At 45.6% G+C, this 115,343-nt stretch carries 115 protein-coding genes, 3 tRNA genes and 1 pseudogene (2 of these 119 cut by a window edge); 39 read left to right on the top strand and 80 right to left on the bottom strand.

Annotated elements, in window-relative coordinates; translation table 11 throughout:
* The 11 genes from lpxD to rpsB form a co-directional block, all read right to left on the bottom strand.
* Positions 1–49 carry the 5' end (the start) of a UDP-3-O-(3-hydroxymyristoyl)glucosamine N-acyltransferase gene (gene lpxD, locus ICN43_RS05565; protein ID WP_216197632.1) on the bottom strand. The gene continues 1,007 nt to the left of window position 1, outside the view, so 49 of the gene's 1,056 nt are visible here — the first part of the coding sequence; its start codon is at positions 47–49; its stop codon lies beyond the left edge, outside the window.
* Between the two features lie 5 nt (positions 50–54).
* Positions 55–582, bottom strand: a complete 528-nt coding sequence (locus ICN43_RS05560) for an OmpH family outer membrane protein (RefSeq protein ID WP_216197630.1) — start codon at positions 580–582, stop codon at positions 55–57.
* 18 nt (positions 583–600) lie between these two features.
* Positions 601–2,949, bottom strand: coding sequence for an outer membrane protein assembly factor BamA (gene bamA / locus ICN43_RS05555; protein ID WP_216197627.1), 2,349 nt, complete (start codon positions 2,947–2,949; stop codon positions 601–603).
* Positions 2,946–4,079, bottom strand: a complete 1,134-nt coding sequence (locus tag ICN43_RS05550) for a site-2 protease family protein (RefSeq protein ID WP_216197625.1) — start codon at positions 4,077–4,079, stop codon at positions 2,946–2,948. The genes bamA and ICN43_RS05550 overlap by 4 nt, the downstream gene beginning before the upstream one ends.
* Before the next feature lie 12 nt (positions 4,080–4,091).
* Entirely contained in the window at positions 4,092–5,282 is a 1,191-nt protein-coding gene (ispC, locus tag ICN43_RS05545) for a 1-deoxy-D-xylulose-5-phosphate reductoisomerase (protein WP_216197623.1), read from the bottom strand.
* Complete coding sequence (locus ICN43_RS05540) at positions 5,282–6,109, bottom strand: phosphatidate cytidylyltransferase (protein WP_216197620.1); 828 nt, start codon at positions 6,107–6,109, stop codon at positions 5,282–5,284. Before ICN43_RS05540 ends, ispC begins: the two co-directional genes overlap by 1 nt.
* Before the next feature lie 12 nt (positions 6,110–6,121).
* Entirely contained in the window at positions 6,122–6,895 is a 774-nt protein-coding gene (gene uppS / locus ICN43_RS05535) for a polyprenyl diphosphate synthase (protein WP_216197618.1), read from the bottom strand.
* Positions 6,896–6,925: 30 nt separating this feature from the next.
* Positions 6,926–7,486: a ribosome recycling factor gene (frr, locus tag ICN43_RS05530; RefSeq protein ID WP_216197616.1), complete on the bottom strand. Its 561-nt coding sequence runs from the start codon at positions 7,484–7,486 to the stop codon at positions 6,926–6,928.
* Between the two features lie 11 nt (positions 7,487–7,497).
* Positions 7,498–8,208, bottom strand: a complete 711-nt coding sequence (gene pyrH, locus ICN43_RS05525; RefSeq protein ID WP_216197614.1) for a UMP kinase — start codon at positions 8,206–8,208, stop codon at positions 7,498–7,500.
* Positions 8,209–8,398: 190 nt separating this feature from the next.
* Positions 8,399–9,277 carry a translation elongation factor Ts gene (gene tsf, locus ICN43_RS05520; RefSeq protein ID WP_216197613.1) on the bottom strand — a complete coding sequence of 293 codons (879 nt, stop codon included), beginning with the start codon at positions 9,275–9,277 and terminating at the stop codon, positions 8,399–8,401.
* Entirely contained in the window at positions 9,277–10,026 is a 750-nt protein-coding gene (gene rpsB, locus ICN43_RS05515) for a 30S ribosomal protein S2 (RefSeq protein ID WP_216189398.1), read from the bottom strand. Before rpsB ends, tsf begins: the two co-directional genes overlap by 1 nt.
* A gap of 142 nt (positions 10,027–10,168) precedes the next feature.
* On the opposite strand from rpsB, the gene map reads away from it, so the two are divergent.
* Together map and ICN43_RS05505 are read left to right on the top strand one after the other, a co-directional pair.
* Positions 10,169–11,119: a type I methionyl aminopeptidase gene (map, locus tag ICN43_RS05510; protein ID WP_370623198.1), complete on the top strand. Its 951-nt coding sequence runs from the start codon at positions 10,169–10,171 to the stop codon at positions 11,117–11,119.
* Between the two features lie 22 nt (positions 11,120–11,141).
* Positions 11,142–13,745: a [protein-PII] uridylyltransferase gene (locus ICN43_RS05505; protein ID WP_216197611.1), complete on the top strand. Its 2,604-nt coding sequence runs from the start codon at positions 11,142–11,144 to the stop codon at positions 13,743–13,745.
* Here ICN43_RS05505 and ICN43_RS05500 read toward each other — a convergent pair.
* From ICN43_RS05500 to smc, 4 genes are all read right to left on the bottom strand, one after another.
* Positions 13,742–14,236, bottom strand: coding sequence for an NUDIX hydrolase (locus ICN43_RS05500; RefSeq protein ID WP_216197608.1), 495 nt, complete (start codon positions 14,234–14,236; stop codon positions 13,742–13,744). The genes ICN43_RS05505 and ICN43_RS05500 overlap by 4 nt on opposite strands.
* A 73-nt stretch (positions 14,237–14,309) precedes the next feature.
* Positions 14,310–16,325: an NAD-dependent DNA ligase LigA gene (gene ligA / locus ICN43_RS05495; RefSeq protein WP_216197606.1), complete on the bottom strand. Its 2,016-nt coding sequence runs from the start codon at positions 16,323–16,325 to the stop codon at positions 14,310–14,312.
* 9 nt (positions 16,326–16,334) lie between these two features.
* Positions 16,335–17,387 carry a cell division protein ZipA C-terminal FtsZ-binding domain-containing protein gene (locus ICN43_RS05490; RefSeq protein WP_216197604.1) on the bottom strand — a complete coding sequence of 351 codons (1,053 nt, stop codon included), beginning with the start codon at positions 17,385–17,387 and terminating at the stop codon, positions 16,335–16,337.
* An 18-nt stretch (positions 17,388–17,405) separates the two neighbouring features.
* Positions 17,406–20,927, bottom strand: coding sequence for a chromosome segregation protein SMC (gene smc, locus ICN43_RS05485; RefSeq protein WP_216197603.1), 3,522 nt, complete (start codon positions 20,925–20,927; stop codon positions 17,406–17,408).
* Positions 20,928–21,100: 173 nt separating this feature from the next.
* Here smc and dapD point away from each other — a divergent pair, with 173 nt between their 5' ends.
* From dapD to prmB, 3 genes are read left to right on the top strand one after another with little or no spacing between them, the layout of a single operon-like run.
* On the top strand, positions 21,101–21,928 hold the full coding sequence (gene dapD, locus ICN43_RS05480) for a 2,3,4,5-tetrahydropyridine-2,6-dicarboxylate N-succinyltransferase (protein ID WP_216197594.1): 828 nt from the start codon (positions 21,101–21,103) through the stop codon (positions 21,926–21,928).
* 17 nt (positions 21,929–21,945) lie between these two features.
* Positions 21,946–23,097 carry a succinyl-diaminopimelate desuccinylase gene (gene dapE, locus ICN43_RS05475; protein WP_216197593.1) on the top strand — a complete coding sequence of 384 codons (1,152 nt, stop codon included), beginning with the start codon at positions 21,946–21,948 and terminating at the stop codon, positions 23,095–23,097.
* 35 nt (positions 23,098–23,132) lie between these two features.
* Positions 23,133–24,029, top strand: a complete 897-nt coding sequence (gene prmB / locus ICN43_RS05470; protein ID WP_216197591.1) for a 50S ribosomal protein L3 N(5)-glutamine methyltransferase — start codon at positions 23,133–23,135, stop codon at positions 24,027–24,029.
* 12 nt (positions 24,030–24,041) lie between these two features.
* Here the strand turns inward: prmB and radA are convergent, their stop codons facing one another.
* Genes radA through ICN43_RS05455 form a run of 3 tightly spaced genes read right to left on the bottom strand, consistent with a single transcriptional unit; the run spans position 24,042 to position 27,812 of the window.
* Positions 24,042–25,406, bottom strand: a complete 1,365-nt coding sequence (radA, locus tag ICN43_RS05465) for a DNA repair protein RadA (protein ID WP_216197588.1) — start codon at positions 25,404–25,406, stop codon at positions 24,042–24,044.
* Between the two features lie 58 nt (positions 25,407–25,464).
* A complete protein-coding gene (locus ICN43_RS05460; protein ID WP_216197586.1) occupies positions 25,465–25,974 on the bottom strand; it encodes a hypothetical protein in 510 nt (169 codons plus the stop codon).
* Complete coding sequence (locus ICN43_RS05455) at positions 25,971–27,812, bottom strand: potassium transporter Kup (protein ID WP_255533516.1); 1,842 nt, start codon at positions 27,810–27,812, stop codon at positions 25,971–25,973. The genes ICN43_RS05460 and ICN43_RS05455 overlap by 4 nt, the downstream gene beginning before the upstream one ends.
* A gap of 255 nt (positions 27,813–28,067) precedes the next feature.
* Here ICN43_RS05455 and ICN43_RS05450 point away from each other — a divergent pair.
* Positions 28,068–28,144: transfer RNA gene (locus ICN43_RS05450), tRNA-Met, on the top strand.
* A 132-nt stretch (positions 28,145–28,276) separates the two neighbouring features.
* On the opposite strand, the gene ICN43_RS05445 is transcribed toward ICN43_RS05450, so the two are convergent.
* The 6 genes from ICN43_RS05445 to ICN43_RS05420 are packed head-to-tail and all read right to left on the bottom strand — an operon-like array spanning position 28,277 to position 34,630.
* On the bottom strand, positions 28,277–28,918 hold the full coding sequence (locus ICN43_RS05445; RefSeq protein ID WP_216197582.1) for a DUF6803 family protein: 642 nt from the start codon (positions 28,916–28,918) through the stop codon (positions 28,277–28,279).
* Between the two features lie 58 nt (positions 28,919–28,976).
* A complete protein-coding gene (locus tag ICN43_RS05440; protein WP_216197580.1) occupies positions 28,977–29,312 on the bottom strand; it encodes a hypothetical protein in 336 nt (111 codons plus the stop codon).
* 16 nt (positions 29,313–29,328) lie between these two features.
* Positions 29,329–31,818, bottom strand: a complete 2,490-nt coding sequence (locus ICN43_RS05435) for a DNA internalization-related competence protein ComEC/Rec2 (RefSeq protein ID WP_216859729.1) — start codon at positions 31,816–31,818, stop codon at positions 29,329–29,331.
* 4 nt (positions 31,819–31,822) lie between these two features.
* Positions 31,823–32,683 carry a TatD family hydrolase gene (locus ICN43_RS05430; RefSeq protein ID WP_216197578.1) on the bottom strand — a complete coding sequence of 287 codons (861 nt, stop codon included), beginning with the start codon at positions 32,681–32,683 and terminating at the stop codon, positions 31,823–31,825.
* A complete protein-coding gene (gene lolD, locus ICN43_RS05425; RefSeq protein ID WP_216197576.1) occupies positions 32,680–33,375 on the bottom strand; it encodes a lipoprotein-releasing ABC transporter ATP-binding protein LolD in 696 nt (231 codons plus the stop codon). Before lolD ends, ICN43_RS05430 begins: the two co-directional genes overlap by 4 nt.
* Positions 33,368–34,630, bottom strand: a complete 1,263-nt coding sequence (locus tag ICN43_RS05420; RefSeq protein ID WP_255533431.1) for a lipoprotein-releasing ABC transporter permease subunit — start codon at positions 34,628–34,630, stop codon at positions 33,368–33,370. Before ICN43_RS05420 ends, lolD begins: the two co-directional genes overlap by 8 nt.
* Positions 34,631–34,697: 67 nt before the next feature.
* Between ICN43_RS05420 and ICN43_RS05415 the strand changes: the two genes are divergently transcribed.
* The 4 genes from ICN43_RS05415 to lysS all read left to right on the top strand — a co-directional run bounded on the left by ICN43_RS05415 (position 34,698) and on the right by lysS (position 40,123).
* On the top strand, positions 34,698–35,657 hold the full coding sequence (locus tag ICN43_RS05415; RefSeq protein ID WP_255533430.1) for a hypothetical protein: 960 nt from the start codon (positions 34,698–34,700) through the stop codon (positions 35,655–35,657).
* Positions 35,654–37,399: a single-stranded-DNA-specific exonuclease RecJ gene (gene recJ / locus ICN43_RS05410; protein ID WP_216197573.1), complete on the top strand. Its 1,746-nt coding sequence runs from the start codon at positions 35,654–35,656 to the stop codon at positions 37,397–37,399. Before ICN43_RS05415 ends, recJ begins: the two co-directional genes overlap by 4 nt.
* A gap of 28 nt (positions 37,400–37,427) precedes the next feature.
* Positions 37,428–38,532, top strand: a protein-coding gene (gene prfB / locus ICN43_RS05405) for a peptide chain release factor 2 (protein WP_216197571.1) whose coding sequence is annotated in 2 segments (ribosomal slippage) — positions 37,428–37,508 and positions 37,510–38,532 — 1,104 coding nt in all. Because the reading frame shifts where the segments join, the coding sequence is not laid out codon by codon here.
* Between the two features lie 34 nt (positions 38,533–38,566).
* The gene (gene lysS, locus ICN43_RS05400; protein WP_216197570.1) at positions 38,567–40,123 is read left to right on the top strand and encodes a lysine--tRNA ligase; all 1,557 of its coding nucleotides are present in this window, start codon (positions 38,567–38,569) and stop codon (positions 40,121–40,123) included.
* An 82-nt stretch (positions 40,124–40,205) separates the two neighbouring features.
* Here lysS and ICN43_RS05395 read toward each other — a convergent pair whose 3' ends face one another.
* On the bottom strand, positions 40,206–40,658 hold the full coding sequence (locus ICN43_RS05395) for an OsmC family protein (RefSeq protein WP_216197569.1): 453 nt from the start codon (positions 40,656–40,658) through the stop codon (positions 40,206–40,208).
* A 57-nt stretch (positions 40,659–40,715) separates the two neighbouring features.
* Positions 40,716–41,198 (bottom strand): isoprenylcysteine carboxylmethyltransferase family protein, encoded by a 483-nt coding sequence (locus ICN43_RS05390; protein ID WP_216197567.1) that lies wholly within the window; start codon positions 41,196–41,198, stop codon positions 40,716–40,718.
* A 135-nt stretch (positions 41,199–41,333) separates the two neighbouring features.
* Between ICN43_RS05390 and ICN43_RS05385 the strand changes: the two genes are divergently transcribed.
* Positions 41,334–42,110 carry a ferredoxin--NADP reductase gene (locus ICN43_RS05385; protein ID WP_216180507.1) on the top strand — a complete coding sequence of 259 codons (777 nt, stop codon included), beginning with the start codon at positions 41,334–41,336 and terminating at the stop codon, positions 42,108–42,110.
* A 104-nt stretch (positions 42,111–42,214) separates the two neighbouring features.
* Positions 42,215–42,379 carry a hypothetical protein gene (locus ICN43_RS05380; protein WP_216200093.1) on the top strand — a complete coding sequence of 55 codons (165 nt, stop codon included), beginning with the start codon at positions 42,215–42,217 and terminating at the stop codon, positions 42,377–42,379.
* Positions 42,380–42,413: 34 nt separating this feature from the next.
* On the opposite strand, the gene ICN43_RS05375 is transcribed toward ICN43_RS05380, so the two are convergent.
* Together ICN43_RS05375 and ICN43_RS05370 are read right to left on the bottom strand one after the other, a co-directional pair.
* Positions 42,414–42,884, bottom strand: coding sequence for a chemotaxis protein CheW (locus ICN43_RS05375; RefSeq protein ID WP_216197565.1), 471 nt, complete (start codon positions 42,882–42,884; stop codon positions 42,414–42,416).
* A 1-nt stretch (position 42,885) separates the two neighbouring features.
* The gene (locus ICN43_RS05370; protein ID WP_216197563.1) at positions 42,886–45,111 is read right to left on the bottom strand and encodes a chemotaxis protein CheA; all 2,226 of its coding nucleotides are present in this window, start codon (positions 45,109–45,111) and stop codon (positions 42,886–42,888) included.
* Between the two features lie 146 nt (positions 45,112–45,257).
* On the opposite strand from ICN43_RS05370, the gene ICN43_RS05365 reads away from it, so the two are divergent.
* Positions 45,258–46,886 carry a methyl-accepting chemotaxis protein gene (locus ICN43_RS05365; protein ID WP_255533428.1) on the top strand — a complete coding sequence of 543 codons (1,629 nt, stop codon included), beginning with the start codon at positions 45,258–45,260 and terminating at the stop codon, positions 46,884–46,886.
* Between the two features lie 174 nt (positions 46,887–47,060).
* Here ICN43_RS05365 and ICN43_RS05360 read toward each other — a convergent pair whose 3' ends face one another.
* The 10 genes from ICN43_RS05360 to uvrB form a co-directional block, all read right to left on the bottom strand.
* Positions 47,061–47,429: a Rap1a/Tai family immunity protein gene (locus ICN43_RS05360; RefSeq protein ID WP_216197559.1), complete on the bottom strand. Its 369-nt coding sequence runs from the start codon at positions 47,427–47,429 to the stop codon at positions 47,061–47,063.
* Between the two features lie 18 nt (positions 47,430–47,447).
* The gene (locus tag ICN43_RS05355; protein ID WP_216197557.1) at positions 47,448–48,560 is read right to left on the bottom strand and encodes a DUF3300 domain-containing protein; all 1,113 of its coding nucleotides are present in this window, start codon (positions 48,558–48,560) and stop codon (positions 47,448–47,450) included.
* A 49-nt stretch (positions 48,561–48,609) separates the two neighbouring features.
* On the bottom strand, positions 48,610–48,948 hold the full coding sequence (gene fdx / locus ICN43_RS05350) for an ISC system 2Fe-2S type ferredoxin (RefSeq protein ID WP_216197555.1): 339 nt from the start codon (positions 48,946–48,948) through the stop codon (positions 48,610–48,612).
* Positions 48,949–48,966: 18 nt separating this feature from the next.
* Complete coding sequence (gene hscA, locus ICN43_RS05345) at positions 48,967–50,832, bottom strand: Fe-S protein assembly chaperone HscA (protein ID WP_216197554.1); 1,866 nt, start codon at positions 50,830–50,832, stop codon at positions 48,967–48,969.
* Between the two features lie 17 nt (positions 50,833–50,849).
* Complete coding sequence (gene hscB, locus ICN43_RS05340) at positions 50,850–51,389, bottom strand: Fe-S protein assembly co-chaperone HscB (protein WP_216197553.1); 540 nt, start codon at positions 51,387–51,389, stop codon at positions 50,850–50,852.
* Positions 51,355–51,678, bottom strand: a complete 324-nt coding sequence (iscA, locus tag ICN43_RS05335) for an iron-sulfur cluster assembly protein IscA (RefSeq protein ID WP_215307948.1) — start codon at positions 51,676–51,678, stop codon at positions 51,355–51,357. The genes hscB and iscA overlap by 35 nt, the downstream gene beginning before the upstream one ends.
* A 19-nt stretch (positions 51,679–51,697) precedes the next feature.
* On the bottom strand, positions 51,698–52,084 hold the full coding sequence (gene iscU, locus ICN43_RS05330) for a Fe-S cluster assembly scaffold IscU (RefSeq protein ID WP_046330506.1): 387 nt from the start codon (positions 52,082–52,084) through the stop codon (positions 51,698–51,700).
* Between the two features lie 56 nt (positions 52,085–52,140).
* Positions 52,141–53,400, bottom strand: coding sequence for an IscS subfamily cysteine desulfurase (locus tag ICN43_RS05325; protein WP_370623157.1), 1,260 nt, complete (start codon positions 53,398–53,400; stop codon positions 52,141–52,143).
* A 38-nt stretch (positions 53,401–53,438) separates the two neighbouring features.
* A complete protein-coding gene (locus tag ICN43_RS05320) occupies positions 53,439–54,008 on the bottom strand; it encodes a Fe-S cluster assembly transcription factor (protein ID WP_216197552.1) in 570 nt (189 codons plus the stop codon).
* Between the two features lie 103 nt (positions 54,009–54,111).
* Entirely contained in the window at positions 54,112–56,265 is a 2,154-nt protein-coding gene (uvrB, locus tag ICN43_RS05315; protein ID WP_255533515.1) for an excinuclease ABC subunit UvrB, read from the bottom strand.
* A 159-nt stretch (positions 56,266–56,424) separates the two neighbouring features.
* Between uvrB and ICN43_RS05310 the strand changes: the two genes are divergently transcribed.
* The 5 genes from ICN43_RS05310 to ICN43_RS05290 are packed head-to-tail and all read left to right on the top strand — an operon-like array spanning position 56,425 to position 60,786.
* Positions 56,425–57,624: an amino acid aminotransferase gene (locus tag ICN43_RS05310; protein ID WP_216197551.1), complete on the top strand. Its 1,200-nt coding sequence runs from the start codon at positions 56,425–56,427 to the stop codon at positions 57,622–57,624.
* A gap of 42 nt (positions 57,625–57,666) precedes the next feature.
* Positions 57,667–58,965, top strand: coding sequence for a polyhydroxyalkanoate depolymerase (locus tag ICN43_RS05305; RefSeq protein ID WP_216197550.1), 1,299 nt, complete (start codon positions 57,667–57,669; stop codon positions 58,963–58,965).
* 54 nt (positions 58,966–59,019) lie between these two features.
* Entirely contained in the window at positions 59,020–59,712 is a 693-nt protein-coding gene (gene rsxB, locus ICN43_RS05300; protein WP_216197549.1) for an electron transport complex subunit RsxB, read from the top strand.
* Entirely contained in the window at positions 59,712–60,368 is a 657-nt protein-coding gene (gene nth / locus ICN43_RS05295; protein WP_216197548.1) for an endonuclease III, read from the top strand. Before rsxB ends, nth begins: the two co-directional genes overlap by 1 nt.
* On the top strand, positions 60,361–60,786 hold the full coding sequence (locus ICN43_RS05290; RefSeq protein WP_216199923.1) for a DUF1841 family protein: 426 nt from the start codon (positions 60,361–60,363) through the stop codon (positions 60,784–60,786). The genes nth and ICN43_RS05290 overlap by 8 nt, the downstream gene beginning before the upstream one ends.
* Here ICN43_RS05290 and ICN43_RS05285 read toward each other — a convergent pair.
* Genes ICN43_RS05285 through ICN43_RS05275 form a run of 3 tightly spaced genes read right to left on the bottom strand, consistent with a single transcriptional unit; the run spans position 60,783 to position 63,248 of the window.
* A complete protein-coding gene (locus ICN43_RS05285) occupies positions 60,783–61,658 on the bottom strand; it encodes a DMT family transporter (protein ID WP_216197547.1) in 876 nt (291 codons plus the stop codon). The genes ICN43_RS05290 and ICN43_RS05285 overlap by 4 nt on opposite strands.
* 49 nt (positions 61,659–61,707) lie before the next feature.
* Positions 61,708–62,862, bottom strand: coding sequence for a thiolase (locus tag ICN43_RS05280; RefSeq protein ID WP_216199921.1), 1,155 nt, complete (start codon positions 62,860–62,862; stop codon positions 61,708–61,710).
* Positions 62,862–63,248 carry a Zn-ribbon domain-containing OB-fold protein gene (locus ICN43_RS05275; protein WP_255533427.1) on the bottom strand — a complete coding sequence of 129 codons (387 nt, stop codon included), beginning with the start codon at positions 63,246–63,248 and terminating at the stop codon, positions 62,862–62,864. The genes ICN43_RS05280 and ICN43_RS05275 overlap by 1 nt, the downstream gene beginning before the upstream one ends.
* A gap of 193 nt (positions 63,249–63,441) precedes the next feature.
* Here ICN43_RS05275 and ICN43_RS05270 point away from each other — a divergent pair, with 193 nt between their 5' ends.
* The gene (locus ICN43_RS05270) at positions 63,442–64,272 is read left to right on the top strand and encodes an NADPH-dependent oxidoreductase (RefSeq protein WP_216197546.1); all 831 of its coding nucleotides are present in this window, start codon (positions 63,442–63,444) and stop codon (positions 64,270–64,272) included.
* A 6-nt stretch (positions 64,273–64,278) separates the two neighbouring features.
* Here the strand turns inward: ICN43_RS05270 and ICN43_RS05265 are convergent, their stop codons facing one another.
* The 8 genes from ICN43_RS05265 to clpB all read right to left on the bottom strand — a co-directional run bounded on the left by ICN43_RS05265 (position 64,279) and on the right by clpB (position 72,918).
* On the bottom strand, positions 64,279–64,527 hold the full coding sequence (locus tag ICN43_RS05265; protein ID WP_216197545.1) for a hypothetical protein: 249 nt from the start codon (positions 64,525–64,527) through the stop codon (positions 64,279–64,281).
* 15 nt (positions 64,528–64,542) lie between these two features.
* A complete protein-coding gene (locus ICN43_RS05260) occupies positions 64,543–65,523 on the bottom strand; it encodes a tripartite tricarboxylate transporter substrate binding protein (RefSeq protein WP_216197544.1) in 981 nt (326 codons plus the stop codon).
* Positions 65,523–66,182, bottom strand: a complete 660-nt coding sequence (locus ICN43_RS05255) for a 3-oxoacid CoA-transferase subunit B (protein ID WP_216197543.1) — start codon at positions 66,180–66,182, stop codon at positions 65,523–65,525. The genes ICN43_RS05260 and ICN43_RS05255 overlap by 1 nt, the downstream gene beginning before the upstream one ends.
* Positions 66,179–66,850 carry a 3-oxoacid CoA-transferase subunit A gene (locus ICN43_RS05250; protein ID WP_216197542.1) on the bottom strand — a complete coding sequence of 224 codons (672 nt, stop codon included), beginning with the start codon at positions 66,848–66,850 and terminating at the stop codon, positions 66,179–66,181. The genes ICN43_RS05255 and ICN43_RS05250 overlap by 4 nt, the downstream gene beginning before the upstream one ends.
* Before the next feature lie 76 nt (positions 66,851–66,926).
* Positions 66,927–67,367, bottom strand: a complete 441-nt coding sequence (locus ICN43_RS05245; RefSeq protein ID WP_216197541.1) for an HIT family protein — start codon at positions 67,365–67,367, stop codon at positions 66,927–66,929.
* A gap of 104 nt (positions 67,368–67,471) precedes the next feature.
* Positions 67,472–68,770: an isocitrate lyase gene (gene aceA / locus ICN43_RS05240; RefSeq protein ID WP_216197540.1), complete on the bottom strand. Its 1,299-nt coding sequence runs from the start codon at positions 68,768–68,770 to the stop codon at positions 67,472–67,474.
* Positions 68,771–69,037: 267 nt separating this feature from the next.
* Positions 69,038–70,276 (bottom strand): MFS transporter, encoded by a 1,239-nt coding sequence (locus tag ICN43_RS05235; RefSeq protein ID WP_216197539.1) that lies wholly within the window; start codon positions 70,274–70,276, stop codon positions 69,038–69,040.
* Positions 70,277–70,323: 47 nt separating this feature from the next.
* Positions 70,324–72,918, bottom strand: coding sequence for an ATP-dependent chaperone ClpB (clpB, locus tag ICN43_RS05230; protein ID WP_216197538.1), 2,595 nt, complete (start codon positions 72,916–72,918; stop codon positions 70,324–70,326).
* Between the two features lie 114 nt (positions 72,919–73,032).
* On the opposite strand from clpB, the gene ICN43_RS05225 reads away from it, so the two are divergent.
* Positions 73,033–73,275, top strand: coding sequence for a GIY-YIG nuclease family protein (locus ICN43_RS05225; RefSeq protein WP_216197537.1), 243 nt, complete (start codon positions 73,033–73,035; stop codon positions 73,273–73,275).
* A gap of 21 nt (positions 73,276–73,296) precedes the next feature.
* Here the strand turns inward: ICN43_RS05225 and ICN43_RS05220 are convergent, their stop codons facing one another.
* The 5 genes from ICN43_RS05220 to ICN43_RS05200 form a co-directional block, all read right to left on the bottom strand.
* Complete coding sequence (locus tag ICN43_RS05220) at positions 73,297–74,763, bottom strand: exonuclease domain-containing protein (RefSeq protein WP_370623156.1); 1,467 nt, start codon at positions 74,761–74,763, stop codon at positions 73,297–73,299.
* The gene (locus tag ICN43_RS05215; protein ID WP_255533426.1) at positions 74,720–75,193 is read right to left on the bottom strand and encodes a tetratricopeptide repeat protein; all 474 of its coding nucleotides are present in this window, start codon (positions 75,191–75,193) and stop codon (positions 74,720–74,722) included. The genes ICN43_RS05220 and ICN43_RS05215 overlap by 44 nt, the downstream gene beginning before the upstream one ends.
* 14 nt (positions 75,194–75,207) lie before the next feature.
* The gene (locus tag ICN43_RS05210; protein WP_216197536.1) at positions 75,208–75,774 is read right to left on the bottom strand and encodes an Rrf2 family transcriptional regulator; all 567 of its coding nucleotides are present in this window, start codon (positions 75,772–75,774) and stop codon (positions 75,208–75,210) included.
* Positions 75,775–75,873: 99 nt separating this feature from the next.
* On the bottom strand, positions 75,874–76,287 hold the full coding sequence (locus ICN43_RS05205; protein ID WP_255533425.1) for a DUF2244 domain-containing protein: 414 nt from the start codon (positions 76,285–76,287) through the stop codon (positions 75,874–75,876).
* 47 nt (positions 76,288–76,334) lie between these two features.
* On the bottom strand, positions 76,335–76,487 hold the full coding sequence (locus ICN43_RS05200) for a hypothetical protein (protein ID WP_216197534.1): 153 nt from the start codon (positions 76,485–76,487) through the stop codon (positions 76,335–76,337).
* 111 nt (positions 76,488–76,598) lie between these two features.
* Here ICN43_RS05200 and ICN43_RS05195 point away from each other — a divergent pair, with 111 nt between their 5' ends.
* Both ICN43_RS05195 and ICN43_RS05190 read left to right on the top strand, forming a co-directional pair.
* On the top strand, positions 76,599–77,246 hold the full coding sequence (locus tag ICN43_RS05195; protein WP_216197533.1) for an LON peptidase substrate-binding domain-containing protein: 648 nt from the start codon (positions 76,599–76,601) through the stop codon (positions 77,244–77,246).
* Between the two features lie 4 nt (positions 77,247–77,250).
* Positions 77,251–78,120: an oxygenase MpaB family protein gene (locus tag ICN43_RS05190; protein WP_216197532.1), complete on the top strand. Its 870-nt coding sequence runs from the start codon at positions 77,251–77,253 to the stop codon at positions 78,118–78,120.
* Positions 78,121–78,165: 45 nt separating this feature from the next.
* On the opposite strand, the gene ICN43_RS05185 is transcribed toward ICN43_RS05190, so the two are convergent.
* Complete coding sequence (locus ICN43_RS05185) at positions 78,166–78,339, bottom strand: hypothetical protein (RefSeq protein WP_216197531.1); 174 nt, start codon at positions 78,337–78,339, stop codon at positions 78,166–78,168.
* Between the two features lie 93 nt (positions 78,340–78,432).
* Here ICN43_RS05185 and ICN43_RS05180 point away from each other — a divergent pair, with 93 nt between their 5' ends.
* Together ICN43_RS05180 and ICN43_RS05175 are read left to right on the top strand one after the other, a co-directional pair.
* Positions 78,433–79,056 (top strand): alpha-ketoglutarate-dependent dioxygenase AlkB, encoded by a 624-nt coding sequence (locus ICN43_RS05180; protein ID WP_216197530.1) that lies wholly within the window; start codon positions 78,433–78,435, stop codon positions 79,054–79,056.
* Positions 79,053–80,048 (top strand): NAD(P)/FAD-dependent oxidoreductase, encoded by a 996-nt coding sequence (locus ICN43_RS05175; RefSeq protein ID WP_216197529.1) that lies wholly within the window; start codon positions 79,053–79,055, stop codon positions 80,046–80,048. The genes ICN43_RS05180 and ICN43_RS05175 overlap by 4 nt, the downstream gene beginning before the upstream one ends.
* On the opposite strand, the gene moaE is transcribed toward ICN43_RS05175, so the two are convergent.
* The 6 genes from moaE to ICN43_RS05145 are packed head-to-tail and all read right to left on the bottom strand — an operon-like array spanning position 80,049 to position 86,074.
* The gene (moaE, locus tag ICN43_RS05170) at positions 80,049–80,507 is read right to left on the bottom strand and encodes a molybdopterin synthase catalytic subunit MoaE (RefSeq protein ID WP_216197528.1); all 459 of its coding nucleotides are present in this window, start codon (positions 80,505–80,507) and stop codon (positions 80,049–80,051) included.
* Between the two features lies 1 nt (position 80,508).
* Positions 80,509–80,766, bottom strand: coding sequence for a molybdopterin converting factor subunit 1 (gene moaD, locus ICN43_RS05165; protein WP_216197527.1), 258 nt, complete (start codon positions 80,764–80,766; stop codon positions 80,509–80,511).
* Positions 80,767–80,784: 18 nt separating this feature from the next.
* Positions 80,785–82,038 carry a gephyrin-like molybdotransferase Glp gene (gene glp, locus ICN43_RS05160; RefSeq protein ID WP_370623155.1) on the bottom strand — a complete coding sequence of 418 codons (1,254 nt, stop codon included), beginning with the start codon at positions 82,036–82,038 and terminating at the stop codon, positions 80,785–80,787.
* Positions 82,039–82,055: 17 nt separating this feature from the next.
* Positions 82,056–83,498: a threonine synthase gene (gene thrC, locus ICN43_RS05155; RefSeq protein ID WP_216197526.1), complete on the bottom strand. Its 1,443-nt coding sequence runs from the start codon at positions 83,496–83,498 to the stop codon at positions 82,056–82,058.
* Between the two features lie 9 nt (positions 83,499–83,507).
* Positions 83,508–84,818, bottom strand: a complete 1,311-nt coding sequence (locus ICN43_RS05150) for a homoserine dehydrogenase (protein ID WP_216197525.1) — start codon at positions 84,816–84,818, stop codon at positions 83,508–83,510.
* Entirely contained in the window at positions 84,815–86,074 is a 1,260-nt protein-coding gene (locus ICN43_RS05145) for an aminotransferase class I/II-fold pyridoxal phosphate-dependent enzyme (RefSeq protein WP_216197524.1), read from the bottom strand. The genes ICN43_RS05150 and ICN43_RS05145 overlap by 4 nt, the downstream gene beginning before the upstream one ends.
* 79 nt (positions 86,075–86,153) lie before the next feature.
* Between ICN43_RS05145 and ICN43_RS05140 the strand changes: the two genes are divergently transcribed.
* From ICN43_RS05140 to ICN43_RS05090, 11 genes and pseudogenes are all read left to right on the top strand, one after another.
* Positions 86,154–86,531 (top strand): MTH938/NDUFAF3 family protein, encoded by a 378-nt coding sequence (locus tag ICN43_RS05140; RefSeq protein ID WP_216197523.1) that lies wholly within the window; start codon positions 86,154–86,156, stop codon positions 86,529–86,531.
* Positions 86,531–88,225 carry a glycosyltransferase family 39 protein gene (locus ICN43_RS05135; RefSeq protein ID WP_216197522.1) on the top strand — a complete coding sequence of 565 codons (1,695 nt, stop codon included), beginning with the start codon at positions 86,531–86,533 and terminating at the stop codon, positions 88,223–88,225. The genes ICN43_RS05140 and ICN43_RS05135 overlap by 1 nt, the downstream gene beginning before the upstream one ends.
* Positions 88,226–88,240: 15 nt before the next feature.
* Positions 88,241–89,413: a DegT/DnrJ/EryC1/StrS aminotransferase family protein gene (locus ICN43_RS05130; RefSeq protein ID WP_216197521.1), complete on the top strand. Its 1,173-nt coding sequence runs from the start codon at positions 88,241–88,243 to the stop codon at positions 89,411–89,413.
* 31 nt (positions 89,414–89,444) lie between these two features.
* Positions 89,445–90,416, top strand: a complete 972-nt coding sequence (locus ICN43_RS05125; protein ID WP_216197520.1) for a glycosyltransferase — start codon at positions 89,445–89,447, stop codon at positions 90,414–90,416.
* Positions 90,417–91,286 carry a formyltransferase gene (locus ICN43_RS05120; protein WP_216197519.1) on the top strand — a complete coding sequence of 290 codons (870 nt, stop codon included), beginning with the start codon at positions 90,417–90,419 and terminating at the stop codon, positions 91,284–91,286.
* A 44-nt stretch (positions 91,287–91,330) separates the two neighbouring features.
* Positions 91,331–92,377 carry a bifunctional UDP-4-keto-pentose/UDP-xylose synthase gene (locus ICN43_RS05115; RefSeq protein WP_216197518.1) on the top strand — a complete coding sequence of 349 codons (1,047 nt, stop codon included), beginning with the start codon at positions 91,331–91,333 and terminating at the stop codon, positions 92,375–92,377.
* A gap of 22 nt (positions 92,378–92,399) precedes the next feature.
* On the top strand, positions 92,400–93,317 hold the full coding sequence (locus ICN43_RS05110; protein ID WP_216197517.1) for a polysaccharide deacetylase family protein: 918 nt from the start codon (positions 92,400–92,402) through the stop codon (positions 93,315–93,317).
* Positions 93,318–93,380: 63 nt separating this feature from the next.
* Entirely contained in the window at positions 93,381–93,848 is a 468-nt protein-coding gene (locus tag ICN43_RS05105) for a peroxiredoxin (RefSeq protein ID WP_216197516.1), read from the top strand.
* 234 nt (positions 93,849–94,082) lie between these two features.
* Positions 94,083–95,759 (top strand): PhoH family protein, encoded by a 1,677-nt coding sequence (locus ICN43_RS05100; RefSeq protein WP_216197515.1) that lies wholly within the window; start codon positions 94,083–94,085, stop codon positions 95,757–95,759.
* Between the two features lie 106 nt (positions 95,760–95,865).
* A pseudogene (locus ICN43_RS05095) lies at positions 95,866–96,261 on the top strand (C40 family peptidase); the annotation flags it as partial.
* A 125-nt stretch (positions 96,262–96,386) separates the two neighbouring features.
* Positions 96,387–97,208: a mechanosensitive ion channel family protein gene (locus tag ICN43_RS05090; RefSeq protein WP_216197513.1), complete on the top strand. Its 822-nt coding sequence runs from the start codon at positions 96,387–96,389 to the stop codon at positions 97,206–97,208.
* A 176-nt stretch (positions 97,209–97,384) separates the two neighbouring features.
* Here the strand turns inward: ICN43_RS05090 and dnaB are convergent, their stop codons facing one another.
* From dnaB to ICN43_RS05060, 6 genes are all read right to left on the bottom strand, one after another.
* Positions 97,385–99,835, bottom strand: a complete 2,451-nt coding sequence (gene dnaB, locus ICN43_RS05085; RefSeq protein WP_370623197.1) for a replicative DNA helicase — start codon at positions 99,833–99,835, stop codon at positions 97,385–97,387.
* 83 nt (positions 99,836–99,918) lie between these two features.
* On the bottom strand, positions 99,919–100,371 hold the full coding sequence (rplI, locus tag ICN43_RS05080) for a 50S ribosomal protein L9 (RefSeq protein WP_216197512.1): 453 nt from the start codon (positions 100,369–100,371) through the stop codon (positions 99,919–99,921).
* 13 nt (positions 100,372–100,384) lie between these two features.
* Positions 100,385–100,657 (bottom strand): 30S ribosomal protein S18, encoded by a 273-nt coding sequence (gene rpsR, locus ICN43_RS05075; RefSeq protein ID WP_011902267.1) that lies wholly within the window; start codon positions 100,655–100,657, stop codon positions 100,385–100,387.
* Positions 100,658–100,670: 13 nt separating this feature from the next.
* Positions 100,671–100,964, bottom strand: a complete 294-nt coding sequence (gene priB / locus ICN43_RS05070; RefSeq protein ID WP_216197511.1) for a primosomal replication protein N — start codon at positions 100,962–100,964, stop codon at positions 100,671–100,673.
* A 59-nt stretch (positions 100,965–101,023) separates the two neighbouring features.
* The gene (gene rpsF / locus ICN43_RS05065) at positions 101,024–101,398 is read right to left on the bottom strand and encodes a 30S ribosomal protein S6 (protein ID WP_216197510.1); all 375 of its coding nucleotides are present in this window, start codon (positions 101,396–101,398) and stop codon (positions 101,024–101,026) included.
* Positions 101,399–101,532: 134 nt separating this feature from the next.
* The gene (locus ICN43_RS05060) at positions 101,533–102,609 is read right to left on the bottom strand and encodes an asparaginase domain-containing protein (RefSeq protein WP_216197509.1); all 1,077 of its coding nucleotides are present in this window, start codon (positions 102,607–102,609) and stop codon (positions 101,533–101,535) included.
* Between the two features lie 61 nt (positions 102,610–102,670).
* Here ICN43_RS05060 and lexA point away from each other — a divergent pair, with 61 nt between their 5' ends.
* Positions 102,671–103,390 (top strand): transcriptional repressor LexA, encoded by a 720-nt coding sequence (gene lexA / locus ICN43_RS05055; RefSeq protein WP_216197508.1) that lies wholly within the window; start codon positions 102,671–102,673, stop codon positions 103,388–103,390.
* A 69-nt stretch (positions 103,391–103,459) separates the two neighbouring features.
* On the opposite strand, the gene ICN43_RS05050 is transcribed toward lexA, so the two are convergent.
* The 5 genes from ICN43_RS05050 to uvrC form a co-directional block, all read right to left on the bottom strand.
* Positions 103,460–103,927, bottom strand: a complete 468-nt coding sequence (locus tag ICN43_RS05050) for a hypothetical protein (protein ID WP_255533424.1) — start codon at positions 103,925–103,927, stop codon at positions 103,460–103,462.
* Positions 103,928–103,951: 24 nt separating this feature from the next.
* Positions 103,952–104,025, bottom strand: a tRNA-Cys gene (locus tag ICN43_RS05045).
* Positions 104,026–104,075: 50 nt separating this feature from the next.
* Positions 104,076–104,151, bottom strand: a tRNA-Gly gene (locus ICN43_RS05040).
* A 117-nt stretch (positions 104,152–104,268) separates the two neighbouring features.
* Complete coding sequence (gene pgsA, locus ICN43_RS05035; RefSeq protein WP_216197507.1) at positions 104,269–104,844, bottom strand: CDP-diacylglycerol--glycerol-3-phosphate 3-phosphatidyltransferase; 576 nt, start codon at positions 104,842–104,844, stop codon at positions 104,269–104,271.
* Between the two features lie 36 nt (positions 104,845–104,880).
* Positions 104,881–106,809, bottom strand: coding sequence for an excinuclease ABC subunit UvrC (gene uvrC / locus ICN43_RS05030; protein ID WP_216197506.1), 1,929 nt, complete (start codon positions 106,807–106,809; stop codon positions 104,881–104,883).
* Between uvrC and earP the strand changes: the two genes are divergently transcribed.
* The 3 genes from earP (at position 106,808) to ICN43_RS05015 (ending at position 109,603) form a co-directional block, all read left to right on the top strand.
* Positions 106,808–107,881, top strand: coding sequence for an elongation factor P maturation arginine rhamnosyltransferase EarP (earP, locus tag ICN43_RS05025; RefSeq protein ID WP_216197505.1), 1,074 nt, complete (start codon positions 106,808–106,810; stop codon positions 107,879–107,881). The genes uvrC and earP overlap by 2 nt on opposite strands.
* Positions 107,882–107,968: 87 nt before the next feature.
* Positions 107,969–108,529 (top strand): elongation factor P, encoded by a 561-nt coding sequence (efp, locus tag ICN43_RS05020; protein ID WP_076022852.1) that lies wholly within the window; start codon positions 107,969–107,971, stop codon positions 108,527–108,529.
* A gap of 75 nt (positions 108,530–108,604) precedes the next feature.
* Positions 108,605–109,603: a GNAT family N-acetyltransferase gene (locus ICN43_RS05015; RefSeq protein ID WP_216197504.1), complete on the top strand. Its 999-nt coding sequence runs from the start codon at positions 108,605–108,607 to the stop codon at positions 109,601–109,603.
* A gap of 5 nt (positions 109,604–109,608) precedes the next feature.
* Here ICN43_RS05015 and nagZ read toward each other — a convergent pair whose 3' ends face one another.
* The 8 genes in view from nagZ to lepA are tightly spaced (at most 44 nt apart) and all read right to left on the bottom strand, a layout consistent with a single transcriptional unit that may run on beyond the window.
* A complete protein-coding gene (gene nagZ / locus ICN43_RS05010; RefSeq protein WP_216197503.1) occupies positions 109,609–110,685 on the bottom strand; it encodes a beta-N-acetylhexosaminidase in 1,077 nt (358 codons plus the stop codon).
* A gap of 26 nt (positions 110,686–110,711) precedes the next feature.
* Positions 110,712–111,104: a holo-ACP synthase gene (gene acpS, locus ICN43_RS05005; protein WP_216197502.1), complete on the bottom strand. Its 393-nt coding sequence runs from the start codon at positions 111,102–111,104 to the stop codon at positions 110,712–110,714.
* Positions 111,105–111,118: 14 nt separating this feature from the next.
* Positions 111,119–111,862, bottom strand: coding sequence for a pyridoxine 5'-phosphate synthase (pdxJ, locus tag ICN43_RS05000; protein ID WP_216197501.1), 744 nt, complete (start codon positions 111,860–111,862; stop codon positions 111,119–111,121).
* Positions 111,863–111,874: 12 nt separating this feature from the next.
* Positions 111,875–112,609, bottom strand: a complete 735-nt coding sequence (gene recO / locus ICN43_RS04995) for a DNA repair protein RecO (RefSeq protein ID WP_216197500.1) — start codon at positions 112,607–112,609, stop codon at positions 111,875–111,877.
* 6 nt (positions 112,610–112,615) lie between these two features.
* Positions 112,616–113,509: a GTPase Era gene (era, locus tag ICN43_RS04990; RefSeq protein ID WP_216859769.1), complete on the bottom strand. Its 894-nt coding sequence runs from the start codon at positions 113,507–113,509 to the stop codon at positions 112,616–112,618.
* 44 nt (positions 113,510–113,553) lie between these two features.
* A complete protein-coding gene (gene rnc, locus ICN43_RS04985; RefSeq protein ID WP_216197498.1) occupies positions 113,554–114,345 on the bottom strand; it encodes a ribonuclease III in 792 nt (263 codons plus the stop codon).
* 4 nt (positions 114,346–114,349) lie between these two features.
* The gene (gene lepB, locus ICN43_RS04980; protein ID WP_216197497.1) at positions 114,350–115,156 is read right to left on the bottom strand and encodes a signal peptidase I; all 807 of its coding nucleotides are present in this window, start codon (positions 115,154–115,156) and stop codon (positions 114,350–114,352) included.
* Positions 115,156–115,343, bottom strand: partial view of a translation elongation factor 4 gene (gene lepA, locus ICN43_RS04975; RefSeq protein WP_216197496.1) — the final stretch only. The gene runs 1,618 nt beyond the window's last position; only the last 188 of its 1,806 coding nucleotides appear in the window; its start codon lies beyond the right edge, outside the window; it ends in the stop codon at positions 115,156–115,158. Before lepA ends, lepB begins: the two co-directional genes overlap by 1 nt.

The following is a 115,343-nucleotide window of genomic DNA, read 5'->3' as shown; positions in this document are numbered from 1 at the left end:
CCATCAAGCTTACTTGAAACTGTTCGGCCAGCTCGATGGCGGTGGGCATAAATCTTACTTGAGACTGTTCAAGGCCTTGATGACATCATCAGTAACGTCAACCTTGGGATTGGCATAGGCTGGATCTTGAATAATGACATCAATTTTTCTTTGGTCAGCAATCTGTTTAAGAGCTTGATTCGCTTTCTCAGCAATCTTGGCACGCTCTTCAAAGTTACGCTGATTTAGATCTTCTGTGTATTCGCGTTGTTTGCGTTGTAATTCGCGATCTTGATCTGACAACTCGCGTTGACGACGGACGCGGTCCGCCTCAGTCATCACTGCTGAGTCACGATCTAATTTTTCTGCTGCAGACTTAATTTTTTGAGCGCTGTCACGAATTTCGTTCTGCCGCTTCATAAATTCATTTTGCAATTTAGTTTGGCTTGCTTTGGCCATATTAGATTCGTTGAATACTTTTTCAACATTGATAGCAGCAACTCGTGTTCCAGCATCTTGAGCAATTGCTTGTGGCAATGCAATAAGTGATGAAACAGCAATTAAGCTGCATTGAATCCATTTACAAGAGTGATGAAGCTTCATAAAACTTTCCTTAAACAATTAAAACGCCGTACCCACCTGGAACTGCAAACGCTGGATATTATCCGTTGGCAAGGCTTGGACCGGAATACCATAACTGAACTTGAGCGGGCCCAGTGGTGATATCCATGATAAACCTAGGCCGTAAGAATATCGCAAGACAAGGTTGATATTTTCGCCATAAACATTACCGCCATCAACGAAACCAAATACCCGCAGGGTTTTATCGATACCTGATCCAGGAACGGGAACGGTATATTCCACGTTGGTGACAATTTTTGATTGTCCACCCGTTGGCTGATTAAGGCCTGTAGTTTGATTATAGAAAGTTGGCCCGAGAGATCCTGGAGCGTAGCCGCGAACTGATCCGATACCACCAACATAGTAGTTTTTCGTAATCGGAAATGGATATTTGCCGTAAGCCTCACCATAACCAACCTCGCCGTTAAAGGACAGAATATTACCCTTTGAGAAGGAGTGGTACTTTTGATACTGCCCAAACAGTCGATAGAACATCATGTTTCCAACTGGAGTTCCCACTTCAGCATTGAGTTGCTGCAAAGAACCTGTCGATGGAATCAAAGTACTATCGCGACCATCACGTGACCAACCAACTGTAATTGGAACGTTATAGGTATTTAGGGTTGCAGGGTAACCAGGCGATGCGACACCATAATCCATCATGTAATTCAAATATGGAGTTGGCGTACTAGAGCTTGACTGAATCTGAAATACCTCAAACCCAGTACCAAAGAAAACACGATCCACTTCGGTATAAGGGACGCCAAACTTAATATTGCTACCTACAGACTTGATTTGATAGTCTGGATCGCCGGTATAGTAAAGCGGCTTAGATGAACGATAGTAGAGATCGGTGAAACGGCTGATGCCATCCTCAGTGAAGTAAGGATCATAGTTGGATAAGGCTAAACTTTGATTAATCTTACCAACAGAAAAATTGAGGCCTACTGCCGTGCCCGTTCCAAAGGCATTATCTTGATTAATACCAGCCGATAGAATTAATTTTTCTGTGGATGAAAAGCCAGCTCCAATAGTAATAGCGCCGGTTGGCTTCTCGGTAACTTTAACGTTGACATCAACCTGATCAGGTGACCCTGGGACATCTTGTGTCGATACATCAGTCTCGGTGAAGTAACCCAAGCGACCTAAGCGTTTTTTAGATAAATCAATCTTTTCGCTATCAAACCAGGAGCTCTCAAACTGACGTACCTCGCGACGAATGACCATGTCACGTGTCTTTGCATTGCCAGTGACATTTACTTGGCGCACATAAACGCGACGCCCCGGATCAATAACAAGGGTTAAGTCCACTTCGCTCAGGTCGCGACGAATATCGGGCTGCGGGTTAATCGTAGCAAATGCATAGCCGTATGAACCCAGAATTTCTGCAATCGCCTTGGTGCTCTCAGTTAATTTTGCAGAAGAGAATGTATCGCCCGGCTTGAGCTTCACCAGTTGAATCAACTCGGCCTCTTTACCCAGCAACTCACCAGCTAAGCGCATATCTTTCACGGTAAATTTATTACCCTCAATAATGCTTATAGTGAGATAAATACCTTTTTTGTCTGGGGTAATCGAAACTTGGGTAGATTCAATGACAAACTCAAGATAGCCACGATTGAGATAGTAGGAACGTATGTTCTCCAAGTCAGCGGTGAGCTTTTGTTTTGAATATAAATTATCTTTGCTATACCAAGAAAGCCAGCCACCAGTTTTCAGCTGCATCTCACTTTTTAGTGTGCTCTCGCTAAATACCTTATTACCGATGAAATTAATCTCTTGAATCTTGGCCACAGGACCTTCATCGATATTGAAATAAATCGCCACTTGATTACGCTCTACAGGAGTAACGGTTGCAACTACCTCAGCCGCATACATACCCTTGCCAACATATTGGCGTTTCAGTTCTTGCTCTGCTTTGTCAATTAAGGCCTTGTCATAGAAACGGGCTTCGGCTACCCCTACCGCTCTTAAGGATTTACGCACTACCTCCTGATCAAACTCCTTCATGCCCGTAAATTCGATACGGGAGATGGTGGGACGCTCTTCAACAATCACAATCAAGATATTGCCTTGAGCCTGGATCTGTACATCTCGGAAAAAGCCGGTAGTGTATAAAGCCTTAATAGCCTCAGTGCTCTTATCCTCGGAAAATGTATCCCCTACCTGAACTGGCAAATAGCTAAATACGGTACCCGGCTCCACTCGCTGTAATCCCTCAATTCGAATATCTTTGATGACAAAAGAATTGTTTGTCTGAGCGTTTACGCAAAAACTCGCTGCGAGGATTAGAGCGACTTGAGCAACAAATCGAGTTACGGCACGAAAAGAAGGGGTCAAAAAATTCAAGGTGAAAGGTAGCGTTGCAAATCGTTAAACAAGGCCAGCAAAGAAAGTGATATCAGCAACAAAAAACCCACTTTTTGGAGCTTTTCCTGCAGTGATAATGAAATTCTCTTACCAGCAACCAACTCCCATGCATCATACAGGAGCTGCCCCCCATCCAGCATTGGTAGGGGCACTAAATTCAGGAGTCCAATACTGATACTCATGAGGGCCAGGAAGGCTACAAATGGCTGCCAGCCGACCTGAGCAGACTTCCCCGCCATATCAGCAATACTTAAGGGGCCACCAAGCTGTTTTAAGGTCGTTTTTCCGGTAAATAAACCTAACATCAGCCTTAGGGAGACCTTAGTTATCAAATAGACCCTCTGACCAGCAAAACCTAAGGCATCGATAGGGTCTAATTTAAGCTCCTGCCACTCTGAAGGTAGGCTAACCTGAGGCAACAAACCCAGCGCTTTGAATGGATCAGATTCAGGGGTAATTGAGGGTAACTGATCTTGCCTAAAGGATTGAATGTATCGATCGCCGGAGATATCTTTCATCTCTAGGGCGAAGCCGTGTTCACCAGTCAGTGCATCCAAAAGGAGCCAACGAAGCGCATTCCAACTAGGAACTGGGTCAAACTCCTCAAGAATCGGCGTACCGTTGTGGTCGGATGACAGGTATTGCCAACCAATAACCTGATCCCCTGCTGCTACCCCCAGTTTTGCGGCGATAGATTGCTCAGGAGGAGCCTGAAGGCGCGCAGGCAACTGAGGTACTCCAGCAACATAAATTACTGAAAATAAAATAATAGACAGAAGGAAATTAGCAAAAGGTCCAGCAGCCACGATCAGAGAACGTTGCCACAAAGGCTTTATATCGAATGATTCAGGACGCTCCTCAATGGAAATGGTTTGCTGACTATCCCGACCATCCAGTAATTTGACATAACCCCCCAAAGGAATGGAAGCAAGAACCCACTCGGTTCCATTGGCAGCACGATAAGTAAATAAAGGCTTACCAAACCCTAAGGCAAAACGGAGAACCTTGACGCCGCACAAACGGGCCGCCAAAAAATGGCCGTACTCATGAAAACTGACCAATACACCCAATGTCACTAAGAACGCTGCAAGAGTGATTAAAGCCTGCACAAACCCGCCAATTTATTTCTGTAGTGCACGAATGAACTGAGTTGCAGTTTGGCGTGCCAAAGCATCTGCTTCAAGAATGATTTCTAAGGAATCCGCAGGAACTGGAGCTAAGGTATTTAAGCAATGCTCCACTACACTTGGAATACTTAAGTATGGCAAGCCTTCATCCAAGAAAGCTGCAACCGCGACTTCGTTGGCGGCATTCAATACGGCAGGAGCCGTACCGCCTGCTTTTGCAGCAACAAAAGCTAAGCTCAAACAAGGAAATTGGGAGAAATTCGGCTCCGTGAAACTAAGGCCAGCTAACTGAGTCAGATTTAAGGGGGTAACACCAGCATCAATACGCGCAGGCCAAGCCAAGCCATAAGCAATCGGTGTACGCATATCGGGCTGACCCATTTGAGCTAGCACTGAACCATCTCGATAACGCACCATAGAGTGGACAACACTCTGCGGATGAATTAGTACTTTAATCTTTTCTAACGGCAAACCAAACAACCAAAAGGCTTCAATAACTTCAAGCCCTTTATTCATCATCGTTGCAGAATCAACCGAAATCTTTCGACCCATCACCCAGTTTGGGTGTGCACAAGCCTGATCAGGAGTAATGCTTACTAAGTCCGCAAGCGGTCTATCTCTAAATGGTCCGCCAGAGGCTGTTAACCACAGCTCTTCAACGCCTAAATGATCGGATGGATTTTTAGTGAAACGATCTGGTAGACATTGAAAAATCGCATTGTGTTCACTATCGATGGGAAGCAATTCACCGCCACCGACTTTCATGGCCTGCATGAATAAATTTCCAGACATCACCAGCGCTTCTTTATTGGCCAGCAATACGCGCTTACCCGCTTGCGCAGCAGCCAGAGTCGGCACTAGACCAGCTGCCCCAACAATCGCCGCCATGACAGTATCGCAACCAGATTCAGTAACGGCGCTGACTAAGGCTTGAGGGCCATAGAGAACTTGGGTGGCAATCTTTTTGTCCTGCAAAAGTCGACTCAATTGAGCGGCGCCATTCGCATCAGCAACTACTGCAATAGAGGGTTTAAATTCAATACATTGCTCAGCTAAGCGCTCAATTTGTTTTGCGGCAGTCAGGGCTACTACTTTGAAACGATCCGGATGAGCGCGAATGACATCTAGGGTGTTCACACCGATCGATCCTGTAGATCCCAAGATGGCAAGCTGTTTTATAGACATTAAACCAATCCTGCTAGTAATGCGGCAATCGGCATGGTTGGAATGAGTGCGTCAACCCGATCCAGAACACCGCCATGGCCAGGCAATAAATGACTACTGTCCTTAACGCCAGCTAGGCGCTTTAACTGAGACTCAAATAAATCACCAAAAATGCTGAAAGCCACCAACACTGTAACCATCAAAAACATTGGCACCCAGCCAAATCGGATAGCCCAAGCGCCAAATAAAGTATCGCCTAAAGGTAAATACGTGACACATAAGAATGCATAGAGATAACAAAGCAGCAAACCACCCAGCGCGCCCTCAATTGATTTTCCTGGACTAATGCTCACAGCTAACTTATGCCTACCAAAAGCTTTACCCACAAAATAGGCGCCAATGTCAGCAACCCAAACTAAAGCCATGCTAGTTAATAAAAAGACTAAGCCCAACTCGCGCAAGAAGGCCAAAGCAAACCAGGTTGCCGGAAGAATAATCAAGCCCAAAATACTATAAAAAGGCTTGAATTTTTGGAGTGAGAGATTCATGCCCTTAGCCAAAATAAATGGCGCCAGGAAAAACCAAAATAAGACGGCCATCATCAGCAAAGAAAACTGCCATGCTATCGCTTGCATGCCCAGTAAAAATAAAATAATGATCAAACAAAATACAGCGTAGAGCCAAGCGGACTTCTTCGCCTCCGGAGCTATCATACGGCTCCACTCCCAGGCAGCAGCCAATAATGCAACCAGGAAAAATATACCTAAATAGATTGGTGGCAATAAAAACAAGATCGGCAATAGCACTGCCATCAAAATAGTGGCGGTGATGATTCGAGTTTTTAGCATATAAGGAGGCGCTTAAACAGCGTCGCTCAATGACTCAGAGGCTAGCTGAGCACTAGTACGTCCAAAGCGACGCTCGCGGTGGCTAAACCAATCAAATGCTTTATGCAATTGAATTGCATCAAAATCAGGCCAAAGGGTATCCGTAAAGTACAACTCAGTATAGGCAAGTTGCCATAGTAAAAAGTTGCTGACCCGCTGTTCACCACCAGTACGAATAAATAAATCCGGCTCTGGCGCATAAGCCATGGAGAGATAGGGTTGCAATAACTCCTCTGATACTTGATCCGAAGTCAAGCCAGGATTGGCAGCCAAAGATTGGCGCATCGCCTGCAAAATATCCCAGCGTCCACCATAGTTAGCGGCAATAGTGAGAGTAAGTCCCTTGCAAGCAGATGTTTTTTCTTCGGAGAACTGCACCATCTCCTGAATCCCAGAATCAAAACGACTTAAATCCCCAATAAGGCGAAGACGGATATCGTTTTCAGCTAAACGAGATACTTCGCCCTTTAAGGACTTCAGGAATAGCTTCATTAAAAAGCTGATCTCTTCTGGGGGACGACGCCAATTTTCAGAACTGAAGGCAAACAGAGTGAGATATTGCACCCCTAGTTGACGACATTCTTGAACGATCTTACGAACAGCGCCTAATCCCTCGGAGTGCCCTGCAACACGCGGCATGAAGCGCTTACTAGCCCAACGCCCATTACCATCCATGATGATGGCAACGTGGCGAGGAATAGCGCTCACCTCTGGAACAACTAAGGTAGAGCTGGTGTGCTGTGTCATAGAGCGGATAATGAGCAATCGACCTGACGATTAAACCGTCATGATCTCTTTTTCTTTTTCAGAGACGATCTTATCGATCTCAATCACTGCACGATCAGTCATCTTCTGAATATCGTCAGTAGCACGACGCTCATCATCCTCGGAAATTTCTTTATCTTTGGTGAGGCGCTTTAAATGCTCATTGGCATCGCGGCGCAAATTACGTACGGCGATCTTCGTATCTTCACCTTCGTTTTTGACAACCTTAGTTAGATCACGGCGGCGTTCTTCAGTTAATGCAGGCATTGGCACTCGAATTACAGTGCCCTGAGAAGCGGGATTGAGACCCAAGTCAGAATCACGGATTGCTTTTTCAACTACAGCAACCATAGTCTTTTCAAATGGCTGTACGTTAATCGTTCTGGCATCAGCCAAACCTAGGCTAGCCACTTGGCTTAGCGGGGTTGGATTGCCGTAGTAATCCACTTGGATATGCTCCAAAATTCCGGGATTTGCACGACCAGAGCGAATCTTAGCCAAATTAGCTTTCAAAGCATCCAGAGACTTCTGCATCTTTTGATCGGTAGTGGTTTTAATTTCTGCTGCGGACATCAAGCCTCCTATTAAACGTGTACTAAAGTACCTTCAGATTCACCTTGAACCACACGCATGAGCGCGCCCGGCTTAAGAATCGAAAATACTTTGATTGGTAATTTGCGATCACGACACAATGCAAAGGCAGTTGCATCCATCACCTGCAAGTTTTTAATAATTGCCTCATCAAAAGTCATGGTTTTGTAAAGGGTTGCGGTTGAGTCCTTCATTGGATCTGCGCTGTAGATACCATCCACCTTAGTGGCCTTCAGCACGATCTCTACACCCATCTCTGCGCCTCGCAAGGCTGCTGCAGTGTCGGTAGTAAAAAAGGGATTGCCTGTTCCGGCAGCGAAGATCACCACCTTACCCTCACTCAAGGCCCGAATTGCGCGTGGACGAATATAGGGCTCAACTACTTGATCCATTCTTAAGGCGGACTGCACGCGAGCTTCCACGCCTTTTTGACGCAAAGCATCCTGCAATGCAAGAGAGTTCATCATGGTAGCTAGCATTCCCATGTAGTCAGCTGTTGCACGATCCATACCAGCCGCACCACCCGCTACACCGCGGAAAATATTTCCCCCACCGATCACGATAGCCAGTTGAACACCGCTATTCACTACATCAGCAATTTCTTTCACCATGGAATCAATAGTGATTGGATTGATGCCAAAAGCATCGTCTCCCATAAGGGCTTCACCAGAGAGTTTTAAGAGAACACGTTTATAGGCTGGCATCGTTTTATTTTCCGTAATTTGCTAAGCAATTTACTTTCTTAGCTTATTGATCTTTAAGTACTTTTTAATATCTAGCCCAAATTATAAAGGGCTTAGGACAGATCAAACAAAAGGGCATGGAAACCTTGGTTTCTATGCCCTTTTGGGTATCACAGCCTTGCTGGGGAAGCCCAGCCAAGCTTGAAGCTAATTAAGCGCCTTTAGCAGCGGCAACCTGAGCAGCAACTTCAGCCGCAAAGTCATCCTGACGCTTCTCAATGCCCTCGCCCACGACAAACATAGTAAAACCCTTGATTGTGGTGTTGGCAGCTTTGAGCATTTGTTCAACAGTCTGCTTATCGTTTTTAACGAAAGTTTGGTTCAATAAAGAAACTTCTTTGAGGTACTTCTGAATAGAACCTTCAACCATCTTCTCAACGATTTCTGGTGGTTTGCCAGATTCAGCAGCTTTTTGAACAGCAACACTACGCTCAACCGCAATTGCTTCAGCAGGAACATCGGCCATCGACAAAGCCACTGGCTTCATTGCAGCAATATGCATTGCCACGTCTTTAGCTGCAGTCTCGTCGCCTTCAAACTCAACCATCACACCAATACGAGTGCCGTGGAGGTAAGAAACCAACTTGTTGCTACCAGCAAAACGCTTGAAGCGACGTGGCATGATGTTCTCGCCGATCTTACCGATCAAGGCGCTACGAACTTCATCAACAGTTTGACCATTCATTGGCAATGCAAGTAATGCAGCAACGTCAGCTGGATTCTTTTCGGAAATTAGATTTGCGCAGGCTTGTGTGAACGCTAAGAAATCATCATTTTTAGAAACGAAGTCAGTTTCACAGTTCACTTCGAGCAAGGTACCTGTAGTGCCATTGATTGCTGAAGCAACAATACCTTCAGCAGTGACGCGGGATGCTGCTTTACCAGCCTTACTACCGAGCTTTACACGCAGAATTTCTTCTGCGCGAGCCATATCACCATCAGCCTCAGTCAATGCTTTTTTGCACTCCATCATCGGAGCATCAGTCTTGGCGCGTAACTCGCCAACCATTGCAGCGGTAATAGCAGCCATTATTCAGCTTTCCCTTCTTCAACAAACTCTTCTTCGCCTTCTTTAACGGCAGTCAAGATTTCTTGAACAGAATTCGCCTTACCTTCGAGAATTGCATCAGCAATACCACGAGCGTAGAGAAGAACAGCTTTACTAGAGTCATCATTACCAGGAATGATGTAATCAACGCCTTCAGGTGAATGGTTGGTATCCACTACCGCGATCACAGGAATACCAAGCTTGTTAGCTTCGGTAATAGCAATCTTGTGATAGCCAACGTCAACCACGAAAATCGCATCAGGAACGCCGTTCAAATCTTGAATACCGCCAAGCGCTTTTTGCAACTTGTCAAGATCGCGATCATTAGTCAAAGCCTCTTTCTTCGAGAGCTTTTCCCAATCACCAGCTTCTTTAGCAACCGCCATATCCTTCAAACGCTTTAGGGAGCCCTTAACAGTTTTGAAATTGGTGAGCGTGCCGCCCAACCAACGGCTGTCGATGTAAGGCATTCCAGCACGAGCAGCTTCTTCAGCAATGATCTCGCGTGATTGACGCTTAGTACCAACGAATAAGATGGTTCCACGGTTAGCAGCAACTTGTTTTGCAAATTTCAGGGCATCCTGAAACATCGGCAAAGTTTTTTCCAAGTTGATGATATGAATTTTGTTGCGATGGCCGAAGATATAAGGGGCCATTCTTGGGGACCAGAAACGGGTTTGGTGACCAAAATGGCAACCGGCTTCCAGCATTTGACGCATAGTTACTGACATAACTTCTCCTAAGGGTTGGTTTCTGAGATTGAGTCCTAGCTGCGCTAAAAAGCGCCACCCTGGAAGGCTCAACCCGCTATTTCAGTTCAAAATTGATCTGATTCCGAAATTATAGCTTAAATATCAATCACCTAGACCCCTCATACCCTACTCAAGCAATCTAAATCCCCTGGGAAATGCCATCAAATGGACTATTTGCCCAATTTTTGAGCATTACAGATCTACCAAAAACTGCCAAGTCGTTGATAATCAAGGCATGAATAGTGTATTTACCGCCGAAAAAGACATCCAAGGGATGCGCGAAGCTGGCCGCTTAGCCAGTGAAGTTCTTGACCACGTTGCCCCACACGTCAAAGCCGGGGTGACCACGGCCGAATTGGATCGCATCTGCCACGAATACATGCGTGATATCCAAAAGACCATTCCTGCCCCGCTCAACTATCAACCTCCTGGCTATCCACCCTTTCCAGCATCGATCTGCACCTCGGTCAATGATGTGATCTGCCATGGCATTCCTGGAGAGAAGGTTCTTAAATCTGGTGACGTTGTAAACCTTGATATCACTGTAATTACTCCAGATGGCTACTACGGCGATACCAGCCGCATGTTTATGGTTGGTGAAGTTTCAGTATTAGCCAAGCGCCTAACCCAAATTACCTTTGAATGTATGTGGCTTGGCATTGCCCAAGTCAAACCCGGTGCATCACTAGGCGATATTGGTCATGTGATTCAGACCCACGCTGAAAAAGCGGGTTACTCAGTTGTTCGCGAATATTGTGGCCACGGGATCGGCAAAGTGTTTCATCAGGACCCACAGATTCTTCACTATGGTCGCCCCGGCACTGGTGAAAAATTACAAGAAGGCATGACCTTCACCATTGAACCAATGATTAATGCTGGCAAACGCGATATTAGGACGATGCCTGATCAATGGACTGTAAAAACAAAAGATCGTAGCCTGTCAGCTCAGTGGGAGCACACCCTCTTGGTAACCGCTACCGGCGTTGAGGTATTAACTTGGTCAGAGGGCAGCAACCCAATTCCTGATTGCGTGAAAGGTCTTTCATTTAGACCAAACCTAGCTAACGCTTAATCACTGAATCTCCTTAAGCGTAATGAGTCACACTCTCGCCGCAAAAAAATCGATTGCAGATATTGCCAGCTTAAGATCTGCGCGAGAACTGGCCTATGCTGATTTTCGCGAACATCAAGTTGTTGGGCGACTAACGAAGCAGTTGAGTAAGCTCAGCGATGAACTACTCATCAGCTTATGGAATTCCTTTGATTTGAATTCAGATGCTGCTCTTGTTGCAGTAGGTGGATTTGGCAGAGGCGCACTCTTTCCTTATTCTGATATTGATATTCTGATTCTGTTACCTGAGGATAAGCAGTTTTTTGAAGAAGTGCTAGCGCCAAAGATTGAAAAATTTGTAGCGCAATGCTGGGATACTGGATTGGAAATTGGCTCTTCGGTTCGCACCGTTGCCGAATGTGTTTCAGAGTCAGAGCAAGATATTACTGTTCGCACCTCCCTACTTGAGTCAAGATTGATCTGCGGCAAGAAAGCACTCTTCAAAGAATTTGAATCTGTTTACGAAAAAACCTTAGATCCAACATCATTCTTTCAGGCTAAGCTTGCAGAGCAAATTCAACGTCACTATAAATATCAAGACACACCTTATTCTTTGGAGCCCAACTGCAAAGAAAGTCCCGGCGGTCTTCGTGATCTCCAGGTAATCGCTTGGGTCAGCAAGGCTGCACATCTAGGTAATACATTTAAGGATCTGAGTCTTGCCGGTCTAATAACTCGACGCGAGCTCACTGAACTCAATCGCAATCAGCGCTTTCTAGAAACTTTGCGGGCAAACTTGCATCTACTTGCCAAACGTAGGCAAGATGTATTGGCTTTTGACTTGCAGGCACCGCTTGCTGCGGCAATGGGCATCAAAGAAGAATCCTCCAGACTAGCTAGTGAAGCAATCATGCGTCGCTACTACTGGGCTGCTAAGGCGGTCAATCAGCTGAATGACGTACTGATTCAAAACATTGAGGCGCTTCTCTTTCCCCAGGAATCTAAAACCACCCATATCATTGCTGGCGAGGGTAATGAGTGTTTTATTGAGCGCCAAGGTGTTTTGGATATTACGGATCCTCAATTATTTCAGAAGCATCCAGAACAAATCTTGCGTACCTTTTTAGTCTTTGCGCAGATAGCGAACGTCAAGAGCCTGTCAGCAACAATCTTCAGAGCCTTGTATAACGCTCGCCAGAAAATGGATAGTCAATGGCGAAAAGATCCGGTCAACCGCGCACTCTTTATTGAAATTCTGAAAGAGCCGGAGGGTGTAAGTCGCGCCTTCCAACTCATGAACCGCACAAGTGTACTTGGCCGCTATTTACCAGCCTTTAGAAAAATTGTTGGTCAGATGCAGCATGACTTATTCCATGTCTACACAGTGGATCAACATATCTTGATGGTGCTGCGTAATGTCCGACGCTTTATGGTGATTGAGCATACCCATGAATTTCCTTTCTGCAGCAGTCTGATTGCCCATTTTGAGAAACCTTGGTTATTGGTTATTGCCGCACTCTTCCATGACATCGCTAAGGGACGTGGTGGCGATCACTCCGAGCTTGGCAAGGCAGATATGCGCAAGTTTGCAAAAGATCATGGCTTAGATAAGGCAGATACCGAACTCTTGATTTGGCTAGTTGCAGAGCATCTGAATATGAGTCAAGTTGCTCAGAAACAAGATATTACCGATCCAGAAGTAGTGCAAGCATTTGCCAAAAAGGTAGGTGATGAGCGTCATCTCACGGCACTCTATCTATTAACAGTTGCCGATGTTCGTGGAACTAGTCCCAAGGTATGGAACGCCTGGAAAGGTAAGTTATTAGAGGATCTCTATCGCGTAACCTTACGCGTATTGGGTGGCGCAAAACCTGATGCCTCTTCTGAGCTCGCACAACATCAAGAAGAATCACGCGCCAAGCTGCGTCTTTATGGCATTGAAGATTCTGCCTATGAAAATCTCTGGAAGCAATTAGATGTTGCCTTCTTCTTACGTCAAGATGCAGCTGATATCGCATGGCTTACAAGACATCTCTTTAACAAAGTAGATAGTGAGGTGCCAGTTGTACGTGCTCGCCTATCTCCAGTAGGCGAAGGCCTGCAAATTGCTGTCTATGTCAAAGACCAAGAAGATCTCTTCGCCAGAATTTGTGCCTACTTTGAGCGTCATGGCTTCTCGATTTGGGATGCTCGCATTCATACAACGAAGCATGGCTACGCATTGGATACCTTCCAAATCTCAGGAAGTAACTTAGTGGATGAAGGCGGAAGTTATCGTGATCTGATCCAGCTGGTGGAATATGAGCTAACGGCAGCATTACAAAATAATAATGCCTTGCCATCTCCAAGTATGGGTCGTCTATCAAGACAGTCTCGCTCTTTCCCAATCCAGCCACGCGTCCATATGACTCCAGATGAACGTGGACGCTACTACGCCCTATCTCTTTCAGCAAACGACCGTACAGGCCTACTCTATGCAATCTCTAGAGTATTAGCCAAGCATCAAGTTTCCTTGCATACCGCGCGCATAAACACCCTGGGCGAGCGAGTGGAGGACGTATTCCTATTGGATGCGGCTAACTTGAGTAAGAACCCTAAACTACAAATCTTGCTGGAGACGGATCTGCTCGAAGCGCTTGGGGCTTAGATCTGACTTTGCAGTTTTTTTAATGCTCGCTTAATACGCGGAGTAGCAATTTGATCAACAGGTATCCATGCCTTTTGGATGTCTTCAGGAGAGTCGCCCTCCCCAACTGCCTTCAAAGTGAATAAAAGGTCGATGTGTAAGTGCGAGCCCTCTCCTTTCTTAGGGTTTGCAGGAATTTCGTGCAAATCAATATCAATAGGATGTAAGAATTCATTAAGAGACACACAAACCACGCCAGTCTCCTCAAAAACCTCTCGAATAGCCGCTTGAATAGGTTCCTCGCCCGCATCGATATGGCCACCAGGTTGAAACCATTGCCTAATGAAAGGGTGAAATATAAGGAGCGCTTTGCCATCCTTAATTACCAGTCCACTCGCTGTGATGTGACCCTGCTTTGTGGAGCGTGAATAAGGATCTTTTGAGGAAAGAACATCATCACAAACAGACTTAAATGAAGAATGAATAGCTGCGAAAGATATGAGATCAAGCATATGGGCAAACAAAAATTGAAATCATATTAAAAGAATTAGTTACCGCCAAGCTACTTGTTGAGTAGGAATGCTCTTACTTAAGTAAACTCACCATAGCTGCCTCATCAATTACTTTCACACCTAGCTCTTCTGCTTTGGTGAGCTTGCTTCCAGCATCCGCTCCTGCCACTACATAGTCTGTTTTCTTAGAGACTGAGCCTGCTACTTTGGCGCCTGCTTTTTCGAGAAGATCTTTTGCTTCATCTCTGGTCATCGTTGGAAAGGTACCTGTAAGAACGAAAGTCTTACCTGCTACAGCTGCACTGATGACTTTTTCTTCGACGGAGAGTTGCATTCCTGAGGCTAGGAGTTGCTCAATGACTTCGCGGTTATGGACTTCCTCCATAAAACTAGTGATGGAGTCTGCCACTACAGGGCCAACATCTTTGACGGTGAGTAGATCTTCCAAGTTGGCATCCATCAGGGCGTGCATGGATTGGTAGTGATTTGCTAAATCTTTGGCAGTAGTCTCGCCTACATGACGAATACCCAATGCAAAGATGAATCTCGCTAGCGTAGTATTTCTGGATTGATTGATCGCTGCGATGAGGTTATCCGCAGACTTCTCGCCCATGCGCTCTAGGTTAGCAATAGCGGTAAAGCCGAGGCGGTAGAGATCAGCAGGCGTTCTGACTAGATTGTGATCAACCAATTGATCCACAATCTTTTCGCCGAGACCTTCAATATCCAACGCTCTTCTATGAGCAAAATGAATTAATGCTTGCTTACGCTGGGCTCCGCAGAATAATCCGCCGCTACAACGGGCAACCGCCTCATCGGCCAAGCGCTCAATATGTGAATCACATACAGGGCAATTTGTTGGCATTACAAATTCTGCTGCATTAGCTGGTCGACGCTCTTTTACTACCGAAACCACTTCCGGAATCACATCCCCTGCTCTTCTAACAGAAACGGTATCGCCAATACGTACATCTTTACGCTTGACTTCATCTTCATTGTGGAGAGTTGCGTTTGTGACTATGACGCCACCAACCTCTACAGGAGCAAGTCTTGCTACTGGAGTGATAGCGCCAGTGCGCCCTACCTGTACATCAATACCGAGAACAGTAGTTAAGGCTTCTTGAGCTGGAAACTTATGAGCCAAAGCAAAGCGCGGGGCTCTAGAGACAAAGCCCAACTTAGCTTGCTCTACAAAGGAGTTGACCTTATAGACCACGCCATCAATATCGTATGGCAAAGAATCGCGTTTGGCAGCAACTTCGTTGTAGAAAGCCAAAATCTCTTCTACGGATTTGAGGACGCGGCGCTCAGAGCAGACTGGTAAGCCGAATTTGACATATGCATCAAGTAACTTTTCATGGGTTTTTGGAAGCCAAGATTGTGGCTCTAGAGCTCCTAGCCCATAAGCAAAGAAAGAAAGCGGTCTTTTAGCAGTGATTTTTGAATCGAGTTGGCGCAGACTTCCAGCTGCAGCATTGCGGGGATTAGCAAACTCCTTCTCGCCCAAGGCTGCAGCTTGCTCGTTCATTTTCTGGAAGTCTTTGAGATACATAAAGACCTCTCCGCGCACTTCTAATACTTTCGGGATATTGTCCCCGGATAGTTTTAGTGGAATGGCTCGAATCGTTTTGATATTGGCGGTGACATCTTCACCACTAGCGCCATCGCCACGAGTGGCAGCCCTCACTAAGAATCCATCTTCATAGCGTAAGGAAATTGCTAAACCATCAAATTTGAGTTCGCCTGCGTAATCCACCTGGTCAAGACGAAGACCTTCACGGCAACGACGGTCAAAAGCAATAAGTTCAGTATCTTCAAAGGCATTATTTAAAGAAAGCATTGGCACTATATGCGTTACCGAATCAAATTCCTTAAGTGCGGCACCACCCACCCTTTGCGAGAGTGAATCAGCAGTTACCCACTCAGGATGTGCAGTTTCAATATCGAGTAACGCGCGATAGAGGCGATCGTACTCACTATCAGGAACTATTGGGTTATCGAGGACGTAGTAAGCATGCTCTAAGCGTGCCAACTCAGCTTGTAAGAATGCGTAGCGATCCGCTAAATTTGTCGGACTAGTAGACGACAAAGCGATTCCTTAACTAAAGAGTCTGCTAGCAGTAGAAGAGCCAGCGGGAACGCCACCCTTCTCGAGGTTGGCATACAAGACATCTAGATGCTGACGAATGCTTATGACAGCAGCTTCAGTCAAATTGATGCCGTTGTCATCTACCAAGCGACCATGAGCAGCTTGTGCAATCTCCATACCTTCGCCGAGCATGCGCTCAAAAGCACGCTCTGTATCCGATACCAAGGGGACCTCAAGTAGTAAAGTGACTTGCTTAACCGGTGCATTTGGATCTATCTCTGCACTAGTAAAAATCAGAGCGCCATTACTAAAGAACTCATAAGCACGGCCATTACGCGAAAGTCTAAAACCACGCTTGCGCATCAATGCATCAAAGTTAGCACCAGGATTTGCCTCATCAAACAACACATTAATACTTAATTGAATATCACTCTCAGCAGCCATAGCATCCAACTCTTGAGCACTCTCAAGCATCGTATTGACGCTTGGCATATCAATCTGGCACCCTAGGGTCTCTGCAAGCGCTTGGGCACGTGAACAGAAATCAGATAACTCCAATACACCAATCGGTCCGCGACGGTTCGCCAATTGAATAGCTAGCTGCAACTCAGAATAAGACGCTTCTGGACGCAAAGCTTCCCAATCCTCAGCAGCATCAATATCGGCATTCAAACCTTCACACATCCAACGCGCGCCTGAAGTAGCGGGGAAATCGTTCCAAGCATTGATTTCTTCTAAGATTTCAGCACCACTAATAGCCTCGTCAAAGCGCAGAGTAATAACGCAATCAATGCGGGGGTCAATTGAAAAACTATCTGATATCAAGGGTACAGAAAAATTGACATCACCAAATGTGGGTTCAGCACGCTCTTCTATATCGGCAAACCCTTGACCTAAAGAGGGCTCTCTTGGGAAGCGTTCCTCGGCAGGATATTCACTAGCAGCTTTTGCCTTGCCGCGTGCACGAGCGTATCTGATATTCACGATGGCCACTGAAATGAGAATCAGTAGGCCAATAACAGCCAAAGCGAACTGCAAATCAGACAAACCTAGCATTGTCATGAATTGCTCTAGTGCCACTTAAGCTGCCTCCACCATAGAAACCGCAGAGGAAATATCCACTGCCACAATACGAGATACACCCTGCTCTTGCATGGTGACACCAATCAACTGATGAGCGATTTCCATGGTGATCTTATTATGTGAAATGAATACAAATTGAGTCTTATTAGACATTTTGGCAACCATCTGCGAATAACGCAAGGTGTTCGCATCATCCAATGGTGCGTCAACCTCATCCAGTAAGCAGAACGGTGCAGGATTTAGGAGGAACAGGGAGAAGACCAAGGCAATCGCAGTCAAGGCCTTTTCACCTCCAGAAAGTAAGTAAATAGAACTATTCTTCTTGCCTGGAGGCTGAGCCATCACCTGAACGCCAGCATCTAAGATTTCTTCACCAGTCATCACCAATTCGGCATGACCACCACCGAACAGCTCAGGGAATAATTTGCCGAAATGCATATTGACTTGATCAAAAGTGCCTTGCAGGAGATCACGGGTTTCCGCATCGATCTTCGCAATCGCATCTGTCAAAGTCTGCATCGCTTCATTCAAGTCAGCAGATTGCGCATCTAAGAACTGCTTGCGCTCACGTGAACTTGAGAGCTCATCCAAGGCTGCCATATTGACTGGACCCAAGGATTGAATCTCGGAATTTAAGCGGCTTACCTCAGTTTGCAATGCTCCGACCTTAAGATCAGGACTAAAGCTAGCCTCCAATGCAGTTAAGTCTGCTTCCGCATCTGACAACAAAGTTGCAAACTGTTCAAAGTTCAAACGAGCAGCCTGTTCACGCAACTGAAGATCTACCACTTTGTCACGCATTGGTTGAAGGCTGCGCTCAATCTGTAAGCGCACTTCGTCCGCTTCACGTAACTGATGCAATAAAGCATCTTGTTCTGTACGTGCATTTGCCAATGCAGCTTCACGAGCACTGCGTGCCAATAAGAGGCCTTGCAATTTATCTTGAGCCTCTTCATCACTCAGAGTTTCAAGTTCTTGCTCAGAAGTGGCCTGCTTATCCTGAATTTCCATGATCTGTACACGAGCAGTACTTTGATCACGCTGCAAATCAGCAATGCGTTGTTGCAAAGATCGAGTTGCAAATGCTGCCTCTTGTGCAGCCATCTCAGATGAGCGCAAGGTCTCACGGAGACGATCGCGCTCTTGGGTAGCCAACTCTAGTTTTTCTTGGGCAATGGCAAGAATTTCTTGTAAACCTTTTTTTGATTCTTCTGATTTAGCAAACTCTTCTGCCGACTGCTCTTGAGTTAGAGTTAATTGCTCCATTTGCTGACGCAACTCGCTTAACTCTCCCTGAATTTGTTCGGCGCGCTGACTGTACTTTTCTTCAGCCTGAGTTAATTGCATTCTTTCTACTTCAAAGCCATGCACTTCTTGCACTGCCTGTTCTGCAGCTATACGGGTTTGCTCAGCAGTTTGATGGGCAGATTGGTAATTAGCAGTACATTGATCCAACTCACCTTGTAACTCGCTCTGAATTAATTTCTGTGCACGCAGTTGCTTCTCAAGACCTTCCATCTCTTGAGCACGCGCCAACATGCCAGCCTGCTCTGAATCTGCCGCATATAGCTGCACACCCACACGACTGACTAAATGACCCTGTTGAGTAACAAAAGCGCCGCCAGCAGGTAACTTCTCACGGCGATGCAGTGCATCCTCTAAACTGTTGGCAATATAAATATTGTCTAGCCACTCTTGAAGAATAGCCGTTACGCGTGGTGCACCTGCACTTTGAACACGAGTCAATAATGGCGTGAAATCCGCTGGCACAGTTGTGTGTGCTGGAGAAATATCTTCCGTTAATAAAATAGCCAAACGACTTGGAGGAGCATCATTCGCCAAGACTAGAGCTTCTTGAACGCTCTTCGCTGTAACGGCAGCTAAGCGCTCGCGCAATACAGACTCCAAAGCAGCTTCCCAGCCACTCTCCACTTTGAGTTCTTGCCACAAACGCTTGCTCTCTTTAAGTCCTTTGCTCTCAAGCCATGGGCCAATCTTGCCTTGAGCTTGAACGCTAGCTTGCAAAGCAGTTAATGCAGTAAGTTTTGCTTCAGTTTGAGCCAACTCTTGGTTAGCCGATTGAATCTGCTGTTGTGCAGTATTGCGAGCCTCATCAGCAGCTGGTACGCGTTGTTGAGCCTCACCTGCTTTTTGACGAGCTTCATCCACTTTGCGCTGCGCCATTGCATGACGATCAATAGCCATTTGTAATGCTTCAGCATCTGGTCTACGCATTCCAGCAAGTTCTGCTTCAAGACGGGTATCGCGCCCTTTAAGCTCCTCTAATTGAGCTGCAATTGCTTTGACACGCTCACCCAAACTAGCTAAGCGCTGGTCAATCGTAGCCAGACTCTCACGGGCATCGTTGAGTTCGCGTGCATGAACTTGATAGGCATCTTCGCGAGCTGGCATTTGCTCTTGCAAGCCAGATAAATCCGCAATTAATGTTTGTTCTTTTTCTGCAGCCAAACTGAACTCTTGCTCAGCAGTGCGCTGTGCTTGAGCAGCATCAGTCTCTTGCACAGTCCAGCGCTGTAGTTGCGCCTGCAAATCTTGGGATTGCTGTTGTAGACGCTGACGTGCTTCTTGCACATAACGAATCTGTGACTCGACCTGACTCACATCGGCATTGGTTTGGTACAAATCACCTTGAGCCTGAGAAACCTTATCTTGCAAAGCGTACTGCTCAGTACGCATAACCTCAATCTCAGTTTCAGCATGACGCATTTTGGCGGTCTGCTCCTCCAGACTCACCTGAGTATCACGAATACCGTTGGCATGCCGCTCTTGCTCTTTACCAGCCTCAGTCTGTCGGACAAACCAGAGTAATTGCTGTTGTGACTTCATTGCAGTAGAAAGTTCGGCATGACGCTCAGCAACCGTTGCCTGCTTCTCCAAGCGAACCACCTGCTGATCAAGCTCACGCAGGATATCTTCTACACGTACTAAATTTTCTCTTGTATCTTCAAGGCGGGATGCTGTTTCCTTACGACGCTCCTTGTATTTAGAAACACCAGCAGCCTCTTCCAAGAACACGCGTAACTCTTCTGGTTTGGCTTCAAGGATGCGGTTGATTGTGCCCTGTCCAATAATGGCATAGCCTCTTGGGCCCATACCAGTTCCCAAGAAAATATCCTGAATGTCTTTACGACGGACTACCTGATTATTTACGTAGTAACTAGAGTTGCCATCACGCGTCAAAACACGTTTGATACCCAACTCTGTAAAAGCACTCCACTGACCTTGAGCACGTCCTTCTGAATTATCAAAAATTAGCTCGACACTGGCGCGACCGGAAGGTTTACGTAAACCAGAGCCATTAAAAATAACGTCCTGCATCGATTCGCCACGCAATTCACTTGCGCGGGACTCACCCAAAACCCAGCGTACAGCATCAATAATGTTTGACTTTCCGCAACCGTTAGGGCCCACAACGCCGATCAATTGACCTGGCATTTCAAAATGGGTTGGATCGACAAATGACTTAAAGCCGGAAAGTTTGATGGATTTCAGTTGCACGGAGTACTTTGCAGGGAAAAAAGAGGTTCAAATAAGGGGTAAAAATTATTACTAAAGTGAGAAGATGATAGCAAGCTTAGGGTTACTCACACGGGTTTTTGCCCCACCGATATAATGAACAATCTTCATCCAGGGGCAAAACCCCTTAACAATCTGATAGTTAACTGAAAAGCATGAGCAAATCACCACAAAGCATCATCGAACAAGCCTGGGAAAACCGCGCAAACCTCTCTCCTGAAGCCGTTTCCGGGGAAATCCGTAACGCCGTGAACGCCGTCCTAGAGGGCCTCAATACAGGCAGTATTCGCGTGGCTGAGCGCCTTAGCGTCGGCAAATGGGAAGTCAACCAGTGGGTAAAAAAGGCCGTTTTGTTGTCTTTCCGCCTTGAGGACAACAAACCTATGGGCGCTGGTGGCTACACCCAGTTTTACGACAAAGTGCCTAGCAAGTTTGAACACTACACTGCCGAAGACTTTGCAAACGGTGGCTTTCGCGTAGTTCCCCCTGCAATGGCACGTCGTGGCTCATTTATTGGCAAAAATGCCGTTTTAATGCCTTCCTACGTCAATATCGGCGCTTATGTCGGTGAAGGCACCATGGTTGACACTTGGGCAACTGTAGGTTCATGTGCCCAAATTGGTAAAAACGTTCACCTCTCTGGCGGCGTTGGAATTGGCGGTGTTTTAGAGCCAATCCAAGCTGGTCCAGTGATTATTGAAGATAACTGCTTTATCGGCGCCCGTTCTGAGGTTGTGGAAGGTGTCATCATCGAAGAGAACGCCGTTCTCTCGATGGGCGTCTACATTGGTCAAAGCACCAAGATCTATGACCGCGAAACCGGCGAGATTCATTACGGACGTGTACCAGCAGGTTCAGTTGTGGTGCCAGGCTCCCTACCTTCTGCCTGCGGCAAATACAGCCTGTATGCTGCAGTTATCGTAAAGAAGGTAGATGCCCAAACTAGGGCCAAGACTGCAATTAACGAACTCTTGCGCGATTAGGTCTAACAGCTAAATATATGAGCGCCACCCTAGAGTTAACTGAAGCCCTCATCTCCTGCCGCTCGGTAACCCCTGCGGACGGAGGCTGTCAGGAGCTCATCGCCAAACGCCTTCAAGCCATTGGCTTTCACACTGAGAATGTGATTAGTGGCCCTGAGGGTTTTCAGGTCACCAACCTATGGGCAATCAAAAAAGGTGCTGCAGGAGATCAAGGTGAAGTCTTGATGTTTGCCGGCCACACCGATGTTGTGCCTACTGGCCCACTGGAGAAGTGGACCAACGATCCATTTACCCCAACTATTAGGGATGGCATGCTGTATGGTCGTGGGGCTGCGGATATGAAGACCTCCCTCGCAGCATTTGTTGTTGCTACGGAAGAATTCGTTATTACCCATCCTAATCACAAAGGCTCAATCTCCTTCCTCATTACAAGTGATGAGGAAGGTCCGGCAAAAGATGGCACTGTCATCATGTGCGAGCGCTTACAGAAACAGGGGCAGCGTTTAGATTACTGCGTCATTGGCGAACCAACTTCAGTTGATCGACTGGGCGATATGATTAAGAACGGTCGCCGTGGATCACTCTCAGGTAAGCTACGGATCAAAGGCGTTCAGGCGCATATTGCCTACCCCCATCTTGGCAAGAATCCAATTCATGCTGCAGCCCCAGCAATTCAGACGCTAGTAGCAACTGAATGGGATAAAGGTAATCAGTATTTCCAACCGACCAGCTTCCAAATCTCTAATATTCATGCTGGTACTGGCGCAAATAACATTATCCCCGGCGAGCTGAGCATCGAATTCAACTTCCGCTTTTCTACTGAGAGCAAGCCAGAAGAGTTGGGTAGCCGCTTGGAGAAAATCCTTAGCGATCTAGGACTTGAATTTGAAATTGACTGGCACTTAGGTGGCAGTCCATTTATTACTGGTGATGGCGCTCTCGCTGGCGCTCTGCGCAAAGCTATTAAATCCGAAACTAAAATTGATACGGAGCTCTCCACCACCGGCGGCACGAGTGATGGCCGCTTCATTGCCAAGATCTGTAAAGAGGTAGTTGAGTTTGGCCCGCTCAATGCAACCAGCCACAAAATTGATGAGTGCGTCATTGTGGATGATGTTGTACCTCTCAAAAATATCTTCCGCAAGACTCTCGAGCAACTCGTTGCTTAAGGGTATTTGGCTAATTACTTTTCATACAATCCCCAATGGACCCTGCGCCCCAGCAATCTCTGACGCTTGATCAATGCATTGATCAAATTGCACGACGACTAGAGGAGGCAGATTTGCACTATGGTCATGGCGCTATCGACGCTCAGAGCGAAGCCCTGTGGATTACCAGCAAACAGCTAGACCACAGCCCCACTGATGCGCTTGATCACTTAGAACAATTAATGAGTGCTGAGCAAATTGCTAAAGCGTTTGAGATTACAGAAACCCGCATCTCTACACGCAAGCCCTTGGCTTATATTTTGGGTGAAGCTTGGTTAATGGGGGTGCCTTTTTTCTCTAGCGAGCAAAGCATTGTTCCCCGCTCTTGGATAGCGGAGCTCATTGTTGATGGATCGCTCGAACCCTGGTTACCTGCAGATGGCAAAGCACTCGATCTTTGTACCGGCAACGGCTCACTAGCAATTTTACTGGCCTTAACTTGTCCAGATATCCACGTGAGCGCATGTGACATTAGTCTACCTGCGTTAGCTGTTGCATCTCGTAATCTTGATCGCCACAGCCTCACCTCGCAGGTAGAACTGTTTGAGGGTGACCTTTGGGATGCCCTCCCAGAACCCCATGAAGATAATCTCTTTGACCTCATTATTTGCAATCCACCTTACGTTAACGCTAACTCCATGAATGCCTTGCCAGCTGAATATCATGCGGAGCCTGCTCTTGCATTAGCGGGTGGTGATGATGGGATGGATCTCATCCGCAAAATTATTGCCGGGGCTCCCGACTATCTATCCGAGCGCGGCGCTATTCTGATTGAGATTGGTAATGAGTATGAGCACTTTAAAAATGCATTTCCGCAGATACCCGTTATTTGGATGGAGGTATCTGCAGGCGATGAGCAAGTGCTGCTTATTCAAGCAGAAGACTTGCGTTAGGTTTTTATTTCTTTAACTAAGCTCTGCTGCTGCAGAGATGGCTTGATCAATTCGCTCTACCGGTATCACCCTTAACCCTGGAATCTTTGTCTTAGGCATATTGGCCTTCGGGATAATGGCAACTGTAAAGCCAAGCTTAGCCGCCTCTTTCAAGCGCTCCTGACCACGCGGGCATGGACGAATTTCTCCCGCTAAACCAACCTCGCCAAATACGATCAACTCCTTAGGCAAGGCTTTATTACGAATTGATGATTGAATGGCTAACAAAACCGCTAAGTCGGCAGCCGGCTCCGAGATCTTCACACCACCCACTGCATTTAAGAAAACATCTTGATCAAAGCAAGCGACACCAGCATGACGATGTAATACCGCCAAGAGCATGGCTAAGCGAGCTTGCTCTAGACCAACTGCTAAGCGACGAGGATTAGGAATATGCGCCGTATCAACTAGCGCCTGAATTTCCACCAATAGTGGACGACTTCCCTCTTGCGTCACCAACACGCAGGCGCCAGGCACCATCTCAGCATGCTGGGATAGAAAAATAGCTGAAGGGTTGGCAACGCCACGCAGACCTTTTTCGGTCATGGCAAAAACACCTAATTCATTAACAGCACCAAAACGGTTTTTAATCGAGCGCACCAATCTGAATGAAGAATGAGTATCACCTTCAAAATAAAGAACGGTATCCACGATATGCTCAAGCACGCGAGGTCCGGCTAAGTGGCCATCTTTGGTGACGTGACCGACCATCAAAACACAGATGCCGCTCGATTTAGCAGCCCTAGTTAATTGAGCGGCGCACTCTCGGACTTGCGCAACAGAACCTGGGGCAGAGCTCAGCACTTCCGAGTACAAAGTCTGAATAGAATCGACCACCAAAACTTGTGGCTTCACTGTATCCATGATGGATAAAAGTTTTTCTAACTGAATTTCAGCAAGAACCTCTAACTGAGGAGCATCCAATGCAATCCGTTTAGCACGTAAGGCGATTTGCGCGGCAGATTCTTCACCGCTACTATAAAGAACGTCCATCCCTGTAGCACTCATCTCTGCGAGAGCCTGCAGCAATAAAGTAGATTTACCAATACCAGGATCACCACCCAGCAGCACAACCCCACCAGGAACTAAGCCACCACCCAGCACGCGATCAAACTCCTCGACGCCAGTACTAAAGCGCGGCAGGTCTTCCGCACTAATTGCGGAAAGCTTTTGACGAGGCAATGATTGCGCTAAACCCTGAAATCGCGTATTCGAGCTCACCTCAGGCAAACCCTCTTCAAGAGTATTCCATGCCTGACATGAGGGGCACTGTCCCTGCCACTTAGCAGAAGTACCGCCGCATGACTGACAGATATAAATCGTTTTAATCTTGGCCAAAGTAGTGCCTAATAAATAAGTCAATAAGTTAAAAAGTATCTAAAGCAATACAAATGAATTAATCGAGCTGCGTGCCTGCTTTATTTTCTTGAGCACGTTTCGGTGCATCTTTGCGGCGCTCCTCGAGATCTGCCGCACGAGCTGCTGCTGCCTTTTGCTTCTCTTCAAATTCTTTTTGATTAGCCAAACGCTCAGCGGCTTTTTCAGCAGAGGCACGTTCAGCCATCTTAGCGGCATCACGCTGATCTCTAATGCTAGCCCGCAACTTGCGCTGCACCTCATGTAATTCGACCTCTTGCGCATGAATTGGATCAATCTCTTTGCGGTAATTAGCGCGAGAATCTTTTAGGCAGCTATTGACCCAATACTTTTGGTAACACTCGTTATTGGTCTTTTCCCAACGGTATTTGGCCCAATCGCGCTGCAATTCCAAATCACGCTCAATCTTGTCTAATTGCTCTAACTGAGCCTCCTCAGCCGGAGTAGCAGGTGTAAGACTGCTAAAGGAGCAAGCCAGCAGGACTGACCCTAAGGAAAGTAGAGATCGTAATGTGATGGAACTGATCAAATCTCCACCTTTGCACCGAGCTCAACCAAACGATTGGTAGGAATCTTAAAGAAGTCCGATGGCTTAGCTGCATTTTGCATCATCCAACCAAAAAGCTTCTCTCTCCATAAGGCCATACCAGGATTTGCCGACGGAACAATAGTGTCTCGAGAAACAAAGAAAGAGGTGTCCATTACATTAAATTGAATGTTTTCTTGCTTTTGCAACAAATCTAAGACCTTATTAATATCAGGTGATTCTTTAAAACCATGGACCGCTCTCACTAAATAAATACCGCCACCAAAGTCCTTCATCGTAATACGCTCACTATCATGAACGTAAGGCACATCCCATGTACTTAATTTAATAAAAAAGATACGCTCATGCATCACGCGATTGTGCTTTAGATTATGCAACATCGCGATCGGTACAAAATCAACATGAGCAGTCAGAAAAATCGCAGTACCCTCAACACGATGAGGTGGGTGTGCTAACAAGCTAGAAACAAAGGCCTGCAAAGGAATGGCGCCCTCTTCTGTTTTAGTACGCAATAACTTACGCCCGCGATACCAAGTAATTAAACAAGTAAAAATGATAAGGCCAAGTAATAATGGGTACCAGCCGCCATCTTTGATCTTAATTAGATTGGCTGTCCAAAAAGCAAAATCTATAGCAAAGAAAATGGCTGTCAAACCTAACACTAGGAAAAGATTCATTTTCCATTCACGGTACATCACTACCCCTAATAAAATTGCGGTAATCATCATGGCAGATGTCACGGAAATTCCATAAGCAGCCGCTAAATTTACCGACTCTCTAAACTCAATAATAGTAACTACCACCATAAATAAGAGAGCCCAGTTCACCACCGGAATATAAATCTGTCCTTGCTCAGAGTCGGAGGTGTGCATGATGGTCATGCGCGGCATAAAACCGAGCAAAATCGCCTGACTTACTAAAGAGTACGCACCAGAAATCACTGCCTGGGATGCAATGACCGTAGCAGCAGTAGCTAAACCTACGACTGGCCACAAGGCCCATTCTGGAACCATTAAATAAAATGGATTTACGGCAGCCTCTGGATTAGATAGCAATAAAGCACCTTGACCCAGGTAGTTAATTAAGAGGCTAGGCAAGACAACGATAAGCCAAGCATATCGCACTGGGTTTCTGCCAAAGTGTCCCATATCTAAATAGAGTGCCTCTACCCCGGTAACAACCAAAACGACTGCACCCATCACGATATATGCGGTAGTTGGATGCTCCATTACAAAGTTCACCGCATACATTGGATTGATTGCGCCGATGATTTCTGGCGCTGCGCCAATATTAATCAAACCCAATACAGCGAGCACAAGAAACCAAGTCAGAGTGACTGGGCCAAATAAATTACCAACGGCAGCAGTGCCATATTTTTGAATCAAGAATAAGGCCACCAAAATCGCCAAGGAAATAGGGATAATGAACTGATCTAGTCCCGGTGCTGCAATTTTAATTCCCTCAACAGCAGATAAAACAGAAATCGCTGGAGTAATAACAGACTCACCTAGTAGCATACAGGCGCCCAACATGCCTAGAATCATCAAAAAGAAATAGCTTTTTGATTTGCTATCAAATGATCTCAGCGCCAAAGCCATTAGAGATAAAACGCCACCCTCACCTTTGTTATCGGCCCGCATCACAAACAAGACATACTTGAAGGTCACCACCAAGATCAAAGACCAGATCATCATGGCTATGACGCCAAATAATGCTTCTGGAGAAAATGCAATCCCATGCTCCGGATCAAAACACTCCTTAAGAGCGTACAAGGGGCTGGTACCAATATCGCCGAAGACTACCCCAATCGCAGCGAGCATCGTCGTCGCAAGACCTTTTTTATGACCGTTGTGATCATCATGAAGATCAACCGGCTTTAGTAAAGTCGAATTCGAAAATTCAGGGTTGCTAATTGACATTTGAAAGCTCTCAATGAATGTTGCGTGGCAATATGTTACTCCTTATGCATGCTGACTCTACAGTCTTTTTTCAATGAAAAAACAGCCTTGCAAAGCGCTATTTCAAGGAATAGCTCGACAGAGACCCCTAAAAAATGGTAGAATTACAGCTTCAGACGCGGGGTGGAGCAGTCTGGCAGCTCGTCGGGCTCATAACCCGAAGGTCGTAGGTTCAAATCCTGCCCCCGCAACCAAACAAGTAGAAGGCTTCTAGGTCAATTGACTCGGGAGCCTTTTTGCTTTTCTGCCCTATGTATTGAATTTTGGCTAATCCAACAAAAATGCCGCCCTAGGGCAGCATTTTTTGCACTCCTATTAATCCACCCTTAGTGTGAGTGTCCTGGCAAGTGCATCGGCTTTTTGCCGGCACTTCCGCTTGGCATATTCCCGCCATTCATCATCTGTTGATACGTACCCTTCATCTGCTCATGCATTTCTGGATGACAGAACTCATGATCAGCGCTACTACTAGCTCCACCCATTTGATGGGTATTGACGCCCTTGTAACCCAAGAGGGAGGGATCAAGCATGCCGGCAATCATAGCGATATGCCCAAATACCAAGAACAATGCAACACAAATAGCATGAATCTTCAGCTTACCCATTTGATCTAAGGCTTTGTTTACAAAACCAAACTCTTGCAATGCTATCCAAATTAAAGGCAATCCCCCAATCAGATAAGCGGCTACAGCAATCACATCAATAGCAGTACGCCATTCATCATTCTTGGTAATGGGTAGTACGGCAGTAGTCATTAAATAGGCAATTAAGCCAATAAAATATAGTCCCACTGTCGTGCCTGAAAATCGATTAAGCCGATAAACAAAGCCATCAAATTTTCTAGTAAACAAAATATATAGCTCTGTGATTGCTAAAGTTTCAGCAAGCACAATAGGTATCGCCATAAAAATTAATAGGTTCCAAGGCTGATTGTCAGCCAATAACTCCATGTAGTGAGTCATGTTCATTACGATTCTCCAAAACGAAAATTATCAAAAGGCATCTCGATGCCATAATCAAAAGTGATTACAGATAATTTCTGGGGGGCTTGTAAATGGACTCAGCAAGATTGGATTCAGGTGATTCAACGTCACTGCGTACATACACCTCAACCTGCTTAGATGAGAGGAATATAAGTGAAGTATTCAGAATCGCGATCACAGAACAGCAGTAATGGCTAGCACTAGCGTTACTGCTTGGCTTACCATCTTCAGTGAAACCGACAGATGCAACCTCTTGGCAATGATCATGACTAGAGGCTGCATCGATACTACTAGCTACATTTAAATCAACGGGCATCATCGCAGCATTGATTTGGCTAACGAAAAAACTAAGAAAGAGAAGTGTGATGAATTTCTTCATGCTTTTAGTTTACGCCTTATTGAGCCTCTCGATGCCATAGACGCCGACTATTCTGCCTCCAAAATAGCGGCTGACTCTGCTTACGCTCTGAATTAGCCGGAAAATTCCAAACCTGTGCGCCAGTAGTTGGTGTTTGGTAAAACGGAATACTCATACTTTGGTATCGGGCGGTGACGGTTGGGTGGGGGTGACCGTAACGATTGCGATAGCCATTTTGCGCAAATGCTACCTCTGGACTTAATGCTGTTAACAGCTCTTGAGATGAAGATGTTTTACTACCGTGGTGTGGTGCCATGAATATTAAATTTTTGTCTCTTAGGTCGTTGAGAGATGTTTGAGTTAAGCGCTCAGAGATTTCAGCCTCACCTTGCTTCTCCACGTCACCCGTTAACCAGAATGAAGTGCTTGAGTTGCGAACCTCTAGGACACAGCTAACTTCATTAGGCTTTCTGGGGTGCTGATCCTCAAAAATCGTATTCTCATGTGGATGCCAAATATGAAAGTCCACTCCATCCCATCTCCATTGCTGACCAAATCGACAGGGAATGGCGGGTATCTTTCGATTTTCTAAATTAGCTAGCAATGCATTGGTGCTTGGTAAAGATCCCATCATTGAATCGAAAATAATCTCTTTCAGTAGCGTGGCAGCACCTCCAATGTGATCACTATCACTATGACTAATCACCATCCGATCAATATGATCAATTCCCCTGCCCCTCAAATACGGCAGGATGATTCTTTGGCCTGCATTATCTTTTCCCTGAATGGGTCCGGTGTCATATAGCAATTTTTTTGTTTTGGTTTCAATCAGCACTGCAGTGCCTTGGCCGATGTCAAGAACAGTTGCCCGAAACTCACCTTTCGCCAAATTCATACTAGTTAAGGGCTGAACAAATAAAGTGGCGCACAATCCAAGCCCAATAAATCTGGAAACCCAACTTTCCCGAATGGATCCCGGACGAATAGCTATGACGATGCCGATCGTCGATATGGTTATCGCCCACCAAGCTGGCTTACTGAACCAAGCGACCGCCCATTTCCAATTGGCCATCCAAGCTAGCATGATGGCTAAGTAATCCATCGTCGCATGGGCTGGCATTAATAGCCATTTGCCAATGAAATCAGGCAATAAAGCACCAGCAATCGCTAGAGGGGTAACGACATAACTCACCACAGGGATAGCCAAGGCATTTGCCAAAGGCGAAACTATTGAGACTTGATAAAACCAATGCAAAGTTAATGGCAGAAGCGCAATCGTCACAACCGCCTGAACACGACATGCCTCATGTAGCGCTTGAGTAAGCCTGTATTGCCAATGAAGCTCTAACTCTCTGCCGGTGGGCAAGCCCAACAAACCATCAGAATCCTGCATGGCATACAAAATAGCCGCTACAGCACCAAAAGATAGCCAGAATCCCGGGGTATACGGCGCCATTGGATCAATTAGCAAAACAACAAAGAGAGCCCACCACCAGATATCAAACGATCGCGGGTTTCTACCAGACCATAGCGCAAAGGCAACCACCCCCACCATATACATCGTTCGTTGTGCGGGAATCTGAAAGCCTGCTAACCAGGCATAGATAAATGCAGTTAGAAAGCCAGCGGCAGTGGCTACCTTAGCAACTGGAATCAAGAGCGGCAGAGTATTACGACGCCAGAGAAATTTAGCCAGCATGGCACCAAATCCAGCCAACATCGTTACATGGAGGCCAGATATAGAAATCAGATGTCCAATACCGGTAGCATTAAATACACGCCAGTCTTCTTGATCGATTGCATTTTGATCGCCCATCACCAAAGCTGAAATCACTCCGCTATAGCGAGCATCTTTTGACAGTAAACGCCGAATCTTTTGCCTTAATTTCCAGCGCTGATACTCCATTACTAATGCAAATTCAGTAAAGCCAATATCTTTCTGATGGATTAACTTTCCCGATCTCACCGATCCGCTGGCTCCAAAGTCTTGCTGAAAAGACCACCTTTCAAAATCAAAGGTGTGGGGATTGAGAGACCCATAAGGCCTTTTAATTTTGACCTTGAATTTCCAACGCTGACCAGGAATGACTTCCGGAATATCTTGGGGATTGCGCCATGCAGGCTGCCAACTCAAATAGATTTGCGGGGGGAAAGATTGTATCTTCTCGTGCCCTAAAAATGCGTGTTCTACCTCAAAAGAGAACTTGGCACCACTGGACGCACTCTGTGGCAAAGCATTGATCCTACCCTCGAGCGCAAGTTCTTTACCCTCATACTCGATGGAGAGGATGTTACTTAAACGATCTTGAGCGTAATCTGCATTCCAAGCAAACCCCAAGGTGCACCAACAGACTGCAAGTAATACGCTATTAGCATAGCGATATTGAATCGATGAGCGATTGAGGTAAACGCCCAATAGAGAAATGATGATGGTCGTAATACATAGCGAAGGCCAATACTCTGGAACAGTAGGTAAAAATAGAAGGAGCGATCCCCCGGCGATAAACGCCGCAATATTGCTGCGCAAGTGCTTAAGAAGCGGATTGTGGGTTGAGTTTATTGGCCATCAGTGATGACCAACGTGGCAATACTTGCATGGCATTTTGCCAAACTGCCTTTGAAAATACTTCTTCGCTCACGCCACGAATACCAGCTAATTGCCTAGTAATTCTAGGCAGTAAAGCGGGCTCATTGAATTGCCCGCCCTCTCCCTTAAGCCAGGCTGGAGGAATGTCTGGGGCATCCGTTTCAGTAACGATGCTCTCTAGGGGTAGGTCTTGCAAGAGACGACGAATCTGTAATGCCCGATCATAAGTTGCAGCACCACCAAATCCCAACTTGAAACCTAGATCAATAAATTGCTCAGCTTGCTGATGACTACCATTGAAAGCATGTGCGATACCACTAGGAACTTTTCTTTTGCGCAGGGCCTTAAGAATGGCATCTTGCGAACGGCGGACATGCAAAATGACCGGCAGCTGAAAGTGCTCTGCCAAGTCGAGTTGCTTATGAAAGAAATACTCTTGGCGATGAGGATCGAGTCCTTCGACAAAATAATCTAAACCAATCTCACCAATACCAACAAATCGCGGATCACCCAATGATTGCTCAATATTGGATTTGAGGGTGCTGATATCACCCTCTTGGGCTTGCTTGATATACAAAGGATGTATGCCTAGCGTGTATACCAATCCTGGAATTTGATTCCCGCATTGATTTACTAAATCTTTAGCCTTCCCCCAATCGGATACTTGAACTGTGGGTAGTAATAGCGCTGTAAGACCATTATTCGCAGCACTTGAAACAATTTCCGGGAGAGTGCTCCTAAACTCTGGCGCATCAAGATGGCAATGCGTATCAACCCATGCAAGTTCTTTACAGACCTCGCTCATTGCGCAAAGGTCTTTAATACTCCGCGCTCTAAATGCAAAATCCGGTCACAACGTTTTGCGCGAATAGGATCATGAGTGACGATTACAAAAGCAGTACCCTGCTCACGGGCAATATCTAACATTAAGTCAAATACACTATCAGCCGTTTCGGTATCAAGATTGCCTGTTGGCTCATCTGCCAAGACGCAAGCGGGATTACCTACTAATGCGCGGGCAACTGCAACGCGTTGACGCTCTCCTCCAGATAGCTCGCCCGGAGTGTGCTGCACTCGTTTTGCTAGACCCACAGAATGCAACATCATGCTTGCTCTTTCCATCGACTCTTCATTACTCAATCCACGAATACGTAAAGGGAGTGCCACATTTTCAACGGCACTAAATTCATCTAAGAGATGATGGAACTGGTAAATAAAACCTAGGCTGTGATTGCGTAGCTGGTCTAATTTACCCGCCGATAATTGGTGAAGATTCTCTCCAGCAAGAATCACAGTGCCTGCGGTAGGGCTATCTAGGCCACCCAATAAATGCAGCAAGGTGCTTTTACCCGAACCGGAGGATCCTACGATAGCCACCTTCTCAGAGGCGCTCACCTGTAAATCAATCTCTTTAAGCACGTCAACTGCGGTTGATCCCTTGCCGTAGGTCTTTGCAAGACCTGATGCACTCAGAATTATTGGATTTAAATCACTCATAACGCAATGCCTCCGCAGGCTGAACTTGTGCGGCGCGACGACTTGGATATAAAGTGGCTAATACAGAAAGGCCAAAAGCCATTAAACCCACTGTTATGACATCAGACAGACGAACATCCGAAGGCAGTTCGCTAATAAAGTAGACATCGCGAGGCAAGAAACGTACTCGGAAGATCGCTTCAATAGCCGGAACAATCACATCGATGTTTAATGCAATAAGAAGGCCTAATCCGACGCCAGATAAAGAACCAAGTAAGCCAATCGCTAAGCCTTGAACCAAAAATATCCGCTGGATTAACCCCGGACTAGCACCCATAGTTCGCAAAATGGCAATATCTGCCTGCTTTTCATTAACGGTCATCACCAATGTAGAAACCAAATTAAAAGCAGCCACTGCAATGATCAATGTCAAAATGATGAACATCATCTTTCTTTCAGTTTGAACCGCAGCAAACCAATTGCGATTTGAGCGAGACCAGTCACTAACCCACAAGGCTTGAGGAACAACTTGAGCCAACTCAGATGCAATTTCTGGTGCACGCTGCATATCATCCACCTTGACGCGTAAACCAGAAGGGTCCTGTAAACGCAATAAAGCGGCAGCATCCTTCCAATGCATGATTGCTAAAGAGCTGTCATATTCATAATGACCGCTATCGACAATACCAAGCACTTGGAGTGTCCGCATTCTAGGCATAGCGCCTGCCGGAGTAAGATCACTCTCGGGTACGATCAAATTAATACGATCGCCTAAGCGTGCACCAACCATATTAGCAAGCTGTGCGCCTAAGGCAACCCCAAAGCTGCCTGGCTTTAAATCATCGATACTGCCAGCAACAAATTGCTTGGGCAAATCAGAAACTTTGCCCTCTTCACTTGGTAATACTCCGCGAATAGCCACACCACGCATCACATTCTCACGACTCAGCAAACCTTGCGAGCTCACCATAGGGGCAACACCAACTACGTGCGGCTGTGCTGCCACCTTCAGTGCAATCGGCTCCCAATTAGCCAAACCATCTGGGGCAGTAATTTCAACATGAGATAGAACGGATAACATACGGTCACGTACTTCCTTCTGGAAGCCATTCATGACCGAGAGAACCACAATCAGAGCAGCAACACCTAAAGCTATACCTGCTGTAGAGATTCCAGAAATAAAGGAGAGGAAGCCGTCGCGCTTACCCACCGTCTTACGACGCTTAGATCGCGTATAGCGCAGGCCAATTTCTAGCTCAATAGGAAGTCTCAACATATTCACAGTTTAGTGAATTAAACGAGCAAACCGATGGATTCTGTAAATGCCACCTAAAATCAGGGGAATGTCTACTAATTTACCCCCCCAATCCGGCTCTTCACGACGCTTTACCCTAATGCTGTCAGGGGAAGATGCTATTCAAGCCGATTTGGAGAAAAGTGTGCCGCCTAGTGGACTGCCGCAAGAGTGTTTCCTCTTGGGGGATAAGTTGCCAATTGCCCCGGTCCTACTATTAGGCCAAAGCACCTTAGCAGTGAACCCAAATGACGTCGTTGCCTGCCTTCAGCCAGTCCACCTCCATGCCACCCGAGATCACTTGATCTTGATGGCCCAAAGTCAGATTGATCTGACAGAAAACGAATCTATCAAGCTACTGCAAGTTGCCCTCCCTTTAATTGAAGAGGATTTTGGCAACAAAATCTTATTTCAAGGGCAGCGTGATTGGTTTATTTCGGCGGGGCCATTTGCTAGCCTTGCAACACACTCTATTGATCAAGCGCATGGTCGTAATATTGATTGGTGGATGCCTCGCGATACAAATGAAGCTGGTATCGCCAAACTTTGGCGCAAACTCCAAAATGAAATTCAGATGCTCTGGCATATTGATCCCGTTAATGAAGAACGAGAGCAACGTGGATATCCAACTATTAACTCTCTGTGGATTAGCGGTATTGGTAAATTAGCTGATATTCAGACTCCTCAATTACTTAATAATGTAAATAACATATATGGAAATCATCCTCTCTTGACTGGATTGGCCAAGCATCTTGATATTCCCCATCAACATCAAATTGATCTCTTAGGATTACAAAACGCATTTGCATGGATTGATTACCCTGAAAATATTTGGGATAGCTTGAGAGAGGCCCTCTTGAATAATGATTTAGATGAAATCGCAATCATCGATTTTCCAAAGAGTCAGGTTCGCCAGAGAATCTTTACAGCCAAAGCCTTAAACAAAAAGTCATGGGCGTTTTGGAAAAAATCAGCGCCTTTAACTTGGCAAGAAATAATTTCAGCATGAGCATATTCTCTCAGCGCCCCTTCTCCGATCGGACGGCTAGCTGGTTGCAGCAAAGTGGCTTACACCCATTGCTAGCCAGGCTGTACGCAGCCCGGGGCATTGATAAGCCGGATGAACTTTCTTTAGATCTCAAGCAACTACTCTCACCAGTCGAGTTAAAAAACTGTATCAGCACCGCAAGCCTTCTGGCAGATATTTTGGAACGCAAAGAACCCATACTGGTAGTGGCTGACTACGACTGCGATGGTGCCACTGCATGTGCTGTTGCACTCCGTGGTTTAAAGATGCTGGGGGGATCAGACACCCCTATTCAGTTTTTAGTGCCAAACCGTTTTACGATGGGATATGGCTTAACTCCAGAGGTGGTTGAATTAGCTGCTCAACAAAATCCGAAACCAAAATTTCTCATTACCGTTGATAACGGCATCGCTAGTGAAGCAGGGGTGGAGCGAGCTCGTGAATTGGAAATAGAAGTTATCGTAACCGACCATCACCTTCCAGGCGATCGACTACCCAAAGCAACTGCGATCGTCAATCCCAATCAGCCTGGTTGCCCCTTTCCAAGCAAGGCGCTTGCAGGTGTAGGCGTGATGTTTTATTTATTAGTTGCACTACGTGCAGAACTTCGCAAGCGCGGGAAATTTACTGCTGAGACTCAACCTAAAATTGAGAACCTATTAGATCTCGTAGCCCTAGGCACTGTAGCGGATGTTGCACAACTCGATCGCAATAACCGCATCTTGGTTTCCAATGGATTGAAACGTATTCGTGCTGGAGTATCTCAAGCGGGTATTCAGGCACTGTTTCAGGCTGCGGTACGGGATCCACGCAAAGCGAATACATTCGACTTGGGGTTTGCTATTGGCCCCCGCCTAAACGCAGCGGGGCGCTTAGCCGATATGACTCTAGGTATTCGCCTATTACTCAGCGACAAGCCGGATGAAGTTATTGAGTTGGCATATGAGCTAGACCGCATTAATCGCGAGAGACGCGTGATTGAAGGCGGAATGCAAGAAGCGGCTCTCGCCCATCTCGCCGAAGATCAATTGGCAGGAACTATGGCCAATCGCTCGAGCATTTGTCTTTGGAATGCAGAGTGGCATCAAGGCGTTGTTGGTATCGTCGCCTCTCGCCTTAAGGAGCGCTTTAATCGACCTGCGATTGTATTTGCTCCAGCAGATGGTGCTAACGGAGAAGAATTGCGCGGTTCCGGAAGGTCGCTGACCGGCTTTCATCTGCGCGACGCCTTGGATATCGTCTCTAAAAGGGAGCCTAGCCTGATTCTGAAGTTTGGTGGACATGCGATGGCAGCAGGCCTTAGCATTAGGAAGGCTGACTTTGAGCGGTTTGATGCCCAGTTCCAGCAGGTAGCCAATGAAATGTTGAATGATGAGTTACTTGAGCGTCACCACATTCATGATGGCCCACTAGATCTGTCTGAATTTACACCTGAAACTGGCGATCTTCTAGCTGAAGAAATCTGGGGCCAAGGCTTTCCGCAGCCGATTTTTTATGGGGAATTTGAGGTTGGGCAGCAAAGCCTCTTGAAAGAAAAACACCTACGCTTACAGCTTCGCCCGCTTCGGGATGGTCAATTGGCTAGCAGGCCATTTACTGGGGTTTGGTTTAATCGGACGCAACCTCTGCCAACCAAGGCTAAGCTGGCCTATCGCCTAGTGACAGACCGCTTCCAAGGGCAGGCACGTGTGCAACTGATGATTGAGGCCCACGACGAGGACTAAGCCGCAATAACCCCCTTATAATTAGGGGATGGAAGCCGAACAACTCAATCTTATTTCAAATACCCTGTCTGATCTGCTCAACCGTGAGCAAGCACTTCGGGGGTATCTTTGACTTCGAAGTAAAGTCACGACGCCTTACTGAAGTTAACTCTATCCTTGAAGATCCCACTATTTGGGACGATCAGAAGAAAGCACAAGCCCTCGGCAAAGAGAAGAAATTACTCGATGGCGTTGTTGCTACCCTCACAGATTTAAATAGCAATATCACTGGTGCCATCGAATTATTCGACATGGCTAAGGAAGAAAGTGATTTTGAAACTATTAGCGCCATTGAGCAAGACGTTGAGAGCTATAGCAAGATCATTCATGATCTTGAGTTCCGTCGTATGTTCCACAATGAGATGGACTCCTGCAATTGCTTTATCGATATTCAAGCGGGTGCTGGTGGAACAGAGGCTTGCGACTGGGCTAGCATGCTATTTCGCCAATACCTTAAGTATTGCGAGCGTAAGGGCTACAAAACTGAAATCTTAGAAGAGTCTGATGGTGATGTTGCTGGCATTAAAAGTGCCACTATCAAGGTGGATGGTGAGTATGCTTATGGACACCTCCGCTCGGAGACAGGCGTACACCGCTTAGTGCGCAAGTCGCCGTTTGACTCGTCTAACGGTCGCCATACTTCTTTTGCCAGCATTTATGTTTATCCAGAGATTGATGACTCGATAGAAATTGACGTCAATCCAGCAGATATTCGTACCGATACCTATCGCGCATCTGGTGCGGGTGGTCAGCATATTAACAAGACCGACTCGGCAGTTCGCTTAACCCACCTCCCCACCGGAATTGTGGTGCAGTGCCAGAACGACCGCAGCCAGCACCGCAATAGAGCTGAGGCTATGACGATGTTGAAGTCGCGCCTCTATGAACATGAAATGCAAAAGCGTCGCGCTGAGCAGGACAAGCTTGAGGCCAGCAAAACTGATGTGGGCTGGGGTCATCAGATCCGCTCCTATGTACTAGATCAAAGCCGCATTAAAGACTTGCGGACTAACGTTGAGATTTCCAATACACAGAAGGTATTGGATGGTGATCTCGATGCCTTTATTGAAGCCAGCCTGAAGCAAGGCGTCTGATTTACCAACCCTATTCCAGTTATTAATATTTCATATGAACGATCAAGCGAATTCCAATCCTAATTCAGCGTCAGGTACTGAAGCTGTTGATGAAAACCACATCATTGCCGAGCGCCGTGAAAAATTAGCCAAGTTGCGTGAAGGCGGGGTTGCTTTTCCAAATGACTTCGTACCAACCCACCTAGCCGCAGATCTTCACACTCACTACGACAGCCTTAACAAAGAAGAATTGGCAGCGAAGAAAGTGCATGTCAAAGTTGCTGGCCGTATGGTACTCAAGCGTGTAATGGGTAAAGCCAGCTTTGCTACTATTCAAGATCGCAGTGGTCAGATTCAGTTTTATATCAATGATGAAATCAGCGGCGCTGATATCCATGGTGCATTTAAGCACTGGGATATGGGTGACTTTATTTCTGCAGAAGGCAATTTATTTAAAACAAATAAGGGGGAGCTCTCCGTTGAATGCAGTAATCTCCGCTTACTTAGTAAGTCCCTTCGCCCTCTGCCAGATAAGTTCCACGGCCTCTCTGATTTAGAGACCAAATATCGCCAGCGCTATGTAGATCTGATTGTGAACCCAGAAAGTCGCAATACTTTCAGGGCGCGCAGTAATACGATTGCTTCCTTGCGTCGCCATATGCTCGATGCAGATTTCATGGAAGTCGAAACACCCATGCTCCACCCCATTCCGGGTGGCGCTACAGCTAAGCCATTTATTACTCACCATAATGCTTTAGATATGCAGATGTTCTTGCGTATTGCACCAGAGTTATATTTGAAGCGCCTAGTAGTTGGTGGTTTTGAACGCGTGTTTGAGATTAATCGTAATTTCCGTAATGAGGGCGTTAGCCCACGTCATAATCCAGAGTTCACGATGATGGAATTCTATGCGGCCTATACGGATTACCGTTGGTTGATGGATTTCACTGAAAGTTTGATTCGTGCTGCTGCAATGGATGCCCAAGGTACTGCGGTTCTCACCCACCAAGGTCGTGAACTTGATCTGAGCAGGCCATTCCAGCGCTTAACGATTACTGAAGCGATTCTCAAATATTGCGTTCAGTCCAACAAGAGTTACGAGCCTGCTCAATTAGAAGACGTTGCATTCATTCGCGCTGAATTGAAAAAGGGCGGCGAGAATCCAGACTCCCCCACTCTCAAGAACGCCGGTATTGGCGCCCTTCAACTCGCTCTATTTGAATTAGTGGCTGAATCACATCTATGGGAGCCAACCTACATCATTGATTACCCAATCGAAGTAAGCCCTCTTGCTCGTGAATCTGATGCGCGTCCAGGCATTACTGAGCGTTTTGAATTATTCATCACTGGTCGTGAAATCGCCAATGGCTTCTCCGAATTAAATGATGCGGAAGATCAAGCGAATCGCTTCCGTAAACAAGTCGAGCAAAAAGAAGCGGGTGATGAGGAGGCAATGTACTTTGACCATGACTTCATTCGCGCCTTAGAGTACGGCATGCCTCCAACCGGCGGCTGCGGCATCGGTATTGACCGCTTAGTCATGCTGTTAACCGATGCACCTAATATTCGTGATGTGATTTTGTTCCCTCATCTGCGTCGCGAAGAGGAATGATTACTCGAAACAGACTTCCCTGAATTACAAAAGCCGCAGATTTGAATCTCTGCGGCTTTTTCTTTCTGCAACTTAGAGAGGTTTAACTAGCCGGATATAGCCTCGTATTCTCGCTATCTATTACGGTCACATTGACTGGAATGCCCAGGCTGACACTAGAGGATACGGTACAGAAATCCTGAAACTGTGCCAATACACGCTCTAAGTTTTCCAGCGTATTTCCTGGCACCCCAATACGAATTTCTACATGGATCGCCAGAATACGCAGACGATTTTCTGTATTTCGCCCAATCTCGCAACTCGCCTTAGTTTCAATCGGCTCTGGATTTTGCTTAAACTTTCTAAGCGCAAAGAGTAGTGAATCGGATAAGCAATTAGCTACACCTACCAGCAAAAACTGAGATGGGGTTGCACCTTGAGATCTGCCCAATGGGGGCGGCTCATCGCAATAGATGGGATCACGTTCCTCATTGTAATAAATAGCAAATTGATAGTCTTCCTGCTGAACCAAGCGAACCGATGGGGCGTTACTCATACATACCTCTGATTTAAGATCACCACTAGACACTTTACTACCTTCACTCCTTCGTGGCTAATATATCCAAGGAATAAGCTTTTTAACTTGTTTACAGTACTGGGCGTAGGCAGGAAATTTTTCTAGAAGCCAGCGCTCTTCTAGCTTGATTTTGAATTCAAAAAAGATAGTTAGCGCTGCTACATATAGCAGGGTCAATGCGTATGGATATATCAAAAGCCATCCAAACCCCACCAAAAGAACACCAAAATAAATGGGATGTCGGACAAAACGATATAAACCAAGCTGAATAAACTGGGAGTCATCTTTGGGGCAAGGCAATGGAGTGAGATTTTTCCCTAAGCGTAAAGCCGCAATGAATGAAAGCAGCAAACCCAAAATACAAATTCCGGTGCCCAATATCTGAAAATAAGGAAGCCAGGCTCCCAGAGATTGAGGAAGCAGCGAAAAACCTTGGGGGCCAAAAAGAATGAGGCCGATCAAAATTCCCTGCAGCAGAACGTATCCAAGCCCTTTATCAATTAGCGATAGCCTATTCATGAACCCCTTTTATCTGAATTTAGATGCCCTTTTGAGAGCAATACATTTTTCTTATAAGTCCAAAACCTGAATATCTAAAGATACGCCTTATGATTGAGGATAATCGAACTATCTTATTAAAAGCATATTGATATTATGGCCGCATACAATACCGAAACCGTTCTGACCGTTCACCACTGGAACGATACCCTTTTTAGCTTCACCACTACCCGCAACAAAGGCTTACGATTTCGTAGTGGCCACTTCTTGATGATTGGCCTCGAGGTAGAAGGCAAACCCTTAGTAAGGGCATATAGCGTTGCCAGCCCCAACTACGAGGAGCATTTGGAATTCTTGAGCATCAAAGTTCAAGACGGTCCCCTCACCTCACGCCTTCAAAAAATTCAAGTCGGCGATCCAATTTTGGTGAGTGAGAAATCGGTTGGTACGCTAGTGATTGATGATTTAAATCCTGGCAAGCACCTCTACTTATTTAGTACCGGCACTGGTCTAGCGCCATTTATGAGCATTATTCGCGATCCCGATACTTATGAGAAGTTTGAAAAAGTAGTGCTCATTCATGGCGTACGCTTGGTTAGCGAATTGGCTTATGGTGATTACATTAAGAATGAATTAACCCAAGATGAATACATTGGTGAGATCATTCGTGAGAAATTAATCTACTACCCAACAGTAACGCGTGAGGCCTTCAAGCACACGGGACGCTTAACTACCGCCATCGAATCAGGTCAACTCTTTAAAGATATCGGCCTACCCCCATTAGATCCGGCCGTGGACCGTGCGATGATCTGCGGTAGCCCATCTATGCTTAAAGAAACCGCTGAGATGCTAGATGCCAAAGGCTTTAAGGTATCCCCAAGCCTAGGTCAGTTGGGCGACTACGTATTTGAACGCGCATTCGTAGAGAAGTAGAGTTTATATACCTAAAAGTAATTAAGATATCACTATATATTTCTTGTAGATATATAGGCCTCTTGGTACATTCTCCTTAAAGAGATATTTACTAAGGAATTCAGATGTCCCCCGTACGCGAGCACTACAACCCGATCATTACCAAACTATTGCGCGAACATGATCGACTGCCACATGAGAATGTAGCTGAGCGCAAATCATTTCAGCGTCAAATTATGTATCTCATGAATACCATCAAGCTCGACGAATTCGAGCAATCTTTTACCTAATGAGCTGCATAATCATGATTCGAGAGTTAAGCGCTTAAATTGGACTTGAGAGGGGCTTGTGATTGATGCCCGATAAGACGCTAGGATTTTGTGCATTACGTACTATTGCCATAGAATCCAAGGCAATCAAGAGTCCTTCGGACAATCTAAATGCCCCATGAATAGCATCTTGAAACTGGCCAGATAAATGTGCTGGCGGCAAAACTAGCGTATCCAAATTGAAGGTGACAATGTCGCCAATAGCATCAACTGCTAAAGCAATACTATTATCTTGAACTTTTAAGATGATGCAGAACGATTCAGATTTGGCATCGTTAATATTTAAATAGGCACCCATATCCACTACTGGCATCAGTAAACCACGTAAGTTCAAAATTCCTCGAATCATCTTTGGGCTACCAGGAACCTTGGTACATCTTAAATTTTTATTCACCTCTATTAACTCGTCTGATGGCACTCCCAGCAAATAGGAGCCTACGGTAAAGGTAAGAAAAGAGCTCTCCATCTTAGCTAGGCAAAAATAAGTCAATGACTTGAGGATACTCGCTAGAGTCTTCTTGAATATTGTGCATGATGAGAACTTCTTCTAAATCCAAAACGTTAATTACTTGATCATTGTGGATGATGCAACCATTCAAACCTTTTTGAGGCGATGCCAACTCGTGCAGTTTGGCTGGAACCTCAATAATATCAGTTACCTGTTTTACCGCTAGACCATACAAACGATCTCGATAGCGACAAGTTAAGACTGGAATTCGGTGCGAGGTGGCGGGAAGATTTTGGGTGCCACCGCTAACATATTGTTCTAAGCGAACCAGATCCATCAACTGCTCATTGAAGTACACAACCTCACGATTACCATTTTGCTGAATTTGATCTGTACCCAGCTTAATAATATGATCGATGGCATCAAGAGGTAATGCAATCTTATTTAATCCGGGGATTTCAAATAATAAAACTGAAATCATTTCCTCAACAACTGGTGAATAGAGCTCATCCTGCTTAATCGGATTTAGTTCTAGGCGCTCAACTAAACCAGATTGTCGAGCTATTCCATCTACATCCAAAATTAAGGCTACATCACCATTACCCATAATGGTAGCCCCAGCAAACTTCGACATATCTCTTAAAAGCTCGCCTAAAGGTTTAATAACTACATCTTGAATATTGAGAACAGCCTCTACAACCAAACCAAAAAGTGTGCCATTGAAATTGAGAACGGCAATAAATAATTTCTGCTTTGGTGCGCTGGGTGAAGGAGCTAAACCTAATTGTTCACTTAAAAAAAGTAATGGGATTAACTTGTCTCTTAAGCGAAAAGTTGGTGTTCCATAAAAATCCTCAATGCCATTATTTGCTTGATTTGGGGCAAAACGAACTAGCTCTAGAATTCTATTTTGCGGAATAAGAAATACCTCTTCCCCGCATTGCACAAACAAAGTTGGCAAAATTGCTAAAGTAAGTGGGATCTTTAATTTAACGTGCGTCCCTTGATTGGGAACGCTTGTAATTTCAATACTTCCGCCAATATTTTCAATATTATTTTTAACCACGTCCATACCAACCCCTCTTCCCGAGAGATTAGTAATGGAATCTCGGGTAGAGAATCCAGGTAAAAATATGAGGTCAATCAACTCTTTATTACTAATAGAATTTGCTTTTTCAGAGCTAATCAACCCATTGGTAATGGCCCGTTGTCGAACGCGCTCGTAATTTATCCCAGCGCCATCATCAATCACCTCAACAATCACTATTCCGTTTTGATGGGCGGCACGCAAAACCAAATAAGCTACCTCAGACTTACCCTTCTCTAATCGAATGGCTGGAAGTTCGATGCTATGGTCGATACTATTTCGAATTAAATGGATTAAAGGATCTCGAATGCTATCAAGGAGGATGCGATCTAACTCAGTCTCAGAGCCTTCCTGTAAAAGGCGTACTTTTTTATGGCACTCGGCAGATACATCTCGCACCAAACGGGGAAATTTATCCCAGATATGAAAAATTGGCTGCATACGCATTTTCATCATGCGTTCTTGCAACTCTAGAGTTAACAAATCAATGCTTCTTACCGCGCTGGTAAATAACTTGTCGCTAGATTGCTGGGAGAAAGGCAGCAAGCGATTACGCGCCAGAACCATCTCGCTGGCGATGTTCATTAATTTATCCAATACATCTGGATTCACCTTGACTGGAACAACGACCTCTTGTCCGAGGGAATTGAGCTGGGCAGCCTCAATTAAGGGCTGATCCTCCAAAACAGTATCTGGTAAATCACGGGAAGGTACAGCTAATACCTTATCTATCTCAGGTGAAGGGTGAGAAATCGGATCCACTGCATTGCGCTCAGCTTGCATCAAACCCAGCAAGCTCTCAATCAGAAGCTGATCATCTCCAGCAGGCTCAACCCGATTAAGCTCTACACCCTCAATAATCTGCCTAAGTATGTCGTTCATCTCAAGCAACTGAGTAGATTTAGAAAAATCCAACTCAACTTCACCGCCTCGAATTTTACCTAGCAAACTCTCTCCCGCATGAGAGAGTTTTTCAAGCCTCTTTAGAGAAAAAAAGCTGCTGCTACCCTTAAGGGTGTGCAAACCCCTAAAGATACTTCCAACTAAAGCTTGGTCATTCGGATTTTCTTCAAGACGAACGAAATCGACATCTAATCGATCAATAATTTCCCGGGCCTCCAGGATAAATTCAGCGAGGATTTCGTCGTGATTTTCCATGCAACCTAATAGTAATGGACAATTCTTTATACAGGCGGATAGAATAAGGGCTAAACCGATATTAGCTTAAATTGGGTATAAACGTCTAATCAGCCTCATTCAATAGCTTAACTTACGCATCCACCTCCTACAGGAAGCCCCGCCGAATGTTTCATAACCTATTAGATAAATTCGAGAGAAGATCCACTGTTAAAACTAAGCTAATAGTGAGTTTTGGTCTGATCCTATTCTTTACTATCATTGTTGGAGCCATATCAATCTATAGCTATCAGGTAATGGGGAAAAGTGCTGACTGGCTATACAAACAAGCTGCCCGCGGAATTGAAGATTCCAAGCAGTTACAGATCGAAGCAATCGCAATTGATGTTGACGTCAATAACCTACTACTTGCATCTACCCTGCCGAATAAAGCCGAAGTACAAACATTACGTGAAACCGCCCTGGCCAATATTGAGAAAAAACGTGATGCACTACAAGAAACTATCAAACGTGTGGATGCCAATATCATTCGCTCCCAGGTGAGGGTTGAGTTTAATGAGCTGGTGGAAGATTTTGATATCTATCTAGTGGCTATAGAGCAAATTATTATTTTAGAGAAAAGTTCGCCAGCATCAGCAACCACCATGTATTTTAGTGATAAGTTTCAAGGTTTTAAGCCGCGTATTACTAAGAATCTTCAAGATTTCGTAGAGGCAAAGCTCGAGAGTGCCAAGCTTTATTACGAGGAGGCAGTGGAGGCGCAGCATTTTGCAATATGGTCTACGGCTGTCACCTTCCTCATCTCCTTCTTACTCAGCATATTAATTGGCGTTCGTTTTAGACACTCAATCATTAATCCATTACATAAAACCAATGACTCCCTTAATGCCCTTGCTGAATCTAGGTTAAATACTGAAATCGCAGGCATGGACTATGTGGGCGTTACTGGTCAAATTGCCCATTCCGTACAAACCCTGCAGCAAAATTTACGCGCCGCCATCCAAGAAATTAGCAGCAATGCATTGATGATTAGCGCATCCTCTGAAGAGCTGGCGGCTGTTAGCGCTCAGCTTAATGCCAATGCAGAAGAGACTTCTTCGCAAGCCAATGAAGTAGCTCAATCATCTGACGTTGTTAGTCAAAATACACAATCTGTTGCAACTTCGACCGAAGAATTTAGCGCCAGTATTCGTGAAATCTCTGTCAATGCTATGGAGGCATCGCGCGTTGCCAATCAGGCCGTTAATATTGCCGATAGCACCAATTTGCAAATGGCTAAACTCAGTAATAGCAGCATTCAAATTGGTGAGGTAGTAGCTGTTATTGCAGATATTGCAGAGCAAACCAATTTACTTGCTCTAAATGCAACCATTGAGGCTGCTCGTGCTGGCGAGCTTGGCAAGGGATTTGCAGTGGTGGCCAATGAAGTCAAAGAGTTGGCCCGATCAACTGCCAAGGCAACCAATGAAATTAGTCAGTCAATTAATACTATTCAGTCCGATGCCAAAGGTGCGATTGAATCCATTGCAGAAATTACCCAAATCATCAATAAGATCGATGATATTTCAAGCATTATTGCTACGGCAGTAGAAGAGCAAGCTGCAACAGTGAGTGAAATTTCACGAAATATTTCTACCTCTGCGGGTAGCTCTGCAAGAATTACTGAAACTGTTGGAGCGGTTGCAATTGCCTCTCGTGGCATCTCCTCAGGGTCTTCTGAAATTCAAAACTCTTCAGCTGAATTAGCTAAAGTTGCTGCAAAACTGAAGCAATTGGTATCCAAGTTTGAGTGTTAATTCCAAGAAAAAGCCACCCCGAAGGGTGGCTTAAAAAAGACTATGGAGGTACTTCTAAAGAATGAACAACAAGTTCATCTTAATCCATAGAAAGTCTTCCTCAATACGATATTGCTTGCTCAATGTGCATAATGCCTCATGTTGGTGCATTTTATTACCCGTGCTGGCCCTAGACTACTTGCACGGATACTTTGCCTCAAAGAATCTCACTAAGGTCTTGGCTGCACGCTCTTGATTGAACTGCGGATTAGCCTGACTCCAAGCTAGGAACTCCTCCAAAATCATCCCCCTGGTGCCTGCGGTCGATGAAAAACAAATACCAGACTTCATTTTGGGATTGCGATTGGCTAAGTAGGCCTGATATACCCCCTCCCCAAACCCAAAGCAGAAGTTCTGAGCATCAACATCATTAAGGTTTTTACACAAAGTCACTAACGCTGCTGTCGAGGCATCATTTTTTGGCATATCAGCCTGCGAAAAAGCATTTGACTGAAATAACAGCGCAGCACTAGCCACCAATAGAGTCACTCGAAATTGATTCATTACTCTGCTCTCATTAGATTAACGTCTAAACCCACCCATACGACCACCACCAAAGCCACCACGGCCACCAAATCGATCATCACTCATGCGATCGTAACGAGCCTGATCTCGCATCGCATTCTCCTGAGCTGCCTCACGATAGGCGTTTGGATTGGCACGATCCTGCTGATAATCATTTCGGGCCTCTTGGTTCAAACGATCGGCCTGAGAGCGCTCTTGTGGAGTAGCATCTCTCTGAAAAGCGCTATCTGCTCTTTGACCAGCAGTTCTGGCAGCCTGTCGATCTTGTGGAGTAGCATTATTCTTCCAGTCATTTAGAAGGCGTTGTTGATTCTGAATACTACTAGGGCCAATTAAGCCTCTAGAAGATCTTTCAGATGTATTGTTATTGTTGACGTTAATACTGCCGTCAGACCATGCAGGCGTTGACCAAAATGCACCGCCTACTGCCAACCCAAGGCCAAAGGACATCATCCCCCAGCCGGGGTTATAGATTGGATATGGCGGGTATTCTGGGTAAGGCCAAGCTCCATAAACTACAGTGGGGTTATAGCTCGGCACATAGACTACTTGAGTATTAGCAGGACTAATTAATACATTCGAGTTAGCATCAGTGCTAACAGTTATTTGCTGATTTGACTTGAGAGAACCAGCTTGTACAGCGCGCTTTCGCAAAACCTGCACCGCCTTCATCGTATCCGCTGGTTGAACCTTATAAGCATTGCCAAGATTCTGAGTCCACTGTAATTGACCACCCATCATATTGAATGCTTGCGGGAAGGACATGAGTGACTTCACACTATCGTTCCATGATTGCGCTTTGAGGGCATCTTGTAATGCTGTACCACTAAGACTGGAATTGCTATTACGCCAGTTATAGGCTTCAGCCACCTCAAGTGGATAAGTTGATGCCAAGAGCATCAATGAAAGCAAAGAATCAGGATACAGCGCTATCGGAGAAACCAATGACTGTAGTTGCTCGGATGAAATTAACTGTGGTGAAGTGTTATAGCCACCGCTTTGGGTATAACTTTGCGGATAGGAATTTTGATAGGGATCGCTATTATTTGAGCATGCACTTAATAGAGATACAAAACTAATGCAACACCATGTTTTATATTGATTATTCATACCCTTATTAATCCTCTTCTGTTTCTAGAGTGTAATACTGAGCCAGAAGTTAGTGATTCTCTTTGGCGTGATTAATAGAGTATTTTGGAATCTCAATGACTAAATCTTCACGAGCAACAATCGCTTGGCAAGACAAGCGAGACTGAGGATTGAGGCCCCAGGCTCGATCTAGCAAGTCCTCTTCATTTTCATCGGGAGTATTCAGGCTCTGATAACCCTCTTTCACGATGACATGACAGGTAGTACAGGCGCACACCATATCGCAAGCATGCTCAATGGGAATATTGTTTTCTAGCAGCGCTTCACAAATAGAGGTACCGGGGGTCACCTCAACTACAGCACCCTCAGGGCAATATTCACTATGGGGTAGAACAACAATCTGAGTCATCTTAATAGTTTTCTTTTCTTAAATTTCTGCAACATTCTTACCGGCCAAGGCTTTCTGGATGCTCGCATTCATCCGCATCTGAGCAAAATCATCAGTAGCCTTAGCAGCATGATCGACTGCTTTTCTGAGGGTGGCGCTGTCAGTTTCTTCCGAAAGGATCTTTTGCAAAATACTCATCTCTTGATCTACGGCAGCCTGCTCTTGAGGATTTAATAATCCACGATCAACATCTAATGCAGTTTGCACAGCATCCAATAGGCGCCTTGCATTCACCTGCTCCTCACGCAATGACCTGGCTAAGAGATCTACCTGAGCTGAAGCAAAACCGTCTTGCAACATGCGAGCAATCTCAGCATCAGTCAAACCATAGGATGGCTTAATATCAATTGAGGCCTGCACACCGGATCCCTGCTCCATAGCACTAACAGAGAGCAGACCATCCGCATCCACTTGAAAAGTTACTCGAATCCGTGCAGCACCGGCAGCCATTGGTGGAATGCCACGTAACTCAAATTTACCTAAGGAGCGGCAATCTTGCGCTAATTCACGCTCACCCTGCACCACCTGAATGGCCAGCGCTGTTTGACCATCTTTGAAGGTCGTGAAATCCTGCGCGCGTGCTACTGGTATCGGTGTATTTCGCGGAATAATTTTTTCCACCAAACCACCCATAGTTTCAATACCGAGGGACAGGGGAATGACATCCAACAAAAGCCACTCATCATCCTTGCTTTGATTGCCAGCAAGTAAGTCTGCCTGCATAGCAGCACCCAAGGCGACCACTTGATCTGGATTGAGATTATTTAAGGGTTTAGTGCCAAAGAGTTCGCCAACAGCACGTTGGACATGGGGCATGCGAGTTGCGCCACCAACCATCACCACACCCTTGACCTCATCCGCCTTGAGGCCTGCATCACGCAAAGCCTTCTTCACGGCAACCAAGGTCTTGCTAATTAAGTTTTGCGTAATTTCAAAGAACTGGGCCTGGCTGACGCCCACATTAACAACCGTTCCATCGGCCAGTGTTTCATGAACACGGGCTAATGGGTTGTGACTTAACTGCTCTTTTGCATGCCTACAGGAAAGCAATAGCTTGCGATGATCCTGTATAGAGAGTGGTGGAAGCTTTGCTTGTTCAATTACCCAGCAATACAGGCGATGGTCAAAATCATCACCGCCCAAAGCGGAGTCGCCACCAGTAGAGAGTACTTCAAATACACCCCTACTCATACGCAAGATGGAGATGTCAAAAGTACCGCCGCCAAGATCATATACAGCGTAAATACCCTCCGAGGCATTATCCAATCCGTATGCAATTGCCGCTGCAGTAGGCTCGTTGAGTAAACGCAATACCTCAATACCAGCCAATTTGGCAGCATCTTTAGTAGCTTGCCGCTGAGCATCATCAAAATACGCAGGCACAGTAATGACTGCGCCAACAATATCGTCATTTACTGAGTCTTCAGCCAATTGACGCAAGCGCGCCAGAATTTCTGCTGAGACTTCAATAGGACTCTTGTCACCAGCTACTGTTCGCAACTTCAACATGCCAGGTTCATCAACAAAATCATAAGGCGCATTCTCAATATTCGTTACATCAAGAATGCCGCGACCCATAAAACGCTTTACAGAAACAATCGTATTCTTAGGATCAGAAATCATACTTTCAATCGCCTCGAAGCCAGCTTGAGTTCTACCGTTAGGCAGATAGCGCACTACGGAGGGGAGTAATTCTCGCCCCTCTGAATCTGAAAGTACCTTAGGCAAAGCATCTCGCACGATTGCTACTAAGGAATTAGTGGTACCCAAATCAATACCTACCGCAATCCGACGCTGATGCGGAGCGAGTGATTTACCGGGTTCGGAGATTTGTAATAAGGCCATGGGGACTAGAGTGTAAGCTATACCAGGGCTGAGATGGCATCATCTAGCTCGATAGCAAACTTATCAATGAATAGCAGGCCTCTAATCAACTCTGCAGCGCGCTCATAGTTTTTAGCGCTATCAATAGCCTGTGTAATTTCAAGCAGGGTATCTCGCTTGGATTGATCAACTTCTTCGGCCAAACCTTCTAGAGCGCCGAGGTCATCCTCTTGATCTTCTAAATTTTCACGCCATTCCATTTGCCTCATGAGGAAAGCAGCTGGCATTGCAGTATTTGTTTCCAAGCGAGCATCTACGCCATGAAGCTGGCAAAGATACAGGCCGCGCTGAATTGGATTTTTCAAGGTCTGGAAAGCAGTATTGGCAAAGGTGGCCATTTGCATGGCCAACCGTTGCTCGGTATCACTTCCGCGGGCATGGCGATCGGGGTGTACTTCTCTCTGAATTGCTAGATATGCCTGATCTAATGCAGACAAATCTAAGTTGAAATGCTGCTCTAAACCAAAGAATCGAAAGTAATCGTCAGACGCGGAAGGATTCACCACAACCACACTCATCTTTTACATTCGGGTTTTGGAACTTGAAGCCTTCGTTCAAACCTTCACGTACAAAGTCTAATTCAGTGCCATCTAAATAGGCCAAACTCTTGGGATCAATGAAGATAGTGATGCCATTAGATTCAAATTTCACATCTTCAGGGGCAGCCTCATCTACATATTCCAGTTGATAAGCTAAACCAGAGCAACCAGTAGTACGAACACCTAAGCGTAAGCCACAACCTTTTCCACGCTTATCTAAATTGCGCTGAACATGTTTTGCAGCTTTGTCGGTTAAGGAAATTGCCATGATGAAAGCCTCTTTATCTTTACAGGGCAGGATGCTTTTCTTTGTAATCAGCAACTGCTGCCTTAATAGCATCTTCGGCCAAAATTGAGCAGTGAATTTTTACTGGTGGCAAAGCCAACTCTTCAGCAATCAAAGAGTTTTTGATCTCTAAAGCTTGATCCAAGGTTTTACCTTTAACCCATTCAGTTACTAAGGAAGAAGATGCAATTGCAGAGCCGCAACCATAAGTCTTGAACTTAGCATCTTCAATCACGCCTTGATCGTTTACACGAATTTGCAATTTCATGACGTCGCCGCATGCTGGCGCACCAACCATACCAGTACCTACTTGGTCATCGCCTTTTTCAAAAGAGCCCACATTGCGGGGATTTTCATAATGATCAATTACTTTGTCGCTATATGCCATGGTATTTCCTCGTTATTTCTTTTATCTTTAATCTTACTTGGATGTCTTTGTGCTGCTTAGTGGGCTGCCCATTGGATGGTGCTAAGGTCAATGCCATCCTTGAACATTTCCCATAAGGGGGAAAGCTCACGTAATTTAGCAATCTTCTCTTTGACTAACTTAATCGTGAAATCCACTTCTTGTTCAGTTGTAAAGCGTCCCAAAGTAAAGCGAATTGAGCTGTGGGCCAGTTCATCATTACGACCGAGTGCACGCAATACATAAGAAGGCTCTAAAGATGCTGAAGTACATGCAGAACCAGATGAGATTGCTAAATCTTTTAATGCCATCAACATCGATTCACCTTCCACGTAGTTAAAACTGATATTGAGGTTATGAGGGACGCGGTGATCCATATCGCCATTCACATAAACCTCTTCAATATCCTTCAAGCCAGTCAGCAGGCGATCACGCAAAGCACGAATACGAGCGTTTTCTTCAATCATTTCAACACGGGCAATGCGGAAAGCTTCACCCATGGCAACGATTTGATGAACTGCTAAGGTGCCAGAGCGCATACCGCGCTCATGACCACCACCATGAATCTGTGCCTCAATACGAATACGGGGCTTACGACGCACAAACAAGGCTCCGATGCCTTTTGGACCATAGGACTTATGAGCAGAAAAGCTCATTAAATCCACTTTGGTTTTCTCTAAATCAATTTCTACTTTGCCGGTAGCTTGTGCTGCATCCACATGAAAAATCACCCCACGTGATCGGCATAGCTCTCCAATACGGGGAATGTCTTGGACAACACCAATCTCATTGTTCACGTACATTACTGATGCCAGAATCGTACCTGGCTTCATTGCAGCCTCAAGCTGAGCAAAATCAATCAAGCCATCCGGCAAAACATCTAAATACGTAACCTCAAAACCTTCGCGCTCAAGTTCACGGCAAGTATCTAGAGTGGCCTTGTGCTCAGTCTTCACGGTAATGATGTGATTACCGCGCTCTTTATAAAAGTGAGCAGCGCCCTTAAGAGCCAAATTAATACTTTCAGTTGCACCACTAGTAAATACGATCTCTCTTGGATCGGCATGAACTAACTGGGCTACTTCTGAACGCGCCCACTCAACCGCCTCTTCTGCAGCCCAACCATAGGCATGACTACGAGATGCGGCATTACCAAACTGCTCACGCAAATAAGGCAACATCTTGTCTACTACACGTGGATCAATCGGCGTGGTAGCCGAGTAGTCCATGTACACCGGGAAATGCTTTGGACTAAACATCGGTATCGGTTGTTGAGGAATATCTTGTGGTGCGTTCATTTTTTACTTATCAATTAATAGACCAAAAAGTTAATCTCTTAACTTTGCTGAGCCAGGTTAAAAACAGAATTCACGAGAGGTCGCTTTGGAGCAGTCTCTTTTGCTGCTGCGACTGCTGATGCTGGCTTTGACGCTTTGACACTATCAGCCTTGATTTTCTTGGGTCGTAAATCGTGCAAGACAACTCCACGTCCAGATTGCTGTAGCACTAAGTCGCGCAATGACACGGAACTGAGATACTCAACCATCTTGGCATTCAGGTTTGACCATAGATCATGGGTCATACAATGACCATGATTTTCTTCATCGCTATGGCAATTGCCTTTACCACCACATTGAGTGGCATCCAATGGTTCATCCACGGCCACAATGATGTCAGCAACGCTAATTTCTTCTGACTTGCGAGCTAGGGTGTAGCCACCGCCAGGACCACGCGTGCTCTCAACAATGTTAAAGCGGCGTAATTTACCGAACAACTGCTCTAAATAAGAAAGGGAAATCTTCTGTCTTTGGCTTATTCCAGCCAAAGTTACAGGTCCGTGGGTTTCACGGAGGGCTAAATCGATCATTGCGGTTACTGCAAAACGGCCTTTAGTTGTAAGTCTCATATGTCACCTTGGTAATGGATTGTTATGGACAGCTAACAGTCGGGCGGGTAATACCCGACCATTCCACTCAACTTTAACATATACCCAAGTATTTTGCTCAGGTTTAAATAGCATCTCTGGATCTGGCTCCAAATGCCATCTCCTTAACTTTAGTAAGGCGATCCCGGGTAGCCGCAGCCTTCTCAAACTCCAGATTCTTGGCCTCCGAGTTCATTTGCTTCTCCAAGCGCTTGATTTCGCCCGCCAAGTCCTTTTCGCTCATATCCTCATAGCGTGCCCGCTCCTGCTCGACCTGCATCTCAGAGCGTTTCTCTTTAACGTCGTAAACCCCGTCAATAATGTCCTTAATGCGCTTTTGGACACCTCGTGGCTCAATCCCATTGGCCTTATTAAAGGCGATTTGTTTGGTTCGGCGGCGCTCTGTTTCGCCCATGGCTCGCTTCATGGAGTCGGTAATGCGGTCGGCATACAAAATAGCCTTACCTTTAACGTTTCGTGCCGCCCTACCAATTGTTTGAATCAAGCTGCGCTCAGAACGCAAAAAGCCTTCTTTATCCGCATCCAAAATAGCAACCAGTGAGACCTCAGGAATATCTAAGCCCTCACGCAATAAATTAATACCCACTAAAACATCAAAGACACCCAAACGCAAGTCACGCAAAATTTCTACACGCTCAACCGTATCGATGTCGGAATGCACGTAACGTACCTTCACGCCGTTATCCGATAAATAATCCGTTAACTGCTCGGCCATACGCTTTGTTAATACCGTTACCAAAACGCGCTCATGCACTTTGACTCGCTCATGAATCTGCCCTAGCAAATCATCTACCTGCGAACTCGCTGGCAATACTTCAATTTCTGGATCAACTAATCCTGTTGGTCTGGCTACTTGTTCAACCACTTGTCCGGTATGTGTATTTTCATAATCAGCAGGGGTAGCTGAAACAAAAACGGTTTGGCGCATCTTTGTTTCAAACTCAGTGAACTTGAGTGGCCTATTATCCATTGCTGATGGTAGGCGAAAACCAAACTCTACCAAGGTATGTTTGCGAGACTTATCACCGTTGTACATGGCATTGAGCTGACCAATAAGAACATGACTCTCATCCAAAAACATCAGCGCATCATTAGGCAAATAGTCAACCAAAGTTGGAGGTGCCTCCCCAGGCATAGCGCCGGAGAGATGACGGGAGTAGTTCTCAATGCCTTTGCAGAAACCCAATTCATTAAGCATCTCTAAGTCAAAGCGAGTACGTTGCTCTAAACGCTGAGCCTCTACTAGCTTGCCATCCTTAACAAATTCATCCAATCGAATACGTAGTTCCGCCTTAATTGTTTCGATTGCCTTTAAAACAGTATCGCGTGGAGTCACATAGTGCGAACTTGGATAGACCGTAAAGCGCGGAATCTTTTGACGAATTTTTCCAGTGAGCGGATCAAAGAATTGTAAGCTCTCGATAACATCATCAAAAAGTTCAACACGTACCGCCAATTCATTATGCTCAGCCGGGAAGATATCAATCGTATCGCCGCGCACCCGAAAAACGCCGCGCTTGAAATCCATTTCATTACGGTCGTATTGCATCGCGATTAAGCGCATCAAAATATCGCGCTGACTCATTTTGTCACCCGGACGCAAAGTCATCACCATGCTGTGATAGTCGCCGGGATTACCAATGCCATAAATTGCGGAGACAGTAGCCACAATAATTACGTCTCGTCGCTCCAGCAAACTCTTGGTAGCAGATAGTCGCATTTGCTCGATGTGCTCATTGATCGACGAATCTTTTTCAATAAATAAGTCGCGTGTCGGAACGTATGCCTCCGGCTGGTAGTAGTCGTAGTAACTTACGAAGTACTCCACCGCATTTTTTGGGAAAAACTCCCTAAATTCACTATAGAGCTGAGCAGCCAAGGTCTTATTGGGGGCAAAAATAATCGCAGGACGACCCGTCCTAGCAATCACATTTGCCATTGTGAAGGTTTTGCCGGATCCAGTAACCCCCAACAGTGTCTGAAAGGTCAAACCATCTTCAATTCCTGCCACCAGAGCGTCTATTGCTGCCGGCTGATCTCCCGCGGGCGGAAAGGGCTGATACAACTGAAATGGTGAATCCGGGAAGGAAACAAACTTAGCCGGATCCAGATCGTGACCCACCTCGCCCAAGGGATCGACTACAGGGCTTTTTTTGGTTTCGGCGACTTTGGAGTTTGAAGAACTTTTAGGGGGCTTAGGGGGCATCTCAGCTATCATTTCATCTGTGAGCTTTAGTTCACAGAGAATTTTGTACAAACGTTGATTTTGCCGTTTTTATTTGTAAATTGTTGAATCTAGCGCCAAAAACAGTCATTTAAAGTAAATTCAGCTGAAATTAATGTCAATAACCCTAAATTATCCCTTTTTGATCCTCAAATGACCCTTTTTACCTCAGTTCAGCTAGCCCCTAAAGACCCTATCTTTGGCCTCACAGAAGCCTATGTCGCTGATCAACGCGCTGACAAGGTCAATCTGGGTGTTGGTGTTTATTACACCGACGAAGGCAAGGTGCCTCTTTTGAAAGCAGTCATTAAGGCTGAAGAAGCCATTGTTGCCAAGCAGTCACCTCGCAGCTATATTCCGATTGAGGGTCCAAACCCATATAACAGCGCAGTCCAAAACCTCTTATTCGGTGCAGACTCCTCACTAATTAAAGATGGTCGTGTAGTGACTGCTGAGTGCATAGGTGGAACTGGTGCCTTGCGCGTTGGCGCTGACTTTATTAAGCGCCTCAATTTAAACGCGCCTTGCGCAATTAGTAACCCCACCTGGGAAAACCATCGCGGTATTTTTGAATCTGCTGGATTTGAAGTTGTTGAATATACCTACTTTGATGGGAAGACCCGTGGTGTTGATTTTGATGGCATGGTGACATCTTTAGAGTCTTTCCCAAAGTTCACCACTGTTCTGTTGCACGCTTGTTGTCACAATCCAACCGGCGCGGATATTACTGAAGCTCAATGGCATCAAGTCATTGAAATCTGCAAAGCAAAGCAGCTCATTCCATTTTTAGATATTGCCTACCAAGGCTTTGCCGCTGGCATTGAACAAGATGGCATTGCCGTTCGTCTATTTGCTCAGTCTGGAATGTCCTTCTTTGTATCCAGCTCTTTCTCTAAATCATTCTCAATTTATGGTGAGCGTGTTGGTGCTTTATCCATCGTGACCCAAAGCAAAGATGAATCTACGCGTGTGTTGTCGCAGTTAAAACGCGTAATCCGCACAAACTACTCCAACCCTCCAACACATGGTGCTGCGATAGTGGCAGCTGTTCTCAATTCACCAGAACTTAGAAAACTTTGGGAAGATGAGTTGGCAGAGAAACGTGATCGTATTAAAGCAATGCGTCATGGACTTGTAGAAAAATTAGCCGCTGCTGGGGTAAAGCAAGATTTTGCTTTTATTGAGGCTCAGCGTGGCATGTTTTCTTACTCTGGCTTAAGTGCTGAACAAGTCGAGCGTTTACAAAAGGAGGATGGCATTTATGCCCTCTCCACGGGTCGTATTTGTGTAGCCGCCCTAAATACTAAAAATATTGATAAGGTGGCTAAAGCAATTGCCCGCGTATTGGCGTAACAACTGGCAATAAGCGGTTACACTGAGTTACTAGGAGTCAACATGCTATATCAGTTACACGAATTTCAAAAAGCCTTACTTCAACCCATGAGCTCATGGGCTCGCGCTGCTTCTGAAGCTTTTATTAATGCTTCAAACCCCGCATCTAAGATTCCAGGCTCTGAGCGTTTAGCCGCAAGTTACGAACTCCTCCATCGCCTAGGCAAAGACTACAAGAAACCAGAGTTTGGCATTCGCTCCGTGAAAGCTCACGGCCGTGAAGTAGCCATTCATGAAAGAACAGTGGTAGCAAAGCCGTTTTGCAACCTCATTCGCTTTAAGCGCTTCTCCGATGATTTGGATGTCATCAAGAAGTTAAAAGATGATCCGACAGTATTAGTCGTTGCCCCTTTATCAGGTCACCACTCTACTTTGTTGCGTGATACAGTGCGTACCCTCTTGCAAGATCATAAGGTGTACATCACTGACTGGATTGATGCACGCATTGTTCCGGCAGACGCAGGTGACTTTGGTCTGGATGACTATGTTCATTATGTGCAAGATTTCATCCGTGAGATTGGCGCTGAGAACTTGCATGTCATTTCCGTTTGCCAGCCAACAGTCCCTACATTGGGCGCAATCTCTTTGATGGCCTCTGCAGGAGAAAAAACACCAGCTTCGATGATCATGATGGGCGGCCCGATTGATGCACGCAAATCACCTACTGCAGTTAATAACCTAGCCGATCAAAAGTCTTATAGCTGGTTTGAGAGTCATGTAATTTATAAGGTACCGCCAAGTTATCCAGGTGCTGGGCGTAAGGTATATCCAGGCTTTTTGCAACATACTGGTTTCATTGCCATGAATCCACACAATCACTTGCAGTCACATTGGGACTACTTTCAAAATTTAGTTCGCGGCGATGAGCAAGATGCTGAATCTCATATTCGCTTCTATGACGAGTACAACGCAGTTCTCGATATGGATGCAAAGTTCTACTTGGATACGATTAAGACTGTGTTTCAGGATTACTCACTGCCAAATGGTACTTGGACAGTTGCTGGCGATCTAGTTAAGCCGCAGGATATTAAGCAGACTGCTCTACTCACTATTGAGGGTGAGCTGGACGATATCTCTGGTAGCGGACAAACCCGCTCTGCACATGCATTGTGTGCGGGTATTCCAAAAACAAGTAAAGATCATTACGAAGTTGCTGGTGCTGGTCACTACGGTATCTTTGCCGGTCGTCGATGGCGTGAAAAAGTTTATCCAAAAATTAAATCGTTTATTCGCGAGCACCAAGGTGTACAGAAAAAAACGAAAGCCAGACCACCAAAACTGGGAACTAAGAAGGCCGCATAAACCAGTGGCGCGACTCTCGGGTCGCGCTTCCAGTTTGAAACTGCGAAAATTGCAATGGACATAAAGCAGGCGAAAGAACTTGCCGATCGCCTCGAGGATGCCCTTCCTCAAACTCAATGCACTAAATGTAGCTACCCAGACTGCAGAGCCTATGCAGAGGCAATGGCAGTAGGTGAAGCATTACCTAATCGCTGCCCACCTGGCGGTGTAGATGGCATTCAGAGGCTAAGTACTATTCTTAAGCCTGCCTTTCCTCAGTCTGCTTTTGAGCTCCACCCTAAGATCGATCCAGAATGCGGAACAGAGCGTCCCAGACCTGTCGCATTGATTGATCCAAAAAGTTGCATTGGATGCACGCTATGTATTCAGGCGTGTCCTGTAGATGCTATTGTGGGCGCCTCAAAACAAATGCACGTAGTTTTGACCGACTGGTGCACAGGTTGCGATCTTTGTATACCACCCTGCCCTGTAGATTGCATCACTATGCTTGATGTGACTGGTAGTAAAACTGGCTGGGATGCATGGTCTCCAGAGCTAGCGCAAATCTCACGTTCACGATACGAAGCGCGCGATATAAGACTAGATCGTGAGGGAAGAGATAATGATGATCGACTAGCAAAGAAGGCTGCTGCCAAGTTAGTCGCCGTGAATACTGAGAGCCCTAACTCACAAGAGGCCTTAAAAGAGCAAGAGAGAAAGCGCGCCATTATCGCCGCTGCTATTGCGAGAGCCCAACAAAAAAAATGATGAATCTCGAAAAACGCCAAGCCTTTTTTGAATTGCTTAGGGAAAACAATCCCCATCCTGAAACAGAGTTGGAATATAGCTCACCATTTGAATTGCTCATAGCAGTTTTACTGTCTGCACAGGCAACTGATGTATCGGTCAATAAAGGCACTCGGAGACTTTTTCAGATTGCGAATACACCTCAAGCACTACTAGATCTTGGTGAGGAAGGTGTTAAGCCCTTTATTCAGCATATTGGACTCTTTAATTCCAAAGGCAGGCACATCCAAGAGACATGTCGACTTCTATTAGACCAGCATGGTGGCGAAGTACCGCAAAAACGCGAAGAGCTTGAGGCGCTCCCAGGAGTTGGCAGAAAGACCGCGAATGTCATTCTCAATACCGCCTTTGGTCAACCTACCATGGCTGTCGATACCCATATTTTTAGAGTGTCTAACCGCACTGGTTTAGCACCCGGCAAAGATGTAGTAAAGGTAGAAGAGCAACTACTCAAGCGGGTGCCAAAAGAGTTTTTGCAAGATGCTCATCATTGGCTTATTCTGCATGGCAGATATACATGCAAAGCTCGTAACCCAGATTGCGAGCAATGTATTGTTGAACCACTCTGCGGCTTTAAACAAAAAACCGGTAAAGGAAAAGTTCGTGGCAATATTTAATCCAACCCGTGAAGAAGTACGTCGTTTTTTCTGTGACACCTGGAAGAAAAAAACAGTAGATCAAATTCTGACCCCACTAGAGATGATTGCTAGCGACTGGATGGTAGAGCACCCGGAATATCACACCCTCTTAGCAGATCCAGAGGGCGCAGTTGCCCAAGACTACACCCCAGAGCGTGGGGAGACGAATCCCTTTCTACATCTCTCAATGCACCTGTCAATTAGCGAACAAATCTCTATCGATCAACCGCCGGGTATTAAATCAATTGCCAAAGCGCTAGCTCAAAAGCTTGGTTCCGAACATGAAGCTCAGCATGCCATGATGGAATGCTTGGGGCAGGTGATGTGGGAAGCACAACGTGAAGGTCAAGCACTAAGTCCGGAGAAGTATCTTGAGGCCTTAAAGCGGCTGAACTAGTAACTGTTCTTCACTAGCATGTGCTTGCTTAAGATGACCGTAGAGACAACTAGAAAAGCAAATACCATATTCATGAGAGTGATGTGATCACCCAAGAAAAAACTCGAAGCTAGTAGCGTACAAAAAGGCTGAATCAATTGCACTTGACTAACTCTTGCGATCCCACCAATTGCAAGGCCTTCATACCAAAAGAAAAAGCCCAGATACATTGAAAATAAGCTTAGATATAAAAAGCTTATCCAGGCAATCGCATCAGCACTCCAATACGCCGAAGAGAATGTGAAATACGTTGCCACGATATTGATAGGTAATGAAATCACTAATGCCCAGGAAATCACTGTACGCGGATTCATTTTCTTTGATAACTCAGCGCCCTCGACATAACCAACACATGCACAAATACCACCAAGCACCAAAAGGCCATCTATATAAGTAAAACTTCCAGCACTTTTTATAAGCGCGTAAATTATTACTAAGGCTGCACCCAAAATTGAAAGAAGCCAAAAACCGATAGACGGACGCTCCTTAAAACGAATGACTCCAATGACAGTGGTAGCTAAAGGCATCATCCCCAAAATAACGGCACCATGAGAGGATGAGCCTTCTTCCATGGCTACTGTAGTAAGGACTGGAAATCCAAATATAACGCCCAGAGCAATGACGGCACACTTCACAAGATCAGCTTTGCTGGGGAGTGGAACCTGTTTATAGGAAAGATAGGCTAAAGCGACAAGCCCTGCTATGAATGCCCTGCCAAATGCAATGAAATAGGGATTAAAGCTAGGAATTGCAATCTTAGTGACAGGCAGCGTTAGACTAAATACTAGAATACCAACAAAGCCAATGAGCATTCCCTGAGTTTCTCTATTCACATGCGCCCTAATTGATCAATGCTAAGGTGTTTCACTCCATGGGACATGATTAATCGCTATAGGTAGCCAAAATAACTGTAGCCTGACTAGATAGAACACCACCGTTACCATGTGCAAGCGCGACTTCACAATTTGGGACTTGTCGCACTCCACATTCACCGCGTAACTGACGAACTGACTCAATTAATAAAAAGAGACCATACATGCCAGGATGGCAATAAGATAAGCCTCCGCCATTAGTATTGACTGGCAGATGGCCGCCTGGAGCAATGCCACCATTTGCCACAAACTCACCGCCCTCGCCTTTAGCGCAAAAACCCAAGTCCTCTAAAAATAAAATCGTGTTGATCGTAAAGGCATCGTAGAGCATTGCTAGATCAACCTCTTGATGGGTAATACCTGCCATTGCATACGCCTTAGGACCGGAAATTGCCGCACCACTAACAGTTAAGTCTGGCATTCCAGAAATGCCAATATGAGATAACTCCTCACCAACACCCAAAATGTAGGCGGGCGATTTCTTTAAATCTTTTGCGCGCGCAGCGCTCGTCAAGATAATTGCACCTCCACCATCAGTAACTAGACAGCAATCACGAATAGTCAGGGGTGAACTCACCATGCGAGCACTAATGACCTCATCAATACTTAATGGCTTCTTTTCCCAGGCAACCGGATTCATTAAGGCCCACTGCCTTGCAGCAACCGCCACTTCCGCTAGTTGCTCACGCTTTGTGCCATATTGGTACATATGCCTTGCAGCAACCATTGCATAAGCCGAGGTAGGTAAAAATGGTTTGTAGGGAGTTTCATAGGCGTTGTACTCGCGAGGACTAGCAGCGGCACGGCTAACTGATTTTTGGGTGCTGCCATAAGCAATGAGGGCGACGTCACATAAACCGCTATTGATGGCAGCCATGGCATGGGTAACGTGGGACATGAACGATGCTCCACCCATCAAGGTGTTGTCTTGATATCGAGGTTTAAGACCAAGATACTCACAAAGACCTACACTCGAGAAGCGAGCTTGGGAGCTTGCTGTAAAGACGCCGTCCACATCCTTTAGTTGTAATCCACAATCTTCTAAAGCGCGATGCGTTGCCTGTGCCATCAAATCATAAGGAGTAGTTCCCGGAGCGCAGAGCCCTAATTCAGATTCAGCAGCACCAACAACTGCCACACTACCGCGACGAAGAGAATTGATCATCACGCAAGCTCATTCATTAGGGAAAAAATAGGATACTTTTTCCCGTCATCAAATGCCTTCATTTCGACCTGTACTCGCATACCTATCCGAATAAGTTCAGGATCAACCCCCTCCACTCGCGACATCATTCGGTAGCCTTCGTCCAAATCAATTAAAGCAACGTTGTATGGCTTCTCATCGCGAGAGTAAATAACCGTAGTGGAGTAAACAGTACCAACACCCTTGCTGAGCTCCCAGCGCAAGAGCTCACCCGTCTTCGGCTCCACGATACGCGGATAAAAAATAGCTTTACCACTCGGAGAGCGCTGAAAGGCTAGCTGATCTTTTTGGCAGTAGTCCATGAATACAGCATTAGGGGATGCCTCAGCTAAATCAAACTCACTCAAAGTAGGTCTCCATTGATAAATTAATCTGTTGCATTTTTATTTTGACTAAATTATGCCTCTTACTTAGAATTGATCCTAATAAATACCGATGACATAGAGCTAAGCAGTCAGTAGCCTAGCCCAGCCAGTCAGGCAAGAGAAGAAGTCAATAATCACTCCAAGCCCTACTAAACCTACTTCTGAATGAGTCAAAATGACGACTAATCGATTATCACTGCAACAGTTAACTCAAGCGCGTTATGGTAAAGCCATACCTCTCGACTTTGAGCTCAATGAAACGCTAGAAACGATTTTTCAACATCGCTCGATTCGTACCTATTGTGATAAGCCAATCCCCAAAGATACACTTGAACTGCTGATTGCAGCCGGGCAATCCGCTTCAAACTCGTCCAATCTCCAAAGCTGGAGCTTGGTTGCTGTAGAAGATCCAGAGCGTAAAGATCGCCTCTCGAAATTATCCGGGAATCAAGAACATATCCGTACATGTCCATTATTTTTGGTGTGGCTGGCCGATCTCTCACGCCTAGAGGCCTTAGGCAAAAAACGGGGTCTTCCTTATGAAGGGCTAAATTATCTTGAACTCTTAACTGTAGGCATGATTGATGCCGCCCTGGCCTCTCAAAACGCAGCTCTAGCAGCGGAATCTATTGGCTTGAGCATTGTCTACATTGGCGGCATTCGTAACAACCCCGAGGCTGTTGCACAAGAATTGGGTCTGCCCCCAAGAGTTTTCCCAGTATTCGGGATGTGCGTAGGTTACTGCGACCCAGAAAAATCGAGCTCCATCAAACCTAGACTGCCTCAGGCAGCCATTGCTCATCGCGAACAATATAACGCACCAAAGTCGATAGAGGCGGTGGAGCAATATGTTGAGGAAATGAACGCGTTTTACAAGAAAAACAACATGAAGACAAACGGTGACTGGGTACAGCACAGCCTTCATCGGATTCGCGGACCAGAGTCATTAAATGGCCGGGAGAAAATGCACGAGTGGCTTAAAAAGCTTGGGTTTGAAGCGAAATAATACTAACTAACTATCAAAGCGCGGATAGTTAGAGTTTTCAGCATTTAAGAGGCGCAACATCGCAGGCCATTCCAATACACCATAAGGGCGGCGGGTACCGGGTTGGTAAAGATGGGCTGTTTTCTCCAAAACTTCCTTAGAGGGAATGAGTAAATCCTCGCCTGCACTAAGGGCATCGACTTGCGCCCTGCAAGATAATTCCAACTGGTACATCGTATTAAAAGCCTGCTGAATTGTTGCACCACAAGTCAGCAAGCCATGTCAAAGAACTTATTCGATCGTAATTTTTGACTGAGCAATAATTTTTCGCCATCTTTCGATTTCAAACTTCAGCATGGCGGTAAATTGTTCGGGAGTTCCTGGCATTGGATCAGCACCTTGAGCAATCAATTTATCCTTAAACTTCGGATCCGCCAAAATTCCCTGCAATTCTTTATTCAGGCGATTACGGATATCAATTGGAAGATTTGCAGGAGCAACTAAGCCATACCAGGTTGCCATTTCATATCCAGGTAAACCGGACTCTGCGATCGTTGGCATTCCAGGAGCTGCTGCAGAGGGCTTCGCAGTTGTAATGGCGATTCCCCGAAGATTGCCCGCCTTCACTTGAGGAAGAGCGCTTGGTAAATTTGGAAATAACATATCCACCTGACCGGAAATAACATCTGGTAAAGCGCTGCCAGTCCCCTTGTAAGGAATATGGATCATCTGAATACCTGCCATACGCTGAAATAATTCAGCAGATAAATGCACTGAAGTACCACTTCCACTAGAAGCAAATGTCAGCTTCCCAGGATTTGCTTTAGCAGCCGCAATAATCTCGGGAACTGTTTTATATGGTGACGTCATTGGCACAACCAGCATATTAGGCGCAGAAAACACGCCTCCAATTGAAGTGAAGTCCTTTATAGGGTCGTAGGGCAAATTCTTATACAGCGAAACATTTACCGCGTGGCCAATGGATGGAAAATACAATGTGTAGCCATCCGGTGCGGCACGTGAAACCGTCTCAGCAGCAATATTTCCATTTGCGCCAGCACGATTTTCAACGATGACGGGCTGTCCTAAGCGAGTTGAAAAAGCTTCTGCCAATGAACGTCCAACGGCATCTGCAGAGCCCCCTGGAGAAAAGCCCACAATAATCTTGATGGGTTTGGTTGGATAGTTAGGCGTAGGCTGAGCACTTAAATTACCGGAGGCAAGCGCTAAAAAAAGAACACTAAATAATCTGGACTTTAAGGTAAGTTTCATTACTTTTTCTCCTTCATTGGTACGCCACTAAGCTCACATAAATCAGAAAAACTTAAGCCGTCAACCCAATCAATAGCAACTAGGCCGTCGGGAGTTACTTCAATAGTTGCTAGGTCGGTATAAATACAATTAACAGCAGCTAATGCGGTTAATGGATAAGTGCATTCCTGAACAATCTTGGACTGCCCCGATTTAGTCAAATGCTCCATCATGACAAATAATTTTTTTGCACCTAATGCTAAATCCATAGCCCCGCCCACAGCTGGGATTGCTTTTGGATCACCAGTACGCCAGTTGGCGATATCACCTTTAACAGAAACCTGAAAAGCGCCCAAGACACAGATATCAATATGACCACCACGGATCATGGCAAATGAATCAGCATGATGAAAGATTGAGGCACCCGGAAGCATGGTTACCGCCTGCTTTCCAGCATTCACAATATCGTAATCTATTTGATCGCCCTCAGCTAATGGCCCCATACCCAACAGACCATTTTCACTGTGCAATAAAATCTCACGATCGGGCGGCAAGTAGTTTGAAATCGTCATCGGCTGGCCAATACCCAAGTTAACATGCGCGCCATCAGGAATGTCCTGAACAATTCTTTGGGCAATTTCAGCGGCATTGCGCTTACGTATATTAGTAAGGTCAATCATGATTTATTCCCCACTAAAACAATTCGCTTAACAAAAATACCAGGGGTCACAATTGCCTCTGGATCTAATTCACCTAACTGTACAGTTTGATTGACTTGAGCAATACTGCACTTCGCAGCGGTTGCCATAATCGGAGCGAAATTCCTAGCCGTGCCGTGATATACCAAATTCCCCCAGCGATCACCCTTATCTGCCTTAATTAATGCAAAGTCCGCTTGAATCGCTTTTTCGAAAACATAATTAATGCCATCGATATCTCGACACTCTTTATCTTTTGCTAGTTCAGTACCAAATCCAGTGGGCGTAAAAAACCCACCGATTCCCGCTCCACCAGCACGAATGCGCTCTGCTAAAGTGCCCTGAGGAACTAATTCAAGCTCAATTTTTCCCTCCCGATAAAGCTCATCAAAAGCTCCCGATTCTGGCTGACGCGGAAATGAGCAAATCATTTTTTTCACCCTGCCGCCAGCTATTAGCTTAGCAATTCCAACGCCTTGATTACCTGCATTATTACTGACTAAGGTCAAATTCTTTGCGCCCTGCTCAAGCAAAGCATCCAACAGAAATATCGGCAAGCCAGCGCCTCCGAAGCCCGATATGAGAATGGTTGAACCATCGCCAATATCTTTCAAAGCCTCTACTACGTTAGGCATTATTTTTTGAATCACTCATTGTCTCCAGTTTTACTTTTTTATTGTTATCTCTCTACACTACTGATCCTATACAGAACCCATAAATACTAACTTAATTTAATCTAGAGATCGCCTCTCTTATGGCAGCAGGCAAGTCTTTTAATTTTTGCATACGAGCTTCCAACGCTAGTGCCGGGGTTTGATTGATTTTATTGGACCAAACCGAACCAGGAAAGAATGCATCATCTTTATACCTAGGGATGACATGCCAATGAATATGGGGAACCATATTTCCCAGCTCCGCAACATTCATCTTGTCGGGATGCATCACATGTCGTACCGCCTCCTCCACGGCAAACACTAGGGTCATCAGATGCTCACGCTCGCCATAGGTGAGATCAGTCATTTCGGCAACATGATGATTCCAAATTATTCGGCAAAAACCAGGCAACTCGGGGTCATTCATCAGAATAATTCGACAGTCATCACCACGCCAAATTAATTGACCCTCTTCGGGCTTTAGCTCATCTTTACAAAGTACGCAATTAGTCATGGGAACAATGTAAACGAAAACGGCACCTAAGTCACCCTTGTGGGGTCATTTAGGTGCCGCGGTAGTATCGATAGTGCCGCTACTACTTGCTACTTAAGAATTCCTTAGTGGAACTGCTCTTCTTCTGTAGAGCCAGTTAAGGCAGTTACTGAAGACTTACCACCCTGAATTACAGTAGTTACGTCGTCAAAGTAACCGGTACCAACTTCCTGCTGGTGAGATACGAAGGTGTAACCACGATCGCGAGCAGCAAATTCTGGCTCTTGTACTTTCTCAATATAAGCAGTCATACCGCGCTTCATATAATCCTGAGCCAAGTCGAACATGTTGTACCACATAGAATGAATACCAGCCAATGTGATGAACTGATACTTATAGCCCATTGCACCTAATTCACGTTGAAACTTAGCAATCGTTGCGTCATCCAAGTTTTTCTTCCAGTTGAAAGATGGTGAACAGTTATAGGCCAACATTTTGCCTGGGAACTTGGAGCGAATTGCTTCAGCAAACTGACGAGCAAAATCCAAATCCGGTGTGCCAGTTTCACACCAAACCATATCGGCATATGCAGCGTATGCTAAACCACGTGAGATTGCTTGATCCAAGCCTTTGCGTGTCTTATAGAAGCCTTCTGGAGTGCGCTCGCCAGTCAAGAATGGCTTGTCATTTGCATCGTAGTCGGAGGTCAACAAATCAGCAGCTTCAGCATCGGTACGAGCCAAAATAATCGTTGAAACACCCATTACATCGGCAGCCAAACGTGCAGAAATTAATTTCTGAACTGACTCAGCTGTAGGCAGCAATACTTTACCGCCCAAGTGACCACACTTCTTCACAGAGGACAATTGGTCTTCGAAGTGAACACCAGCAGCGCCTTGCTTGATCAATGCTTTGCTTAACTCAAATGCATTCAATACACCCCCGAATCCAGCTTCAGCATCAGCAACGATTGGAGCGAAATACTCGATATATCCAGCATCGCCTTTGTTAATACCTTTGGCTGTCTGGATTTCATCGGCACGTTGGAATGAGTTATTGATACGCTCAACCATCTTCGGTACTGAATCGACTGGATACAAAGATTGATCTGGATACATGGCTGCATAAGAGTTACCGTCAGCAGCAACCTGCCAACCAGATAGGTAGATAGCCTGAACGCCAGCTTTAACTTGTTGCATTGCCTGGCCACCAGTTAAAGCGCCTAAACAGTTAACATACGCTTCGTTATTCACCAACTCCCAAAGACGCTCTGCACCATGCTTTGCCAATGTGTGCTCAATCTTCAATGAGCCACGAAGACGTACAACGTCCTCTGCCGTGTAACCACGAGTAATCCCCTTCCAACGTGGATTGGTATCCCAGTCTTTTTGAAGAGCTTCGATTTCTGCTTTGCGATCTGCCATGATTTTCTCCCTAAGTTAAACAATTACTTCAAATATTTAGACATAGAAGTCTTATGTCTTATATAAGAGTTTAGGCGCCAGGAAAAAGCATGCAAGAACTATTTGAGTATTTATTGAAAATAATTATCTCAAATAAATCAATGACTTAAGTTAAATATTTTATTATATGAAATGGTTATCCAAGGGGTGAGAGAAGTCTCAACATAAAATGTTGCACTGCATTTTACGTGCGGTAATGTCTTTCCACATTATGAAAAAATCTATCTTTCAGGCAGTCCTGGGATTGCTGATGGTGGCAACCTTAAATCCAATCAAGATAATCATCAACTGAAGTACCGCAATCCCGACAAAGAAAAGCTTCGGCAAGCCCACGTCCAAAAAGATTCCGAAGACAAGTGGACTTAGTGCAGCACCTAAATCAATACCTGAATATACAACTCCATACACCCTACCCGATGAGCCCGAGGGTGTTGCAGATCGAACCATCAAATCGCGTGATGGAGCAGCGATACCCATACCAAGACCGATTACGATAAAGGCAATCACGATCAACTCAACTGGCACCAAGCCGGTGGCTAATAAAAGACCCATAGCAATATTGATAGCGAAACAGAATGTGATGATGCGCTCGGGTAGTTTTAATTTAGTAGCTATATACCCGCCAAATAAAGTCCCTCCCGCACCACCCAATGACATCAGCGTTAAATAATAATTACCTGTGCTCACATCGATGTCATAGATTTGAAACAGCACAGTTGGTGAAAAAGATTGCAGCCCTGTCGTAGCCGCCATAGTAAAAAAGAAGAAGATCCAACAGAGCCAAACCACTGGTAACTTCAGGAAATGAAAAGTGCTCATCGGTGTACCGCTCGGATTACTCAAAAGATGACTGGCCACCGTCTCATCTCGCCTAGCCTGCACATCATCCACCAAAGTGGCTCGATTAAGCCAAAGAATCACCAGAATCATCACCTCCAAGACCGCGGCAGATAAAAATGCCGCTCTCCAATCTGCAATCGTCGCAATGGTAACCATAAATGCCGGAGCGGCGGCCCAGCCGATATAACCAGAAATTCCATGGATGGAGTAAGCGTAAGGCAAATTCAGTAGTGAAACTTTGTGGTTAATCAGCGTGTAATCCACAGGATGAAAGACTCCATTACCGCAACCCGCAATAATGGCACCTAGTACCAACATCACATAACCATTACTTTGTGAATAGACTAGCGCTGCTAACACCAGTAAACCCAATCCCACAAAAAGTACGGGTCGAGCACCAATGCGATCCACTAAAAAACCAGAAGCCGCTTGAAAAATACAAGAGACTACAAAGAAAATGGTCATGAGCAGACCAAGTTCGGCATAGTTAAAACCAAATTCCGCCTTTAACCATGGGAACATGGGTGGCAGAATTAAATGGAAGAAATGGGAGCTACCGTGAGCCAGGCTAATAAGACCAATAACCCGGACATCACTGGCGCGCCTACTTTTCAGGGCATCAGTCATGTACCGAGTTTAATAGCACAGGAGGTTCCTGTTGAAATACAGCGATATTACTTATCGAAGCTGAAATCGCCCTTCTTGTCGACGCCCACGGGAACGGTATCTTTAGGGCCGAACTTGCCTTCCAAGATCATCTTGGAGACTGGGTTTTCAATATATTGCTGAATTGCACGCTTCAGTGGTCTGGCCCCAAATATAGGATCAAAGCCAACTTCTGCAATCTTGCTCAGAGCAGCATCGCTGACCTCCATCTGCATATCAACCTTGGCCAAGCGATCCGACAAATTCTTGAGCAAGATCTTTGCGATGTTAGCGATATTGCCTTTATCCAAACCATGGAATACGACGATCTCATCAATACGATTTAAGAACTCAGGACGGAAATGATTCTTTAATTCTTCAAATACTGCATCCTTAATTTCCGATTGCTTCTTATCTGTCATCGACTGAATCAGATGCGACCCGATATTACTAGTCATCACAATGACGGTGTTCTTGAAGTCCACGGTACGACCTTGACCATCGGTTAGGCGACCATCATCCAAAACTTGCAAGAGTACGTTAAAGACATCTGGATGCGCTTTCTCAATCTCATCAAACAAGATGACGCTATATGGGTGGCGACGTACTTGTTCGGTTAAGTAACCACCTTCTTCGTAACCCACATAACCTGGAGGCGCACCGATTAAGCGAGCAACACTATGCTTCTCCATGAACTCACTCATATCGATACGAATCAAGTGGTCTTCGCTATCAAATAAGAAACCGGCCAAGGCTTTGCAAAGCTCAGTCTTACCAACACCAGTAGGTCCCAAGAATAAGAATGAGCCATAAGGACGATTCTCTTCAGCCAGACCAGCACGGGAGCGACGAATGGCGTCAGATACTGCGCGAATAGCTTCTTCCTGTCCAACCACGCGCTTGTGCAATAACTCTTCCATCTTCAAGAGCTTGTCACGCTCGCCCTGCATCATCTTCGACACTGGAATACCTGTAGCCCGAGAAACTACCTCTGCAATTTCTTCTGCGCCTACTTGAGTACGCAGGAGTTTGTTCTTCACTACACCGTCTTTATCGCCCTTTGCTTCAGCAGCGGCAGCAGACTTCAACTTCGCTTCGAGCTCTGGTAGTTTGCCGTATTGCAATTCAGCAACCTGCTCCAACTTACCATCACGCTGCAACTTATTGATATCAGCCCGGACTTTTTCAATCTCCTCTTTGAGGTGAGCTGCGCCCAATACAGCACCTTTTTCTGCCTTCCAGATTTCCTCCAGGTCAGCGTACTCAGCACCCAAGCGCTTGATCTCATCCTCAATCAAGCTAAGGCGCTTTTGTGAGGCCTCGTCTTTTTCTTTCTTAACAGCTTCGCGCTCAATCTTGAGTTGAATAAGACGGCGTTCAAGTTTATCCATTACTTCTGGCTTGGAATCGATCTCCATACGAATACGTGAACCAGCCTCATCAATGAGGTCAATCGCTTTATCTGGCAAGAAACGGTCTGTAATGTAGCGGTGAGACAACTCTGCGGCAGCAACAATTGCGGGGTCGGTGATCTCAATGCCATGATGAAGCTCATAACGCTCTTGTAATCCACGCAAGATGGCAATAGTTGCCTCAACACTGGGCTCCTCGACCATCACCTTTTGAAAGCGACGCTCAAGCGCAGGATCCTTCTCGATGTACTTACGATATTCATCTAAAGTAGTCGCGCCGATACAATGCAATTCACCTCTCGCTAGAGCGGGCTTGAGCATGTTGCCAGCATCCATAGCACCATCACCCTTACCAGCACCCACCATCGTATGAATCTCATCAATAAAAATGATGGTTTGACCTTCATCCTTAGCCACATCACTTAGAACAGCCTTGAGGCGCTCCTCGAATTCACCACGGTACTTAGCACCAGCCAACAAAAGTGCCATATCCAAAACCAAGACACGCTTATTCTTCAGGGTTTCAGGAACTTCACCATTAATAATGCGCTGGGCTAAACCCTCCACGATGGCAGTCTTACCTACGCCCGGCTCACCAATCAGTACTGGATTATTTTTGCCACGGCGCTGCAGAATCTGAATGGTGCGACGAATTTCATCATCACGACCAATAACGGGATCGAGCTTACCCATGCGAGCGCGCTCGGTTAAATCGACAGTATATTTTTTTAAGGCTTCACGTTGACCTTCGGCATCCGCACTATTCACTGACTCTCCTCCGCGTACTAAATCAATAGCCGCCTCTAACGATTTACGATTTAAACCATTCTCACGAGCGATCTTGCCCAACTCACCCTTGTCATCGGCTACAACCAGCAAAAATAGTTCGCCAGCAATAAATTGATCATTGCGCTTATTGGCCTCTTTCTCACATAAGTTGAGCCAATTGCTCAAATCACGACCAACCTGTATCTCACCACTGGTGCCCTGTACCTCAGGGAGATTACCAATCAATCTTTCGGTAGCCTTCTCAAGGCCAGATATGTTGACACCGGCGCGAGTTAGTAAGCTCTTAGCAGCGCCATCCGAGTCACGCAGCATTGCTAGCAATAAATGGGCTGGCTCGATATATTGATTATCTTTTGCCAAAGCAAGACTTTGCGCCTCGCTCAGCGCCTCTTGAAACTTCGTAGTTAATTTATCTATTCTCATTTTTAAGTCCTATCTACTCAATCTATTTTTATGTATTTATATCTATAGAATATAGGGACATTCTTAGTAATTTCAAGTCTGTTAGACCTCTTTTTAAGCGAATTGATACCTATTTTGACCTGGCTTGTTTATCTCCTCGAGTGTTCTGATGGTAGCTATTACGCCGGCATTACAAACCGCTTGGAGCATCGTTTAGCAGCCCATAATTCGGGTGATGGCGCTCGCTATACGAGGGCTCGCAGACCAGTCGTCCTTTTGGCTACTCAAGAGCACCCCGACCGATCTGAGGCCTCAAAGGCGGAGGCTAGATTGAAGAAACTTCCGAGATCAGCAAAGTTAGGGTTTTTTCAAACCTAATCAGTGGTTCGGAAATTCGACTTACGCAGGATCCTGGAGCATCAAAGGAATCACCTGGTTTTTAAAGCTTCCTGATAGCGCTTTTTTTAGGATCTTGTAGATATCCAGGTCAAACTCAGCCTCACCAGAGTCTGCCAATTCATAAAGCTCTGCTTCGTTAATCGCCGTGCCCAAATAACGCCAGCGATCCACAACGTGCATATGACCCCCCTCTCTAATTGCAACGGGTCCTGAATAAGGCCACACTTGAACCTGAAATAACTCCAAGGCAGTCTGCAGCTGGAGATTATGTAACTCGATAGGGGAGCAACCAATGCACGCGCCCCCACATTGTTTTACTTGATAACCAAAACAAGCTTTACCTTCAATACGCTTCTCTAAACCCAGTAACGCTTCACATAGTCGATATTTTTTTGCTATCGCTTTGAGGTAGCCGTTGGCCTCTCTTTTGCTGTAGAACAGACCAAACAAGTTTTTTTGAATACCAGGATCTAGTTCCCGATGACCAACGAGCTGTGGAGTTAGCACGCCAAACTCGTCTAAGACTAACTTCCAAGCACAGAGATCCTTAGAGCGGCGTAATTTTATGTTCAGGCTAGGCATACGTTCCTTGATTAGCCGCGATTCCAGAATGAGCGCCCCTAACTCTCCGCTGGTTTCAATCCAATCGATATCCCTGATTTGTAAAGAGAGCTTCATTTCCTTGCGCTGAGATAGTGCACCCTGAAAATGTCCCATTACCCTACTACGCAATGAAATACTCTTGCCGATATAGAGTGGCACCTGATTCTCGCCATACAAAATATAGCAACCCGGTTTCTCAGGAATAGAGTCCACCAGGGCTTTGTCAATATTAGGCGGCAAGCTTGCATTGCCAATGAGCTGGTTAACTGCTTTAAGCAGCGCCTCACGCCCTAGCTTTGCTTCGCAAACTCGCCAAAACTGGAGTAACAAATCTGCATCACCAAGTGCGCGATGTCGTGCGCTCACTTTAAGGCCGTGTGCGCTAATGATGGTGTCAAGATTGTGCCTAGCCTGCTCTGGGAATAGGAGTCTAGAGAGCTTTACGGTGCAAAGTACTTTAGGTTTAAAGTCGATGCCCACACGCTTAAATGATGCCTTCAAAAAACCATAATCAAATCGTGCGTTATGGGCTATAAAAATCTTACCCTCTAGTTGTCGCGCAATCTCTGTCGCCAAATCATCAAAAGCAGGCTGCCTTCTCACCATATCCGGACGGATCCCGGTCAAGGCTTGAATATTTTGTGGAATAAATGCTTGGGGATTAATAAGGCTTTCCCAAGTCTCTAGCTGATCATCAATCAGAGATTGGATACCTATTTCAGTAATGCGATCACGCTCAAAATGAGATCCCGTAGTCTCAATATCAACAAATGCTAATGGGGGAAATTCATGCTCACCTAATGACATGCGGGTTAAGGAATTACTTTTTACCTTGATACTTCGCAATACTTTCTTTAAGGTCACGGTACTCTTCGCAACCGAAGAAGCAAGCTTTGTCTAGTCTAGCCAATATAGCTTCAGCGCCAGGCAAATCCTTTTTCATTAAAAGCAGCTCGCCGTAATACTCTAATGCGGACCTATGGTTTGGATCAATCTTTAGAGCGGCCTGGTAATACTTTTCAGATGACACTAAATCTGGTGGCTGCTTTTTGCGCAGACTATATCCCATGAGATTATTCCAATCCGAGGAATTGACTTCATTTGCTGACTGCAACTGCTTTATTGCTTGCTCATAGTTATTGGATTTAATGCTGGCACGAGAATCTGTTAGCCAGGCAGGATCAGATTTAGTCGGGGCGCTATCTGCAGCGAAAGAAGTCACCCATGGCGATATTGAAATCATGATGGAGATCAACATCTTGCTAGCTAAATTTAACTTTTTTGCCTTCATCATATGGAGCCTTGTTTTTATCCTACTTTATGGAGATAGTCACCAAAGCTAAAAATGGAGTTTGGCCCTAATGGCACATCGGCTACTTTCTTAAATGGCCTCTTAATTACCGTTTGAACCTCACCTTTAGCTTGCTTATCAACTCTTATCTCCGAATAAGTAAAAGTATGAGGTACTGGGAGAGTTTTAGTCTCGCTAAAACGAGGTACATAATCTTTAATGGCATCGGAGAGACTAACATTTGCCATGCAGCTGAGCATATAAGCCTCTAGGGATTGATATAGCTCATGAGCGATATCACAAGCCTCAACCTTGCGCTTTTTGATGTAATTCATGGCCAGCACTACATCTTTGATGGTGATCATTCGAGGATCTTGCAAGAGCGTATAGCCTCCATTTCGACCCTTTGTACCCTTCACGATGCCTGCAGCACGTAAGGCGCTAAGCAACAGCTCTATTCTACTTAGTGACAATTTCTGGCGCTGTGCCAGTTCCAAGCCTGTAACTGGTTGGATACTATTGGAATGAGATGCAATATCAACCAAGGTATTTAGGGCTGCTTTTACTGCTGTATTAACGTTCATAATGAAATTAGCAAAATTATTAAACTATTTTCAGTATCGGATTAAATGGCAAATTTTGCAGGGGCAAATTTTTTAACCATTTTTAATTTATGGTTTAAATCAATCCAAATAAGACCTTAATTCAGCGATGAGGCTCTTAAATTTCTCCCGCCCAAGAAATTGGCCAAGCGCAACCCTCTGCCCTCCCTGCTCAATAAAAAATACTTTTTCATATTCTTCCGGCTGAGAAACCTTGGCCCAGCGAGTATTGAATTCAATTACAGTCTCTTTATAGGCAATAAACTTCCTCACCAATAATCGAGTGCCACTGATTTCAATCTCCTCAAAGTCTAAAGCATGTCGGCAATAGATTAAAAAGCCAATAGTGACTGCAGTTAACTCAATTGCCGTGAAGATCAGGATCATTTTTACTCCGGCCAATAAAAAACCTGTAGCCACAGTTAAAGAAAGGCAAATTAGCGCGATATAGAACTTGAGCAGCTGACCTGGGGTCAATGCACAATTTCGTCTCATCTTCCAGATCTTCATTGCGGGATGCGGATTTCAGTACAACATGTAGTCTAGCTATTGATAGATTTAGCTTGCTTAGCCTTCTCAAGTTGATCAGCGCTGCGCTGCTGAAAATCAACCATGGTGTGATACCCCATTTGGTAGCAAGGACAGTGCTTGCCCAAAATCCAGCGTGCGAGCTTAACTCGAAGTTTTTGCATCATATAAATTCTCCTGTGAACAGCATCATTTTGGCTGAAATCTAGGATTGCTGCTGATCATGATGCCATTTCGAGCGCTCAGCAAAGTCATTGCAAATCCTTTAAATTAAACGAATGACAAAACCTTCTTTAATAGCCAGCTGGATCCCCCTTTTCCCTCTGGGCACTACCCTATTTCCAGGCGGTGTAATTGCGCTCAAAATTTTTGAAGCACGCTACCTAGATATGATGAAACGTTGCTTACGTGAAAACTCGCCTTTTGGAGTTGTGAGCATTCTCGACAACAAGCCGATTGATTCCGATGCAAGCGCCCCCGTTAACTTTTCAAACATTGGCACCTTAGCGAAATTGGAAGAGTTTGATCCAATTCAGCCCGCTCTTTACATGACCAAATCCTATGGAACGCAACGCTTCCGTATCCTGAATATTAAACAAGAATCTGATGGCTTATGGATGGGTCAAATTGAACTGATGGATGCTGATCCAGCAATGCCGTTACCGAAAGAACATGAAAAAGTAGCTGCACTTCTTCATGAAATTATTTCCATTATCAAACGTGAGGATTTGCGGGGGAATGAAGCATTCATCATCCCAGATAATCTAGATGATTGCGGATGGGTATCCAATCGATTGGCAGAGCTTCTGCCTCTGCCCCCGGCTCAGAAGAGCCACTTACTTGCTCAAAGTAACCCCAGAATTCGACTTGACTTAATTTCAGAGATCATTGAAGACAACGATCTACGCAACACCATGCTGCACTAATAACATGATTGATGAGCTGATTCGTCGGTCGATACGAGAAATGGTGGGAGGCGGTGGTCCGCCAGTAGCATTTTTGGAACCAGCTGGTGACAGAGGCTTATTCGGCCCAGAATCGATAGCCTGGAAAGTACATGCAGATTTTATTTCCATGATGATTGGCGGCATCAGCTCATTAGTACTGCAAGCCCTTCATCCAAAGGCACTTGCTGGGGTATGGGACCATTCAAGTTTTAGAAAAGATCTAAAAGGAAGGCTAGGCAGAACTGCATTTTTCATCGCTGCAACTACCTATGGATCCAATGAGATGGCGAACAACGCCATTAATCGAGTGAATCAGATTCATCAAAAGGTCACTGGTTTTGATGAATTTAATGAACCATATCGAGCCGATGATCCTGAACTACTCGCATGGGTTCACCTCACAGAAACTCGTAGCTTTATGCGCTCTTATGAGTCATACCGAGGTGAGTCTCTAATTACAAAGCAAAAAGATCAGTATTTTGCAGAAATGAAAATACTCGGGGAGAAATTGGGGGCAGTTAATCTACCGGATACCTATATTGGTACAGAACAAGCCATCAGGCAATACATCCCCCAACTTCACTTCGGGGAGAGAGCTAAGATTATTATCGAGATGCTGGATCATTTTCCCAGTAATCTCAGCTCTAAGCCTTTTGTAAAGATGATTAGTCGGGCTGGCTTTCTAAACTTACCTGATTGGGCTTATCCGATTATTAACCGACCACAACCAAGTCGGCTGGAGCGGCTGGCTGTGCAATCTGCGATTCTCGCGATGGCGATTCCTGTAAGGGGGGCGCTAAAAGATGGGGTAGCCGCTCACTCCCTTCGCAGAGTGTACGGATCAAATAAATAAATTGACTATGCATGGCCTGCAAATAAAGCCTGTCTCAACGAAAGTCTAAGATTCAGGCTTGGTATCTTCAGATCCGGAGTCAGTAGACTGAATTTTCACCGGCATCAAAGGTGGCGCACTCATTTTTTCGCCATCCCATACCTGTCCGCACCAACACTCTCCCGAATCATTAATGATGCAAACGCCTGAACCGCAGCAACGCTTATCTAGTGCCTTCATAATTGGTCCCTTAATTCCGAACAATTCATAATAGAATCTATTCTAGGGTTTTTATGGCATTAGCGCACAGGCCCCCAGTCTTGTTATCAAAAAATGCAAAACCCTTTATTCAATCACCCTAGCGCATTCGATCCAATATGCATATTGGAAAAAGATGGGCGTGCCGAATATTGCACTCATTTTTATGATGCCAATGCCTCTGATGCCTTATTTTCAAATCTATTAACTTCCCTGATCTGGGAGTCAGATCAAATCTTCATGTTTGGACGATTGGTGACAACCGCAAGAAAAGTTGCCTGGGTGGGTGACCCCGAGTGCCTTTACACCTACTCTGGAGTAAAAAAAACCCCTCAGGCATGGACTCAGGAGTTATTAAATATGAAGCACAAGCTTGAACAATGGACTGGTCATACCTACAACTCCTGCTTACTAAATCTCTATCACGCTGGCGAAGAAGGGATGGGATGGCATAGCGATAATGAGAAGGAGTTAGATAGTGGGACTCCCATCGCATCCGTCAGCTTAGGTGCTAAACGTAAGTTTGCATTTCGCCATAAACTGGATAAAACTACCAACTCACTATTTCTTGAGCATGGCAGCCTACTCATCATGTATCCACCCATTCAAGAACATTGGCATCATAGCCTTCTTAAGACAAAGGCTGTTACAAGCCCAAGAATCAACCTCACTTTTCGAAAAATACTTCCTAAAATATGAATAGTAGTAGAGAAATTATGAAAGTAGCCATGATTGGCGCGGGTATCGCTGGGCTGTCTTGTGCAAGAGAGCTTGTGTCAAGCAGCATATCAGTAGATATCTTTGAAAAGAGTCGCGGCCCCAGTGGACGAATGAGTACTCGTCGCACGCAAAATGGCTCGGTAGATCATGGTGCCCAATACTTCACCGCTAGAGATGACCGCTTTATTCAGGAAGTACAGAAATGGATTCAGGCTGACATTGCCGCCGTCTGGAAACCCAAACTCAAGGTATATGAGGCTGGGGTTTGGCGTGATAGTCAATCACAAGAAATCCGTTATGTTGGCACGCCCAATATGAGCTCGCCAGGGAAACATCTTGCTAAAGATCTATCCATTCAGCATGAGACAACTATCTCACAACTGGAGAGAAAAGATGGTAAGTGGCATCTCCGGTGTAATGAGAATAGAGAAATTACAGCATCATATGATTTCATCGTGCTAGCCATACCAGCTCCTCAAGCAAGCGCTTTAACTAAAGATGTTGATGCGAGAGTGTTTGATACCATTTCCCCGGCTCAGATGAGTGCATGCTGGACCATGATGGCAAATCTTCCAAATCAAATAGCAGCAGATTTTGACGCCGCTTTCATCAATCAAGAAATCATTAGCTGGATTTGCCAGAATGGATCTAAAACAATGCGCCAGGGCAATATTTGGACTGTCCATGCTAACCCAGCATGGAGCCAAGATCATGTTGAATTAAGTAAAGAAGATGCCCAAGCCCAGCTGGTGAAATGTCTAAAAAGCCTGGGATTTAATTGTCAGGGTGCAGAAATCAGCATGCACCGCTGGCGCTATGCAAGTGGTGGTTTAAAAAATTCAATCGGATTTCTTGCGCTACCAGATATCGGCCTTGGGCTTTGCGGGGACTGGCTCAATGGCGGCAGAGTCGAGGGCGCTTGGTTAAGCGGTCTTGAGATGGCTTTGGCAGTGAAACAGATAAAGCGCTAATTAACGCCAGCGTGCCATTGCAGTATCGTCAGTTACTCGGGCATCAACCCACTTACTGCCTGTCGGAGTTTCTTCTTTTTTCCAAAAAGGTGCCGCTGTTTTTAAGTAGTCCATGATGAATTCACACGCAGCAAATGCTTCACCTCGGTGAGCACTGGTAAGGGCGACCAGCACAATTTGGTCTTCAGGCAGAAGTGGGCCTACCCGATGGATGACAAGCGTCTTATAAAGATCCCAGCGTCCTCTAGCTTGCTTGATGATGTCCTCTAGGGATTTTTCTGTCATACCGGGATAGTGTTCCAGAGTCATACCCTTGACTTCACTACCATCGTTCATATCCCGGACAACACCAACAAAAGTGACTATTGCACCTACACGAGCATCATGCTCACGCAGCTTCTTCACTTCAGTCGAGAGATCGAAGTCTTGCTCTTGAATGCGAATGAAATCGTTCTGCATCTCAGCCACCAGTAACCGGAGGAAAGAAAGCGACTTCAGCGCCCTCGACAAGCAAAGTAGAGTCGCTCACCATCTCATGATTTAAAGCACAGCGAATCACTTTGGAGCCCCCCAATACTTCACCCCAAGGATTTCCTCGCCGGGCGAGATGGCTTCTCAAGTCGGCAATTGTTTTTACCTCTGCAGGAGTAGTAATACTCTCACTAGAAAGTCCAAGACCTTCCCTCAAGGAAGCAAAGAACTTTAATTCGAGTTTCATAAGGAGATCGTAATACTATTAGGGTAGAAGCGCGCTAAATGGTATGTACTTCACCATATCGCCAGCCTTAAATGCTTGGCCCGGCGGGCAATCTACCAAGCCATCACCCCAAGAAGCACTTGTAAGAACGCCAGAGCTTTGATTTGGGAACAAATCTAAGCCGCCCTGCGCATTAATCTTGACCCTTAGAAATTCGTTACGACGATCTCCTTTAAGCCAATCGAAGTCAGCACGCATGGGGTAAGACTGCGGCGCACCTGCCTCTCGCCCCTGTAACTTGAGAATGAATGGCCTGACAAATAATAGAAAGGTCACAAAGCTGGATACCGGATTACCAGGAAGTCCAATAAACCAAGTTTCGGTCTGGGCCAAATTGCCATTTGGATGATCCGATTTACGCACAGCACCAAAAGCTAGAGGCTTACCAGGCTTAATGGCAATCTGCCAGAGATCTAATCTGCCTTCAGCAGTAACTGCGGGCTTAATATGATCCTCTTCACCAACAGATACACCACCCGAAGTGATAATCAGATCATGATCTTTACTGGCATTACGAAGCGTCTCTTTAGTAGCCTCAAGACTGTCAGGCACAATTCCAAAGTCAGTCGCATCACAGCCTAGGGATTTAATGCATGCCAATAAAGTGTCTCGATTGGAATTGTAGATACCACCCGGCTTAAGCGGTTCGCCCGGCAAAGACAGTTCGTCGCCAGTAAAAAAGGCTGCAACCCTAAGCTTACGTTTTACAGTCAAATGCGTTAGGCCAGCAGATGCAGCAACACCTAATTCTTGTGGGCGCAAAAAAGTACCTGCTGCAAGAGCTAACTTTCCGGCAGTCAGGTCTTCCCCTCTTCGCCGAATCCATTGGCCTGAGGTCGGCGCAATATTCACCTGCACCTGATCGGCCAATCCCTCCGAAATAGCGCAGTCCTCTTGCATCACAACCGCATCAGCGCCAGGAGGAACTGGGGCACCTGTAAAAATTCTGGCAGCAGTGCCAGGCTCCAACTGAGTACCCATAGATCCCGCTGGAATACGTTGAGCAATCTTGAGGGTACTCCCAGAATTTTGGGTGTCAGCAGTACGCACTGCATAACCATCCATAGAGGTGTTATCTAGCGGAGGGACATCTACAAGACTATTGACACTCTCCGCCAACACACGGCCTAAGGCAGCTTGCATCGGAAGCGTCTCTGTTTCACTCACGGGCTTTGCGTGAGATAGCAAGTGATCTAAAGCCTGCTGAGCAGTCAACATCGGAGGCTTAGTCATAGCGCTATATTTATGAGTTAGTTAACGTGGGTAGTAATGAAGTTTTTAACTTGATCAACATCTGCATCAATATTTTCAACGCGCTGTGGCTTTGACTTAATATCTTTAAATGCTGCCGGGCATTCGGCTGGGCGTCCCAATGCCACTTCAATTGTTTCTTCAAACTTAATTGGTAAGGCAGTCTCCAAAACAATCATTGGGATACCTGACTGTAAATGCTCACGCGCCACTTTCACACCATCTGCTGTATGTGTATCAATCATTACGCCATACTGTGAGTCGATGTTTCGAATTGTCTCAAGGCGGTTTTCATGGGTGCTACGACCTGATTGAAATCCATACTGAGCCATTTCTTTAAAGACGCTGTCTTTAGAAATATCAAAACCGCCAACTTCGTCTACCTGCTTAAACATACCAGCAGTTGCCTTGCCATCTTGACCCATAAGATCAAATACAAAACGCTCAAAGTTACTTGCTTTAGAGATGTCCATAGATGGGCTAGAGGTATGCAAAGTCTCAGCAGACTTACGTGCACGGTAAACGCCTGTACGGAAGAACTCGTCCAGCACATCATTCTCATTGGTAGCGGCAATTAAATGGGCAATTGGTAAACCCATCATGCGGGCAATGTGGCCAGCACAGATATTGCCAAAGTTACCAGAGGGGACGGTAAAAGAAACTTTCTCAGTACTTGATTTTGTAGCCAGCAAATAACCTTGGAAGTAATACACCACCTGAGCAACCACGCGACCCCAATTTATAGAGTTCACAGTACCAATTTGATAATTCGCTTTGAAGCCATGATCATTACTTACTGCTTTGACAATATCCTGGCAGTCATCAAATACACCAGCAACTGCCAAATTAAAAATATTCGGATCTTGCAAAGAGTACATTTGGGCAGATTGAAAAGAACTCATCTTGCCACGTGGGGATAGCATAAATACCTTCACACCCTCCTTGCCACGCATAGCGTATTCAGCAGCGCTACCAGTATCGCCAGATGTCGCGCCCAAAATATTCAGCTTCTGACCCTTCTGCTTTAAGGCGTATTCAAAGAGATTGCCTAGTAACTGCATGGCCATATCTTTGAATGCCAATGTAGGCCCATTAGATAAGCTCAGCAAACCAATACGCGTGCCCTGCTCTTCACCCAGCCAATGTAATGGCGTGATGTCTTGAGCGTTATCTTCAGTGCGGCCATTGCAATAGACTTGCGCGGTATAGGTCTTACGCAACAAGGTACGTAAATCCGCCTCAGGAATATCATCGCAATATAAACTCAAGACTTCATAAGCTAGATCAGCATAAGACAAGCCTCGCCAAGAGTCCAACTGCTCTTCAGTTACTTGTGGGTATTCAGTCGGCAGATATAAACCACCATCTGGTGCCAATCCACCAAGTAAGATTTCTAGAAAGGATTGCTGCGGACTATTGCCCCGAGTTGATTGGTAACGCATGTATTTATATTAGGACAGATTTTCTAAACGGATTTTCACTACTTCACCGGCTACGGTCTTCAAATTCTGAATTTCGGCAATCGCTGCCAGCATGTGCTTTTCTTTAGTCTCATGAGTGAGTGCAACCAAATCAGTTTGGCTTTCACCCTCGTCCGCCTCTTTTTGTAAGAGTGCATCAATCGAGATGCTATGGGCAGCTAAGATCTTAGTAATATCAGCTAATACTCCAGCCTGATCAGCTACACGCAAACGCAAGTAGTAGCTGGTTGTAATTTCACCCATTGGTAATACCGTGATATCTCGAACTGCATCAGGCTGGAATGCCAAGTAAGGGACGCGGTTCTCAGGACTCGCGCCCAATAAGCGAGTGATATCCACCAAGTCCGCAATGACTGCAGAAGCTGTTGGCTCTGAGCCTGCACCTTTACCATAGTACAAAGTAGTACCCACTGCATCACCAAAAACCTGAACGGCATTCATCGCACCTTCTACGTTTGCAATGAGGCGCTTAGTCGGAATCAAGGTTGGGTGCACGCGCAACTCAACACCAGTGCTTGTCTTCTTCGCAATACCGAGCAATTTGATGCGATAACCCAACTGCTCCGCATATTTAATATCAATGGCATCCAGCTTGGTAATGCCTTCAATGTGCGCCTTGTCAAATTGCATTGGAATTCCAAATGCAATTGCACTCATGATTGTTGCCTTGTGGGCAGCATCTACACCTTCGATATCAAAGGTAGGGTCCGCTTCTGCGTAACCTAAACGTTGCGCCTCTCTCAAGACGGTCGCAAAGTCCAAGCCTTTATCACGCATCTCAGAGAGAATAAAATTGGTTGTGCCATTGATGATACCGGCGATCCACTCGATACGATTTGCGGTCAAACCTTCGCGTAGCGCCTTAATGATTGGAATACCGCCAGCTACAGCCGCTTCAAATGCAACCATGACACCTTTTTCATGGGCAGCTTTAAAAATCTCATTACCATGAACCGCGATTAAAGCCTTATTGGCTGTGACTACATGCTTGCCGGCTGCAATGGCTTCAAGAACCAGGTCTTTAGCAATGCCATAACCACCGATCAATTCAACAACGACATCAATCTCAGGATTATTGAGGACAGCACGAGCATCACTTACCACCAGAGCATGATCTTTTACTAACTCTTTAGCGCGCTCAACATTCAGATCGGCAACGGTATGAATACGAATACCACGACCGGCACGACGTGTAATTTCGTCCTGATTGCGCTCGAGGACAGTAAATACACCACCACCTACAGTGCCAATACCTAATAGACCAACTTGAATCGGTTTCATGATGCCTTTGTTGCTGTTGAGTTAGCCGCTTTACGGCTATGTTTTTGACGATAACGCTCAAGGAAACGCGCAAGACGACTGATCGCCTCTTTAAGCACATCTTCGTGAGGTAAGAACACTACGCGGAAATGATCTGATTTAACCCAATTAAAGCCAGAGCCCTGAACCAGCAATACTTTTTCTTCCTTCAAGAGATCAGCTACGAATTGCTGATCATCCTCAATCGGATACATCTCGGGATCAAGCCTTGGAAATAAGTACAGCGCTGACTTTGGCTTAACGCAAGTCACGCCTGGAATCTCAGTAATCAGCTTCCAAGCAAGATCACGCTGCTTAGCTAAACGCCCGCCTTCATTTACCAAATCATTAATACTTTGGTAGCCGCCCAATGCAGTTTGAATGGCGTACTGCCCTGGCACATTGGCACACAGGCGCATTGAGGACAGCATGTTGAGACCTTCAATATAGTCCCTAATCATCTCTTTATCCCCAGAAACCACCATCCAACCAGCGCGGTAACCACAAGAGCGATAGTTTTTCGATAAACCATTGAAGGTGATAGTGACCACATCAGTAGATAAGGATGCCAATGAGATATGCTTCTCATGGTCATACAACATCTTGTCATAAATCTCATCGGCAAACAGAATCAAATCATACTCGCGCGCGATAGAAGTTATCTCTGTCAGCACTTCTTTTGAATAGATTGCACCTGTTGGATTGTTGGGATTAATCACCACAATCGCTTTAGTACGAGGCGTAATCTTTTTACGCAAATCTGCTAGATCAGGCGCCCATTCTTTAGACTCATCACACAAGTAATGGACTGGGGTACCTCCAGACAAACTCACAGCAGCCGTCCATAACGGGTAGTCAGGAGCAGGAACCAAGACTTCATCACCATTGTTGAGTAATGCGTTCATTGCTAATACGATGAGCTCAGAAACACCATTTCCAGTATAGATGTCATCTAAAGTGACGCCCTGGATGCCTTTTTCTTGGCAATACTGCATGATGGCCTTGCGAGCGGCAAAAATTCCCTTGGAATCAGAGTACGCTGAGGCATTACTCAAATTGCGAATCATGTCCAACTGAATCTCTTCTGGAGGATCAAAGCCAAAAACACCTACATTACCGATGTTTAACTTGATAATTTTGTGACCCTCCTCCTCCATGCGCTGAGCAAGCTCCAGCACGGGTCCACGAATGTCATAGCAGACGTGATTGAGTTTTTCAGACTTTAGGATCGGTTTCACAATAAATTAAAGGGTAAGTTCTTGAAAACTAGGAAAAAACAGCTAGCTATAATCCTCATAATTATGACAGAGAGTCCACGTGAAGCTTCAATCTGACCCCCATGCCGGAGCCAATACCATCACCGGTTATGGTGATGGTTACATCGAGATCAATAAGATCCCCTACAGTCACGCGGTTTTATTGAGCTCGGATGGCGATATCCTCGAGTGGGCCGTTAAATCTTTTGATGACCTTAGCTCGACAGATTTCACCCAAATGGCATCTCTCAAGCCTGAATTAATCATTATTGGAACCGGCAAACGCCAGCGCTTTCCAAGGCCCGAGCTACTAAAAACCCTCATTGAGGCCAAAATTGGCTTTGAAATGATGGATTCTCAAGCTGCTTGTCGCACCTACAACATTCTCGTTGGCGAGGGTCGCCAGGTTCTACTCGCCCTGATCGTGGAGAGCATCTAATGCAGTTTGGTCAAATTCGGCAGTCCAGAGCTCTCAACCCAGCATCTATTTTGGTTCTAGTCCTCATCTATGCCCTTTTCTGGTTTGGCACCCTTAACTACCGCCATCTCATTCCGTCTGATGAGGGTCGATATGCCGAGATTGCACGCGAGATGCTGGTTACTGGAGACTGGGTCACGCCACGCTACAACGGTTATAAATATTTTGAAAAACCGCCATTGCAAATTTGGGCGACTGCTACCGCCTTCAATTTTTTTGGCATCGGCGATTGGCAAGCGCGCTTGTGGACTGCGCTTACTGGTTTTCTGACAATTCTATTTATTGGATTTACCGGTGCACGCATCTATAGCGCAAGAGCAGGTTGGTTGGCTGCTATTGCCCTGGCCTCCAGTCCAATGTGGGTCATTGGCGGACATATCAATTCACTAGATATGGGACTGTCAGCTTTTTTAGTTGCTGCACTTTGCAGTCTTTTATTAGCTCAAACTTCTCAAAATTCAACTGACATCAGAAAATGGATGTGGGCCTGCTGGGCTTTCATGGCACTGGCAACGCTATCGAAAGGCGTGATCGGCGTCGCAATCCCCGGCATGGTGTTTGTTATTTATTCCATCACCGCATGGGACTGGAAAATCTGGGGCCGCCTGCATATCGTTAGCGGCACGATTTTATTTTTAGCCATCACTGCGCCTTGGTTTGTTCTGGTGGCACAACGCAATCCAGAGTTTCTTGAGTTCTTTTTTATTCACGAACACTTGCAACGATTTACGCAAAAGGCGCATAGCAGAACTGGGCCAATTTATTACTTCCTCCCGCTATTACTATTAGGTTTTTTACCGTGGATTGCGCAAGCCCCCAGCGCCATTGCTCAAGCGTGGCGAGAACGAAAGCGTGAGTTCTCTAGCGGCTGGCTGCTGACCTGTTGGTTTGTAATTATTATGGGATTCTTTAGCATCTCCCAATCTAAGTTGCCTGGCTACATCATCCCCGTATTCCCAGCGCTAGCATTGCTTGTAGGGCATCACTTAGACCGGAATCTGGGCTTTAGTAACTCACTGGGATTGCCCTGGAAATTGCAGGTCCTTTTCTTTGCGATCTTGGGTTGTATTGGATTTTTCTTTTTGGGTGAAGTTGGCAAACAAGCAAGGCCGGATGAAATTGAGTCCTATGCGCAATACACTTATTGGGTGATTGCCGCACTCATTACCTTAATTGCGTTCAGTCTCCTGGCATTCATGCGAAGTAACGGTAACGGCTTAAACAGTATCACGAGTTTTGCTTGCGGCTTTTTTCTCTGCGCAATGATTGCGGGCACAGGCCATGAAACTTTAGGTCGAGCAGTATCTGGCATTGATTTGGTCGAGAAAATTAAAGCAAGCATCCCAGAAAAGGTGAACTTCTACTCTGTGCGCATTCTAGATCACACGGTACCCTTCTATCTCGGCAGAACCATGACAATGGTGGAGTTTCCGGATGAGCTTGAGTTTGGCGTAAAACAAGAGCCCGAGTTGTGGCTCCCCACCTTAGATGCATTCATCGAACGTTGGAGAGAAGATCAAACAGCTTATGCATTAATGGTTCCTGAACAATATATCGAGTTACAAAAACTTAATATCCCCATGCAAGAAGTTGGCAGAGATTCTCGACGCGTAATAGTTAAGCATCCAGAATCTATAAGCACTTCATCACAATAAGGCCTTCAGCTCCTCATGTCGAAATCCGAAAATACTCTACCTTTCATCCCCTTTACTCGCCCACATTTCAATCAAGAAACAATTGATGCCGTTGCAGAGGTATTGCGTTCTGGCTGGGTAACCTCGGGACCGAAGTTGACCGAATTTGAGACGACCCTCAGTGAATATTTTGGCGGTCGCCCTGTACGTTGCTTTGCCAACGGCACCGCCACTATGAAAATCGCCTTACAGGTTGCCGGCATTGGCGCTGGCGACGAAGTGATTACCACCCCAATCTCATGGGTAGCTACCTCTAATGTCATTTTGAGTGTAGGCGCAACACCTGTATTTGTTGACATTGATCCTATTAGTCGCAATATTGACTTAAATAAGGTAGCTGCAGCCATTACCCCAAAGACCCGCGCCATCATGCCGGTCTATCTGGCCGGACTACCAGTCAATATGGATCAACTCTATGCGTTAGCCAAGCAATACAAGCTAAGAGTCATTGAAGATGCGGCACAAGCATTTGGATCGCAGTGGAAGGGCCAAAAGATTGGTAGTTTTGGTGATCTTGTGAGCTTTAGCTTTCAGGCAAATAAAAATTTATCGACTGTTGAGGGTGGCTGTCTTGTACTCAACAATACGGATGAAACAAAGCTAGCAGAGAAGTTTCGTCTACAAGGCCTCACACGCCAAGGTATGGATGGCATGGATGTTGACGTTCTTGGCGGTAAAGATAACTTGACTGATGTGAACGCAGTTATCGGTCTCCATCAGCTAAAGCAGTTGCCTGCATTTCAGGCGCGCAGAAGTGCTTTAGCTAAACAGTATTTTGATGCTATTCGTCATGAAATCAAATCCGCTGACTTAATGACCCTCAATCTAGAGCTACCGGTAGAGAACTTTTCCGACTGTAACTGGCATATGTTCCAAGTCATACTCCCCCTTGAGCAATTAAATGTAGATCGCGCACAAGTAATGACTGAACTCAAAGATCTGGGCATTGGGACCGGCGTCCACTACCCCTTGATTACTGGATTTACACTTTACCAAAAGCTAGGCTATGAAGCCAAAGCTACCCCGGAAGCAGATCGTATCGGTCGCTCCATTTTGACCCTTCCCCTTTTTCCAGGTATGGCAGATGAAGATGTTGGCCGAATAGCTAGGGGTTTGACTGGAATTTTGAAGAAACATCGCAAAAACTAGTCCCGAGAGCGGAATCAGGCAAAATTGCACAATGTCTGCAAATTTAGCTTCCCCGGCCTGCGATCTCCAACTCAGCATTGTTATCCCCGTATATAACGAGGAAGATGGGCTTCAAGCACTCTTTGATCGCTTATATCCCGCTTTAGATACTCTAGCTGAGATGCGAGATATTACTTACGAAATCGTGTTTGTAAATGATGGTAGTAAAGATCGTTCGGCTGGCATTCTAGCCAAGCAAGTTGAATTACGTCCTGACGTCACTCGTGCAGTGTTATTTCATAGCAACTTTGGTCAGCACATGGCGATCATGGCTGGCTTTGAATATTCCCGTGGCGAATACATCATCACCCTTGATGCAGACTTGCAGAATCCCCCTGAAGAAATCGATGCCTTGGTAAATGAATTACTCAAAGGTCATGACTACGTTGGCACTATCCGCGCCGATCGTCAAGATAGCTTCTTTAGAAAATTTGCCTCACTTACTATGAATCATTTGCGTGAAAAGATTACCCGAATCACAATGACCGATCAAGGCTGCATGCTCCGTGGCTATAGCCGTCGCATTGTTGATCTGGTACGTCAGTGTGATGAGAGCAACACCTTTATTCCGGCACTTGCTTACACCTTTGCATCAAATCCTACTGAAATCTCGGTTAAACACGAAGAGCGTTTTGCCGGTGAGTCTAAGTACAGCTTATATCAACTCATTCGTTTGAACTTTGATTTAGTGACCGGCTTCTCTGTTATGCCCTTACAGATTTTTTCGATTCTGGGCATGTTGCTAGCAATGGCTGCGGGCAGCCTGTTTATCTACCTTGCGGTGCGCCGCTTTGTGCTCGGCGCTGAGGTTGAAGGGGTATTTACCCTCTTTGCTCTCACTTTCTTCTTGATTGGCGTAATGCTCTTTGGGCTTGGCTTACTGGGCGAGTATATTGGCCGCATCTACCAACAAGTTCGTGAGCGTCCACGCTATGTTGTGCAAACCGTTTTAGAGAAAAAATAATTGCACGCAGTCGTCTTTGCTTATCACGATGTTGGCGTTAATTGCCTTAAGGCATTGCTGAGTGCAGGTATTCAGGTTGATCTCGTAGTCACTCATCAGGATGACCCCAATGAAAATGTCTGGTTTGGGAGCGTCGCTAAACTGTGTGAGGATAAAAAAATTCCTTACATCACACCAAATGCCAACCAGTTAATCGATTTGATTCCGCAGATCAAAAAGTTATCTCCCGATTATTTATTTTCTTTCTACTACCGCCACATGATTTCAGCAGAACTCTTAGCCTGCGCGAAGATTGGGGCTTTAAATATGCATGGTTCACTGCTACCAAAGTTCCGCGGACGGGCGCCAGTCAATTGGGCCATTCTTCACGGAGAAACTGAAACGGGTGCCACATTACATATCATGGAAGTCAAACCGGATGCCGGCGATATCGTGGGGCAATCTGCAGTTTTAATTGGCCCCGATGAAACTGCTACCGATGTGTTTGGCAAAGTTAGCAAGGCTGCTGTTACCGTATTGGAGCAGGTCCTACCAGAGCTTGTTCAAGGTCATATCCCCAGAAAACCCAATAATCTGGCTCAGGGAAGCTATTTTGGAGGACGTAAACCTGCGGATGGGGAGATTCTGTGGCATCAGACGGCTCAGCAGGTTCATAACCTCGTCAGAGCCGTTGCACCTCCTTATCCCGGCGCTTTTACCGACTGGCAAGGTCAACGTAGGATTGTGGCTCGCACCAGCCTTAATGAGTCTTTTCCAGGGCAGCTAGATCTTCAGGCCCCTGGTATCCAAGTGGTTGATAATCGGGTATTCGGCATTTGTGGGGACCATAGGGCGGTAGAGATAATAGACTGGTTCCCGGCGGACAGCTAATCAATATAAAGCAGCACTTTTTAGATTAAAACGAGGCAGTAAAGATGAAAAAAGTACTCATTCTTGGCGTAAACGGCTTTATTGGTCATCACCTGTCTAAGCGCATCCTTGAGACAACCGATTGGGACGTCTATGGCATGGATATGCAAAACGATCGTCTGGGTGACTTAATCAACCATCCACGTATGCACTTCTTTGAAGGGGATATCACCATCAACAAAGAATGGGTTGAGTATCACATCCGCAAATGCGATGTCATCTTACCTTTAGTAGCAATTGCGACACCAGCGACTTATGTTCAGCAGCCATTAAAAGTATTTGAGCTCGACTTCGAAGCTAATTTGCCCATCGTGCGCTCTGCCGTTAAATACAAAAAGCATTTAGTATTTCCATCGACTTCTGAAGTGTACGGCATGTGTGAGGATGGAGAATTCGATCCCGCTAAATCGAATATGGTTTACGGTCCAATTAATAAGCCACGCTGGATCTACGCCTGCTCTAAGCAACTCATGGATCGCGTCATTTGGGGCTATGGCATGGAAGGCTTACGCTTTACCCTCTTCCGACCATTTAACTGGATTGGCCCTGGACTAGACAGCATCTACACTCCAAAAGAAGGCTCTTCCCGAGTGGTAACTCAGTTTTTGGGTCACATTGTTCGCGGCGAACCCATTAATGTTGTTGATGGTGGCGCTCAAAAACGTGCCTTTACTTATATTGATGATGGTATCGATGCTCTAATGCGCATCATTGATAACAAAGATGGTATTGCTAACGGCAAGATATATAACATCGGTAATCCAAAGAATAATCACTCTATTCGCGAACTCGCCAATCAGATGCTAGAGATTGCTCGCAGCATTCCGGAGTATGCTAAGACAGCCAACGAAGTGAAGATTGTTGAAACTACTTCTGGGGCTTACTACGGTGAAGGCTATCAAGATGTTCAAAACCGTGTTCCTGCAATTGACAATACGATGAGTGAACTAGGTTGGAAGCCAAGCATCAATATGAGCGATGCTCTGAAAAATATTTTCGAAGCCTATCGCCTTGACGTAGAAAAAGCACGTCATTTAGTCGATACAGAATAAGCAAAAATATATTTAAGGCTTCATGGCTAAGATTGCTCTCAAAGTAGATGTTGATACCTTACGCGGCACAAAAGAAGGCGTCCCAAATCTAGCCAGTACGCTACGACGCTTTGGCCTGAAAGCCACCTTTTTATTTAGCTTGGGTCCTGATCACACTGGTTGGGCACTAAAGCGCGTATTTAAACCAGGCTTTCTGAAGAAGGTTAGCCGCACATCTGTTGTTGAGCACTATGGAATCAAGACCTTACTCTATGGAGTCTTACTTCCCGGTCCAGACATTGGCAAACAAGCTGCCGCGGAAATGCGTGCGATTGATGCCGCCGGTCACGAAACTGGAATTCATACCTGGGATCACGTAGCCTGGCAAGATGCCGTGCGTAATCGCGATAGTCGGTGGACTAAAGCACAGATGCAAAAAAGCTGGGATCGTTTTGTAGAGATCTTTGGTCATCCACCATTGACTTATGGTGCAGCTGGGTGGCAAATGAATGAGGCTGCTTTTGAGCAACTCGATCAATGGGGCATCAAATACTCCTCCGATGGCAGAGCCCAGCCCAACCTCATACCCTATCGTTTTGAGTTGGCTTCAGGCAAAGCAAAACATGTCCAGTACCCCACTACTCTACCCACTTTTGATGAGTTAATTGGCATTGATGATGCCGATGAGTTTGGCGCAGTGAAGAAAATCCTTGAAATCACCAAAAGCAATCCGAATGATCAGGTATTTACTCTTCATGCAGAGCTCGAAGGTCAAAAGCTACTTCCCGCCTTTGAGCAGTTGCTAGCTGGATGGCTCAATCAAGGACATGATCTGGTTACTATGGGTGAGCTTCATCTATCTTGGGAAGCCACTAAGCAACTCGATAAAATAGCAGTACAGCCAGTTACCTGGGGAGAAATCCCGAACCGAAGTGGCGAACTCATTTTGCAAGCTGGATAAATAACATTACAGTAATTAGTACCAAGAATAAGTAACATAAATAATTAAATAAGAGGGATCATCATGACAGTAGAAATCGGTAAGCCAATGCCACAGTGCGCAATCCCAGCAACATCAGGATTGACCTTTACTCAAGACTCGGCTAAAGGTAAAAAACTGGTTATTTACTTTTATCCAAAAGATATGACTCCAGGATGTACTGCGGAGTCCGGTGAATTTCGGGACAATATTGATGCCTTTACTAAAGCAAATACTCTCATTGTTGGCGTGTCTCGGGATAGCCTCAAATCGCACGATAACTTTCGCAGCAAACTTGAGCTGCCTTTTGAGCTCGTGGCTGACACTGAAGAAAAGCTCTGTCAACTATTTAACGTAATGAAAATGAAGAATATGTACGGCAAGCAGGTTCGCGGCGTTGAGCGCAGCACCTTTCTCTTCGACTCCTCTGGAAAGCTAGTTAAAGAGTGGCGTGGACTTAAGGTTCCCGGACATGTGACAGAGGTATTACAAGCAGCACAAGCCGCTCAATAATTTTTTAATTAATTTGATCGAGGGCACTTGAAAAGTCCAAAATTTGGGGTAAAGTTGTTCATATGCACCGTAAACGACGGGAAAGTCTCACAATCCGTTTGACTCATCGGCCTGAAAATCTCAGAACAGGCCTGGTAAACAACCCCCGCCATTTTACAGATCGTTTTATACCCAGTTTCGTTACAAACCGTCAATGCAATTCGCTTGGCGGTTTTTTCTTTTAGGAGAGTCTGCATGCCATTGCCCCCAATCCCAACTCAAATTGCTGGCCAAGTCAAAATTAGTAGCAAAGACACTCCAAATTTAAAGAAGCGTCCTGCACCAGCAAAAACTGTTGTGATGGAAAGTCATGCCCCTGATTGGGCAACAGATGCAGAAGTGGATCTATCAGCAGCTGAGGTGGCACTTGAGAAAATCAAAGGGGATCGCAGACCAGCTGCCGCACTTCATGAGCGCACTGATCGAAAGGTAGCTAACGTTCCAGAAAAACCAAAGCGGGTTATTCGTACTGGTCCACCAAGCTTATTTGTTCTTGACACCAATGTATTAATGCATGACCCAAGCTCTTTGTTCCGCTTCTCTGAACATGATCTCTTCTTACCAATGACGACCTTGGAGGAATTGGATAATCACAAAAAGGGGATGACTGAGGTTGCGCGCAACGCCCGTACCGTCAGCCGCTCCTTAGATCAACTGGTTGCTGGCACTAGCGGCACGCTTGATGAGGGCATCGCCCTTAATAAGCTTGGTAATCAAGATGTGTCTGGTCGCCTCTTTTTCCAAACTAAATTAACTACCCAGGAATTGCCAGAGGGTTTACCTGAAGGCAAAGGCGACAATCTGATCTTAGCTGTTGTCAGCGAACTACAAAAAACACGTCAGGGCCAAGAAGTTGTTTTGGTATCGAAAGATATCAATATGCGTATTAAGGCTCGCGCCCTCGGATTACCGGCTGAAGATTACTTCAACGACCAGGTGCTAGAGGATCGTGACTTAATGTATTCCGGCGTCATGGCATTGCCTGCCGATTTTTGGCCAAAGCATGGCAAAGATATGGAGAGCTGGTCTGACGGCAAATCTGGCACGATGTTTTATCGCGTAACTGGACCCTCCGTTCCCAGCATGTTAGTCAATGAGTTTGTCTATCAAGAAAATCCAGATGGCTCCACACCGTTCTACGCTCAAGTAAAAGAAATCAACGGCAAGACCGCCCTCCTCCAAACTTTGAGAGACTTCTCCCATCAGAAAAATAATGTGTGGAGTGTGACTGCGCGTAATCGCGAGCAGAACTTTGCCATGAACCTCCTCATGAACCCAGATGTTGATTTTGTAACACTGCTTGGACAGGCGGGTACCGGAAAGACTTTGCTTGCTTTGGCTGCTGGCCTCGAGCAAGTACTTGATAGCAAACGCTATAACGAAATCATCATTACCCGCGCTACAGTTCCCGTGGGCGAGGATATTGGATTCCTGCCCGGCACTGAAGAGGAAAAAATGCAGCCTTGGATGGGTGCATTTGATGACAATCTTGAGGTACTGCAGCGTAATGAGGATGGCGGTGCTGGAGAATGGGGGCGTGCTGCGACACAAGAATTAATTCGTTCACGCATTAAGGTGAAGAGCATGAACTTTATGCGTGGCAGAACATTTGTGAGCAAGTTTGTGATTATTGACGAAGCGCAAAACTTAACGCCTAAACAAATGAAGACCTTGGTCACTCGTGCAGGCCCAGGAACGAAGATTATCTGTTTAGGCAATATTGCCCAAATTGATACGCCCTATTTAACTGAGGGGTCTTCGGGTCTTACCTATGTGGTAGATCGATTCAAAGGCTGGCGTCATGGTGGGCATGTCACTCTTGCTCGCGGCGAGCGTTCACGTCTTGCGGATCATGCTGCTGACGCCCTCTAAGCAAACCTCTTCATGCCGCACTCTAATTGGGTGCGGCATTTTTATTTGTGCCCTAACAATACTATCGGGTTGCAACAGCTTTAGCTCAAAGAATAATTCGGCTAAGGTGGCGCAATTTAAACAGGATACGAGTGTTGGAACCGAAGATATATCGATCGCTGCAGTTGGGTTGGTAGGCGTTCCTTATCGCTATGGCGGAAATAATCCCAATGGAGGGTTTGATTGCAGTGGGCTAATCGCTTATGTCTATAACAAGTCTGCCGATATTAAGTTGCCACGCACCATTCAAGAGATGAGTGCTAGAGGTCAAATCGTGGATAACGGCCCACCCGCACCAGGAGATCTAGTCTTCTTCAATACTACCGGGGCAAAGTATTCACACGCAGGCATTTATGTGGGGCAAGGCAGGTTTGTCCATGCCCCAAGCGCAGGCGGAACCGTGCGCTTGGAATACATCACTGCGCCATATTGGGCCGCAAGGTTTACTGAAGCCAGAAGACTAACATCTTCAGTTCAGTAGTGAACTCAGTTGCTAGCTCAACAGCCACTATCCTTTTAGATATTTATTAGAAATAATCGCCTATAGAATATATCTATATCCGCCTTTCACAACATAGGAATTTAGCAATGAAAGAAATTGATTTAAATCGCGTTCAAGAAATATTGGTAACAGCAGCTACAGATATTGGCCTCAAGGTATTGGCTGCCATCGCCTTTTGGGTAATTGGTCGCTGGTTAATTGGCATTTCTTTGAGCATTATTCGCAAGGCATTAGAAACGCAGAAGCTAGATCCAACCATTCTTCGCTACGTAGGCTCAGTTGTTTCGGTCACGCTGAATATTCTTTTGGTTATTGGAATTCTGGGCTATTTTGGCATTCAAACCACCAGCTTTGCCGCTTTAATTGCCACCGCAGGTGTTGCAATCGGCGCAGCATGGGCGGGACTCCTCTCTAACTTCGCTGCTGGTGTGTTCGTCATTGTTTTGCGACCATTTAAAGTTGGCGACTTCATTGCTGCCGCAGGCGTTACCGGTACCGTAAAAGAAATTGGTCTGTTCTCATCAACCATCTATACGCCTGACAATGTCGCAACTATGATTGGTAATACTAAAATTTTAGGCGATACCATTCAGAACTTTAGTCATAGCCCCTATCGACGCGTTGATCTAAAGTGCCAACTATCTGGTGCAGCAGATCAAAATGCTGCAATGGCGCTTCTTCGAGAAAAGATTGCCTTGATTCCAAACGTATTGCAAGATCCTGGTGTTGAGGTAAATATCTTAGAATTTAATTTAGTTGGTCCAGTATTAGCCGTTCGTCCTTACTGTAACAATAATGACTACTGGCAAGTCTACTTTGATAGTAACCGCGTGATGAGCGAGTCCCTTACTGCAGCAGGCTTCCCGGCCCCAGTGGCAACTCAAAATATGGTGATGAAGCAGAATTAACCTTTTGCATCAACCAAGAAGTGCTTACATTAAGAGATAGATCATCGATTTCTGAATTGCATTCAGCTTTATGATTCCGCCTATTGCTCCAGCAATAAAGTAAGTAATTTTTTATCCACTTTGTAAAAAAGCCTCACAATGTGTGGCTTTTTTATTTCAATTTTTTTACTTTTGAATTAGAACGGCTCGTATCCACCGGATGAGTAGCCAACAGATCCCATCGCCAAATTATCAAACTTCGTGTACGGACCCTGCCAGCTTAAGCGCACCGTTCCAATTGGTCCATTACGCTGTTTACCAATAATGATTTCTGCCATACCTTTATCAGTCGTTGTATCGGGGTGATATACCTCATCACGATAAATAAACATAATTAAGTCTGCATCTTGCTCGATCGCGCCTGACTCACGCAAGTCAGACATGATTGGACGCTTGTTAGGGCGCTGCTCAAGGCCACGATTTAGCTGTGATAAGGCAACAACTGGACATTGCAATTCTTTTGCGAGTGACTTGAGAGATCGCGAGATTTCTGAGATCTCTGTTGCGCGGTTCTCTGAACCAGAGCCACTCATCAACTGCAAGTAGTCGATCACAACGAGACCCAATGTCCCACCAAAGTTACGCGCAATACGACGCGCACGTGCGCGCAGCTCTAGACTAGAAAGAGCACCGGTCTCATCAATCAAAATCTGGGTATTACTTAATCGAGCAATCGCATCGGTAACACGGGGCCACTCGTCATCTTGCAGCTTGCCGGTACGCATACGACTTTGATCAACACGCCCTACCGAACCTAGCAAACGGGATGCTAATTGTTCGCCTGACATCTCCATTGAGAAGACAACGACTGGTAAACCTTCAGCCAATGCGACGTTCTCTGCAATATTGAGTGCAAATGCAGTATTGTGAGTTAATACGTAATCATTAGTTACATAGGTTCTATCTGGGTGACTAACAGAGATACATTGCGCCTCAGTCACTCGGGACGGCTCAATGCTCTTAAAGGACAGTCTGCGTTGGCGATTCCAGCTCGCTCTCAGCCTTTCTTTCTTTTCAGGCAAAGTAAATGCTGGAAAGCCAGGGCCAAAGCTCATGTTTAGAACATAGGCCAAGCGACCCTGCTTCTTCTCGCCTTTGTAGGTATAGTTTGTCTGCTTTTTCGAGATTGAACAAAATCCGCCCAATGATCTAGCCAAAGAGGCTACGTCTTCTGATAATTGCTTGCTGGCAGTACAAAATCGAATGGATCCCCACTTCTCAATCCAGCCATCAGTGTCCATCAAGCCCTGAAATAGAGCAAGACGGGAAGTCTTATTTGCCTCAAGGTAAGTGATGGGAATATGTTTATCAAAACTCCTACAACCCAGAACGCCCAAATCTTGCAAGGCAGAGCGGAAATAATTTGTTGGTGCAGACTGACGTTTGCCATTAGCAGTGATTCTGGCTTTGGATACCAGTCTCCAGTCGTAGGCGTTGGCATGAACCAATTCCATCTCATAGCCAGCAAGTGCATTCATACGCTCAATAAGCTCAGGAGACTTAGTCGAGAACATCACGCTACTATGCGATAAGGCTAAGGTTCCGTCACCAAGTAATGCGCCTAAAACCCATGGGTTTACAGGCAATATATTTGAATGACCAAAGTCACCAGAAACAGGATCTATCCACAGACGATTCTTGTAGCGAACACAAGAAAGCATTTCTATTAAACGTGCAGTATTAATGACTTTGGGAGCATCCCAATCGCGATACATGACACGCCAGAGATGCTCATCGCAGCACTCAGCTTCACGACCATCAGAGAACGTCACCTTGTAAATCTGTTTAATGCCTTGCGGGTAGATGCCCGTAACCATGGAATGCTGGCCATCTACAGAGGCAAGGCGATCGCCAAAACGTAAGTTGCCCATCAACTTCCAGCCGTCAACCGTTTTTACTTTAGCATCTAGAGGCTGGGCTTTGCCCATCGACGGTCTTCCGGCAACAATTACCAAGTCGCCTTTTTGTAGACCGCTAGTTTGTTTGTCTAAATCAATGAAGCCAGTTGCAATACCAGTGATATCACTGCCACCTTGACGGTTGTAAAGCTCATCAATTCGGGCAACAACAGTTTTGAGTAATGGTTCAATCTCAAGATAATCGGCTTTACGGCTGCCCTCTTCACCAATCTGCAAAATGCGCGATTCCGCTTCATCCAAAAGCGTTCTGACAGAACGACCTTCCGGAACAAAGGCGGAGTTCACAATATTGTCAGATACTTCAATTAGGCGACGCAGAATACTGCGATCACGAACAATATCAGCATAGCCTTTGATGTTCGCTGCACTTGGAGTGCTTTGCGCTAATGAGTTTAGGTAATCAATACCAACTAAGTCACCGCCTTGCTCGGACTTAACAGCTTCATGAACAGTAATGACGTCAGCAGGATGATTGTCGCCAACTAAACGCTGAATGACCTTATAGATCAGGGCATGTTCAGGGCGATAGAAATCTTTGTCAGTTAACACTCCACCTAGGCGATCCCAGGCTGTGTTATCGATCAGTAGACCACCGAGCAAAGATTGCTCGGCTTCTACAGAATGCGGTGGTACTTTTAAAGCCTGCAAGGCTACATCCCCAGAACCCATCATGCCAGGATTTGACATAAGAGAGCGTGAGCGGGATTCAGCCATGAGGCTAGCGATTTATTAAAAAACCGTAGATCTAAAACTTACGCTTGCTCGCCAACTACACGGATAGTGATATCAGCCACCACATCGGTATGAACAGCAACCGCTACAGGGTGATCGCCAACCATCTTCAAGGGGCCAGTAGGCATACGTACAGACGCTTTTTCGATTGCAAAGCCTTTTGCTTTCAAAGCATCAGCGATGTCATGGTTGGTTACAGAGCCAAACAAACGACCGTCAACACCTGCTTTTTGACCGATTTCAAGAACCAAGTCTTTGAGCTTTGAGCCAACTGCTTCAGCGGCAGCTAATTTCTCAGCAGCTAATTTTTCCAGCTCAGCGCGACGTACTGCAAAGTCAGCGATTGCTGTTTCAGTTGCACGACGAGCTTTGCGTTGTGGGATTAGGAAATTACGAGCGTAACCGTCTTTAACACGAACGATGTCGCCGAGGTTACCCAAGTTAATTACTTTTTCTAAAAGAATGATTTGCATTGAGGGCTCCTAATTATTTCTTGTGTTGATCGGAGAATGGCAACAAAGCCAAGTAACGAGCACGCTTGATAGCAGTGTCTAATTGACGCTGATATTTCGCTTTTGTGCCTGTCAAACGTGCAGGAGTAATCTTGGCGTTTTCACCAATGAAGTCCTTCAATGTATCTACGTCTTTGTAATCAATCTGCTCTACGCCAGCAACAGTGAAACGGCAATAACGCTTACGCTTGAACAATGGGTTCTGAGCTGGTTTCTTTTTGAAATCGGGTTTCTTTCCAAACGCCATGATGATTTCCTCTTTAATTTTTCAATTGAATATGGGTGATATGGAAAACAAGTCTTTGATTACGTAGAGTTTTGGGTGCTAAGAATCCCTCAAACACTGCCTCGGCCCCTAAATCCATTTGCTCTAAGCCCTTTTGTATCGGGCCAATTGCCATGGCTTCAACACTCATCTGGATTTTCCTTGCTACTCCTACCTCGCTTACCTCACCGCTATGTTCTAGCTGGCAATGCATCACCGGTATTCCTGCAGGTGTAAATCGAATCGCGTCTTTAGATACCAAGAATGCAGTTAGGGTGAAATGATTCAACGCCGCTCCGTCACTCTGATACGTTTTCTAGTCTGTGTATTCCTCTTCAAATTTCTAACTTAAACCGCTGCTACAGGAGCGTCGGATTGAGCTGTTTTGCGCGCTTCTTCACGTTGCACTTCTTTCATCATGATGGAAGGCTCTGTTTCAGCTTTCTTAGTCTTGATGATGAGGTGGCGCAAAACAGCATCGTTAAATTTGAATGCGTGCTCAAGTTCGTCCAGAGTTTTCTGGTCGCACTCAATGTTCATACAAACGTAATGGGCTTTAGCAAGTTTGTCGATCATATAAGCCATCTGACGACGACCCCAATCTTCCATACGATGAATTTTGCCGCCAGCGGCAGCTAAAGTCGCTTTGTAGCGATCGATCATCGCAGGTACTTGCTCGCTTTGGTCCGGGTGGACGATAAAGACGATTTCATAATGACGCATCTAACACTCCTTAAGGATAAAGTCACCTGGGCGTCTTGCTAACTTCCGATGGTTTTTAAAGTTAGCGCCAGTGTGACAAGGTAGTAACAAATTGTAGGTAAAACTAACTACACAAATTTACAGCATTTAAACCCTTACCGAATTTCAGGTAAGTCCGCTATTCTAGCAAAATAATCCTGCCAAGTCAGGGGTTTACCAGCTTTCTTTGCCAGATTTGCCGCATTCAGCGCCAATTGGAGTGCAACTCTGGCCCTAGGCGCAGTTAATGACCCTGAAGCACGGCAGCCAGGCGCATCTAATTCGGGAATATTAGGCAAGGTAGTACCAGCACCTGTTCTAGTAGTTCTCACTAAAGCAATGCCTTGAGCCATCGCCTCATCCAAAGGTTTAACCCAGCCATCATGAAAGCCGCCATGCCCTGACCCAGCAAGCACAAAGCCTTGTACAGCACTAGTGAGCCACTGAGTGATGGTTTGCGGACGGGCCCCAGCATGACTAGTTAAGATCTCAACCCAAGGCCACTCACCCTCTCGGGGAATGGGTAGGTCTTCGCTCCAGACGGCTTGGACAGCCTTTACACCAGATAGCCAGGACGGATTGATTAAACCTACTGAGCTTGATGGGGCATTTTGTAATGGGGCATTCAGGGCTGTTGCATGGCGCTTCGATAAATCCATCGCCATACATCCACGTCCATCCATCACGGCATAAATACCACCAGGGCAGTTATCAATAGATGTAGAAGCCCAACGCAAGGCATCCAGTAGATTCGAGGGGCCATCAGCTCCAGGCGCATTACTTGGCAGCATCGCTCCAGTCAGAATGACCCTCTTAGACTGAGACTGAGCTAATTTTCCGCAAGTTACCTGCAGAAATAAGCCTGTTTCCTCAATCGTATCGGTCCCATGAGTGATCACAATCCCCCTAACCGCGGCATCTAGCAGAGCTTCTCTTACTGCAAGCCCTAAGGAAGTCAGGTGGGCATCCGTTAGATTGCGGCTATTAATATTGGCTACCTGACGCGAAACCAGATTAACCCCGACCGGCACGACTGACTCAACCTGCGCCACTAAAGTGTCAACCCCAACTTGGCCAGCTTCGTATTGAAGAGGATTTTCTTGCGGATTGGGGGCTAGACCTGCAATGGTTCCACCCATTCCCAATACCAAGAGATGGGGCGTATTTTCAGAAATAAGGGAGTTTGAGCTCATGATCCTATTATCCGCCTTCAAATTACTTGAATATTCAAATAGTGCTGTATACAATCCCAGTATGGACATAAATACAGTCGATTTTCAAGAGGAGCTGACTGCCCTCCCCAAGCTCACCTCACGTCAAAGTGAGATTTTGGACTTAATCACCAAGGCTATTGATGAAAGTGGCTCACCACCGACGCGTGCTGAAATCGCAACGCAACTGGGCTTTGCCTCTGCTAATGCAGCAGAAGAACATTTGCGCGCTCTAGCGAAAAAGGGATACATCGAACTAACACCGGGAACATCCCGAGGTATCCGTATTCCACAACGCTTTAACCAAACACACAACCCTAATAAATATCGTCAGATGTCACTGCCTTCTGGTGCACTTCAGCAATTAACTTTGCCACTGATTGGACGCGTTGCCGCCGGCTCCCCAATCATGGCAGTTGAGCATATTGAAAAACAAGTGCCGATTGATCCAAGCTTGTTTAGCAAAGGCGCTGATTACCTATTAAAAGTAGTAGGCATGAGCATGCGCGATGCCGGCATTCTGGATGGCGACTATCTGGCCGTAAGAAAAACTTCTGAAGTTCGCAATGGCGATATCGTCGTTGCACGCTTAGATGATGAGGTCACAGTAAAACGTTGGCATCAAAAGAAGACTGCAGATGGTATGGTGATTGAATTACAGGCCGAGAACCCAGACTTTAAAAATATTTTGGTAGATGGTCGTCAACCCAATTTTGCAGTAGAAGGTCAAGCAGTTGGTCTTATAAGAGCTGGCGGGCTATAAGCCCCACCCTGTCAATCAAAAGGCCTCTTTTGGAGGCCTTTTTGTATTGTTGATAAATATAACTATTTTTTATTTCTTAGTTGGCGCAACTACGTTCGCATTCTTGGGTGATGCAGTAATGGTGATGATTGTTTTAGGCCCACCAAACGAGCCTTCATTCACCTCAATCGTTGCAGTGCGATCACCTTTAGTGAAAACCAAAATACTCGTTTTAGATTTTACAGCGCTCACAGTAGTCCAACCTACTTTAGGATACTCAGCCTGAAAGAATGCATAAATATCTGTAGGAGTTTGTACACCAGATAAAACTACGCGCCCTACCCAGTTATCACCACGGCCAATAATCAAAGAATCTGAACCCATCATTTTTGATGCTGCGGGCAATGGCATGTCACCTAATAGTTGAGATTGGATTTCTTGAACTTCACTCGGGGTGCCAGTGGGAGAGTCGCCAGAAGATGCGCAAGCCGCCAGGAATGCGGATAGCGCTAACGCTGTTGTGATTTTTTGGAATCGTTTCAGTTTGATCATACTCATGCCCTGGTAATCAATTTAAATTACTGGAGGCGCGTGAGGGAATCGAACCCCCGTACGAAGCTTTGCAGGCTCCTGCCTAACCACTCGGCCAACGCGCCATATGCTTGAATCAAAAATGGGAAGCTTTTTTAGGGCTTCCCATCGAACTTGGAGCGGGAAAGGAGGTTCGAACTCCCGACCTATACCTTGGCAAGGTATCGCTCTACCAGCTGAGCTATTCCCGCATAACAGGGCAGTAGTTTAACAAACAATTGGGAGACTCGCATTATTTATTCTCAACCCTTAGAAGTAATCTAACCTGTACTAACACCAAACCCTTGCCGAGAATGGCTTTATAGGCTTTACTCGGATTTATCTACCAACTGAGGTAAAGCCTTTTTCATGTAATAAAACATTGACCATAGCGTCAAAAAGGATGCAATCCAGATCAGCCAAGTGCCAACTTGTGCACAATTTAACCACCCAAATAAAATGTCATTGAGTAATAAAAATGGGATTGCTACTAGTTGAGCGGTAGTTTTTAACTTACCAACCATGTGCACGGCAACGCTTTTACCTGCTCCCAAGAGCGCCATCCACTCCCTTAATGCTGAGATAGTAATTTCGCGCCCAATAATGATGAGGGCTACCCAAACTTGGACGCGATCCATATTGAGTAACACCAACAATGCGGCGGCCACAATCAATTTATCTGCAACAGGATCTAAGAATTGACCAAATGCTGACTCTTGTTTCATTTTGCGAGCCAAGTAACCATCTAGCCAGTCAGTCACTGCTGCAAAAACAAAAATCACAGTTGCAGTGAGATTCTTATCAAAAGGAGCTAGCCAGCTATTGGGCAAATAGAACACCACAACCACAAGTGGAATGGCAGCAACGCGCAACCAGGTCAGGGCAATAGGCAAATTAAATGGCATAGCTCAAGCATAAACTAATGTGGGCTCACCGGGAAATCAATGGAGCTGCCTGTAGATTTGCTCAGCCAAAGCGGTGGAAATTCCCTCGACACTAGATAGCTCTTCAATGGTGGCATTAGAAACGCCACGTAAACCCCCGAACCGAGCCAGTAATTTTTGACGACGTTTCGCTCCTATACCCTCAATCTCTTCTAACTGAGAAACGGTTCTAGCCTTTGCCCGCTTTGCACGCATGCCTGTAATTGCAAAACGATGCGCCTCATCCCGGATTTGCGCTACCAATAACAAAGCTGCACTATCAATACCGAGTTCGAGTGATTTTCGTCCATCCGCAAAGATGAGCGTCTCTAAACCGACCTTACGCCCCTCTCCTTTTGCAACACCAACAATTAATCCGATATCCATACCAAATTCAGAGAGCACTTGTCTTGCCATCTCAACCTGACCCTTACCACCGTCGATCAAGATAACTTGTGGCATCTTTTCAACAGGGAGCTCTTGGAAATTTGCATAGCGGCGCTGTAAGACCTGACGCATTGCAGCGTAATCATCACCTGGCGTGATGTCATTAATATTAAAGCGGCGATATTCGCTAGTCTGCATTGCATTTTTGGAATACACCACACAAGAAGCTTGAGTAGCCTCGCCGGAGGTGTGACTAATATCAAAACATTCGATACGCAACTGCTCAAGGCTTTCCAATTCTAGAGCCAAAACATCAGCCAATGCCCTTGCCCTAGCTAGTTGTCCGCCAGTTTCCACCAGACGCTTTGCGATCGCAATCTTGGCATTCCCTTCAGCCATTGCCAACCAATGCCGTCTCTGACCTTGTGGCTGGTGCAGGAAAGTGATGCGCTTACCAGCTTGCGCATTCAGCAATTCATGCAAGCCCTCTGGTGAAATCTCCTCACTGACTTCTTCTGCAGCTGCAATATCGTCTCCAATCTTTCTTAGGGGATGATTCAGAATGAGCACAGGCGGAATTAAATTGGTAGCTGCCTCACCATCACCTGACTTCTCCTCCAAATAATGCTGCGCAATAAAGGCTTCTAGAATTTCTGCCGGGGGCGGAAGCTCTCCAGAGTTTGAACGTAAACCCTTAGGGAAATAGGCGCGATCACCTAAATGGCGGCCACCACGAATCATTGCCAAATTAACGCAGACGACCCCCTCCATTTGAGCGACAGCAATTACATCTACATCGCCTTCACCATCGGCAACCGTATCCATGGACTGCTGTTGCAATACGCTAGAGAGATCAGTAATTCGATCCCTTAGCACTGCAGCCATTTCAAATTCCATGGCATCGCTATAGGCGTGCATTTTCTTCTCAAGCTCAGAAAGAACGCGACTGTGATCGCCCTCCAAAAAACGTTTTGCCTGTGCAACATCCTGCCCATATTGCTCCACATTCAAGCGTCCAACGCAAGGTGCACTACAGCGATGAATTTGATGTAAAAGACAGGGGCGGCTACGGTTTTTAAATACAGAGTCTTCGCAAGTTCTCAAGCGGAATACTTTCTGCAAAATTTGTACGCTATTGCGCACCGCCCACGAATTCGGAAACGGTCCAAAGTAGTTATTGCGCTTATCTGTTTTTCCTCGATAGGATGCCAAACGGGGAAACTGATGTCCGGTCAGCATCACATAAGGATAGGACTTATCATCTCGGAAGAGAATGTTGAATGGAGGAGTCAACTCCTTAATGAGATTGTTCTCTAGAATTAAGGCTTCGGTTTCTGAGCGTGTTACTGTAGTTTCATAGCGGGCAATTTTTCCCACCATCAGTTCTATGCGGGGTGAAAGTTGAGTGCGCTGGAAATAACTAGATACACGTTTTTTGAGGTTGCGCGCTTTACCGACATACAGAATATGTCCCGCCTCATCAAAGAAGCGATACACCCCCGGCAATCCGGGTAGCCGTTTAACATCCTGCTGAAGGGTTTCAAAAAGCGAATTACTCATGCGTTGGGATATTTTCTGTCAAATCGTAGACAACTACGGTGATGCTGGTGTTTGCTGGCGTCTAGCAAGAAGCTTAACCAGCCTTCATGGCCAAGATGTACGCATTTTCTGTGACGATCTGCCAACCCTTAATTTACTCGCTTCTGGGGTTGATCCAGAAATCAAGTCCCGTATCGATATCCAGCCTTGGGAGGCAAGTCATAACAATAGCCGCCATCCAGTAGAGGCGCCCGATGTCGTGATCGAGGCATTTGGGTGCGATCTACCTGAGCGTTACCTGGCGGGCTTGCTAATTGCCCCTAAAAAGCCACTCATTATTAATCTAGAGTACTTGAGCGCCGAATCCTGGATTTTGGACTTTCATCAGAAAGCATCTCCACAGGCGCACGGCATACCAAAATACTTCTTCTTTCCTGGCTTTCAGGCTCATGCGGGTGGCATTTTGATCGACCCCATTCCCAAGGGGCTGACAGAGCAACCGATCCCCAATCCCCTGGAGGCCATTTGGAAGCGCTTACGACCTGACACAAAACGTATTAGTGTCTTTTGCTATCCCGGGGCACCTCTTCTGAAATGGCTGGAGGATTTAGCTGCCATGGGCAAAGATTACGATATCGTTTTAACTCATGGGCAGCTTGAACAATTACAGCTCAGTTCAGGTCATCCCACCAAGGCACTTACTCTTCCCGACTCGATTCAATTATTTCCCATTCCCTTTGTTTCTCAAGACGAATATGATTGGCTACTAGCTCAATGCGACTTTAATATTGTTCGTGGTGAGGATTCTTTTGTGCGGGCACAGCTAGCCGGCAAGCCCTTCATTTGGCACATTTACCCCCAAGTAGATCGCGCTCATGAGATCAAGTTGGCTGCATTTTTAGACCTCTATCTTGCCGACGCATCACAAGAGCTTAAACACGGTGTCATGGCTGCAATGAACTGGGCAATGCCAAGCATGTGGCATCAATCAATTGATGCCTGGGGCACCCATTCCAAGGCTTGGCATGCAGATTTACTTGAAAAACAAGCCGATGGTGGCCTAGCTTCTCGTCTAATAGGCTTTGTAGCCTGATCTTCAGCTCAAACAGTCAGCAGGCGGTTACAATCTTGTTTTTGATAAAAACCGCAGAAAATCAGCTCTGCACCCGGGAATAGTAAGATGAAAACAGCACAAGAACTTCGCGTTGGTAACGTAGTCATGATCGGCACTGATGCCATGGTCGTTTTAAAAGCAGAATATAGCCGCTCAGGCCGCAACTCTTCTGTTGTAAAAATGAAATTCAAAAACTTGTTAACTGGCGCACCTAACGAAGGCGTATACAAGGCAGATGATAAGTTTGATGTAGTGATCCTGGATAAAAAGGAATGCACCTACTCTTACTTTGCAGATCCAATGTATGTATTTATGGATGGCGACTACAACCAGTACGAAGTTGAAGCTGAATTTATGGGTGATGCATTGAACTACCTCGAGGAAAGCATGCCTTGCGAAGTGGTGTTCTACGAAGGTAAAGCACTCTCAGTAGCAATGCCAAATTCTTTGGTTCGTGAAATCATTTACACAGAGCCAGCAGTTAAGGGCGATACCAGCTCAGGCAAAGTATTGAAGAATGCAAAATTGGCTACTGGCTATGAATTGCAAGTACCATTGTTCTGCAACACCGGCGACAAGATCGAAATTGATACTCGTACCGGCGAATATCGTAGCCGCGCTAACTAACTAGCTTGCTTGCTAAGTAAAAGCCCGGCATGCCGGGCTTTTTCATTATTACATTCTAGGTAAAATTAGAACATCATGACAAATGAAATTACCCCGGAAATCCGAGGCTTAGAAATTGGAGATATACCGCAGCTCATAGAATGTGTTAAGCGTTGCTATGGGGATAGCTACCCCTTTAAAGAAATATACGACTCAGTAGCATTAGAAAAAATCATCAATAGCAAAATGATGTATTCAGTGGTCGCTCAACATCCAGATGGTCGCATCATTGGCCATTGCGCACTCAGCTTTGCTGATGAGCACAATACCTCACCTGAGGCTGGAAAAATGGTTGTAGACCCAGACTACCGCGGTCATCATATCGCTGAAGAAATGGCCAAAAAACGCATAGAAATTGCCCAAGAATTAGATCTCATCGGATTCTGGACTGACTGCGTTACAAATCATCCTTATAGCCAAAAGGAGATGATTGCATTTGGTGCTCAGGAGACTGGCGTTTTATTGGGCGCAACACCTTCGCGCGATATGGTTGGACTTCAGAGCCTTTCAGATAGTCGAATGTCATTTTTGTCGTGCTATCTCCCATTGAAAAATAAACACCATACTATCTATCTTCCTAAACAACATATTAACTTTGTAAGTAATTTATCTCAAAAGATTAATCTCACTCGAAGCATTCAAGAATCTTCTGCTCAAGGGATTGGAAAATCCGAATATGCCACTCAAGTCAATCCAGAAATCCAAATGGCTAGTATTAAAGTTCAGCACATTGGCAAGGATTTTATTCACTTGATTAAGGGTGAGTTAGAAAAACTAGAGCCTCTCAATCTTCCCTTTATCCTACTAAACCTTCCAATATCTCAAGAAGCTGCCTCACTCGCATTTTCTGAGTTAGAAAAAATCGGCTTCTTTTGGGGTGCGTGGCTTCCAAATCATTCGCAGCACGGTGATGTATTGCGTCTACAGAAACTACACACATCTGTGAATATAGATGAAATTATTTGCGCTAGAGATCAAGGTGAAGAGATTAAAAAGTTCGTAGTCTCTGAGTGGGAAAGAGCATCAAAGAAGTAGAAAACTCATGCAATTAAATTTAGTTGCTGCAATAAGCCTTTAGCATACTGGTATTGCGCTTCAGACTGCAGTTCATTCCAAGCAAGAGCTGCAGATGTCGGCATCAAGCGATTTAATCGAGTAGCGGATTCTGCTTTTTTTGCTTTAGAAACTTTCAACTTACTAAGTAATTGATCTGCAAGATCTGGACGATTACAAATCAAGACCGCATCACATCCTGCCTCAAGCGCCATATCAGCACCCTTGACTACAGAACCGGCAACGCTTGCACCTTCCATCGAAAGGTCATCACTAAAGATCACGCCTTCAAAGCCTAACTCTTGACGCAAAATCGAATGCAACCAAACTTTAGAAAATCCAGCTGGATTCTTGTCTACCTTTGGGTAGATCACATGTGCAGGCATCACTGCGGTCAAGCTGAGATCCAACCACTCGTAAGGCTTAGCATCGTCATTCAAAATTTGCTGCAAAGGACGTTCATCAACTGGAATAGCCACATGAGAATCCGCTTCCGCCCAGCCATGGCCTGGGAAGTGCTTACCGCAGTTAGCCATACCGGCAAGACGTAAACCTTCATTCAAGCTCTTTGCCAATGCAAAAGTAATTTGCGGATCACGACTGAATGCACGATCTCCAATTACACCGCTGCGACCAAAATCAAGATCTAGAACAGGAGTAAAGCTAAAGTCCACACCGCAAGCACGCAACTCGGTAGCTAAGACATAGCCACAAGCTGTAGCTGCTGCCATCGCAATAGCGGCGGATTCAGCAGAATGCGATGACATATTTTTAGAACCCCAAAGTTCACCGAGCTTACGCATGGCAGGTAAATGGGTAAAACCATCAGTCCTGCATCGTTGTACACGTCCGCCCTCATGATCAATCGAGATCAATACATCGGGACGGAGTTTTTTAATTTCCGCAGTGAGTTTGGTGAGCTGCTTACGATTAGCAAAGTTTCTGCCAAATAAAATGACGCCGCCCGTAAGGGGATGCAAGATGCGACGACGATCCTCCGTATTTAACTCAAGACTAACAACATCTAAAGTGACAGGGCCTGGATTCATAATTGACTTAGTCATGGATTCCTCGTATTTTTTCGTTTTATTTATTTTTGAACTACGATCACATGAGCTATTGCCATATCTTGCTCGTCACTGACAGTGACCTGAGCTTCCCAGTTTTTATCCAGCATGAATTGTGCGAGTGCGCCCAAATACGATGTCACTGGTTTACCGCTAGGTTCATTCAGCGTTTGGAGTGATCTCCAAGTCATTGGCATTCTCATGCCCAGGCCGATTGCTTTTGAAAATGCTTCTTTTGCAGCAAAGCGGGTCGCCAAGAAAGCAATACCCCTCTTATGATTTCTGGATAAGCGTTGCTTGAAAACCAGCATCTCATCTGGCCCAAGAATTTTTTCTGCCAAGCGGCCATTGGTGCGATCGTAAGCGGCTTGTAGCCGCTCGATCTGCAAAATGTCTGTACCAATACCTATGATCATTTGATATAACTCTTTTAATTCTTAGCCCTACCCTGAATCATCAGAGCCTTCATATCAGAAATGGCGTTTTGCCAGCCCTTAAATAAAGCTTCAGCAACAATAGCGTGCCCAATATTGAGTTCTGAGAGTTCGGCAATTGCGGCAACAGGAATTACATTACCCTCATTCAATCCATGGCCAGCATTGACTCGCAAGCCAATGCTTTTTCCAAACTGTGCTGCTTTCCTAATGCGCTCAAGCTCTTGATTTTGTTGGCTCCCAGCGAGGTCTGCGTAGCGACCAGTATGTAATTCAACCACTGTCGCCCCCATATCTTTAGCAGCTTGAATTTGCATTTCTTCTGGATCAATAAAGAGTGACACCCGAATACCTGCGGCCTTTAATTGTGCGGTGGCAGCTTTGACTGCTTCAGAATGGCCTATGACATCTAGACCGCCCTCAGTAGTTACCTCCTCGCGTTTCTCAGGAACAAGGCAAACATCATGCGGCTGCACCCGGCAGGCAATATTAATCATCTCAGGGGTAACAGCGCATTCTAAATTCATACGCGTCTGAATTAAGGGGCGAAGGGTGATTAAATCTGCATCCTTAATATGGCGACGATCTTCACGCAAATGCAAGGTAATTAAATCAGCGCCAGCCTCTTCAGCCAAGCGGGCAGCCTTTATAGGGTCTGGATAAATAGTTCCTCGAGCATTTCGTAAGGTGGCAACGTGATCAATATTGATGCCAAGCTCAAGCTTTTGTTGGGTATTCATTGGGGTAGATTACTAGATTTTCTTTAGGTCAATCAAAATCTGACGGGTAGTGAGTACTTGATCTTGAAGGTGTAGTCCTAGTAAGAAACGCATTAACTGCTTACTTTCAGAAAGCGTCTCTGCATCAGAAAAGTCTCCTGCCGTTATGGCCAGCAGGGATTTGCCGCTCAAGACTGGCCAATGGCCCGGATCATCCCCCTGTGCCGGCCTAACACCACGCTCTGGCTGATAAACATATTGCTCATTTGAAATGGGGGCGCTATTAGTCTCAACACAGCGATCCAGCGCTGCTGCATAGCCGGTCTCCTGTAATAGCGTCAACTCAAAAGGCCGCAGAATTTCTTCCAAACCCTTAGATTCAAATTCGAGATTGGATAAAGCAGAGATCGTATCAGTGTAATGATCGTAGAGCTTTTCGTAGTCGTCTTCACGCGCTAGGAACTTGACCAATAATTCATTGAGGTAAAAGCCGCAGAGCAAAGCATCGCCCACCAATGATGGTGTACCACCAACCCACTCTGACTTCGTTAAAGTTCTGAGCTCTGACTTTCCGCTCCAAGAGACTAATAGAGGTTGAAAGCGCTGCAAAACTGGACGCAAGACTGAGTGTGGGCGCTTTGCACCCTTAGCAATCAAGGCCATGCGACCATACTGCCGAGTAAAGACATCCAGAATTAAGCTAGTTTCTTTATAAGGAATGCTGTGCAATACAAAAGCAGGTTCGTCAGCAACACGAATAGAGGCCATGAATAATTACTCTAGTCCTTGTGCCCGTAATTCAGCGCGATCATCTGCCCAGCCACGTTTGACCTTGACCCAAGTCTCTAAGAATACCTTACCGTCAAAGAGCTTTTCCATATCAATACGAGCATCGGTTGAGATCTTCTTAAGCCGCTCACCCTTGGCACCAATAATCATCGCCTTATGACTATCGCGATCAACCAAAATAGTTGCCGCAATACGTCGCATCTTGCCATCCATCTTAAATTGATCAATCACTACAGTACTGGTATATGGCAATTCCTCGCCAGTGAAGCGGAAGACCTTCTCACGTAAGATCTCAGCAGCCAGAAAGCGCTCACTACGATCGGTGATGGTATCGCCGTCATAGACTGCCGGCGCCTCAGGTAAGTAACCCTCAAGCACATCTAATAATCTTTCAATATCTCCAGGACTCTTAGCACTCATCGGAACGATTTCAGCGAACTCACCCTTCTGATCTTCATGGCCACCCAATTCACACCAAGGGCGAGCCATTTCTTTAATAAAGTTGAGCAAGGCCTGATCCCGCTCAGATGGAGTCTGAAAGCGACTATTAAATAAATCTAATTTATTCAAAACTAAGACAACTGGCAGGTCATCTGGCAGTAATTTCAAGACCTTCTTATCATCCTCACCAAAGTAACCAGCCTCAACTACAAAACAAGCCACGTTCACGTCCTGCAGAGCTGTAGTTACCGTGCGGTTCAATGCCTTATTTAAGGTATTAATTAAACGTGTCTGAAAGCCTGGCGTATCGATGAATATGAACTGTGCCTCTTCACGATTCTGGATACCCAAAATACGATGACGTGTAGTTTGGGCCTTACGGGAGGTAATACTAATCTTCTGACCAACCAAGGCATTTAAGAGGGTCGATTTGCCCATATTGGGACGGCCAACAATGGCGATAGTGCCGCATCTAAACACGATTAGCCCTTCAGCTTAAGATTTAATTGCTCTTCAGTCGCCACTTTTTTGGCTGCCTTCTTTTTAGCTGACCGAGTCTTTTTAGGCTTACCTAGCGCTTGAGGCAAGGCTTTTAGTGCAGTAATTAAGGCCAGCTTCGCAGCAGCTTGTTCCGCTGCACGTCGAGATGCACCCTCACCCTTAACAGCAACCTTAAGATTGGGAATTAAACACTCCACCTCAAACTGCTGGTTATGGGCAGCGCCACTAGTACCAGTCACGTTATAAGTGGGCAAAGGCAATTGATAGCTTTGTAAACACTCTTGCAATAAAGTTTTATCGTCTTTACCCAGAGTCTTGGGGTCAACGTTAGCCAAAATGATAGAGTAGAGTTTACGCAAACATGTCCTAGCAGCATCAAACCCGCCATCTAAAAATATTGCGCCAGTCACTGCCTCCAACGTGTCTGCCAGAATGGATGGGCGACGGAAGCCGCCGCTCTTGAGCTCACCCTCACCTAAACGTAGGTAGTCAGACAATGATAAGGTTTGGGCAATTTCATAAAGTGCTTGCTGCTTAACCAGATTAGCCCTAACGCGAGAGAGATCACCCTCGTCTAGATCTGAATAACGCTCATAAAGCATTTCAGCGACAACGCAATTCAGAATAGAGTCACCTAAAAACTCAAGGCGTTCATTATTCTTCTTGCTGTGACTCCGATGCGTTAAGGCTTGATTCAGCAGCTCTAGTTTTTTAAACGTATAGCCCAGTTGCGCTTGTAACGGTGCAGTTTCGATGACGACGCGGGCGTTCATAGTTTTACTCGAAGCCGCCAATGCGGCCAAGATTTCCAAGATTTAACCAAACAAAGAAGGCTCTACCCACGATATTTTTATCTGGCACAAATCCCCAGTAACGAGAATCGGCACTATTATCGCGGTTATCACCCATAGCAAAGTAATGGCCAGCAGGAACCTTACAGGTAAGGCCTGCATTTTGATATTGGCAATTTTCAAATCCTGGAAAACGTTCTGCAGGGAACATGCCAGCAGGACGATCAGGATCATTCAATATCTCGTGCTTATTACCGCCTAAGTCTGCAGGGAAAGATTCTGAGAATTTCTTCGCATAACGCATATTTTCTGGGTCAAGATAAGGCTCGCCGCCACTGTATTGCAAAGGCTGACCATTGACTGTTAGACGCTTATCTTGATAGGTAATGGTATCGCCCGGTAAAGCTATGACACGCTTGATGTAATCAATTGATTCATCTCGAGGATAGCGGAATACGACTACATCGCCACGCTTTGGTGAGCCTAGATCCACAACTTTCTGATTAATGACTGGCAAACGAATACCGTAGGTAAATTTATTTACCAAGATAAAGTCGCCAATATGCAGGGTTGGAATCATTGATCCCGATGGAATTTTGAAGGGCTCCACTATAAAAGAGCGCAAAACAAATACTGCGCAAATTACCGGAAAGAACCCAGCCGTATATTCCAACCACAATGGCATGCGGTCGATACCAGCTATGCGTCTTTGTGGGGCAAAGTAATAGCGGTCAGCAATCCAAGCAAGCCCAGAGACCAACACCAAGATAAAAAGGATGAGTGCGAAGTTCATTAGTCGTCTACCTGCAAAATAGCCAAGAACGCCTCTTGCGGAATCTCCACATTACCAACTTGTTTCATGCGCTTCTTACCTTCTTTTTGCTTTTCTAATAACTTACGTTTACGGGAGATATCGCCTCCGTAACACTTGGCTAATACGTTTTTACGCAATGCTTTAACGTTTTCTCGAGCAACGATAT

It is taken from the genome of Polynucleobacter sp. UK-Mo-2m-Kol15 (assembly GCF_018881505.1).
In the GTDB taxonomy this organism is placed as follows: domain Bacteria; phylum Pseudomonadota; class Gammaproteobacteria; order Burkholderiales; family Burkholderiaceae; genus Polynucleobacter.
Note: the sequence above shows the minus strand (reverse complement) of the source record. Positions and strands in the feature narration are given on the sequence as shown.

What these genes read in the sequence shown, in the direction of transcription:
- ICN43_RS05115 (WP_216197518.1), top strand. Translation starts at nt 91,331, where the DNA reads ATGAAAAAAGTACTCATTCTTGGCGTAAACGGCTTTATTGGTCATCAC.
- ICN43_RS05190 (WP_216197532.1), top strand. Translation starts at nt 77,251, where the DNA reads ATGATTGATGAGCTGATTCGTCGGTCGATACGAGAAATGGTGGGAGGC.
- dnaB (WP_370623197.1), bottom strand. Translation starts at nt 99,835, where the DNA reads ATGGGTTCTGGGGATGTAGCCTTGCAGGCTTTAAAAGTACCACCGCAT.
- ICN43_RS05380 (WP_216200093.1), top strand. Translation starts at nt 42,215, where the DNA reads ATGTCCCCCGTACGCGAGCACTACAACCCGATCATTACCAAACTATTG.
- hscB (WP_216197553.1), bottom strand. Translation starts at nt 51,389, where the DNA reads ATGAGTGTGGTTGTGGTGAATCCTTCCGCGTCTGACGATTACTTTCGA.
- ICN43_RS05235 (WP_216197539.1), bottom strand. Translation starts at nt 70,276, where the DNA reads ATGACTGATGCCCTGAAAAGTAGGCGCGCCAGTGATGTCCGGGTTATT.
- ICN43_RS05390 (WP_216197567.1), bottom strand. Translation starts at nt 41,198, where the DNA reads ATGAATAGGCTATCGCTAATTGATAAAGGGCTTGGATACGTTCTGCTG.
- ICN43_RS05280 (WP_216199921.1), bottom strand. Translation starts at nt 62,862, where the DNA reads ATGATCAATTCTCTTCGTCGCGGTAGTGTGGCAGTTGTTGGTGCTGCT.
- ICN43_RS05365 (WP_255533428.1), top strand. Translation starts at nt 45,258, where the DNA reads ATGTTTCATAACCTATTAGATAAATTCGAGAGAAGATCCACTGTTAAA.
- ICN43_RS05110 (WP_216197517.1), top strand. Translation starts at nt 92,400, where the DNA reads ATGGCTAAGATTGCTCTCAAAGTAGATGTTGATACCTTACGCGGCACA.
- ICN43_RS05445 (WP_216197582.1), bottom strand. Translation starts at nt 28,918, where the DNA reads ATGAACATGACTCACTACATGGAGTTATTGGCTGACAATCAGCCTTGG.
- lolD (WP_216197576.1), bottom strand. Translation starts at nt 33,375, where the DNA reads ATGAGTGATTTAAATCCAATAATTCTGAGTGCATCAGGTCTTGCAAAG.
- ICN43_RS05015 (WP_216197504.1), top strand. Translation starts at nt 108,605, where the DNA reads ATGACAAATGAAATTACCCCGGAAATCCGAGGCTTAGAAATTGGAGAT.
- moaD (WP_216197527.1), bottom strand. Translation starts at nt 80,766, where the DNA reads ATGAAACTCGAATTAAAGTTCTTTGCTTCCTTGAGGGAAGGTCTTGGA.
- frr (WP_216197616.1), bottom strand. Translation starts at nt 7,486, where the DNA reads ATGTCCGCAGCAGAAATTAAAACCACTACCGATCAAAAGATGCAGAAG.
- rplI (WP_216197512.1), bottom strand. Translation starts at nt 100,371, where the DNA reads ATGCAAATCATTCTTTTAGAAAAAGTAATTAACTTGGGTAACCTCGGC.
- dapD (WP_216197594.1), top strand. Translation starts at nt 21,101, where the DNA reads ATGAGCAAATCACCACAAAGCATCATCGAACAAGCCTGGGAAAACCGC.
- ICN43_RS05325 (WP_370623157.1), bottom strand. Translation starts at nt 53,400, where the DNA reads ATGAACGCACCACAAGATATTCCTCAACAACCGATACCGATGTTTAGT.
- uvrB (WP_255533515.1), bottom strand. Translation starts at nt 56,265, where the DNA reads ATGATAGCTGAGATGCCCCCTAAGCCCCCTAAAAGTTCTTCAAACTCC.
- ICN43_RS05505 (WP_216197611.1), top strand. Translation starts at nt 11,142, where the DNA reads ATGAGTCACACTCTCGCCGCAAAAAAATCGATTGCAGATATTGCCAGC.
- ICN43_RS05385 (WP_216180507.1), top strand. Translation starts at nt 41,334, where the DNA reads ATGGCCGCATACAATACCGAAACCGTTCTGACCGTTCACCACTGGAAC.
- ICN43_RS05245 (WP_216197541.1), bottom strand. Translation starts at nt 67,367, where the DNA reads ATGACTAATTGCGTACTTTGTAAAGATGAGCTAAAGCCCGAAGAGGGT.
- ICN43_RS05090 (WP_216197513.1), top strand. Translation starts at nt 96,387, where the DNA reads ATGAAAGAAATTGATTTAAATCGCGTTCAAGAAATATTGGTAACAGCA.
- ICN43_RS05105 (WP_216197516.1), top strand. Translation starts at nt 93,381, where the DNA reads ATGACAGTAGAAATCGGTAAGCCAATGCCACAGTGCGCAATCCCAGCA.
- rpsR (WP_011902267.1), bottom strand. Translation starts at nt 100,657, where the DNA reads ATGGCGTTTGGAAAGAAACCCGATTTCAAAAAGAAACCAGCTCAGAAC.
- rsxB (WP_216197549.1), top strand. Translation starts at nt 59,020, where the DNA reads ATGGACATAAAGCAGGCGAAAGAACTTGCCGATCGCCTCGAGGATGCC.
- moaE (WP_216197528.1), bottom strand. Translation starts at nt 80,507, where the DNA reads ATGCAGAACGATTTCATTCGCATTCAAGAGCAAGACTTCGATCTCTCG.
- ICN43_RS05255 (WP_216197543.1), bottom strand. Translation starts at nt 66,182, where the DNA reads ATGATTGACCTTACTAATATACGTAAGCGCAATGCCGCTGAAATTGCC.
- ICN43_RS05050 (WP_255533424.1), bottom strand. Translation starts at nt 103,927, where the DNA reads ATGAGTATGATCAAACTGAAACGATTCCAAAAAATCACAACAGCGTTA.
- ICN43_RS05430 (WP_216197578.1), bottom strand. Translation starts at nt 32,683, where the DNA reads ATGAGCGAGGTCTGTAAAGAACTTGCATGGGTTGATACGCATTGCCAT.
- ispC (WP_216197623.1), bottom strand. Translation starts at nt 5,282, where the DNA reads ATGTCTATAAAACAGCTTGCCATCTTGGGATCTACAGGATCGATCGGT.
- iscA (WP_215307948.1), bottom strand. Translation starts at nt 51,678, where the DNA reads ATGGCAATTTCCTTAACCGACAAAGCTGCAAAACATGTTCAGCGCAAT.
- iscU (WP_046330506.1), bottom strand. Translation starts at nt 52,084, where the DNA reads ATGGCATATAGCGACAAAGTAATTGATCATTATGAAAATCCCCGCAAT.
- fdx (WP_216197555.1), bottom strand. Translation starts at nt 48,948, where the DNA reads ATGACTCAGATTGTTGTTCTACCCCATAGTGAATATTGCCCTGAGGGT.
- lysS (WP_216197570.1), top strand. Translation starts at nt 38,567, where the DNA reads ATGAACGATCAAGCGAATTCCAATCCTAATTCAGCGTCAGGTACTGAA.
- ICN43_RS05305 (WP_216197550.1), top strand. Translation starts at nt 57,667, where the DNA reads ATGCTATATCAGTTACACGAATTTCAAAAAGCCTTACTTCAACCCATG.
- ICN43_RS05310 (WP_216197551.1), top strand. Translation starts at nt 56,425, where the DNA reads ATGACCCTTTTTACCTCAGTTCAGCTAGCCCCTAAAGACCCTATCTTT.
- recJ (WP_216197573.1), top strand. Translation starts at nt 35,654, where the DNA reads ATGAGCATATTCTCTCAGCGCCCCTTCTCCGATCGGACGGCTAGCTGG.
- earP (WP_216197505.1), top strand. Translation starts at nt 106,808, where the DNA reads ATGCGTTGGGATATTTTCTGTCAAATCGTAGACAACTACGGTGATGCT.
- pdxJ (WP_216197501.1), bottom strand. Translation starts at nt 111,862, where the DNA reads ATGAATACCCAACAAAAGCTTGAGCTTGGCATCAATATTGATCACGTT.
- ICN43_RS05200 (WP_216197534.1), bottom strand. Translation starts at nt 76,487, where the DNA reads ATGATGCAAAAACTTCGAGTTAAGCTCGCACGCTGGATTTTGGGCAAG.
- nagZ (WP_216197503.1), bottom strand. Translation starts at nt 110,685, where the DNA reads ATGACTAAGTCAATTATGAATCCAGGCCCTGTCACTTTAGATGTTGTT.
- ICN43_RS05185 (WP_216197531.1), bottom strand. Translation starts at nt 78,339, where the DNA reads ATGAAGGCACTAGATAAGCGTTGCTGCGGTTCAGGCGTTTGCATCATT.
- ICN43_RS05560 (WP_216197630.1), bottom strand. Translation starts at nt 582, where the DNA reads ATGAAGCTTCATCACTCTTGTAAATGGATTCAATGCAGCTTAATTGCT.
- nth (WP_216197548.1), top strand. Translation starts at nt 59,712, where the DNA reads ATGAATCTCGAAAAACGCCAAGCCTTTTTTGAATTGCTTAGGGAAAAC.
- ICN43_RS05375 (WP_216197565.1), bottom strand. Translation starts at nt 42,884, where the DNA reads ATGGAGAGCTCTTTTCTTACCTTTACCGTAGGCTCCTATTTGCTGGGA.
- ICN43_RS05420 (WP_255533431.1), bottom strand. Translation starts at nt 34,630, where the DNA reads ATGTTGAGACTTCCTATTGAGCTAGAAATTGGCCTGCGCTATACGCGA.
- ICN43_RS05215 (WP_255533426.1), bottom strand. Translation starts at nt 75,193, where the DNA reads ATGATGAAGGCAAAAAAGTTAAATTTAGCTAGCAAGATGTTGATCTCC.
- ICN43_RS05205 (WP_255533425.1), bottom strand. Translation starts at nt 76,287, where the DNA reads ATGAGACGAAATTGTGCATTGACCCCAGGTCAGCTGCTCAAGTTCTAT.
- ICN43_RS05130 (WP_216197521.1), top strand. Translation starts at nt 88,241, where the DNA reads ATGTCGAAATCCGAAAATACTCTACCTTTCATCCCCTTTACTCGCCCA.
- ICN43_RS05415 (WP_255533430.1), top strand. Translation starts at nt 34,698, where the DNA reads ATGTCTACTAATTTACCCCCCCAATCCGGCTCTTCACGACGCTTTACC.
- ICN43_RS05500 (WP_216197608.1), bottom strand. Translation starts at nt 14,236, where the DNA reads ATGCTTGATCTCATATCTTTCGCAGCTATTCATTCTTCATTTAAGTCT.
- ICN43_RS05455 (WP_255533516.1), bottom strand. Translation starts at nt 27,812, where the DNA reads ATGCTCGCTGCGATTGGGGTAGTCTTCGGCGATATTGGTACCAGCCCC.
- ICN43_RS05180 (WP_216197530.1), top strand. Translation starts at nt 78,433, where the DNA reads ATGCAAAACCCTTTATTCAATCACCCTAGCGCATTCGATCCAATATGC.
- ICN43_RS05395 (WP_216197569.1), bottom strand. Translation starts at nt 40,658, where the DNA reads ATGAGTAACGCCCCATCGGTTCGCTTGGTTCAGCAGGAAGACTATCAA.
- acpS (WP_216197502.1), bottom strand. Translation starts at nt 111,104, where the DNA reads ATGATCATAGGTATTGGTACAGACATTTTGCAGATCGAGCGGCTACAA.
- pgsA (WP_216197507.1), bottom strand. Translation starts at nt 104,844, where the DNA reads ATGCCATTTAATTTGCCTATTGCCCTGACCTGGTTGCGCGTTGCTGCC.
- recO (WP_216197500.1), bottom strand. Translation starts at nt 112,609, where the DNA reads ATGGCCTCTATTCGTGTTGCTGACGAACCTGCTTTTGTATTGCACAGC.
- ICN43_RS05260 (WP_216197544.1), bottom strand. Translation starts at nt 65,523, where the DNA reads ATGAAACTTACCTTAAAGTCCAGATTATTTAGTGTTCTTTTTTTAGCG.
- ICN43_RS05150 (WP_216197525.1), bottom strand. Translation starts at nt 84,818, where the DNA reads ATGAAACCGATTCAAGTTGGTCTATTAGGTATTGGCACTGTAGGTGGT.
- dapE (WP_216197593.1), top strand. Translation starts at nt 21,946, where the DNA reads ATGAGCGCCACCCTAGAGTTAACTGAAGCCCTCATCTCCTGCCGCTCG.
- clpB (WP_216197538.1), bottom strand. Translation starts at nt 72,918, where the DNA reads ATGAGAATAGATAAATTAACTACGAAGTTTCAAGAGGCGCTGAGCGAG.
- lepB (WP_216197497.1), bottom strand. Translation starts at nt 115,156, where the DNA reads ATGAACTTCGCACTCATCCTTTTTATCTTGGTGTTGGTCTCTGGGCTT.
- ICN43_RS05355 (WP_216197557.1), bottom strand. Translation starts at nt 48,560, where the DNA reads ATGAATAATCAATATAAAACATGGTGTTGCATTAGTTTTGTATCTCTA.
- ICN43_RS05540 (WP_216197620.1), bottom strand. Translation starts at nt 6,109, where the DNA reads ATGCTAAAAACTCGAATCATCACCGCCACTATTTTGATGGCAGTGCTA.
- ICN43_RS05320 (WP_216197552.1), bottom strand. Translation starts at nt 54,008, where the DNA reads ATGAGACTTACAACTAAAGGCCGTTTTGCAGTAACCGCAATGATCGAT.
- ICN43_RS05370 (WP_216197563.1), bottom strand. Translation starts at nt 45,111, where the DNA reads ATGGAAAATCACGACGAAATCCTCGCTGAATTTATCCTGGAGGCCCGG.
- ICN43_RS05210 (WP_216197536.1), bottom strand. Translation starts at nt 75,774, where the DNA reads ATGAACGTTAATACAGCAGTAAAAGCAGCCCTAAATACCTTGGTTGAT.
- ICN43_RS05175 (WP_216197529.1), top strand. Translation starts at nt 79,053, where the DNA reads ATGAATAGTAGTAGAGAAATTATGAAAGTAGCCATGATTGGCGCGGGT.
- pyrH (WP_216197614.1), bottom strand. Translation starts at nt 8,208, where the DNA reads ATGCCAGCCTATAAACGTGTTCTCTTAAAACTCTCTGGTGAAGCCCTT.
- aceA (WP_216197540.1), bottom strand. Translation starts at nt 68,770, where the DNA reads ATGGCAGATCGCAAAGCAGAAATCGAAGCTCTTCAAAAAGACTGGGAT.
- ICN43_RS05440 (WP_216197580.1), bottom strand. Translation starts at nt 29,312, where the DNA reads ATGAAGAAATTCATCACACTTCTCTTTCTTAGTTTTTTCGTTAGCCAA.
- ICN43_RS05270 (WP_216197546.1), top strand. Translation starts at nt 63,442, where the DNA reads ATGACGACTAATCGATTATCACTGCAACAGTTAACTCAAGCGCGTTAT.
- ICN43_RS05195 (WP_216197533.1), top strand. Translation starts at nt 76,599, where the DNA reads ATGACAAAACCTTCTTTAATAGCCAGCTGGATCCCCCTTTTCCCTCTG.
- tsf (WP_216197613.1), bottom strand. Translation starts at nt 9,277, where the DNA reads ATGGCTGCTATTACCGCTGCAATGGTTGGCGAGTTACGCGCCAAGACT.
- glp (WP_370623155.1), bottom strand. Translation starts at nt 82,038, where the DNA reads ATGACTAAGCCTCCGATGTTGACTGCTCAGCAGGCTTTAGATCACTTG.
- prmB (WP_216197591.1), top strand. Translation starts at nt 23,133, where the DNA reads ATGGACCCTGCGCCCCAGCAATCTCTGACGCTTGATCAATGCATTGAT.
- ICN43_RS05135 (WP_216197522.1), top strand. Translation starts at nt 86,531, where the DNA reads ATGCAGTTTGGTCAAATTCGGCAGTCCAGAGCTCTCAACCCAGCATCT.
- lexA (WP_216197508.1), top strand. Translation starts at nt 102,671, where the DNA reads ATGGACATAAATACAGTCGATTTTCAAGAGGAGCTGACTGCCCTCCCC.
- thrC (WP_216197526.1), bottom strand. Translation starts at nt 83,498, where the DNA reads ATGCGTTACCAATCAACTCGGGGCAATAGTCCGCAGCAATCCTTTCTA.
- ICN43_RS05490 (WP_216197604.1), bottom strand. Translation starts at nt 17,387, where the DNA reads ATGACAATGCTAGGTTTGTCTGATTTGCAGTTCGCTTTGGCTGTTATT.
- rpsB (WP_216189398.1), bottom strand. Translation starts at nt 10,026, where the DNA reads ATGTCAGTAACTATGCGTCAAATGCTGGAAGCCGGTTGCCATTTTGGT.
- ICN43_RS05360 (WP_216197559.1), bottom strand. Translation starts at nt 47,429, where the DNA reads ATGAATCAATTTCGAGTGACTCTATTGGTGGCTAGTGCTGCGCTGTTA.
- ICN43_RS05100 (WP_216197515.1), top strand. Translation starts at nt 94,083, where the DNA reads ATGCCATTGCCCCCAATCCCAACTCAAATTGCTGGCCAAGTCAAAATT.
- uvrC (WP_216197506.1), bottom strand. Translation starts at nt 106,809, where the DNA reads ATGAGTAATTCGCTTTTTGAAACCCTTCAGCAGGATGTTAAACGGCTA.
- rnc (WP_216197498.1), bottom strand. Translation starts at nt 114,345, where the DNA reads ATGAACGCCCGCGTCGTCATCGAAACTGCACCGTTACAAGCGCAACTG.
- ICN43_RS05125 (WP_216197520.1), top strand. Translation starts at nt 89,445, where the DNA reads ATGTCTGCAAATTTAGCTTCCCCGGCCTGCGATCTCCAACTCAGCATT.
- era (WP_216859769.1), bottom strand. Translation starts at nt 113,509, where the DNA reads ATGGGCAAATCGACCCTCTTAAATGCCTTGGTTGGTCAGAAGATTAGT.
- rpsF (WP_216197510.1), bottom strand. Translation starts at nt 101,398, where the DNA reads ATGCGTCATTATGAAATCGTCTTTATCGTCCACCCGGACCAAAGCGAG.
- uppS (WP_216197618.1), bottom strand. Translation starts at nt 6,895, where the DNA reads ATGACACAGCACACCAGCTCTACCTTAGTTGTTCCAGAGGTGAGCGCT.
- hscA (WP_216197554.1), bottom strand. Translation starts at nt 50,832, where the DNA reads ATGGCCTTATTACAAATCTCCGAACCCGGTAAATCACTCGCTCCGCAT.
- ICN43_RS05060 (WP_216197509.1), bottom strand. Translation starts at nt 102,609, where the DNA reads ATGAGCTCAAACTCCCTTATTTCTGAAAATACGCCCCATCTCTTGGTA.
- efp (WP_076022852.1), top strand. Translation starts at nt 107,969, where the DNA reads ATGAAAACAGCACAAGAACTTCGCGTTGGTAACGTAGTCATGATCGGC.